Below are 113,990 nucleotides of genomic sequence, written 5' to 3'. Positions count from 1 at the left end.
ATGGGGCTCGAACCCATGACCCACGGATTAAAAGTCCGATGCTCTACCAACTGAGCTAAAGGCCCTCACCAGTGCACACCGCTTGCTGCGGCGAACGCTTTTCTACAATAGCGCACACACCGCGCCGCCGGGAATCGTGGTCATTTTCTACCCGTCCGGGCAGGCGTTCTCGACCCGCCCAAAGCACAGGAGTAGTCTCGTGGGATGAGTGCAACACCGGGTTCCCAACCTCCACGGCAGCATAAGCCCAAGCTGTTTACCCCTGCGGACTTCGAGCCTTATGCCGGCGGCCCGGACCCCGCCCGGGTATCGGAGGCAGCTCACCTCGCCGCGCAGGCACTCGTGAACCGCGGGCGGGAAAGCGACGATCCGGCGGTCACAAAGCGGCTGGTCAAACTCGCCGACAAGCAAGGCCTCGAGGCGATCGCGGAATTGTGGGCGCAGAGTCCGGCCCGCTCACTGCCCGGGGCCCTGTGGCGGCTCTACGCCCTCCGTGCCGCCATGCAGCAGGACCCGGAGCGTATTTCGGTCTATTTCCGGGCCGGCCAGGACACCGCACAGGTATCCCGGGCCGTGGCCGGGGTTGCCGAACCGCCGGGTGCGGATGAGCTCAAGACGATGGCTGATGCCATCCTGTCCGGGGCGTTCGACGGCGAATTTGACGTTGCACTGGAACGCTCGGCAGCGTTCTGCCGGGTGGTGGCGCTGGGCCAGTCCCGCATTGCGGATGAGCGCGAACACGCAGACGGCGCGCACGCGGACCGGTTGACCCGCAACGCCGGCCAACTCATCCGAACGGCCGAGGACCTGGAGCAGGCCGCTGGCTCCTGGCGCCGCGGCGAACTGGATTAGCAGCAGACAGGCGTATGGAGTGTCCTGTTGACACAGCTTCGACGAAGTAGAACACTGAAGTAGGTGCCGGACTGCGGAACCCCCGGGCTCCAAATTTTAGCCGCCTAGAGCGGCCTAACGCCGAGAGGCGCTCCCAGTCCGGCACCACCTTTGTGCGTCAACGCGGTCACCCGCCAGCGAAGTAAAGCCAGGTCCTTGCACGGCCCATTCGGCCGCTGCAACCATCGGCTCAATCCGGGAGGGGACCTATCGTGAAGCTGCGCCTGTTCCCGCAGGAAAAAACAGGGCTGCGCATTCTGGCCGGGATGGCCCAGGAGATTGTCAGCAGCGTGCAGACGCTGTCCGAGTTGCTGGGAGCTCCGGCGACGGACTTTGAGCCATTGACCGAGCAGATGCGCAAACATGAAGCTGCGTCGAGTGAACTTCTGGTGTCCCTGTTGACACATATGCGGACCAGCTTCATCAATCCGCTGCCCAGGGAAGACCTGTTTGCGCTGGCCCGTTTCCTCAATGAGGCAAATGAAAAGCTCACGGGAGCGGCGGAGCTAATCTCGCTGAACAAGCTGGAGCGTATTCCCGCGCGGGCCTCCGACCAGCTGGAGGTGATTGCCCGGCAGGCCGAGCTCACTGCCGACGCGATGCGCCGGATGGATAATCTGGAGGAGCTTGAGGACTACTGGATCCAGGTCCTGCGACTCGCCAGGCGTGCCGAGCACACGCACCGGGTCTTTGTCAGTGAACTGCTCCGCGATTACAAGACCGCAGCCTACGTCCGGTACCGCGACGTGGCCGAGCAGCTGGTCAACGTCACCAAGGACATGCGCCAAGTCGCCACCGCGGTGGGCAGCATCATCGTCAAGGAATCGTAGCTTGATCACAGCATTCCTGCTGACAGTGCTGATTCTTGCCGCCGTTTTTGCCTTTCTGAACGGCTTCCGCGACGTTTCCTCCGCCGTCGCCGTCGCCGTCCGCACGCGGTCGCTGACGCCGAGCATCGCCGTCGTGCTGGCGGCTTTTTTCAATCTCATCGGAGCGCTGCTCAGCGGCGCCTTCGCGGTGGCGCTTGGCGGGCGGCTCTTTCGGGTTCCGCCGGGCCGTGAGGGCCTGGGGCTGTTGCTGGCAGGGCTGGCCGCGGCCTGCGTGTGGGGAATCTACCAGTGGCGCCGCGGCTACCCCTCGTCGTCCACGCACGCGCTGATTGGCGGTCTGGGCGGCGCATCTGTTGCCTCGGTCATGGTCGGCCGGGAGCCGCTGCAGGGGCTGGACGTCACGATACTGACGCTGGTGGTCCTGCCGCTGCTGCTCTCCCCCGTAATTGCCTTCGCCCTGTCCTTTGTGATGGTCTACCCGGCCGTCTGGGCGTCGCGGCACACCCAACCAAGTCTCGTCAACACCCGTGTCCGGCGGGTGCAGGCTGTCGCGACTGCCGCCGTCGCCTTCGGTCATGGCCTGCAGGACGGACAGCGGACGACGACGGTCCTGCTGTTTGCGCTGGCGGCCGCCGGACTCGGCGGAACCGGCACCGTTCCGGTGTGGGTGCTGGCTTTTTCCGCAGTTCTGCTCGCGGCCGGGACGCTGGCCGGGGGCTGGCGAATTTCGCATACTCTGGGCAGCCGGCTGACGCGGATCGATCCGATGCGCGCCCTGGTGGCCCAACTGGTCAGCGCCGTGCTGCTTTTTGTCGGTGCGATCGGTCTTCACCTGCCGCTGTCCACCACCCACACCGTGACATCAGCGATCATTGGGGCAGGCCGCAACCAGCGGTTCTCGGTGACCAACGGCCGGCTCTGGCTGCAGATTCTCACCGCGTGGGTGGCCACCCCGCTCGCCGCGGCGGTACTGGGCGGGATCTTTTTCCTCGCCGTCTCCGCGCTGCTCTAGACTGCGGCAAAAGCTGCGCAGACTTGGGCCCTTCCGCTGCGCAGGAGTATCTCCTGCGCACGCCCGGCCCGCAACGGTGCGCAGAATGGTACGCGGACCTACCCGAATCGGCCCGAAACGTAATCCTCGGTGGATTTCTGCGCGGGGTTATTGAAGATGGTGGCGGTCTGGGCGTATTCGATCAGCTTCCCCGGCTTCCCCGTGCCGGCAATATTGAAAAACGCCGTCTTGTCCGAAACACGGGCGGCCTGCTGCATATTGTGGGTCACAATCACTACCGTGTAGCTGTCCTTGAGCTCGTTAATCAAATCCTCCACCGCCAACGTGGAGATCGGATCCAGCGCCGAGCAGGGCTCATCCATCAGCAGCACCTGCGGCTCCACAGCGATGGCGCGGGCAATGCACAGTCGCTGCTGCTGGCCGCCGGAGAGCCCCTGGCCGGGCTTATCCAGCCGGTCCTTGACCTCGTTCCACAGATTCGCGCTGTGCAGCGACGTTTCCACCAGCTCGTCGGCGGCTGAGCGGGAAATGCGCCGGTTATTGAGCCGGACCCCCGCCAGCACGTTCTCCTTAATGGACATGGTCGGGAACGGGTTGGGCCGTTGAAAAACCATCCCGATCTGCCGGCGCACCGTCACCGGGTCAACCCCCGCGCCGTACAGATCGTCCCCATCCACCAACACCTCTCCGGTGACATGGGCGCCCGGAAGCACCTCATGCATCCGGTTCAGCGTGCGCAGCAGGGTGGACTTGCCGCAGCCGGAGGGCCCGATAAAGGCCGTCACCGATCTCGGGGCAATGTCGATGCTGACATCGTGGACGGCCAGGAACCCGCCGTAGTAGACATTGAGGTCTTTGACACTGATGCTCTTGCCAACACTGATGCTCTTGCCAACACCGTTGCTCTTGGACATGTGGTTCCTTCTAACGGGAGGTCTTGGGGGCGAAGATCATGGCGATGATTCGGGCAACCAGGTTCAGTACAATGACCAGCAGCACCAGCAGCAGCGCCGCACCCCACGCCTGATTGTTGGATAGATCGATGTCCTGGCCGGGGAATTTATAGCCGGTATACGCCATCACCGGAAGCGTCTGCATGGGCCCGGAGAGCGGGTTCGCGTTGAACGAATCGGTGAAGCTGGCCGCCATGAAGATCGGGGCGGTTTCCCCGATCACGCGGGCAATAGCGAGCGTGACGCCGGTCGCGATGCCGGCGATCGCCGTCGGAATCACAATGCGCACAATGGTGACGTACTTGGTCACGCCGAGCGCATAGGACGCTTCGCGCAGGTCGGCGGGAACAAGGCGGAGCATCTCCTCGCAGGCGCGCACGACGGTCGGGATCATCAGGACCGAAAGGGCGACGGCGGCAGAAAGGCCGCTGAACGCTTTCGGTCCGAGCAGCAGGGTGAAAAGCGAAAATGCGAACAGACCGGCGACGATGGAAGGGATGCCCGTCATGACGTCGACGAGGAAATTGACCGTGCGGCGCAGCCAGAATGCGGGCTGGGCATATTCCACCAGGTAGATGGCCGCCAACAGGCCGATCGGCACCGAGAACAGTGTGGCCAGTCCGGTGATCTGTAGCGTTCCGACGATCGCCTGCAGTGCGCCGGAGGAGGAGACGAGCTCCAGAGTATCCGGATTGATCCGGGCCGCTCCCCCGGTGGTGCTGATGAACTCCCAGTTCAGGATTCCCAGGCCCTTGCTGACGACCGTCCAGAGCGTGGAGATCAGCGGCGCAAGAGCCAGCCCGAACGCCACCGTCACCAGCGCGCGGATCAAACGGTCCATCGCCCTGCGTCGGTTCTCCTTGACCAGGGACAGGAGGTAGATGGCCGGCAGGTAGAACATACAGGTAAAGGCCAGCAGTCCAAACCAGTTGAAGCCCGTCAGCCCCTGCACCGCTGCGGCAAGGATGAACGCACCGATCAGGGTGTAAAGACCGGCCCGTTTGGGTAACTGCCGCGTCGTCAGGCGGTTTCGGACGGCAGGATGCCGGAGCGTGTTGGCTGCAGCCGTCATAACAACCCTCCTTCGCTAGTGCGGTCCCTGTCCGCGCCGGCACCCACGGCCGCCACCATAGCGGCCCCGACGGCAGCCTCGGCAGGTGACCGTCCGCCGTCGCCGGTTGGCACTTTCTTCTTCGGTGGCTTCTTGCGCGGCTTAACATTCACAATCAGCCGGGCCAACATGTTAACGGCAAGCGAGATCACAAACAGCACCAGTCCGGTGCCAATCAACGCGTCACGCTGCATCCCGGTGGCGATCGGGAAGTTCAGCGCAATATTGGACGCGATGGTCTGCGGGTTTTCACCCTCGGTAATGATTCGAAAAGAGGCGATAATGGCCGGCGATATGATCATCGCGACGGCCATGGTTTCACCCAGCGCTCTTCCCAATCCCAGTAAAACAGCGCTCACCACGCCGGAGCGGGCGTACGGGAACACGGACAGCTGGATCATTTCCCAGCGTGTCGCGCCCAGTGCCAGCGCGGCCTCCTCATGGAGCTTGGGAGTCTGCAGGAATATTTCGCGGCTGATGGCGGTGATGATCGGCAAAACCATCACCGCCAGGACCACAGCACCGGTCAGAATGCTCGAGCCGGTGGAGGTGACCTTCCCGCTGAAGAGCGGGATCCAGCCCAGGTAGGCGTTGAGCCATTCCTGCATCGGCAGCAGGAAAGGCCGCATCACCAGAATGCCCCAGAGTCCGTAGACCACGGACGGTACGGCGGCGAGCAGATCGATGATGTAACCGAGGAAGTTCGCCATCCGTCGTGGGCTGTAGTGCGAAATGAAGAGCGCAATGCCGATCGCGACCGGCGTGGCCATCAGCAGCGCGATCACCGAAGCCCACACCGTCCCGAACGCCAGGGGAGAAACGTACGCCCAGAAGCTGGCGAAGCCTCCGGTGACCCCGGACTTGAGCTCCGGATTGGTGCTCCAGCCCGCCGTGATCGCCGGCAGCGCCCGGACCAGCAGAAAGAGCGCCACCCCGGCCAGAATCACCATGATGGAAACGGCCGCCGAGGTGCTCAGGAACTTGAAGACCCGGTCCGCGGGCCTGGCCCTGGTGGCTGCCTTCGGTTTGCCCGCCGGTGGCTTATCGGGCATTGGCATATCGGGCATTGGCTTATCGGGCATTGGCTTACCCGGCACGGGCGGGTCTGTGGTTTCTGTCGTCAATGAGCTGCTCACATCTACGAAACCGTCTTCAGTGTCGCCCGGATTTTGTCAGCCAGCTCGATCGGCAGCGGCGCGGAGCCGGCGTTCTTCGCTGCGATCTTCTGCCCCTGATCGCTGACAATGTAGTCAATGTAGGCCGTGGCCAGCTTGGCCTGCGCCGCGTCCTTGAACTGGGTGCAGAGGATGTCGTAAGAGATCAGCGGGATTGGGTAGGCGTCCCCGGAAGTGAGCTTGGTGTAGTCAATGTCCTGGCCCAGATCGCCGGCCACTGTGCTCTTAGCCGGCGTCACCGCCGTCGTAATCGCCTTGGTGACGCCGTCCTGGCTGAACGAAACGTACTTGTCCCCTGCCTTGATGGCCGCAGCCGGCAGGTCACCGATGGCGCTGTGGTCCGCATAGCCGATGGTGCCGTCGCCGGCCTTGACCGTGTTGACCACGCCCGAGCCGCCCTGCTGAGCCGAGGAACCGGCTACCGGCCACTTATTGCTGGCCGGAGCGGTCCAGACGTCGGGAGCAACCTGGTGAAGGTAGTTGCTGAAGTTCTGCGTGGTACCGGAGCCGTCCGATCGTGTCACCGTGGTGATAGCCGTGGAGGGCAGCGTGGCACCCGGATTGTCGGCCTTGATGGCCGCATCGTCCCAGCTCGTGATCTGCTGTGTGAAGATCTTCGCCAGGGTACCGGCAGAAAGCTGCAGCTTGTCCACGCCCTTGAGGTTGAAGACAATCGCCACACCATCTAAATAGACCGGAAGATTTACCGCCCCGCCGGTGCCGCAGACGGCCTGCGCCTTCGTGGCCTGGTCCGCCGAAAGATAGGCGTCGGAACCGGCAAAATCGTACGAGCCGGAGATGAAGTTGGTGACACCGCCGCCGGATCCCTGGGATTTGTCGTAGTTGATAGTCACCTTCGCGGCCTGCGCCTTAAACCCCGCGCTCCAGGCGGCCTGGGCGTTGGCCTGCGCGCTGGAACCGCCGGCGGTGACCGTGCCGGAGAGGGTACTGTAATCCGCCGCGGCCGTTGCCGACCCGGATGCGTCGGCGGAGGACGTGCCGGCAACGCTGGAATTGCCGCCGCAGGCCGTCAGTGCAAGAGCGCCGGCCGTCAATACTGCCGCAGCCTGCCCAAAGCGAAATGCCTTCACTAAATTTTGCCCCTTCCAGGGAATCGCAGATCGGCCCCAAAGTGCAGGAGCCATTGGTGTGCCTTACCGCTGTTCACGCTATGCAGCCCAGGTAACGGGACGGTCCGGGGCAAATGAACGGCCGGTGAACAGTTCGGGACCTTCCGAGGACGTTGCCGCCGACCGGCCACAACGGTCAGTGTCAGTGGGCGCCGTTACGCTGGTTTCATGGCAACAAAATCCCTCCGCACCGGGCGGACACCCTCACAAGGCTACAAATGCTCCGAATGTGGCTGGTCCACCGCCAAGTGGGTGGGTCGCTGCGCCGAGTGCCAGGCCTGGGGAACCGTGGAGGAATCCGGCGTCAGCGTCGCCAGAACGACGGCGGCAACTGCCGTTGCCGTTCCGGCGCTGAAGATTGCGGATGTGGATGCGTCGACGGCGGCATACCTGCCTACCGGCGTTCCCGAACTGGACCGGGTGCTCGGTGGAGGCATGGTTCCCGGCGCTGTCATCCTGCTGGCCGGTGAGCCCGGCGTCGGGAAATCCACTCTGCTGTTGGACGTAGCGGCGAAATTTGCGCGTAATGAGGATCGGGTGGAGGTCCGTGATGTGCTCTACGTAACCGGCGAAGAATCGGCGGCGCAGGTCAAGCTGCGCGCCAACAGGATCGGTGCCGTTGCCGACACTTTGTATCTGACCGCGGAAACCGATCTGGGAGCTGCGCTGGGTCAGGTGGAGGCACTGATGCCCAAACTGCTGATTGTCGATTCCGTTCAGACGCTCAGCAGCGCCGCCGTGGACGGTAGTGCAGGCGGCGTCTCACAGGTCCGCGAGGTTGCCGCTTCCCTCATTGCTGCGGCAAAGCGGCTCAATATGACTACCCTGCTGGTCGGCCACGTCACCAAGGACGGATCCATCGCCGGTCCGCGCCTGCTGGAGCATCTGGTGGACGTCGTCTGCCAGTTCGATGGTGAACGCCATTCCCGCCTCAGGTTGGTCCGCGCCATCAAAAACCGTTACGGACCCACGGACGAGGTGGGCTGTTTTGACCTCACCGAACACGGAATTATTGGCCTCGCCGATCCCAGCGGGTTGTTCGTCTCCCGGACCAAGGATCCGGTCTCCGGTACATGCATCACTGTCACGCTGGAAGGCCGGCGTCCGTTGCTGGCCGAAGTGCAGTCCCTGCTTGCAGCCAGTTCCACCTCGCAGCCCCGCCGTTCCGCCACCGGTCTCGATTCGTCCCGCGTTTCCATGCTGCTTGCCGTGCTCCAGCAGCGGGCCGGTGCCGACCTGACCGGCGAGGACAGCTACGTTGCCACCGTGGGCGGCGTAAAGCTGACCGAGCCGGCCATGGACCTGGCGATTGTGCTCGCTGTGGCCTCGGCCAAGGCCAAGGTGGCCATTCCCCACCGGCTCATTGCGTTCGGCGAGGTCGGACTCGCTGGCGAAGTCCGTCCGGTCCCGGGTATCAGCCAGCGTATTCACGAGGCGCACCGCCTCGGCTTCACGCACGCCATAGTGCCCGCCAGCCCAAAGGGTGCCGGGACAATACCCAAGGGATTCTCGGTCCGGGAGGTCCATCATCTGGCCGAAGCAATGGACCTGCTCTTCCGCGACGCCGCTATGGAACGCAAGGTGAAACCGCTGCAGGAATGACCAGCCGCTGTGATCCGAAGCGCCGGATTCTACTATTATTGGCGTTGTGACTAACGCGGAAGCACCCGCGCGCACCGCGGAAGGAATAAGGCGATGGCCCGGAGCCCCGAAGAAGCCCTCAAGGCCACGTTGGCCCGGGTTGCACCCGGAACCGGGCTGCGTGACGGCCTGGAGCGGATCCTGCGCGGACGAACGGGTGCACTAATAGTCCTCGGTTCCGACCGCACCATTGACCAACTGTGTTCCGGCGGCTTCGACATAGGTATTGAATTCTCCCCGACGCGGCTGCGCGAACTGGCGAAGATGGATGGCGCGATCATCTGTGACAAGGACGCGAACAGGATCCTGCGGGCAGCAGTGCAGCTGGTCCCCGATCCCAGCATTGAAACGCAGGAATCCGGCACCCGGCACCGAACCGCCGAACGGGTAGCCATACAGACAGGCGTACCGGTCATTTCGGTCAGCCAATCGATGCAGATTATCGCCCTCTACGTGCACGGTCTGCGCTACGTGCTCGAGGGCTCGGAAAAGGTGCTTGCCCGGGCCAATCAGGCGCTGGCAACGCTGGAGCGCTACCGGTCCCGGCTGGACCAGGTCACCAGCTCGCTTTCCGCCCTGGAAATCGAGGCCATGGTGACCGTCCGGGACGTTGCCGTCACGCTGCAGCGGCACGAAATGGTTCGGCGGATCTCCGAAGAAATTGCGCAGTATGTTCTGGAACTGGGCGTGGACGGCCGGCTGCTGTCTCTCCAGCATGACGAGCTGACGGTGGGGCGCGGCCCTGGCAGTGAAATGGTCATCCGCGACTATTCCGCTTCCCGGACTTCGGCCGAAATTGACGCTGCCGTCGCCGCACTTCAGGGAATAGGCCCCACGGAGCTGATCGATCTGAGCCGGATCGCGAACATCGTTGGTCTGACTACTGGTCCGGAATCACTGGAGGCGATCATCGGACCCCGAGGCTACCGGCTGGTGTCCGGGCTCAAGGCCGTGCCGCGGGCGGTCGCGGACAGACTGGTGGATCACTTCGGCGGTCTGCAGAACCTGATGGCGGCCACCATTGATGAGCTAATGGTGGTGGATGGGATTGGCGAACAACGCGCCAGAACGGTTCGTGAAGGGCTGTCCCGGATCGCAGAGGCAAGCCTGCTGGACCGGTTCCTCTAACTACCCGCGGTTCCCGGGTCAACTACCCGCGGTTCCCGCGTTGCTGCGGCTGCCCGCATGAGTGCGATTCCGGCTTTACTGCAGCTCGAAGGAGACTTTAGGGCTGGTCCATGGTCCCAGGGTAGCGGTCAGCGAATAGTAAGCTCCGCCGGCTCCCGGCGTGGCGGTAACGGCGGCACAACCGGCAGACGAACGAACCCTGGTCCATGGGAAATTGGCCGATTCGGAGGCACCCGGCGCAATTGTCTTGAAAAGGTCCGCGCCGTCCTCCTGGCAGTCCTTGGAGGAAAAGACTCTGTCATCTCCGCTGGAGATGAGGAACTCCATCTGATTGGTACCAACATTGACCGTGCACGGTGACTTGGACCTATTCGTCACCTTGAGCGTCAGCACGGGGTTTTGCCCAGCGGTGTAGACGACCGCATCCGTGCCCGCCGTGACAGTAACCGCGTCCACCGCGCACGCGGCAACTGCCGTCGGCGTCGGGCTGGCGCTTCCGGCCGGGACGGTGCTGGTTGCACGCGCCGACTCTGTCGCGTCCGGCGCTGTAGTTTCCGGCCCTGCCGTCGACGATGCGGTTGCCTGCGGTGAGACGCTGGCGCCGGCACCGGAAGATGACGCTGCAGAACCGGAGTGGTCGGTGCGCGGCCGCAGAAAGGAAACGACTGCAAGCGCTGCGACAACGATTACGATCAAGACCAGCAGCGCGGCAGCCACCGCTGCCCGGCGACGGCGGAAAATCACCCGCGGGGATGGGCGGCCAGGAGAATTACGGCCGGGGGAAGTACGGCCGGTTCCGCTTCCGTGCCTGTTGTCATCGCGCCCGTTACCCTTCCCTACCATCCCTCCACTGTAGGTTCCCGCGCCCCTGCAGGCTTGTCACCACGCCGCAGCGGCAGCAGCGGCAGCAGCAGCAGCAGCAGCAGCCGGAGATTACCGCGCGCCCGTTAGCATTATTCCGGCAACGGTTTGTGTTTTTTATTCGATATTGCTTGAGGACGTTCAGTTGCACGAAGAAATCATCAGTTGGTTCGCATCGAATGCCCGGAACCTGCCCTGGCGGGATCCGGATTGTTCTGCGTGGGGCGTGTTGGTCAGCGAGGTCATGCTCCAGCAGACTCCCGTGACGCGCGTGCTGCCGGTCTGGCAGGACTGGCTGCTCCGCTGGCCGGACCCTACGGCCTTAGCGCAGGCTCCCTCCGGCGAGGCGGTCCGTGCCTGGGGCCGGCTGGGCTATCCGCGCCGGGCGTTGCGGCTGCACGCGGCCGCGACGCTCATGGCGAATGAGCACGACGGTGAGGTACCCGGCTCCTACGCGGCGCTGCTGAGTTTGCCGGGAGTCGGCAGCTACACGGCTGCCGCCGTCGCCGCATTTGCCTTCGGCTGCCGGGCAACCGTGGTGGATACGAATATCCGCCGCGTGCATGCCCGCCTGATATCCGGGACCGCGCTACCGGCACCTGCACTGACCGCAGCGGAAACCCGGTTGGCCGACCACTTGCTCCCCACCGAACCGGGACAGTCGGTGCGATGGAACGCCGCGGTGATGGAACTCGGGGCGTTGATCTGCACCGCCCGCTCACCCAATTGCGCCCAATGCCCCGTCCAGGAAAAGTGTGCCTGGCTTGCCGCCGGTGAGCCCGCACCTACATACCAGCCAAAGGGCCAGGCCTGGGCTGGCACGGACCGGCAGGTGCGCGGGGCCGTGATGGCGGTGCTGCGCGCCGCCGGAACGGGGCTGCAGCGCGGGCTGCTCTTCGCCCCGGCGCATTCCGAACATCCGGTAGGCTCGGAGTTGGCCCGGCTCTATCGGCTCAACGCCGAAGAAAGCCAGCTGGAACGAGCCATTGCGGGACTACTGACTGACGGGCTTGCCCAGGCAACGGACGGTGGTGGCATTGCCCTTCCGGCCTAGAGACTTGGTTGCTGCGCTTTCCGGTTCCAGGTGCAGCCGCTATAGCTCGCCGAAGCCGCTCTCAACCTCCGACCGCACCAGCTTCACGGCCTGCTGCGCGTCGGTGCCCGTAGCGCGCACGCGAAGGGTCGCACCATAGCCTGCGCCAAGCGTCATCAACATCATCACCGATTGCCCATCCACGCCATTTATGTCTATCTCCACATCCATTGCACCCAGCGCCCCGGCCAGGGTGGCTGCCGGCCGGGCGTGCAGGCCCATTGGATTGATCAACTCCAGCTCGGCGGTCACTTCATCAGCGTCCAGCCCGCTGGTCCCCGCTGGGCTTGAATTCTTTGGGAGGACCCCGGAAACGGCGGGCGCCGCCGGGTCCGCCTCCGCCTCCAGGTCCGGGTCCGGGTCCGGCGACAGCGAAGGCTGCCAGGCTTCTTCGGCAGCCCGGCGGACAGTGTCCAGATTCCCCCCGGATTGCGCCGCGACGGCGGCGGCAACGGCGCCTTCAACCAGCGGCGCGTCCGCCAGCAGCGTAGTCGCCGGACTGCCGATGATTTCCAGTGCCGATTCGGCGGTCATTACCGCGGAACCAAGATCGGTCAGAACTAAGACGCCTTCGCCGGATTCGGCGGCGTTGAGGGCATCCATGATTTTCTCCAGCGATGTGCCGAGCACGGTTTCGCCGGCTCCATCCGTGGTTCCGCCTGCGGCAACGATTTTGACCGCCGGAGCCATTTGGGCTGCCAGTTCGACGACGCCGGCGGCTAACTTCACGCTGTGCGAAACGATCACTAACCCGACGCTCATGCCGTGTCCGCGGCGGCTCGCAGGATCAGAGCCGAGGAGGCCGCCCCCGGATCGCGGTGCCCGGCGCTGCGCTCACCCAAGTAGCTGGCCCGGCCCTTCCGCGCTGTCAGCGGATCCGTGGCGGTGGCTCCCGCTTCCGCGGCGGCTGCGGCAGCGGCCAGCACCGACGTTACATCCGCTCCAGCGGCTACGGCAGATTTCGCTGCATCAACTGCCGGCGTCCAGGCATCGACCATGGTCTTGTCCCCCGGTTCGGCCTTGCCACGCAGGACGACGCCGTCACGGGCGGCGGTCAGCGCGCCGGCGAGCAGCACCGGATCCAGCTCTGTTGCCTCGCCTACGGCGGTCGCCGCCCGCAGAAAAGCGGTCCCGTACAACGGTCCCGCCGCACCTCCCACCTTGGACATCAGGGTCATTGCCGCGAGTTTGAACGCCGCCCCGGGGGTTGCCGGGGCTTCCTCGCGCAGCTTCGCCGCGATGGCGCTGAACCCGCGGTCCAGGTTTTCCCCGTGGTCTCCATCTCCGATGGCACGATCCAGCTCGCTGAGCTCCACGCGGTGTTCGGCAACAGCGTCCGCGGCGGCCTGAAGCCATGCAATGGCCCATTCGGTGTCCAGTGTTGTTCTCATGCCGGCGCTCCCTCTTTTTTAGATGCCCCAGCGTAGGGCGGCCGTGTTGACGGGGGCATCCCATAACGCAGTCAGCTCGTCGTCAAGGCGGAGCACGGAGATGGAGCACCCTTGCATCTCCAACGCCGTGATGTAGTTGCCCACAAGCGAGCGTTCAATGACCAGGCCCGCCTCAGCAAGGACAGCTGCTGCGTGCCGGTAGACAATGTACAGCTCACTCAGCGGCGTTCCGCCCATGCCGTTGACAAAAAGCAGTACTTTTTCCCCGGACTGCAGCTGAAGATCGGCCAGCACCGGCGCCAGCAAACGCTCCGTGATGGAGTCCGCGTTCTCCATCGCGATCCTGTGCCGTCCGGGTTCGCCGTGGATGCCGATCCCTATTTCCACTTCATTGTCCGCCAACTCAAAACTGGGGACTCCAGCGTGCGGGACGGTGCAGGCGGCCAGAGCCACTCCCATGGTGCGCACATTCGCGTTCACCCGCCGGCCAATTTCCGTCACCGCGTCCAAGCCGTCGCCGCGCTCAGCCGCGGCTCCGGCGATCTTCTCCACCAGCACCGTGCCGCCGACGCCACGCCGGCCGGCGGTGTAAAGCGAGTCCTCCACGGCAACGTCATCGTTGACCAGAACCGTGCGCACCTGGACACCCTCGGCCTCAGCCAGCTCCGCCGCCATCTCAAAGTTGAGCACATCGCCGGTGTAATTCTTGACAATATGGACGACGCCGGCACCGGAGTCAACGGCAAGCGTTGCCGGCAGGATCTGGTCCGGCGTCGGTGAGGTAAAAACCGCACCGGGCACGGCAGCGTCCAGCATCCCTATTCCCACGTATCCGGCATGCAATGGTTCGTGGCCGCTGCCGCCGCCGGAGAGCAGTCCGACTTTTCCGGGTACCGGAGCCCCGCTGCGCGTGACAAACAGCGGGTCCGGGTTGACACTGACCAGATCGGCATGGGCCAGGCCGAAGCCCTGCACGGATTCGTCGACCACGGACTTAGGGTCGTTAATGAGCTTCTTCACTGCGGACTCCTCACAGGCTTCGTCACGGCGCCTGCGCCAGACGCCCCTGCTTGAACCCTACCTGCCACCCTCTGCCTTGGATAGGGCGGCAAAACGGCGGCGGACCCCTAAGGGATCCGCCGCCGTCGAACGTGTCTTTAATAACCTGCGGTGCTCCTCCGGCTTCAGCGCCAGCCGGTTTTGTGCACCGCCAGGGCGGAAGACTTAGTCCTTTTTAAACTCGTCCTTGACGTTCTCGCCGACCTTTTTTGCGTCCGCGCTGACCTGATCCTTCATGCCATCGGCCTTGAGATCGTCGTTGTTGGTAGCGTCTCCGGTGGTCTCTTTCGCCTTACCGGTCGCATGCTCTGCTGCGTTCTTGATCTTGTCGCCCAATCCCATAGTGTGCTCACTTTCGTTGTAGACGATGACGGGTCCACGGACGGACCCCTTGTGCCGAGTGCGGCAGCAAGCACTTTTATTCTAGGCACGTCGAGGCAATAAAGCTAAGCCAGCGAGGTATTTTTTGCGCCTTTGCCGCGTCGGGGGCTACGTCTGGACGACCCGTCGGTGGCTCAGCTTTCGGTCCCGTGCTTGAGTTGTTGACCGAAGAATTCCTCGATTCGCTGCCAAGCATCGGCCGCGGCCTCCGGGTCAGGGCCGGCGCCGGTAATCAGTTTGAGCACCGGTCTCAGCAGCGCGGGGCCGGTGGGTGAATCGTTGAGGAAGGCGTGCCCGGCCTCGGGGTAGATTTTGATGTCATGGATGATGGAATGCTGCTTTAGGGCAGCCTCCAACCGCGGGACTGACCTGGTCAGCAGAGGATCCCTGCCACCATAGCTGGCCACCATCGGACAGGCACCTTCGAGCACCTCCGAGACGTCCTTGGGGATCATCCCGTAGTTCACGGAGGCTGCCCCAAATCCCCGGGCGGCCGATGCGAGCGCGAATCCACCGCCCATGCAGAATCCGAGCACGCCTGCCGCGCCGGTGCAGTCCGCCCGGTCCAGCAGCACCCTGCGTGCGGCTTCGATATCCGCAAAGGCGCGGCCCTGACCCGATTTCAATGCCCGGAACGTCGCGCTCAGGCAGCGCCGCGGGCCTCCCGCGCTGAAAAGATCCGGCATCAGAACCAGATAACCGGCCGCGGCCATCCGCGCCACCTGGCGCAGCATGACGGCGTCAATGGCGAATGCTTCGTGGAGCATTACCACTGCCGGCCATGGCCCATGACCCGGAGGTATTGCCAGGTAACCGCGCAGTTCCGGGCTCTGCTCCGCCAGCAGCGAAGGGAGGGTTATCCGGCGAACGCCAGGCGGTAACGCGGGAAGTCCATTCTGGTCGTGCTGGTGCGGTGTACCAGAGCCGGCGTCAGGTCCGGCGCCGGCGGCGTGGCCGGAAGTGAGCGCACCGGCAGTGCTGACCGAAAGCGAGCCGGCGATCCTGCGGGCGGCTTCTTCCATCGCTTCACGGCTTACGACATAGGCAGTACCTACGGATACGTCCCGGGCCACCGTGGCCAGCCAAATGTCGGGCGCGGCCGGGGCACCCCTGCGGGCAAAGGCGTCGCGCAGCATTGCACCGATCTCCTCCGGCGTCTGGCCGTCGGCCCGGGAGGTCACATCCAGAATGGCCAACTGCCGGGCGACATTGTTTTGAGCTTCACTGTTCGGGGATTCCTGCGCTGGGGGTTCCTTGGCGTTTTCCATCGGGCCCTTCTTTCCTTCCGTCACGGTGTCCTACCATCTGCTGTCCTCAGATTAGGCCTGTTCGGCTGCTGATTCACCCCATCGACCCATTTCACCTCCGGCGGAAGTAGAACGGACTCCATTTTCCGCCTGCCCGCGAATAACCCACTCGCCCGGTCTGCTGCATTTGCATAATTCCGCGGCCATACAGATACTTACCTGCCGGGGTATAAGCGTAATCCGGCAGATTCAGCGCCCAGAGCGGGGCATGCCCCGCTGCCGGCTGGCAGAGAACTCCGCTGCGGCGAAAAGGCAGGCGACTGCTGCATCCATGAGCGCCGCGCGTCTTCGCTTGGCGTCCGCCAAAGCGAGCAGCACCATGCTGGCGGAGTGCAGCACGTCCACCGCGGCGCCGAGCCGATGCGCGGTGCCGGACAACGACGATCCCTGCTCAGCGACAGCCTGTACGGCCGATACCGCCACGGCCTGAAGGAGGTGCCGGGCACCGAGCACCCGGACCACCGCCGCAGCGCGGTCATCGAGCCGCAATCCGGCCACGCGCTCCGAGATCAGGTGCGGAAGGACCAGTTGCACCGCGCCGTAACCGGACCGGAAAAGCTCCAAGCCGCTCATGATCGCTTCCCGCAGCCTGGCAGCGCTAGGTGAGACGCGCCGCCGCTCGTGCCAGGTACCACGACAACCTTGTCCTGCATGTTTTTCATTTGGGCTCCTTTTCCTATTGGCCGGCTAACCGCCGGGATGCTGCCGGGATCGCGGTGGGGTGCGGGGAGTTCCCTGGAAGTTATCAGCGGTCGATGTCGTATTCCTTGTTAAGCTGTCCGGTGCACCCGCAGGCAGCGCGCAGGACGTGCCGTGGGAACGTCTCAACAGAACCAGCCAGCATACTGCCGAGTCTAAGAGCAAGCGCTTCGAGGACGCAATGAAAGTCCGGGGAAAAAGCTGGAGGATATCCCGGGCGGCGGAGCTACAGTCTGCGGATCATCCGGGTGTTTCCGAGGGTATTTGGCTTAACCCGCGCAAGGTCAAGGAACTCAGCTACGCCCTCATCGTGCGAATGCAGCAGCTCCTGATAAACGTTCGGATCAACGGCCTCCTGCTCTGCCATCACGGTAAAGCCGTGCCGGATGAAGAAGTCCACCTCGAAAGTCAGGCAGAAGACGCGGCTGACGCCCAGTTGCCGCGCCTCGTTTAGTAGCTGTTCCGTCAGGTCATGCCCGACGCCGTGTCCGCGCCAGGCGCCGGAAGTAGCCAGCGTGCGGATTTCGGCCAGATCCTCCCACATCACGTGCAGGGCGCCGCAGCCTACGATCTCGCCGTCGTACTCCGCGATCCGGAACTCCTGCAGCGACTCATAGTAAGCCACGGTTTCCTTTGCCACCAGAATCTGCTGTTCCGCCAGCGGCGCAACCAGGGCCTTGATCGCACGAACGTCGCTGGTACGGGCGGGGCGGATTTGGATAGCAGGGGCATTTATCGGCGCGCTCACCCAGCAATACTACTGCCGGGCAGAGGCGGGCCGGCCTGCGCTACTCGCTGGCCTGGAAGCCAGCGGTTAAGCTGGTGAGGTTCACTTCCGGCATTTGATGGAAGACAGTGAATTGAAAGCGCATATTAACCCATTTCAGAAGGAACTTCATGAAGGTCGCTCTCTTAGCTGATGTAGGCCAAGCCGTGTATCACGTCGGGGATGAAGCTATTGCGCATGCTGCCGCTAATGAGCTGCGGAGCCGTGGGGTTGATGAATTGGTACTTCTCTCCCGTGACCCTGCGCAGACCCGGGACATGCACGGGACGGACTCCGCCAGGACCATCGAATTCCCGTGGGCACCGTTGGACCGGGAAAGGTACTTGGATGAGATATTCCGGGTTCTGAAGGGTGAAGCAGATGTGCTGCCGGCGGATGACCAGGCGTGGGAGCTGCTCCGCGTCATCCAAAGCTGTGATGCGGTGCTTATCGCCGGCGGCGGAAACATGAACTCGACCTACGGCTGGCTTCTTTATGAGCGGGCAGCTGTAGCCGCCGTGGCCAAACATCTAGGGAAGCCGCTGGTGATTTCCGGGCAGACTTTTGGGCCGGTTCTAACCTCCAAGGATGCTGCCACTTTGGCCCGGCTCGTTAAATCCGCAGACTTGGTGGGAGCGCGGGAACTCCAGTCGCACCGATTGGCCCTGGATCTGGGACTACCTGAGTTCAAGCTGTCAGCAGGACTCGACGACGCGGCCTTCCTTGACTCCGGCGCGTCGGTCCCACCGTCGGATAACGATCCGTACATCGGCGTTTCGTTCTCCGCCGCGACAGGCGGACTGGCAGAAGACGGGTTTTACCGTGCCGTCGGCGCAGTCCTTGACGAGCTCGCCGAGGTGTCAGGACTCGGCATCGTTTTCATCCCGCACATGGACTCAGCCGCCCTTCGGAACCAGGACCTGCATGCACATGAACGGATCGCTGCGGCCATGCGGACGAAGAAGCTCACATTGCTGGAGGTCCTCCCTTCCGAAGAAGCTGCCGCGATGACCGCCGGCGCCAGTATAGTTATTACCTCGCGTTACCACCCAGCAGTTTTCTCCACAGGAGCCGGTGTTCCCGCCGTCGCCTTGAGTACTGATCATTATTCCGACGTCCGGCTTTCCGGCGCCCTGCGCAACTGGGGACTCGGATCCTTCAGCCTCCCGCTCACATCCCTTCTCACGGGCGGCTTTCGGGACGCAGTGCTGGCCGCGTGGGCACACCGGCCGGAGATAGAAGCTCACCTTCGTAACCTGCGCAGGGGCAGGGTGCAGGAGTCACAAGCCTGGTGGGACGCCGTCGCGCTGGCGCTTAAGGGGCAGGCCCAGCCAGCGCCACCGAACCTCAGCCCGGCTGCAGAATATGCAGCCGACGGCTCATGGACAACGGAGGCAGAAGCCGTGCGGGAAGCATGCGGCCCGGTAGAGCTTCGGGCAGCCGTTGCCGAATTGGAGCTGCAGCGCGAGCGGGATGTCTGCCACCTGCTGGGGGCCGGCAATGACAGCGTTCACAGCGAATTGGATAAGATATCCGGTTCCAAAGCGTTCCGTGCCGCCTCTTTGGCGTGGCAGGTAACCGGCAGGTTGAAGCGGGCGCGATCGAAGTGACTGAAATGCCGGCAGAGAACGAACCGCGGGCGATGAATGCCGTTCCCGCGGCGACAGTCGCCATAATCATGCGGACAAAGAACCGCAGCTTGCTCCTGGACCGGGGTATTCGAGACGTCCTCAACCAGACCTACACCGACTGGACGCTGTTGATCATCAACGATGGCGGTCCTTCCCGCCCGGTCGATAGCATAGTCGCCAAGCACGCCGGTGAAGCTCAAGCCCGAATCCAAGTGCTGCATAATTCCTCGTCGATGGGAATGGAGGCGGCGTCGAATCTGGGAATCCGGGCCACTGAGTCAACCTATATAGCTATCCATGACGACGACGACCAGTGGCGGCCGGACTTCCTGCAGTCAACAGTTGACTGCCTTATAGCATCGGGCGGCCAGGGGGTAATGGTTCGGACAGACATCGTTTACGAACGGATTATCGGGGACCGAATCGAAGTTGTGGGCCGTGAACGGTTTGCGGCGGACATCACCGAAATAACATTGTTCGATCTCCTCCGCCATAACCGCGGGGTACCGATCTCTTTCCTTTACCGACGGTCCGTTCACGACCAGATCGGTTTTTACGATGAGTCCCTCCCCGCTGTCGGAGACTGGGAATTCCACCTGCGATTCGCTAGCCGCTTCAGCATCGGCTTTATCGACGGCGAAGCCCGCGCCTACTGGAACCAACGCCGAGAAGCCACCGGCGACATGGGCAACAGCTTCACCGCCCGCAGCGATGACCACCGCAAATACGACCTTCTGGTACGGGAGCAGTACCTGAAAGCCTACGTCGAAACGCACGGCGTCGGTGCTTTGCTCTACCTCACCAAACTTCAGGACCGCCAATCCCATGAATTCCAGCTGCGTGCAGACCACATTGAGCGCAAGCTGCAGGAACTACTCGATGCGGTCAGCGGTCAGAGTGCCCGCTTGGATCGTTTCGAAACCGGGCGCGTTGGCGCGGGTCAACGTGGTGTAGTCCGCCGCCAATTCAATCGATTCAGGGAACGGATTACCAAACGAGGGCAGAACGCACCCCGAACGGAAACCGGCAACCACGCACACGCAGACCCTCGTCGCTGAGGCTGGCTTGCAGGACGAAACACAGGCGGCTGTAAAGAGGCTGTAAAAAATCTGCAAAAAGTCTTTACATGTCAGTCATTACACACAAGGGTAGAAGCAGTGGCTGCACCTCTGTTGGAGGAGCCGCCGCCGGGGGCCCGGGTATTCCGCTCGGATATCCCCCATTTCACCGTATAGCCACGGCGCCTGGGGGCAGCACTAACCTCATGCACGGCTCAGCACCGCCGTGGCGATCCTGCATGAGGAGTTCGATGAGTAAGCAATCACGTCGAGCCAGATCACAAATTCTGGCGATTCTGACGGGAGTGACCATGGTCGCAACCATGGGCAACGCAGCCATGGCCGACGATGCCAACCCACCCAGTAATCTGGCCGCAGGGATTTCAGGTCAGAAAGTACCAGTACAGCTGAAACCGGTCCAAAAGATGGGTGGAAGTCTCAGTTCCGCCTCGGGCCCGGTTTCCGTGTATGTCCAGTTCAAGGGCCAAGGCACTTTTGCCGCCACGCAGCCGCAGCAGGTCCAGGACGGCACAAAGGCACCGGTGGACAAATCGGAGCTGGTCAAACAGCTCCGCGCCGGCATTGAAGCCAAGGCACAGTCCGTCGCCAGTGAAGCATCGGCCGAGCAGATCTACACCACCACCAACACTCTTCCCGGTGTGGCAATTATTGGCGACGCTGCCAAGGTCCGGGCGCTGGCCAACCGTGACGACGTCGTCAAGATCACTCCGATCGTGTCGAAGTCATACCAGAATAAGGGCACCGACATCGACACCAAGGCGCTCGATGCCTGGGTGCAGAAGCACCAGACCGGGGAGGGCGCAACGATCGCTGTGCTGGACACCGGCCTGGACTACACACACGCGGATTTCGGTGGACCGGGAACCACTGCAGCCTTTGCCGCGGCCAAGGCCATGACGGACCTTCCGCCGGCCAGCGCAGGTCTCTATGACACGGCTAAGTTCGCCGGTGGCTGGGATCTGGTCGGGGATGACTACGATGCCGGCTCAACAGACCCCGCAAAGCAAAAACCACGTCCGGACGGCAATCCGCTGGACTGCGGCGGACACGGCAGCCATGTTGCCGGCACCGCTGCCGGATACGGATTGAACGCTGACGGCAGCACCTTTGCCGGTGACTACAGCAGCCTGACGGCGGCCAAAGTCAACGAGATGAAGATCGGACCCGGCTCGGCTCCGATGGCCAAACTCGTCTCGCTGCGCGTCTTTGGGTGTGAAGGTTCCTCCGACGTTGTCGGCCTTGCCCTCGACAAGGTGCTGGACCCCAATAATGACGGCGACTTCAGCGACCGTGCCAATGTGGTCAATATGTCGCTTGGTTCGGACTACTCTCCCACCGATGACCCGGAAAATGACATCGTCGATGCACTGACCGGTCTTGGCGTGCTCTCCGTAGTGGCGTCCGGAAATGCCGGCGATTTTTATGACATCGGTGGCTCCCCGGGCAACGCAAAGTCCTCCTTGACCGTAGCCAACAGTGTTGGTTCGCAGGCCGCCGTGGACCGGATTGACGTGCTGGCTCCCGCAGACAAGGCTGGTTCCGTTGCCGGTCAGTATTCGTCCAACTTTAATTACTCGGATCCTTCGGTTACACCGGCCATGCTCAAAGGTACTGTCCAGTTTGCGCCGGATTCGAACAATACCGGGTGTACAGAATTCAGCACCGAGGAGGCCGCGGCCTTTGCCGGTAAGTGGGTGATGCTCAGTTGGGATGACAACGACGCCACCCGCAAATGTGGCTCCGCGGACCGGTTCAACAATGCCGAGAAGGCCGGCGCCAAGGGCGTTGTCTTCAATTCCCAGCGCACCGTCTTCGAAGCAGGCATTGCCGGCAACGCGACGATCCCGGGTGTTCAGTTCAACAAGGCGGCAACAGACTCGCTGACCCCCGCCGCCAAGGCAGGCACTCTGCAGATCCAGTTGAACCCGGCATTCAAGGGTGCTGCCTCTGCCGCTACCAACGCCCTCGATACGCTCAATTCCAGTTCCTCCCGTGGAGTCCACGGTTCCAACGGCATCGTCAAGCCTGACGTTGCAGCTCCCGGGACCTCGATTGGCTCCGTTGGTGTCGGTTCCGGTAACGGGATTGCCGTCATGAGCGGTACCTCGATGGCTACCCCGCATGTGGCCGGCATCGCTGCCCTGTTGTTTGCAACGGGCAAGATGACGCCATACCAGGTAAAGAGCACCATCATGAACACTGCCAATGTGGACATCATGACCGGCAATGTGGCCTATGGACCCAACCGGGTAGGTTCCGGCCGGGTCAACGCATTGGATGCTGTCAGCGACAATGTTCTGGCCTACGCCACCGATGATCCGACTCTGACCAGCGTCAACTTCGGCGTTGTCGAGGTAGCGGACAAGGCTGTCACGGTGACGAAGAAGATCACCGTGCAGAACCGCAGCAACACACCGCAGACGTTCGCCGCGTCCTACCTGCCTGCCACCCAGATGCCGGGCGTCGTGTATAGCGTCTCTCCGGCTTCGATCATTGTGCCGGCGAACTCCTCGGCGGCCGAAGTCTCCGTCACGATGACGGTGGCCGATCCCACCAAGCTGGCAAAGTCACTGGATCCGACGATGTCCGCTACCCAGCTGGGCCTTCCGCGCACGTTCCTTGCGGATGCCTCCGGCCGGGTGCAGCTGAAGTCGGATTCTTCACCCACTCTGCGGGTTCCGGTCTATGCAGCCCCTAAGCCGGTCGCCACAATGACCGCCGGCCCGAAGATCACTTTCAAGCCCTCGGAAAACACAACAGCTGCGACCCTCTCAGGCCGCGGCATTATGCAGGGCACGGGGACGGAGCAGTACCTCTCCATTGTGGCTCCGTTCGAACTCGGTGCGAGCAGCGAGCGTAAGGCAGACAATCCGGTCGCGACGATCACGAACAAGTCCATGGACCTGCAGTACGTTGGAGCATCCTCGACGGTTCCCGCCATCCTTAAGGCAGGTGGCGATCCCGCCGACGGCATGATCAACTTTGGTGTCAGCACCTGGGGCAATTGGCCGGCATTGCTGGCGGCCAGCGGGATCAGCGTCGAAATCGACACCAATGGCGACGGTAAGTCTGATTTCCAGACGTACACCACCGTCGCAAAGGGCTATGACGGCATCCTCGTCGTCACCGACAAGCTGAATGCCGACGGCACTACCGAGACGGTGGACCAGGAGTTCGCGAACGGTCTCCTTGGCGACACGGACACCAACACCTACGACACCAACACGATCATGCTGCCGGTGCTCGCGTCGGCACTCGGTGTGGATGTCACGAAGCCGGCACCGTTCACTTACCAGGTGATCACCACGAGTGCCTACAGCATCGACAACACGGGTAAGAATGTGCCGGTGGATACATCCCCCGCCGTCTCCTTCAACCCGGTCACCCCTGATCTGTGGTTCGAAGGTGGCGCCGCCGATTCACTGTTCGTCGACGCAGATGCAACACAGCTGACCGTGAACCGGGCGTCGAAAGACGTCAAGTCCCAAGCGCTGTTCCTGCACCTGCATAACGCTACGGACCAGAAGGCTGAGGTTGTCCCGACTGAAAATGGGCAGCTCCGCTTCAGCGATGTACCCGGAACGAAGTTCGAGGCGGACATTAACTGGATGGCAGACAAGGGCCTGACTACCGGATACCCGGATGGTACCTATCGGCCCTACGAGACGATGAACCGCGACGCCATGGCGGCGTTCCTTTACCGCCTGGCTGGTTCACCGGCGTACTCCGCCCCCACAAAGTCGCCCTTCACGGACATCAACGCGAACACCCAGTATTACAAGGAAATGTCCTGGATGTCCTCGACGGGGCTGTCCATGGGATATGACGACGGGTCTTACCGGCCGTTGTCCGCTGTAAACCGTGATGCGATGGCCGCCTTCCTGAAGCGATTCGCCGGGGACTACTGCATGATCCCGGCTGCCAAGGACTACCAGGCCCCCGCAACCTCCGCGTTCACGGATGTCGCAACCAACAACCAGTTCTACAAAGAAATCTCCTGGATGGGTGACACGGAGATCTCCACCGGTTACCCGGATGGAAGCTACCACCCCGTGGAAGCCAACACCCGCGAGGCGATGGCAGCATTCATCCACCGCCTGGACACCTATGAAGGTGCCAACGGGGGGTGCAACCCGCTGGTCCCGTAACCGGGCCCAGCACGGAAGGTGAATAGCAAGTAACCAATTGAGGTGGCCCGGAAGACTTCCGGGCCACCTCTCTTGCGTCCGTCCAGCAAGCACTCGGCACCGGATACGGGTCCGATGAGGAAAGCAACTGTTACTGCTGGGGCGCGGCAGGCTTAGCAGAGCTGTCCTGGGCCGCAAACAGCAGCGTCTGGGCGGCGGCGAATTTCCGCCACCGGAACCGATTCCGCCACCGGAACCGAGAGCAGGAAGACCGCCCAAACTGCGGTGGTGCTGCCCGAAACAGTAACGGCATAGAGAATGGGCGGCCAGGACGAATTCCCAACTGCCTCAAAAAGGATACTGGTCGGCACCGGCAGACCTGTAGCTTGCCGTCATACCGGGTGATGGCACCGAAGCGCCGGTGATGATTCAGCCACGTTCTGCCGACCAGCGCAAAACTCAGGATAGAGCTTCCCAGCGCCGGAACTTTTGCGGCAAGAGCATCGGAAACAGCACCGGCCCCGGCATCCGCAGGAAAATCGGGCAGTTTCAAGTCCTGCACCAGCAGCGTCATCGCGATGGCGAAGACAGCATCCGAGAAGAAAACCGTGCGATCTGTGGAACTGCCGTGCTGGAGCATGGTCGCTCGGGCACGAAGCCGTTCGGGCAGGCTGAGGATGCTCCTCGCGGGCTCATTTCCATTCACATCCTGAACCTAAGCCTCCAGATCCGGCTTGACCAGCCCGGAGCGGCCCGATGCACAAAAAAGTGAGTGCGGCGATCTTCCCTTACACCATAGTTGTAGGGGAAGTCCGCCGCACTCACCGCGCAGTTTTTACGGAGTTTCTACGCAGTTTAGCCTGCTGCTGCTAGGCGCCTGCGGGCAATGCGTCCGGGACGCGCGGCTTCGACGTTCCCTCGAAGGTGAACTTGGCGTCGTCGCCCTCCCCGGTTACATCAATGGCAACGATATCTCCAGCCTTGATCTCGCCGAAGAGGATCTTCTCGGACAGCTGGTCCTCGATTTCGCGCTGGATGGTGCGGCGCAGCGGCCGGGCACCCATCGCGGGATCGTAACCGCGGGTGGCCAGCAATACCTTGGCGGCACCGGTCAGCTCGATGCCCATGTCCTTATCCTGCATCCGCTTTTCCAGCCTGGCGACGAACATATCGACAATCTCGATGATTTCCGTCTGGGTCAGCTGCGGGAACACCACAACATCGTCCACGCGGTTCAGGAACTCGGGACGGAAGTGCTGCTTGAGCTCTTCCGTGACCCGGGCGCGCATCCGGTTGTAGCCGGTCTGTATATCCGTGCCGGACTGGAAGCCGGTGGCCACACTCTTGGAGATGTCCCGGGTACCGAGGTTGGTGGTCATAATAATGATCGTGTTCTTGAAGTCCACCACCCGGCCCTGGCTGTCCGTCAGACGGCCGTCTTCGAGGATCTGCAGGAGCGAATTGAACAGATCAGAGTGGGCCTTCTCCACCTCATCGAAGAGCACCACCGAGAACGGCCGGCGGCGGACCTTTTCGGTCAGCTGTCCGCCTTCCTCATAGCCCACGTAGCCCGGAGGGGCACCGAAGAGCCGCGAGACGGTGTGCTTCTCCGAGTACTCGGACATGTCCAGCGTAATGAGCGCGTCTTCGTCGCCGAAGAGGAATTCCGCCAGCGCCTTGGCCAGCTCCGTCTTACCGACGCCGGTGGGGCCGGCAAAGATGAACGAGCCGCCCGGACGCTTGGGGTCCTTCAGCCCGGCACGGGTGCGCCGGATAGCCTGCGAGATGGATTTGATGGCCTCATTCTGGCCCACCACACGCTTGTGCAGTTCGTCTTCCATCTTCAGCAGACGCGAGGATTCTTCCTCCGTGAGCTTGAAGACCGGGATGCCGGTCGAGTTGGCCAGCACTTCAGCGATCAATTCCTCATCAACCTCGGAAATGTCATCCAGGCCGCCGGACTTCCATTTGCGTTCTTTTTCCGCCCGCGCGGCAATGAGTTTTTGCTCCTTGTCACGCAGCGAAGCTGCACCCTCGAAGTCCTGGGCGTCAATGGCGGATTCCTTCTCCCGCTTGACCTCGGCAATGTTGCCGTCCATGACCTTGAGCTCCGGCGGTGCCGTCATCCGCCGGATGCGCAGCCGGGCACCTGCCTCATCGATAAGGTCAATTGCCTTGTCCGGCAGGAAACGGTCGCTGATGTAGCGCTCCGAGAGCGTGGCGGCTGCGGCCAAAGCTCCATCCGTGATGGAAACGCGGTGGTGCGCCTCGTAACGGTCACGAAGTCCCTTGAGGATTTCGATCGTGTGGACCACATTCGGCTCCGCCACTTGGATCGGCTGGAAACGGCGCTCCAGCGCAGCATCCTTTTCAATGTGTTTGCGGTACTCATCCAAGGTGGTGGCACCGATGGTCTGCAGCTCACCGCGGGCCAGCATTGGCTTCAGGATGGAGGCAGCATCGATGGCACCCTCGGCCGCGCCTGCGCCTACGAGGGTGTGGATCTCGTCAATAAACAAGATGATGTCCCCGCGGGTACGGATCTCTTTGAGGACCTTCTTCAGGCGTTCCTCAAAATCACCGCGGTACCGGGACCCGGCCACGAGCGAGCCGAGGTCCAGGGTGTACAACTGCTTGTCCCGGATGGTTTCCGGAACATCTCCACGCACAATCGCCTGGGCCAGGCCTTCGACGACGGCCGTCTTGCCGACACCCGGTTCACCGATCAGGACAGGATTGTTCTTGGTACGGCGCGAGAGGACCTGCATGACGCGTTCCATCTCGTGTTCGCGTCCGATAACAGGGTCCAGTTTGTTTTCGCGCGCTGCCTGAGTCAGGTTCCGGCCAAATTGATCCAGAACCACAGACCCGGCGGGTGCGCCTTCCTGCTGCCCGGCACCGGAAGCGACGGGCTCCTTGCCCTGGTATCCGGACAGCAGCTGGATGACCTGCTGGCGTACCCGATTCAGGTCAGCACCGAGCTTAACCAGTACCTGCGCGGCAACGCCTTCACCCTCGCGGATCAGACCAAGCAGAATGTGCTCTGTGCCGATGTAGTTGTGGCCGAGCTGTAGTGCCTCGCGCAGCGAGAGCTCCAGTACCTTCTTGGCCCGCGGCGTGAACGGGATATGTCCGCTGGGCGCCTGCTGTCCTTGACCAATGATTTCCTGGACCTGCTCGCGCACGCCATCAAGGGAAATGCTCAGCGACTCAAGTGCCTTTGCTGCGACACCTTCACCCTCGTGGATGAGACCGAGCAGAATGTGCTCAGTGCCGATGTAGTTATGGTTGAGCATGCGGGCCTCTTCTTGGGCCAGCACGACAACACGTCGGGCTCGATCAGTGAATCTCTCAAACATTGCGCCACACTCCTAGCTACTGCGTACTTTGATGCTACGCAGGTACCGGGCTTCGTGGGTGCTTGTTCGCCACAGGGGAAATATGACGCCCGGGAAAGTCAGCCGTTGGCGTTGAAGTAAGCCTCTTGGATTTCCGCCTGTATCCTGCCGCGTTCGCGGACGGGGTAACCGTTTTCCCGCGCCCAGCGCCTGATCTGGCCCACATCCTGACCCTTGGGAGAGGCCCCTGAGCGGCCTTTTGCCACTCGGCCCGTGACTCGTCGGCCCTTCGCAAGATAAACTCCCAACGCTTCACGCAACTCACCGGCATGGGCCGCCGAAAGGTCGATTTCGTAACTGACGCCGTCGAGCGCAAAACGGACATTCTCATCCGCGGGGCCCTCGTCAATGTCATCGACCAACGTGATTTCAACTTTTTGCGCCATCAGAACCCCTTACCTAGATTCCCGGATCCGCTGAACCGGAAATATAGCGGACCGTACTTTGCAGACGATTGCTATTCCCAATTCATTTCCATATTAAGTATGGCGCTCTGTGAGTGTGCAGTCAAAGATAATTGATTCGACTGTGGAAAATTAAGCTTTTAGTCGAGTCTTTCGTCAGCTTCGCGCTCGGCTTGTGCCAAGGCGTCGCGTTCCGATCTGTCGGCATTGAAAATTGCCTTCATGGCGAAATAAAATAGCGCCGCAAGCGCCGCTGACGGAACGATAACCGCCAGGTATGGAACCATAGCTGCCAGAAAATCCATTGTTTCCCTCTTCTATTCGGGTTTTGGGAGGCTTTCGGGCTTCATCAGGGGGAAGAGAATCGCCTCGCGTATTCCCACCCCGGTAAACAGCATTACCAGCCGATCCACGCCAAGGCCCAGGCCACCCATGGGGGGCGCCCCATACTCCAGCGCCCGCAGGAAGTCCTCATCGAGCGCCATGGCCTCCGGATCCCCTGCCGCAGCCTGCAGTGACTGCGCGGTAAGCCGCTCACGCTGAATCACCGGGTCCACTAATTCGGAAAATGCGGTACCGGTTTCCCTGCCGTCAATGATCAGATCCCACGCCTCAATGAGCCGTCCATCCGTGCGGTGCGGGCGGGCCAGCGGCTGGGCCGACGGCGGATAGTCACAGACGAAGGTCGGCTGGATCAGCGTCGGCTCCACAATTTCGCCAAAGAGCTCCACCGCCAGCTTCTCGGCATCCCACGCGGGATCCACCGGCAGAGCGTGCCGGGCGGCAATGACGCGAAGCTGCGATGCCGTCGTCTCCGGAGTTATCTCCTCCCCGATAGCGTCGGAAAGCCCCCGGTACAGCGGCAGCCAAGGCCACTCGCCGTCGAGCTCTACCGTCCCGCGCGGCGTCTGTATGGTCCGCGAGCCGGCAGCGTCGGCGCACGCCAAAACTATGCGCTGCATGATCCTGGCCATACTGAATTGGTCCCCGTAGGCTTCATAGGCCTCAAGCATGGTGAATTCCGGGCTGTGCGTGGAATCAACGCCCTCGTTGCGGAAAATGCGGCCTACTTCGAAAACCTTGTCAATTCCGCCGACCACGGCCCGCTTAAGATAAAGCTCGATCGCGATGCGCAAGGTCATAGGCTGATCGAAAGCATTAAGATGTGTCCGGAACGGCCGGGCGGCTGCCCCACCGTGCACCAGCTGAAGAATAGGCGTTTCCAGCTCAATGTAATCCTCGCCGTGCAGGGTGTCCCTGATGGCCCGGACAATCGCCGAGCGTGTCCTGACCTGCTCCCGGGCATCCTGGCGCACAATTAGGTCGACGTAGCGCTGACGGACCCGCATTTCTTCGGACAGCTCCGCGTGCAGCACCGGCAGCGGCCGCAGCGCCTTGGAAGCCATCCGCCACGAGTCCGCCATGATGGAAAGCTCACCGCGCCGTGAACTGATGACCTCCCCATGAATGAATACGTGGTCCCCCAGATCCACCAGTGCCTTCCAGTCCACCAGCGCCGGTTCCCCTACCGCCGCCAGGCTGAGCATGGCCTGCAGCCGCGTTCCGTCACCGGCCTGGAGGGTGGCGAAGCACAGCTTGCCGGTGTTGCGGATAAAAACAACGCGGCCGGCTACACCGACGATTTCGCCGGTGGTTTCATCAGCCGCCAGTTCCGGGTACTTGGCGCGGATCTGTGCCAGCGTGTGGGTAAGCTCGACGCCGACGGGATAGGCCTGCGCGCCCGTTTCAATCAGCTCGGCCCGCTTTTCCATCCGGACCTGCATCTGCTCCGGGACTTCCACGGCTTCTGGGGTCAAGGTTTTGTCATTGCTCACGGTAGACAAGTTTAGTCTGTGGAACTGGGTACGCTTCCCAGCTGCGCACCCCGGTCCGGTCAGTACCCCAAAGGCATACTGTCGATCAGCCGGACAGGGCCAACCCGGGCTGCGACCAGTGCCAGCGCCTCACCGGTGAAAGGTGTTTCGCGGCAGTTTTCCGCCCTCGGCTCCAACGTCTGGGGGTCGACAATCTCAAGATAATCCAATTGAGTTATCGGTTGGCTTTTGATCATTTCAAGCACCGACTCAGGATCCAGCGGAATGTGCTGATCCGCGCGGTCGCGTAGGAGTCTCAGTGCCCGGGAAAGCACCAGCGACGCGTCACGTTCGGTAATGGAAAGGAAGCGGTTTCGGCTGGAAAGCGCCAGGCCTTCGGCACTGCGCACCGTCGGGACCGCGACTATCTCGACGGGAAAATTCAAATCATTCGCCATTTGCCGGACCAGGACCAATTGCTGAGCATCTTTTTGGCCAAAATACGCCCGGTAATTCCCCACCGCCGGCTGGCAGACGTGCAGCAGTTTAGCGACCACCGTCAGTGCGCCGTCAAAATGTCCCGGTCTGGAGGCCCCCTCGTACTTCTGGCCTAAGCGCCCTGCCGCCACGCGGACCAACGGCTCCCCGCCCGGATACATCTCAAGTGCGGAGGGAGCAAAGACCAGGTCCACCCCCGCTGCCTCAAGCAGAGCCATATCCGCCTCAAACGTGCGGGGATAGCGGTCCAGATCTGCCGGATCACCGAACTGCAAAGCGTTGACAAAGATGCTGGCGATGACGACGTCGTTGTGCTCCACCGCAGCCTGCGCCAAGCCGGCATGGCCGGCATGCAGGGCACCCATTGTCGGCACGAGGCCCAGCGATGGCAGCCGCGCAGGCCCGGCGGCACCTCCCGCCGTCCCCTCGTAGCCGGACGCCCGGCTTTTTTCCGCCAGCAGAGCCGCACTGGCTTTCCGGAGCCCGGCGATAGTGGTGGCAAGCGCGATGGCCATAATTTTATTCGCTTTCGTGGATCGGAAAACATCTTGGAACGGAAAGTGCACATTAATCCGGCGGCGGTTCATCGGGACGCAGCGCCGCCTCAATGAGCTGCAGCTGAACCGGCGTCAGCACAGCCCGCGCGGCTGCCCGCGACGCGGTCGCGGCGGTCATGGCGAGATATGCGGCCAAAAAATCTGCCGGCCCGTCGCGGTCACTGTACTCCCGCAGTGCATGGGTATGCGCCTTGACCGTGCCCACATCGCCGCGCGCGACGGGGCCGGTCAACGCCGATTCGCCGGAGGCCAGCGCATTCTCCAGCGATGCCCGCAGCAGTGGTCCGAGCATCCGATCCGGTGCTTCGACGCCAACGTCGGCCAGCAGTTGCGTGGACTGCGCCGCCAGCGTCACTAAATGGTTAGAGGCATGTGCCAATGCGGCGTGATAGAGAACCCTGTCCGCCTCCGCGATAACAACCGGCTCGGCGCCCATTTCCACCACCAGCGCCTGCGCAATCGGCAGCATAGCCGGATCTGCGCTGACTCCAAAGCAGCAGTCAGGCAATCTCGCCAGGTCCAGCGTCATGCCGGTGAACGTCATCGCAGGATGCAGCGCCAGCGGTATGGCACCCGCGGCGCGCGCCGGCGCCAGCACGCTTGTGCCGAAGCGCCCGGAAGTGTGCGCGACGAGCTGCCCCTGCTGCCAGGCCCCGGCGGCGGCGAGCCCCTGCACGAGCATCGGGAGAGCATCATCCGGGACCGCGAGCAGCACCAGTTCCGAACGCTCAATCAGCGCCGGAATTTCCAGGACCGGCACGCCCGGCAAGAGGATTTCAGCACGGTCCCGTGAATTCGCCGACACGGCGGAAACCCCGACGACGGCATGTCCGGCGGCGCGCAGGGCGGCCCCCAGCACGGCTCCGACCTTTCCGGCCCCAATGATCCCGACGCCCAGGCGTCCGGGCTTATTGTTCATGCTTGCTCTCCTCTAACCAGCGGTCCGGCCGGCCGATTCGCCGCGCTGTGGCGGCACGGGCGGCCTGCCCGGTGAAGAGGTCCTGTGCCGTGGCAAGGTCCAGATGATGAACTACCGGGCGGACCGGTCCCGCGGTGGAATGCAGCTCAAAATCCGCAAGGCCCAGCCGGCGCATTAGCGGTCCCTGAAACAGGCTCAACGATTGAGTGCGCTCATGCGGAACGACCTGGAGCCGACGGAAGAACACTCCGTGCCGGCAGAGCAGCGCGGTGTCCGTAAACCGGTAGCCATTGCGCCGCCAGGCCAGCGGATCCAGCAGCCGGGCGCGCGGCGGGGAATGGATGAACCCGTACGCAGGGCCCTTGCCGCGAAGCCCCGCCCGGAAGACCCCCAGCGGGTCGGCGGTGCCGGGGTCAGGGAAAATCAGCCCCAGAATTGTCATAACCTCCGCCTCGGTACCCGCCGGCAACACCACGGTGCGGGCGCCGCTGTCCCGATGATCCGACCCGTAGCCGGCAACGTTGATATGGACGCGGTACCACCCGGCTGGCCGCCACCAGGGGCTCTGCGTGATTCCCACGGCCTGCACTCTTCCGGGCGGGATGGTCTGCGCCCGCGTATCGAGCATGCCGTAGCGCAGCCGGACTCCGTCGGGAGATTGGGCTACGCGGAAATTGCAGTCGGTAGTGAACGCCTTCCAATAGGCCGCTGCCACAGCGAGCGCCAGCGGGATAAACACCGCAAGGATCGACGGCGAGCCGGTGGCGATCAGCACGCCGATGGCGGCGGCGCAGAGAACCAGTGCCGCGACGCTGATGCCGGAGAGCAGCGTTGCGCCGGCAACCCGACCCGGCGTCAGCGCCAGCACCGGCCGTTCCGGGGCCTGCGGCGCAGCCGATGGTTGGCGTGGATCCACGCTCATGCCCGACGCCCGGGCCAAAATGGCTGCCCGCAGCCGCTGCGCCTCGTCCAGCCGTAAAAAGGACAGCTTCATCGCAGATTTTCCAGCGTCTGCAACCTCGAATTTGAGCTCAGCCAGGGCAAAAATCCGTGCCAGCAGCGGTTGCACCACATCGATGGCCTGAACCCGGTCTATCCGTGCCTGCCGCTGCTGGCGGAATATCACGCCACTATTGACGCGCACATGATCATTTGTGACCCGATATCTCGTGTAATACCAAGACAGAAAAAACGCAATACCAAAAACCACCACGGCGGCGCCCAGAATCAGAAGAATCAGCCAGGCGGGCGCCCCGGCGGGGCTCTGGCGGCCACCGGAGCGAACAGACGCCAGCACATCGTCAAAGGAGTTACGTCCGAAAATGAAAATCAGTGCGACGACGGCGAGCCAGCCGCGCACCAGCGGCGAGACCGCATGCACCCGATGCCATTCGTCCACGGAGTCGGTACGAAAACCGGCCCCCTGTCCGAACACCTTGTCGGGAGGCAGGCCCTGCGCCTCGTCGTTTGGCGAGCGTGGCCCGGACACCGTACTCACAGCCCGGCCAGCTTTGCCTCACCGCGGGCGGAGAGCTGCTCGCGCAACCGTGCCGCCTCCGCCGCGGGCAGGCCGGCAAGGACAGCATTGGTGCTCGCCGAAGCCGTGTGCAGCTTAATCGAGCTCAGGCCGAAGGCCCGCTCCACGGGGCCGACGGAAACATCGACGTACTGCATCCGTCCATAGGGCACCACCATGACCCGCTGAAAGAATATTCCGCCGCGGATCAGCAGATCATCGTCCCGTTCGGCATAGCCAATGGCGCGGACCTGGCGCGGAATCAACGCAAGGCGCCAGAGTGTAATCAGCACGGTCAGCAGCAGGATTCCCCACGCGAGCCAGCCGGGAAAGCCGCGCCACGGGCCGGCCAGGCTCAGCACCAGCGGAAGGGAGGCCACCGCAACGGTCAAGAGCGAGCCGAGGCCACGTTCAAGGAGCCGGACCGTGACAAGCTTCGGGGAGACCGGTCTAAAGTCCAGCCCCGTTGGGGATATCGGCTCACGCATATTCTTCCTCGCCCGTGCTTGTCCGTTTCCTTCCCCCCTCCGGCGGCGGCCCGTCCTCCGGCGGGATCCGGCAGAACCGTTCCACTATGAACCCGACCGCGACCATGACCAGGCCCCCGGCCACCATGGCCAGAGCCAGCCAAATGACGGTGAGATTGCTGCGCAGGGCAACGGTGGGCAGCTGGTCCACCAGAATGCCTAAATGCCAGCCCACCAGCAGGGCTCCGGCATAGGCACACGCCTGCGCCAGTACCCAAGTCCGGGCCGCCAGGATGGGATTGAGCACCCGGTCCCGATTCCCGTTGCGCCAGCGTCGTACGCGAAACCCGAACACCAAGGTCATCAGGACAATGATTCCCATGGTGATCAGCGAGCTCAGCGGCAGCACGGGAGTGGGTAGGCTCGCACGATTGGTCAGCACCGTCGCCACCCAACCGGCGGCTCCGGACACAAACGCTATTACGGCCAGCCAGAGAGGCCGGATGGTTTTCATGCTTCGCCTCACCCATCTCGGTTGCGCATCTGGTTCCACCGTACAGTTCTTTCCCGGCACTTGATTAAGTCCGGCCGTTCCCCAGCCAGCTGCTGGAGGTCAGCTTTCGGCGCTGACGTGGAAACCGTCGTCGTCCGCGAAGTAGTCGACGCCCGCAAAATCCGGCGCATTTGCGGCCAGGGCCGGGACGGGCTCACCGTTGAGCACGGCCTGCGGGTCCATTAATGCCCACGGACAGAGCACAAACGCACGCTCTGCCGCACGGGGGTGCGGCAGCGTCAGCCGTTCGTCATCGCTGCGCAGACCGCCGTAGGTGATGATGTCCACATCCAGCGTGCGTGCGCCCCAGCGGACCTCGCGGACGCGCAGATGCAGATTTTCCACCGCTTGGCAGTGTTCCAGCAGGGCGTAAGGTGGCAGCGAGGTCTCGATTTCCAGCACCATGTTCAGAAACTCCGGCTGACCGGACGGGCCCCCAACGGGCTTGGTCTGCACCACCGGAGATACATTCCGCAGCCGCACCTCGGGCCGGTCAACCAGCTCGGCTACTGCAGCACAGAGGGTATCATTGCGCTCTCCAAGGTTGCTGCCCAGGGCCAGCACAGCTTTGATAAAGGTCGGTTCGGCTGCAGCGCCGCTCACGCTTTCTCCCGGCTGAATGCTCACTGTTGTTCCCGGTAAATACTCACTGTTGTTCCCGGTAAATACTCACTGTCACGTCACCGAAAGGAACCTGGATCGGGGCCTTCGGTTTGTGTATCGTGACTTCGACCGCGGATACGGCGAATGTAAGCAGAATTTCCGCAGCTATCCGCTCGGCGAGAGTTTCGATCAAATCGTAGGCAGGCCCGGTAATAAGGGCGCAGATTAGTTCTGCGGTTTCGCCGTAGTTGGCAGTCTGGAGCAGATCGTCGGTTTCCGCAGCGGCCCGGATATCGGTGTGAAGTACGGCATCCACGATGAAGGGCTGTCCGTCGCGCTTCTCGTGCTCGAAGACTCCGTGCCGGCCAATGGCAGTGATGCCGGTGATAGTGATCCGGTCGAGTCGGTGCAGTGCCGGCCGCGTACTCATCGGCTGGCCTCCCGAACAGGAGCGGACGAACCAGGAGCAGACGAACCAGGAGCGGAGAATACAGGGACGGGCGCGCACTGCCGCGCGGCGACTTTTGCCGCGGCAAGGTTGCCGGCCACATCATGGACCCGCACACCCCAGGCGCCATTCGCCGCGGCCAGGGCCGTGGTAGCTACGGTCGCGCTGTCGCGCTCCTTGGGCGCGGCGGCCTTTCCGGCGCTGGCCAGCAGGGAACCCAGGAACCGCTTACGTGAAGTACCCACCAGCAGGCGGTGGCCGAGCACCTGGAAGCGCTGCAGATTTGTCAGCAGCTCCCAATTCTGATCAGAGTTTTTGGAAAATCCCAGTCCCGGATCCACAATGATCTGCTCCGGGCGGACGCCGGCCTGATAAAACCGGTCCCGCACAGCCATCAACTCGGAGATGACATCCCCCACGACGTCGGTGTAGTCGGTCAGCGCGTCCATGGTTTTAGCCGTACCCCGGCGGTGCATGAGTACGTATGGCACCCCTCGGCTGGCCACCAGTGCCACCATATCCGGCTGCACACTCATACCGGAGACATCGTTAATCAGGCCGGCGCCCGCGTCCAGCGCTTTGGCAGCAGTCTGCGCGTGCCGGGTGTCCACGCTGATTAGCGCCCCGGCCTTCACCAAGGCCGTGATGACCGGCAGGATCCGGCGCTGTTCTTCCTCCGCGGGGACCTCCGGAGCGCCGGGGCGGGTGGATTCGCCGCCGACGTCGATGATGTCCGCCCCGGCGTACATCATCCGCAGACCATGCGCGATCGCAGTGTCAAGGGAATTGTGTTCACCGCCGTCACTGAACGAATCCGGTGTGCAGTTCAGAATCCCCATCACGACCGCCCGATTCGTCGGCAGGTCATCGAATCCGGCCACCGGTCTTGGCTCCCGCAGAACCGGCAGAGGTGAAGTTGCGGGCCCGGTTCCGGGTGCTGCTGCAAGGGAATCCATAAAGTGCCGGTGTTACCTTCCGAGAATCAGGCTCATGGCTTCGGCGCGGGTCGCGGGCTCGTGCAGCAGACCGCGTACCGCGCTGGTCACGGTCTTGGCGCCGGGCTTACGCACGCCGCGCATGGACATGCACATATGTTCACATTCGACGACGACAATAGCACCGCGTGGCTTGAGGTGCTTAACCAGCGCTTCTACGATCTGCGTTGTCAGGCGTTCCTGCACCTGGGGGCGTTTTGCATAGACATCCACCAGCCGCGCCAATTTGCTCAACCCCGTCACCCGGCCCTCCGGCGAAGGGATATACCCAACGTGCGCGGAACCGTGAAACGGCACCAGATGGTGCTCACAAGTGGAATAGAACGGAATGTCCTTGACCAGCACCATTTCCTCATGCGCGATGTCAAAGGTGACCCCGAGGATATCAGCGGGATCCTGGTGCAGACCGGCGAAAACTTCCCGGTATGCCTTGGCGACGCGCTTAGGCGTGTCTATCAGCCCGCTGCGGTCCGGATCTTCCCCGATGGCAAAGAGAATTTCGCGGACAGCATTCTCGATCCGCGGCAGGTCAACGTGCGGCTCCCGGGCTGGCCGCGCCCCGCCGTCGTCACCGTTGGGGTCGTCACCGTTGTGGTCGTCACCGTTGTGGTCGTCACCGTTGGGGTAGTTAGTATCGCCACTATCGCTCATGCCGGACTCAGCCCTGTGCCGGATGTGGTGGCTGTGGCTGATCGCCGGGCTCGCCCGGTCTGCTGCCATTGTGCGACGCCGGCGGGCCCGGAGCGTCCACGCTGCCGGGCAGGTTGGCGTGCGCCAACTGATCCTGCGGCGGCACCGTTTCAGGAGCCGGCTCATGGGCAGCGGCGGCATCCCGGCGTTCCTTCTCACTGACCACCGGCGGCAGATCCGACACAGGCCGGGTCTGCTTGGACAGCCATACGTCGCGGAGCTCGCGCTTGCGGATGTCGCGGAAAATGTACTGGATTTCGGCCTGGTTGAGCGTTTCGCGCTCCAGCAGTTCCAGCGCCAGGCGATCGAGCACATCGCGGTTTTCGTTAAGGATCGTGTACGCCTCGTCATGGGCCTGGTCTATCAGCCGGCGCACTTCCTCATCGATGACGTAAGCCACCTGATCCGAGTAATCCCGATCGTGGCCGGCATCACGGCCCATAAACGGCTCGCCACCGCCGGTGCCCAGCTTTACCGCACCGATCCGCTCGCTCATGCCGAATTGCGTGACCATCTTGCGGGCCGTTGCGGTTGCCTTTTCAATGTCATTGGAGGCTCCTGTGGAGGGATCGTGGAAGACGATCTCCTCGGCCGCGCGGCCGCCCATTGCGTATGCCATCTGGTCGAGCAGCTCATTGCGTGTGATGGAATACTTGTCGTCCTCCGGGACGACCATGGTGTAACCCAGTGCCCGTCCGCGGGGCAGAATGGTGATTTTCGTGACCGGGGCTGTATTCCTCAGGGCCGCGGCGACCAGGGCATGCCCGCCCTCGTGGTACGCGGTGATCTTGCGTTCCAGTTCCTTCATCACTCGGGTGCGCTTCTGCGGTCCGGCCATGACACGGTCAATCGCCTCATCCAGGGCCCGGTCGTCGATCAGCTGTGCATTGGAGCGGGCGGTCAGCAGGGCTGCCTCGTTGAGCACGTTAGCCAGATCCGCGCCGGTATAGCCCGGGGTCTTTTTAGCCACCGCGTTGAGATCCACACCGGGGGCCATTGGCTTACCTTGTGCATGGACGCGCAGGATCTGCTCGCGGCCAATCCGGTCCGGCGCCTCGACGGGAATCTGGCGGTCAAAGCGTCCGGGCCGCAGCAATGCCGGATCCAGAACGTCCGGGCGGTTGGTGGCCGCGATCAGGATCACGTTGGTTTTGACATCAAAGCCGTCCATCTCGACCAACAGCTGGTTCAATGTCTGCTCGCGCTCGTCGTTTCCGCCGCCGATACCGGCACCACGGTGGCGACCTACGGCGTCGATCTCGTCCACAAAAATGATGGCCGGTGAGTTTGCCTTGGCCTGCTCGAAGAGATCACGGACCCTGGAGGCACCGACGCCGACGAACATTTCGACAAAGTCTGAACCGGAGATGGAGTAGAACGGGACCCCGGCTTCGCCGGCAACGGCCCTGGCCAGCAGCGTCTTACCCGTTCCGGGAGGACCATAGAGCAGCACGCCCTTGGGAATCTTTGCGCCGACGGCCTGGAATTTGGCGGGCTCCTGCAGGAACGACTTGATTTCGTGTAGTTCCTCCACGGCTTCATCGGCTCCGGCAACATCGGTGAACGTCACCTGCGGATGATCCTTGGTGATCAGTTTGGCCTTGGACTTGCCAAACTGCATCACCTTGGAACCGCCGCCTTGCATCCGGGACAGCAGGAACCAGAAAATGGCACCCAGAATAATTACCGGGAAGATTAGGCTGAGGATGCCGGACCAGAAATTGTTCTGGATCGGCTGATCGTCAAAACTCTTAAGTCCGGCAGAGCTGACAGCCTTGACGACATCCGTGCCGCGCGCATCAACGAAGAAGAACTGCACATCCTTGCCGGCCTTAACGCCGTCCGGGGTGGTGTAGTCGTTCTTCAGCACCAGATCCACCCGGTCTTCGCCGTTGAAGATCTTCGCCGACTCAACCTGGCCCTTATCCAGCAGGCTAAGCCCATCAGAGGTGTCGATCCTGGTCGAGCCGCCGCCGGAAAGAGTCCCGAATGCAATCAGGAGCAGCACAACAACCGCAACGATCCAGACAATTGGACCCTTGAAGATTTTCTTAATGTTCATGAGCTCGAGGCTGCGCCTCGCCCCTCCCGATCAATACGTCAGATAAGTCAGCTTGCTGCAGAATGCAGACGCAGCTGCACGACTACCGTACTAGCTTTACACGTCCGCAGACTTTCACGATCAGCGCCGGCGTTTAGTTCCCTGACAGCGCAAAACCGCCGCCGCTTACCCCTTTACTTCGGCCGGTAGCCGAACCAGCCAGCTGCGGCACCGGCGAATGCGGAGCGGGCACAAGTAGTTCTGCCTTTACTCGTAGATGTGCGGAGCGAGGGTGCCGATGAAATCCAGATTCCGGTACTTCTCCGCGAAGTCCAGACCGTAACCGACGACAAATTCGCTGGGAATCTCATAGCCGACGTATTTGACGTCGATTTCCACTTTGGCTGCCTGCGGCTTGCGCAGCAGCGTGCAGATTTCCACGGAAGCCGGTCCGCGGGAGATCAGGTTGGCTTTGAGCCAGGACAGCGTCAGTCCCGAGTCAATGATGTCCTCCACAATGAGCACGTGCTTGCCCATCAGGTCTGTTTCCAGGTCTTTGAGGATCCGCACCACCCCGGAGGATTGCGTTCCGGAGCCATAGGACGACACGGCCATCCAGTCCATGGTCACGTGGCTGTGCAGGGACCGCGCCAGATCCGCCATCACCATCACCGCGCCCTTGAGGACGCCGACCAGCAGGACGTCACGGCCGGCATAATCCGCGTCGATCTGTGCGGCTAATTCCGCGACCCTCTCCTGGATCTGTTCCTTCGTGTAAAGAACGTGCTTTAGATCGGCCTGGACGTCTTGTGAATCCACCAATTGCTCCTGGTGTTGAAGGGGTTTTGCGTGCACTTACGCGGTGCGTCTAAAGACTAGCTTCCCATAGCCGGAGCGCTCCTGGGGAACGGAGCGGCCCCGCGGTTGCCGGTAAACGCTGACGCTGCCGGCTAATTCGACTGGCCCGGCGGATCCCCGTCGGGCCAGCAGCGCTTCGGCGGCCAGCAGACGTTCAAAACTGGGCTGCTCCCCATCAAGCCCGACGACGGCAAGCGCCAGTACGCGCTGGCGAAGTGCCGCGGGGAGGGCACGCAGCTCTGCTTCGGAGATCCGGACCTCCCTGGACGCAGCAGAATCCGTACTCAAAATCTCGGCCAGCCGGTGATACTCGGCCGCTGCCTGTTGATCCAGATAGTCCGCGTCCTGCGCCAGGATTCGCGCCGAGCGGGACAGCGACTGCGCAATACCGGGTCCCAACTCGTCCTGCAGGAACGGCAGAACCCGGGTCCGGACCCGGGAGCGCAGAAACGCCGGGTCCTCATTGGTCGGATCGTGCCAGGGCTGCAGTCCCTCGGCGGCACAGATCTGCAGGGTTTCAGCCCGCCGCAGGCCCAGGAAGGGCCTTAAGTACAGTCCGCGGCGTTGCGGGATACCTGCTAATGAGCGGGTGCCGGAGCCCCGGGCCAGCCCTAACAGCACGGACTCCGCCTGATCATCCAGGGTATGGCCGAGCAGCATGGTACGGGCGTCCAGCCGTGCCGCGGCTTCATCGAGCGCCGCGTACCGCGCGTTCCGTGCCGCGGCTTCCGGCCCCACACCCACGTCCGTGCTGGTGACGGTGCTGATCTCCACCGGATCCAGACCGAGCCCACGCAGTATCCCCGCCGTTGCCTCCGCCACCGCCCGGCTCTGCGGCTGCAGCTGATGATCAACAATGACTGCACCTACCTGGATTTCTCCGCGGCGGCCCAGAAATGCGGCAACTGCAGCAAGCGCCAACGAATCCGGGCCGCCGCTGCAGGCCACCAGAATCAGCGGGCGCGCGTGCGTGTTTCCGGATGCCTGTGCTGCCTTCCGCTGACCTCCCGTGGTTCCAACCCCGAGCAGATCGCCCACGGCCTTGCGGGCCTTACCGACGACAGGGCTCAACCGGGGACGGGGTGCGCCCTGCATGGCAGCTAGAGCCCCATCCGCTGGACCCAGCGGGCGGGATCGTGAATCTCCTGCTCATTGGGCAGATGGTCCGCGCTGGTCCAGACATGGTTGAACCCCTGCATCCCGGTCTCCGCCACCACGGCCCGGACAAAGCGTGCACCGTCGCTGTACTGGCGCATCTTGGCATCCAGCCCCAATAGGCTGCGGATGAACTTCTCCAGCGCTCCACGGTCCTTGCCGCGGGAGTTGAAGCGCTGCCGGATGGTCCGCACGCTCGGCACGATGCCGCCGTCCACCGCATCCATCACCACGTTCGCATGCCCCTCCAACAGGCTCATCACCGCCGTCAGGTGTGATAGCGCGGCCTTTTCCTCCGGATCCTGCAGCAGATCCAGGATGCCGCCCCGGCTCGGGGTTGTCTCAGCCGTTCGGTCTTTTCTGTTCCGGGCGAGCGAACGCGCCGCGGATGCCATTTTTTCCGTGAGTTTTTCGGTGTCTCCCACCAGTAGCGTGCTGAGTTTTTCGATCTCACTGAGCATGTGATGCCGCAGCCAAGGTGCCGCCGCGAACTGGACCCGGTGGGTCTGCTCGTGCAGACAGACCCAAAGCCGAAAATCGGCGGGATTAACATTGAGCTCCCGTTCCACCGACAGGATGTTCGGTGCCACCAGGAGCAGTCGGCCGCCACCGGCAACCGCAGATTCCGCCCCGGCATCCGGGGAAAGCGCGGCAAAGGGATCATACTGGCCCAGCACTTTGCTGGACAAAAACGCCAGCACACTGCCCAGTTGTGCTCCGGTGACGGTCCCGCTCACGGCCGTAGTGGACGGTCGCTGCGCCGACTGCTTCTTGGCCAACGCTGCCATCGTCGATGCCATCAGGACCGAGAAACTCTGCGTATTAGCCCTTGCCCAAGATGCCCTGTCCACGATCAGGACCTGGGAATCGCGCAAATCCCGGGCGGCATCGAGCCCGGTAATTTCGTGCACATACGGCACGGATCGGTCAGCCATCACGCGCAGATCTGCCACAGCGGCTCCGATCTCCGCCCCGCTCAAGGCGGGTCCTGCAGGTGCCAGCTTCGCTGCTGTCGAGGCAGCCAGCTCCCAATTGATCAGGCTTGTGCCCTGCCCCGCGGTGCTGTTCGGTGAATCCATAGTCTCCATCAGATCACACAACGAAAGGAACCGGTCAGCGGCAGCCACAGCCGGCCAGGATGGTCGCGGCTGCGTCGATAATGGGTTTCGCCGCCGCACTCCCGGCGTCCAGGTCGTTGCCGATCACTGAAAACACCAATAACCTTCCGTCGGCATCCACTACATATCCGGAAAGCGAAATAACAGAATTCAGCGTCCCCGTCTTGGCCCGGACCAAGCCGGCCCCGCCAACGGTATCGGAGCCAAGATACCGTTGGCCCAGAGTTCCGCTTAGGCCTGCGACGGGCAGGCCCAGCATGCCGGAGCGAAGATCCGGGTTAGGATCCGTGAGCATGATTTTCACCGCCTGCGTCAGTTGCTCCGCGCTGACCCGGTCGGCAGCGGCCAGCCCACAGCTGTCTGCCAGCACCAAACCGGCGGTTTTAACCCCCAAGGCGCCCACGGTTTCCCGCACCGCTTCGCTCGCTCCTGCCGAGGAGCCATCCTTCTTCAGTTTCAACGCGCTCATTCGCGCGAGCGTTTCGGCCACGTAGTTATCCGACTCCTGCAGCATGTATTGGACCTGCTCGCCCACCGTGGCTGAGCTGACAGCGGCAAGGGTAGCGGCGCCGTCGGCCGCGGAACCGCGCCGGATATCCGGCTTGACGTCGATCCCCTCGGCGGCCAAAGCTGCCGCGAAGACCAGTGCGACGCGCATCGGCGAGTCCTGCGGCCGGACCCCGACGGACGCATCCGGCGCCAGCCGGGCACCATAGAGGGCCATCGGAAATACCGGCGCGATCTCGCCGGCGTCTACATCGGCCTGTAACCACGCCGGGTTCAGCGCCGGACCGGTGAAAAGCGTGTCATCGACGTTGATGCTCACGGCCGCTGTGCCATTGGCTTTGAGTGCGACGGCCGTCTGTGCCGCCAGCGTCGCCACACCGGCATGCCCGACGGTAGCCTGCCCATCGCCTTTCCCCGGTGTGAGCAACACGTCGCCACCGCCGCGCAGCACAATCGAATCGGTGCCATTCGCGGTCCGGTCCCCGGCTAATACGGCCGTGCTGAACCGGGTCTGCGCCCCCACGGCAGCCAGGGCCGTCAGCGCCGTGAGCAATTTCTGGCTCGACGCCGGCAGACGCCCCGCGGAGGCATTTCGGCTGTACAGCACCTGGCCGCTCGCAGCGTCCTGCACCAGCGCCGCGTAGTTTCCGCCTTCCGGTGCCACCAGCGTCGCGTCGAGCGCCGTGGACAATATCCTGCCGTCCGGGATCGGCGCGCCGGCGGACAGGGCGCTGATTCCGCCGGGAGTGCTCAGTGCTGTCGGCAGCTGCTGCACCGCGGGCACTGGCGGCAACGGTGCGGCAGCCGGCGGGGGGGAAAATGCGGGGGCCAGGTTGATTCCCACCGGAACAGCCAGCACGCCGAGAATGAGCGCCAACAGGGCCACCGCCAGGACGTTCGACGTACGGCTCATGGGGAATAACGTCCTTTGATGCAGGAGAAAATGACAGCGGAACCTTCCCTTGCGGCCAGCGCCGGAAGACATTGCTCAAGGACGCAGGGCAACGGTGCAGCGCGGGTCGCTATATCCTCATATTAGACGGAATGCCGGCGCGCCTTTCGCTTTGCTGATCTTCAGGCGGCAGCAGGAAGCGCTGCCGCCTTTCGGAGATCGACTAACCGACACCCGCTGACCGACACAGGACGCTGCGGGTGTGCGCCCAACCATGCGAACAGCCAAGGAGCATCAGATGAAGCACGATGTCACCATCGAGATCCCGCGCGGATCCCGCGTCAAGTATGAAGTCGACCACGAGACGGGCCGGGTACGGCTGGACCGGGTGCTCTTCACCTCCATGGGCTACCCCACGCATTACGGCTACTTCGAGAACACCCTTGGCGAAGACGGGGATCCACTGGATGCCTTGGTAATGCTGCAGGAATACGATCTGCATCCGGGCGTTGTGGTTCAGGCCCGCCCGATCGGTGTGTTCAATATGACCGACGACGGTGGCGGTGACGCCAAGGTACTCTGCGTCATCGACGACAAGCGGTACGACCACATCCAGGAGATTTCCGACGTGGACAAGTTCCTGATCCAGGAAATCGAGCACTTCTTCACGCATTACAAGGACCTGGAACCGGGTAAATGGGTCAAGGCCGAGGGCTGGGAAGACCGCGCGGCGGCCGAGGCCGAGCTCGAAGCCTCAATCAGGCGCTTCGTCCCGGCCGGGCACTGACGGCGGGCGCTGACGGCGGGCACTGATGCCGCAGCGAGCGCAGCGCAGCTTTGCAGGCAGCAGGAACGACGGCGGCTCCCGGTCCGGGAGCCGCCTTACAGCAGGCTGCGCAAAACATGCGCGGCGCCGTCGTCGTAAACCGACGCCGTCGTCTCGTTTGCCGCCGCGCGCACCGCTTCATTGGCCTGCCCCATGGCAACGCCCCGCGCGGCCCACGTCAGCATTTCGATGTCGTTGTTGCCGTCTCCGACCGCAACGGTATGTGATTGCTGCACACCCAGGCGCGAGCGGAGCTTTTCCAGCGCAGTTGCCTTGCTGACGCCGGCCGCCGCGATGTCCAGCCACGCCGTCCAGCCCACCGAGTAGGTGACCCCCTGCAGCCCGCATTCCGCGATGGCGGCGGCGAACTCCGCCGTACTGCTGTCGGTACTGTTCACCACCACGCGTACCGCTTCGAGGCCGAGCAGGTGCTGGAAATCTACGCCCCTGGCTTCAATGCCGAAACTGCGGTCCTGAAAGCGCTCGGTGGCGAGGAAATTGCCGTGCACATCCTCCACCGCATAACGGGCCCCCGGCAGGCGCTCCCGCAACGCGGTCAGGGCAAGACGCGGGTCGAATGTTTCGCGCTCGATCACCTCATACCCCCATTCCAGAGACGGATCCAGCCGCACGGTCACGCCGCCGTTGCTGGCCACGCCAAAACCCCGCTGCAACCCAATCTGCTTAACGACCGGCAGCAGCGCGCCCAGGGATCGGCCGGTGGCAATGATGACCTGATGCCCGGCGGCCACGGTCTCGCGGGCGGCGGCGCGCACAGCGTCGCTCATCATCCCGTCGTGGTCCACCAGGGTACCGTCGACATCCAATGCGACCAGATGCGCGGGGAGGTTACCCGCGGGAGCGTTGTCGTTGCTTTTAGTGATGTTAGTGCTTTCGTCATACCTCTGGTCGTCGGTGCCAGAGACCATTGATGGAGTCAAAATAGTCATTAACCAAGTCAAGCAGATAAAAGCGGCCGCTGGCTAGGAACCAGATCACAGCACCGGAAAGACCTCAAGGCCACCAAGATATTTGCGCAGCGCCGCCGGGACATTGACCGAACCGTCCGGATTTTGGTGGTGTTCCAGAATGGCAACGATCCACCGCGTGGTCGCGAGCGTCCCATTGAGCGTAGCGACGGCGCGGGTCCCACCCTTGGTGTCCTTGCTTCCGCCCTGCTTCGGCGTACCAGCCGGTGCCGGCACGCGTTCGCGGATATTCAGACGGCGCGACTGGTAGGTGGTGCAATTGGAGGTCGAGGTGAGTTCGCGGTAGGCCTCCTGGGTGGGAATCCAGGCCTCGCAGTCAAATTTACGGGCGGCGGATTGCCCCAGATCCCCCGCTGCCGTGTCGATGACCCGATACGGCAGCTCCACCTTTGCCAGCATTTGTTCCTCCCAGCCGAGCAGGCGCTGATGCTCCGCGTCCGCCTCCTCCACTGTGGTGTACGTGAACATTTCCACCTTGTTGAACTGATGCACGCGGATGATGCCGCGGGTATCCTTGCCGTGCGATCCGGCTTCCCTCCGGTAGCAGGATGACCAGCCCGCATAGCGCAGCGGACCGCCGGACAAATCCAGGATCTCGTCGCCGTGGTACCCGGCAAGGGCGACCTCCGAGGTGCCGACAAGATACAGGTCATCTTCGGCCAGCCGATAAATTTCAGCGTCGTGCTTGACGTCGAATCCGGTGCCGGCCATGGTCTCCGGCCGCACCAAAGTCGGCGTGATCATGGGCGTGAACCCCGCGTCGATGGCCTGATCCATCGCCAGCTGCAGCAACGCCAGCTCCAGTCTGGCTCCAACGCCCCGAAGGAAGTAAAAACGCGAGCCGGAAACCTTGGCGCCCCGTTCCATGTCAATGGCACCGATCAGCTCACCGATTTCCAGATGATCCTTGGGTTTGAACCCCTCGGCGGCGAAATCCCGGGGAGTTCCCACGGTACGCAGCACCACATAGTCGTCTTCACCACCGGCCGGAACACCGGAGGAAACCAGATTTGCCATGCCTCGAACCAGTACATCCGCAGCAGCGGCAGCGGTATCGGCCCGCGCCGACGCGGCCTTCACCTGCCCCGCGAGGTCCTTCACCTCCGCCAGCAACGTCTGCTTTTCGCCACCCTGGGCCTGCGCTACCTTCTTCCCGAAGGAATTTTGCCGGGCCCGGAGCGCTTCGTAGCCGCTAATGGCGTTCCTGCGCTCCACATCGGCAGCCATGACCGCGTCGATCACAGCGGAATCGGCGCCGCGCGCCCGCTGGCTGGCTCGGTAATTATCGGGATTTTCGCTGAGGTCTTTGACGTCGATCACGTTCTAAGCGTATCCAACCGCACGCCCGGGCAGGTGCAGGCTGCCCGGAGCCCTGCGCGGGTGCACAATCCGCGGGCCGCGTCACCGGCCTGCCAGCGGCTATTGTTAGAGGATTATGCCCACCTCGGTTCTGGTCCTCATCATAGTTTTAGCGTCCCTTGCCTTCCTGACCGCCAGCTGGTGGGGTGTGCGCAAACTGGCGCAAAAGCACACCCGCAGCGCCGTCGGGGAGGTCCCGCACAAGGGTCAGACAGGCCAACAGAAGGTGGCCGTGATCCTCAACCCGGTCAAGACCGGTGCCGCCGATGCCAAAACCTTCATCCTGCGCTCGGCTGCGCTGGCAGGCTGGAAGGAACCCATCTTCCTGGAAACCACTATGGCGGATCCGGGGTACTCACAGGCCCGGCGTGCGCTGGATTACGGGGCGGACGTCATCGTCGTATGCGGCGGAGACGGTACGGTGCGCGTGGTGGCGGAAGTTCTGCGGCACACGCAAATGCCGATGGGGATCATTCCACTGGGCACCGGCAATCTGCTGGCCCGGAACCTGGGCCTGCGCATTAATGACATTCACAGCGACGTGCAGACCGCGCTGTTCGGTCATCAGCGCCATATTGATACGGCCACGATGGCCATGGAGAACTCTGTAACGGGAGCCAGCTCCAAGCACGCGTTCCTGGTTATCGGAGGTTTGGGCATGGATGCCGAGGTGCTCGGCGACACCAGCAGCCGGCTCAAGAGTTCGATGGGCTGGCTGGCATACAGCGAGGCAGGGATGCGCCATCTGCCCGGCCGGCGGAAGAAGATCAGCATCGCCATGGATGGTCAGGATCCGCAGCAGCGCAAGGTACGGACGGTGCTCTTTGCCAACTGCGGACTACTTCCCGGAGGCATTGACTTTGTCCCCAATGCGCTGCTCGACGACGGCGTTTTGGACGTTGTGGTGGCCAGCCCGCGCAGCGCTCTGGGCTGGGCCGCGATGGCGGTGAAAATTGTCCTTCAGCACAAGGGCCGACTGCCGGTGATCGACTATTACAGGGCAAAGACAATCACCATCCGTACCGCCGTCCCGGAGGAAACCCAGCTCGACGGCGACATCTTCGGCAAAGCAACGAAGGTGACCGTCGCCGTCGAGCCCAAGGCACTACTGGTAAGGGTTAAGCCGCAGTAACGGAACCGCTAGATGACCGGCGGAGCAGCTTCCCTACCGACGTCGCCGGGGGACTGCTCCGCGTGGCCCTGTTCGGTGATCAGCTCTTCTTCCTCGCTGAAGCGCAGCTCATTGGCGTCATCCGCGGCATCGCCGACCGAATCGTCGCGCTCGTATTGGGCACCGGGATTGGTGATGGTGCCATCGTCATTGCTGTCCTTGCCGGTGTGAACGTTTTCGCTCATTGGGTCCGCCTTATCTGTCGGTGCACTCCCCCGTGCACGCCCCGCGATGGGGTTTATCCAGCTTACTTTCAATGTCCGCGCTTTCAATCCCGGCACTTCAATGCCGGTGGGAATGCCGCTGCTAGAGAACCCGCGGGGGTTGCTGATTTTCCGACACCATTGGGCGTTCGGCATCGGCCCACGCACCCATACCGCCGGCGACATTTGCCGCCGAATAGCCGTTCTCCGTCAACCATGTAGTGGCACGTAGCGAGCGGCCGCCGGTGCGGCAAATGACCTGGAGATCCTCGTCCGGATCGAGCTCATTCAATCGCGCCGGAATCTGCTCAAGCGGAATGTGCAGCGCCCCGGCAATGTGCCCCGCTTCCCACTCGTAATCCTCGCGGACGTCAAGAATCCGGGAATTCCCGTCCAGCGCCGTCACCTCAGTCGTCAGAATGTCAGCCATTGTGCTCTCCTTTTCCCTTCGCGTGTTCTTTCATGGGCATTTTTGTAACATGGATTTCGCCCAAGTTTATCGTCTTAGTCCAGGCCGGGCGGAAAGCGGGCACGACACTTTCGCACGTACGTCAGACAGGTGGATGCCCTCCACAGAAGCCCGAAAGCCGCGGTCCCGGTTGCGCAGCCGGGCGCTGAAATTGACAGACATGTGACCGTGGACGCCCGTCAGTGCCAAAATGGAATGAATGAGCACAAAACAAACTTCCGCCGGAACGCCAAAACCATCCGCGGATAAGTCATTTTTCGGCCAGCCCAAGATGCTCCTGAACCTGTTCAGTGTTGAACTCTGGGAACGGTTCTCGTTTTACGGGATGCAGGGCATCCTTGCCTATTACATGTACTACACCGTCACCGAGGGTGGCTTGGGGATCGACGAGACCGTTGCCGTCGGACTCGTCGGCGCTTACGGCGGCGGTGTTTATCTGTCCACCATTCTTGGCGCCTGGGTGGCCGACCGGCTGCTGGGCCCGGAGCGGGTGCTGTTCTACAGCGCCATCGTGATTATGGCCGGGCACATATCGCTGGCGCTGCTTCCGGGGGCCGGCGGGCTGAGCGCTGGACTGATCATGGTCGCGATCGGTTCCGGTGGGCTCAAGGCGAACGCGACGTCCCTCGTTGGTTCGCTGTATGGGGAAAAGGATGATCGGCGCGATGCGGGATTCTCCATCTTCTACATGGGCATCAACATCGGTGGCCTGATTGGCCCGCTGTTGACCGGGCTGCTGCAGACAACGCTCGGGTTCCACTACGGATTCGGCGCCGCCGCCGTGGGTATGGCAATCGGTTTGACGCAGTACGGACTGACGCGCAGGAATCTCCCCAAGGAAGCCCACTTGGTCTCGAATCCGCTGCCGCGCAGCCGCTACCCGCTGATGATCGGCGTTGGTGCCGCCGTCGTCGTCGTTATTGTCCTTGCGGTACTGACCGGGTTGGTGACCGCCGAGAACCTGAAGTGGGTCGTTGTCGGCATCGTTGTGCTCGCGACCATAGCGTATTTCATCGTCATACTGTCCAGCAGGAAAGTCGACGCCCTGGAGCGGAGCAGGGTCTACTCATTCATCCCCCTGTTCATTGCCAGCGCCGCCTTCTGGTCCCTGTTCCAGCAGCAGTTCACTGTGGTGGCCCTCTATGCAGATAAGCGGCTGGACCGGAACCTGTTCGGCTGGGAAATGCCGGCCAGCTGGGCCGCCTCCATCAACCCTGTCTTCATCATTATCTTCGCCGGTGTATTTGCGGCACTGTGGACCAAGCTCGGTTCCCGGCAGTGGACCACGCCGATCAAGTTTGCGGCGGCGCTGGTGGTCATGGGTCTGGCGTACCTCAGCTTCATCCCCGTGGCGGGCGTGGCGTCGGTGCCATTGCTGGCCCTGGTATGGATCCTGCTGCTGTTCACTATCGCCGAGCTGCTGCTCTCGCCCGTTGGACTTTCTCTGGCCACCAAGCTGGCGCCCAAGGCGTTCCACACGCAGATGGTCGCGCTGTTCTTCCTCTCCGTGTCACTGGGGACGGCGCTCTCCGGGGTGTTTGCAGGTTACTACCAGGAGGACAATGAAATGCCTTACTTTGCCGTGATCGGCCTTACCGCAATAGTGCTGGGCATAGTCCTGGCGCTGGGCGCCAAGCCCATCAAAAAACTGATGGCCGGGGTGCACTGACCGGAATTCCGGACGGCGCTACGGATAGCTCGAAGTGTTTGCTGCATTAGTTATTAAGACGATCACAAAGATCCAGTAGGCGACGTATCCGAGAAGCGTCAGATAACCAAGAATCAGACCGGCAATGGCGAAGCCTTTACCCTGCGGCTGTTCCTTTTTCAAGCCCAAGTGCCCGGTGATGACCGCGGCGATCTGGGGCAGGATAAAAAAGCCAAAGCCGATGAATGAGGCGATACCCAGGATCATGCTGGTCAGGCTGAGAACCTTCGACGGCGGCGCGGCGTAATAGCCCGGCTGACCATACGGCGCGGGCTGGCCATAGGGTGCGGGCGCCCCATACGGCGCGGGCTGGCTGTACGGCGCGGGCGCCCCATACGGCGCGGGCTGGCCATAGCCGGGCCGCTGTCCGGGTGCGGCGAACGGCTGATCCGGCTGCGGGCCGGATGGTTCTGGCTGTTCTGTCATAGGTCTCTCCTGCTGTTCTGAGGAAAGTATCTTCCGTCGTCATCATCGTAGGGCAGTTCACTTCCGGCCAGGTGTCGTACCCCGATGAGCAACATATCCGGCGTGCAGTGCCAATCACGGCTTCATTCTGGCATGCTGGAACCATGTCTAGCCGCGCGGGCACTGTAGCCCTTCCTTCGGACCTTGTTGACCTGACCGCCCTTCTGGACGCCTATTACGATGTCGCACCGGATCTCACCGACCCCGGTCAACGAGTTGTCTTCGGTACCTCCGGCCACCGGGGGTCCAGCCTTCGGGCGTCCTTTAACGATGCACATATCGCTGCCATTACCGCAGCGATCATTGAATACCGGGCGGGCCAAGGCATCACCGGTCCACTCTTCCTGGGGAAGGACACCCACGCGCTCAGTGAGCCGGCGCAAAACACCGCGTTGGAGGTGCTGGCAGGATACGGCGTACAGGTGCTCGTCGATGCCCGGCACGGCTACACACCCACTCCCGCCGTCTCGCACGCCATCCTGACCTACAACCGCACCCGTGGCCACGGCGACGGGCAGGCGGACGGAATCGTGGTAACCCCGTCACATAATCCGCCGGGAGACGGAGGATTCAAGTACAACCCCCCGCATGGAGGTCCCGCAGACTCGGACGCTACCGGATGGATTGCAAACCGGGCCAACGAGCTGCTGGAAAACGGCCTGCACGGAATTCGGCGCGCTCCCCTCGCCGACGCACTGATCGCGGAAACAACGGGAAAGTTTGATTTCCTCAGCAGCTATGTTGATGATCTGCCATCGATTCTCGATCTCGATGCCATCCGGAACGCCGGGGTACGGATCGGCGCCGATCCGATGGGCGGGGCATCGGTGGATTATTGGGGGGAGATCGGCGAGCGCCACAATCTCAATCTCACGGTGGTAAACCCGACCATTGATCCGCAGTGGGCCTTCATGACGCTGGACTGGGACGAGAAAATCCGGATGGATTGCTCCTCGCCGTTCGCAATGGCGTCCCTGATCAAGGCCATCGTGCCCGACGGCGGTACATCCGGTGCCCAGGCCAGGTTCGACATTGCTACCGGCAACGATGCCGATGCCGACCGGCATGGAATTGTCACCCCTGATGCCGGCCTGATGAACCCGAACCATTACCTCGCCGTTGCAATCCAATACCTGTACACGCACCGCACCCAATGGCCCGCAACGGCCAGCGTAGGCAAAACTCTGGTTTCGTCGTCGATCATTGACAAAGTCGCGGCGGATCTTGGCCGCGGGCTGATGGAAGTACCTGTTGGATTCAAGTGGTTTGTACCCGGGCTGCTCTCCGGAGAAGGCGTTTTCGGCGGGGAGGAATCCGCAGGTGCGTCGTTCGTGAAGAAGGACGGTTCCGTCTGGACCACGGACAAGGACGGCATCCTGCTGGCCCTGCTGGCCTCGGAAATAACGGCCGTTACCGGGAAAACTCCTTCCCAGCACTACGGTGACCTGACCGCCCGCTTTGGATCGCCGTCGTACGCGCGCATCGATGCCGCGGCAAGCCGGGAGCAGAAAGCCAAGTTAGGCAAGCTCTCCGCTGCAGACGTCACCGCGACAACCCTCGCCGGTGAGGAAATTACCGCAAAACTCACCGAAGCGCCCGGGAATGGCGCACCCATCGGGGGACTGAAGGTCACCACGGACAATGCCTGGTTCGCCGCGCGGCCCTCCGGCACCGAAGATGTCTACAAGATTTATGCCGAGTCCTTCAAGGGAGATGAGCACCTCAAGCAGGTGCAGGCGGAGGCCAAGGCCCTGGTCGACGGCGTCATCGCCTGACCCGCGCCGGTCCCCGGTCCATAACGCCTGACTAGCCATGGACGCCATGTTCATGCAGGCTGTGACCGGCAGGCTCCAGCTGGAAGGTGGAGTGCTCCACGCTGATCTTGAAGTGCCCTGCCACGCACTGCTGCAGCTGATCCAACATCTGCGGCGCGTGCCCATCATGGAAGCAGCCGTCATCCACCACCACATGGGCTGTGAGCACCGGTAGACCGCTGGCGATCTGGGTGGCGTGCAGATCGTGCACCGCGATCACGTGCGGAACCTCCAGGATGTGCTGCCGCACGCTGCCCAGGTCCAGGCCCGACGGCGTCGATTCCAGGAGAACGCTGATCGTCTCCAGCAGCAGCTTGACGGTCCGCGGCAGGATGAGCACGCCGATCAGCATCGCCACGACCGCGTCCGCCTGCAGCCAGCCGGTCAGCCCAATCACCAGGGCCGCCACGATGACAGCAACCGAGCCCAGTGCGTCGTTGACCACCTCAAGGAAGGCGGCACGCATATTGAAATTCCGGTCCCGTCCGCCTGCCAGCACCAGCAGCGAGATGATGTTCCCGGCCAGACCGATGGCGCCAAAGACGGCCATCTCGCTGGAGGCGATCGGGGTCGGATTGATCAGGCGCCCAATTCCTTCCACCAGGACCACCAGGCCGACGGCGAGCAGCACTGCCGCCTGCGCCGTCGCCGCCAGCACCTCGGCACGGGCAAAGCCCCAGGTTCTGCGGTCAGAGGCCGGCCGCACCGCCAACCGGGCGGCCAGCAGCGCCATCCCCAGCCCGGCAGCATCCGTCAGGACGTGTGCGGAGTCGAAGAGCAGCGCCAGTGAACCGGTTAGCCACGCGCCGATCAATTGGAGGACAAAGACCAGCACCGTGATCCCCAGGGCCACGGCCAGCCGGCCCTGGTGCGAGCCGGCTGCGCCGTGTGAATGCCCCTGGCCCTGCGCCTGCGGTTGCTCGTGTCCTGACATGTTTCAATCCTACGGGCGGGGCAACTCAGGACGCGGCGACCGCCAGGGCATCCCAGGCGAAGGAAGCCAGCCAATGGGAGGAAACGTACTCCTCTGTCATCACCGCCGGCAAACCCGCCTCCAGCAGAGACTGCGCGCCTCGGCGGAGAACCGGCAGCTGATCTGCCGCCATTTCGGCTGCCGGTTCAGCTGCGCTGCGCCCCGGTGCTGTACTGATCCCCAGTGCCGTGCTGATCCCCAGGGCGGTGCTGATCCGCAGCAGCGCTCCGGCGCGGGAGAGATTGAGACCGTCCAGGTGGGCCATTTGCGGGTCGGACGGGTCCGTCACGATGGACGGGATCAGGATCGGATTAGAATCACGCAGGTCCGGCAGGAAGCTGTTGAACCAGGTTCGGAACTCTCCTGCGGGCAGCACTCTGGCCAGCAGATCCGCCTCCGCCAGCCCGGCGGAGAGGAAATCCTGGCCGCTCATTTCCCATTCCGACGCCCAGTTCCGGTCCGTGCCGAAGAAGCGTAACGCCGCCGTACTCAGCAATTTAGCGTCGGCCGCCCGGCCCATGTCCCGGGCGGCAGAAATCAACAGGGCAAGGCCAAAAGCCGTGTTGGAGTGGACTCCGTGCCGGACGGGATGCTCAATCGAGGTCGCCCAATGGGCGGCATTGGCATAGATGGCTGCCACCAGCGGCTCCAGAGCCGCGCGCCACCGGTTGGCGTCGCCGTCGTCGAACATTCCACAGGCAGCGGCTAGCCGCGCCGCCCAGGCCCAGCCGTAGGGCCGCTCGAACGTGCGGTGCCCGCGGATGTACGCCGCCTCCACTGCCAGATTCGGCGCTGTCAGATTCGCGTTGAACAGCCCACGCAGTGCGCTCTCCTGCTCTGCGGGCAGGCCATGAGCCAGCAGCCGGACGCCCAACCAGTGCATATGCACGCAGGAGTGCCAGTCATAGGAGGTGTGAAAAGCAGGGTACAGCCGTTCCGGGGCTGTAACGTCCCGGACCTCCTGCACCAGATGCTGCAGATGGTAGGGGTACTTCTGCAGCAGATTGGTCAGCACAATGCCGGCATAGACCGGGGCCAGCTGATCCTTTAGAGCCTCTAGTGCGGAATCGGTGAAATCCATTGCTGCCTATCGTGAGAAGCCGGAAAGGAACATGATCAGGATATTGCTGCCGGCATGAGTCGGGCATTCCTGGCGTCCTGCATTGCGCAACCGTCAGATATCCAAGCACTGCAGCCCGGTCCCGTCGAAACGGCCGGCGGCAAATGATAAGCCAGTACCTCGCTGACCGCAGAGATCACTTGGCGCTGGCGCTGCGCGAGTAAACCGGCGGGTGCCGGGGCAGGTATTCTTAGCTTCGGTCAGCGGCAGGTCTGATCAACGGCGCAGGGAGAAACCACAGATGAACACCCTCGGTACCACATGGGCGGTCCATGGTGACGGCAAGACCATCAAGCCCGGAGACGTCGTGGGCCCGCACGAACGACTGAGCTGGCCCCGGACCACCGGGATTGGACTCCAGCACGTCGTCGCCATGTTTGGCTCCACTTTTTTGGTGCCGATCCTTACCGGCATGCCCCCGGCCACCACCTTATTCTTCTCCGGCATTGGCACCGTCTTATTCCTGATCATTACCGCCGGCCGGATTCCCAGCTATTTAGGGTCCAGCTTTGCATTCATCGCTCCCATCACCGCGGCCCAGAGTGAGTTCGGCATCGGTGGGGCGCTGGGCGGTGTGGTCATGGCCGGCGTGGTCCTGGCGGCGATCGGCCTGCTGGTGCAGCGCTTCGGCGCGGCATGGATCAATCTGGTCATGCCGCCGGCCGTGACCGGGACAATTGTGGCGCTGATCGGGCTGAACCTGGCACCGGCGGCCAAGGGTAATTTTGACAAAGCGCCCGTCACAGCGCTGATTACGCTGGTGGTTATTTTGCTGGTCAGCGTGCTGTTCCGCGGGATTCTGGGCCGGCTGTCCATCCTGGTCGGCGTGCTGGTCGGTTACGTTGCCGCGGTGCTGCGGGGGGAAGTGGATTTTGGCAGCATCAATACCGCCTCGTGGATCGGCCTGCCGCCCTTTCACCTGCCGGAATTCCATCTTGCCGTCGTCGGCCTCTTCGTGCCGGTGGTTCTGGTGCTGGTTGCGGAGAACATCGGCCATGTGAAATCCGTGGCCCTGATGACCGGGAAGAACCTGGATCCGCTGGCCGGACGCGCCCTGATCGCCGACGGCGTAGCCACAACCCTCGCCGGCCTTGGCGGGGGGTCCGGTACCACCACCTACGCCGAAAATATTGGCGTCATGGCGGCAACACGGGTCTACTCCACCGCAGCCTACTGGGTCGCAGCATTTGCGGCCCTGCTGCTGAGCTTTTGTCCTAAGTTTGGCGCCGCCATTGCCACCGTGCCGCCGGGAGTGCTCGGCGGCGCTGCCACCATGTTGTACGGCATGATCGGCGTGCTGGGCGTGCGGATCTGGGTGCAGAATAAGGTCAACTTCTCCAACCCGATCAACCTCACGACCGCCGCCGTCGCGCTGGTGGTGGGAATTGCGGACTACACCTGGAGCGTTGGAGACCTGCAGTTCGCCGGCATTGCCCTGGGCACGGCCGCTGCGCTGGTGATTTACCACGGCATGAGCGCGCTGGCCCGCTGGCGCGGGACGGCGCCGGATCCGCGCGAACCGGAAACCGGTGCCCCGGACGCGCTGGGCCCGGACTCCCGCGGCGCGGAAATCTAGTCCCAACTGGGTAGCAGCAGATGCACTCATTCCGCGATTTGGGTGCATCTGCTGCTACCCAGTTGGGTCAGACACCGTTCAGCGCTTCGGCGGTGGCCAGTGCGACATACCGGGCCGCGTGCAGCTGTGCTTCCTCCCCCGAGCGGGCCACCTCCGCAGCACTTGCCGCCGCTACCACCCCGTGTTCGGCCAGTTGCGCCGGTGTCACTTCGATCCGCCCGGCCACAACGACGACGGGCAGTCCACGCGCGTTGGCGGCATCGGCAACGCCAATCGGGGCCTTGCCGGAAAGCGACTGCATGTCCAGCGATCCTTCACCGGTGATCACCAGATCAGCCTCCGCCAGCGCGCCGGCCAGCGATGTCAGCTCGGCGACGAGCGCAAAACCTCCCTCAATGTCTGCCCGTGAATAGGCCAGGAACGACGACGGGAAGCCGCCGGCCGCGCCGGCTCCCGGGATGTTGATATCAGTACCCGTGGCAGATCGAACCACGGAGGCCAGGTGCCGCAACCCCGCGTCGAGCAGTTCGACGTCCTGAGGATCGGCGCCTTTCTGCGGGGCAAACACATGCGCGGCACCGTTGGGGCCGTAGAGCACGTTGTCCACGTCCACGGCCAGTCGGATCCGGGCCGTAGCCAGCCGCGGGTCCAGCCCTGCCGCATCAATGGCGGCAACGTCGGCCAGTGATCCTCCGCCGAGCGGTACCAGCTTTCCGCGGGCGTCCAGCAGCTGAAGTCCCAGCGCACGCAGCGCCCCGGTGCCGGCATCGGTCATAGCCGAACCACCAAGACCGAGGATGATCTCCGTGGCACCGGCATCCAGGGCCGCGGCAATCAGCTGTCCGCAGCCATAGGAGTGGGCGCGCAGGGCGTTCTCCCGTGTCGGTTCGCAGAGCAGATAGCCGCTGGCCTGCGCGGTCTCGATGACCGCCGTCGTCCCTTTAATCGCCCAGACCGCTCCAACGGGTTTGAGGATCGGGCCCACCACGGCATTGAGCCTCTCGTCGTACCCGGCGGCGAGCGCGGCCTCCAAGGTCCCCTCGCCCCCGTCGGCCATCGGAAGTAGGGTCACCGTCGCTTCGGGATAGACGCGCAGCGCCCCCTCGGCCATCGCCGCCGCCGCCTCGGCCGCCGTCAGGGTGCCCTTGAACTTATCCGGTGCAATCAGAATCCGCATGGCTCCCATCCTGCCAGCTAGCCGAGCACTCAACGAACCCCGTTGGAGCAGGGCAGCCCTAGTCCTGGAAATGGCCTTCGGCTCGGTGTCCTGCGGCCTGTCCAGATCATGCTGGGTAAACTTGAGCACGCGCCAGCCGAGATCAATGATGCGTTCATCACGGCTGATGTCCCAGCGTCGCTGGTATTCCGTGATGTGATGGCCACCGTCGTATTGAAGGGCGAGCCGATATTCTTCATAGGTCATGGCCGGTGTCTCCACATGCCTGCCATCGCAGTCGCTTACAGCCACGTTGATCGCTGGTTCCGGCAGCCCCGCCCGGCGGCGGCAGCGCTCAACTTAATGAGTGTGCTGACAGGTTACTGGCGTTTGAGCAAGAGCACGCCGTCGCGGACTGCGGGCTGGTACGCCCTGCCGAGTTCGACGAGTTCGACGAGTTCGATGGCAAGAGACGAAGGCAGCCGGACACCCGGTGCCACCCTAACGAGATCGCCAGCGCGTAAGCGTCGCAGGCTCAGCCGGGCATCAAGGGGCTTCGGCAGTTCCGCGGGCACGCGCATGGCCTAAGTGTGGACCCGTCCGTGATCCTCCTTTACGCTATCCACAGGGGAGCTTGAAGTGCGGCGCAGCCCTAAACCCTGGGCCAACGGGCACTGGGCGAACGGGCACTGGGCCAGCGGGCACTGGGCGAACGGGCACTAGGCGAACGGGCACTATCTGCCGCTTAGGTCGCAGCGAGACGGCAGTCAGCGACCGTTGACGAGATATGAACCCGCATCCAGCCAACCTGGCGGGATGCGGACCATCGGATCCGGCAAGCCGTACAGCCTCAGTCCCAGTAGCCGCGCTCCCGCATGACCTCAGCGAGCAGGTCTGCCCGGTCAGTCATGATGCCGTCCACGCCGAGTTCAAACAGCGCGTGCATCTGCGCCGGGTCATTGATGGTCCAGACGTGCAGCTTAAGCCCCAGGGCGTGGGCCGTGGCCACAGATTTGCCGGTAACCACGCGGATGCCGCGGTAGCGCACCGGCACCTGGATGCAGTCCACATCCCGCAGAATCCGGCGCAGCAGCGGGTGCGGCAGCCACGGTCCGAGAAAAATGAACGCCGCGAGCAGGCTCCTGCCGGCGGAACTGGTCACCGGACGGGAGAGCCTTTTGAGCACAGCGCGTCGGCGCCGATCGGAGAATGAGGCCACGCAGACTCTCTCATGCAGCCCGAATTCCTCGATTGCCGCGGCCAGCGCCGGGGCCGATCCGGCGTCTTTGACATCCAGATTCATCCGGATGCCGGGAAGGGCCGCCACCAGCTCGGCAAAGGTTGGAATGGCCTCTTTGCCGCCGATCCGCGCCCGCGACACCTGCTCCGCCGTCAGCGCGCTGATTTCACCCGCCCCATCGGTGACGCGCGCCAAAGTGGAGTCGTGGAAAACCAGCAGCACGCCGTCCGCCGTGGTGTGCACATCCGTCTCCACGTAACTAAAGCCAAGCTCGACGGCAGCGCGGAAAGCCGGAAGCGAATTCTCCAGACCACGCCGGGAAAAGCCGCGGTGTGCGAAGGCCGCGGGGACGTCGGATGCTAAAAACGGCTTGACCACGCGCTCACGCCTTCGCCAGCCCGGCGAGCCGTGCCTCCAGAACCTGAGCTACGCCGTCGTCGGAAAAATCAGGGGCGTGCAGCGCCGTGGCTGCCCGCGCACGCTCGTGCCCGCTGGCCATTGCATAGCCGGCGCCCGCCCAGCGCAACATTTCTATGTCGTTTGGCATGTCCCCGAACGCCACGACGTCACGCGCCTCAATGCCGCGGGACGCAGCGTATTCCGCCAGCGTCACCGCCTTATTAATGCCGTGCGGCCCCATTTCCAGCATGGCGGTGGCTGCGGCCGAATGTGTCACTGCCAGCAGCCGGTCCACCGAAGGACGGACCCGGGCCAGGAAAGCGTCAGCGGTGCTGTCCCGGGTAACGGCGAGGAATTTAACCACTTCGGATTTGGCGGTGACAGTTTCCCGCAGCGGAGCCGGGGTTACCTTGGCCAGCAGGTCCACAGTCCCGGGCTCCAGGAAACCCGGTTCCAGCTGGAACCCTTCCAGCGTCTCCACCGCGAAGGCCGCATCCGGGACCAGATCCTTGATGATCTCCCGGGCCCGCAGTATCGACGCCAGCGGCAGCAGGTGGGACGAGGTCACCCGTTCGCTGACCAGATCATAGACCACCGCCCCATTGGAGCAAATGACCGTTCCGGTATGGCCGATCTGCTCGCGCAATGGGTCCAGCCAACGCGGCGGGCGTCCGGTGACGAAGACGATTTCCACCCCGGCATCCTCGGCGGCCCGGAATGCCCGGATCGTACGGGGGCTGATTTTCCCGTCGTGACCAAGGATCGTTCCATCGATGTCGCTGGCAATTAACCGCATGCTCAAAGGTTATCGGATGACCTGCCGGGGATCAGCGAGCCGGTCAGGCACAGGGCGCTCAGCCCGCTGCAGCAATAAGCCCCCGGCAGCGCCGCTCAAGATAGCGCACTGCGTGGTGCAGCTGGGAAAACGCCTCATTCGTGGTCTGCCCGTGAAAGTACCTGTAGTAAATCTGCTGCGCGATCACCGCCAGCCGAAAAAGGCCAAAAATCTCATAAAAAATCCAATCCGCGTCCGGCGTGGACAGCCCCGTTCGCGCCGCGTAATACTCCACCACCTCGGCCCTCGTCAGCATGCCCGGCAGGTGAGTGGGCTGGCGGCGCAGGCTCTGGACGACCTCGTCGTCGTCGGCCTGGACCCAATATGCCAGCGCTCCGCCCAGATCCATCAGCGGGTCCCCAAGCGTGGCCATTTCCCAGTCCAGGATGCCCACCACCGCCGGCTGCGCCTGCCTCCCCGCCTGCCCCTGCCCTTGCCCTTGCGGCCACGGCGCCGACAGGACAATATTGTCCAGCCGAAAGTCATTGTGAATCACACAGTTGCCCGAGTCTGCCGGCTGCCGTGCGTCCAGCCAAGCCATCACCGGCTCAAATCCGCCAACGTCCTCGGTCTTCGCCGCGACATACCGGCTGGTCCAGCCCCGGACTTGGCGCGCCACATAGCCATCACCCCGACCCAAGCCGCCCAACCCTACCTCCTGGGCATCCACCGCGTGCAGTTCGAGAAGGCGATCCAGTAAATCGGTGCACAGTCTCCGCGCCCGCTCCGGCGTCAACGTCATCCCGGCGGGCAGGTCCCTACGCAGAACTGTCCCCTCCAGCCGCTCCATCAGATAGAAGTCGGACCCGATCACGGCCGGGTCGTCGCAAAAAGCGATCATCTCCGGCACGTAGCCAAACACCGGCTTGAGCTGGCGCTGAATGGTGAATTCACGGCGCATATCGTGGGCGCTGCGGGCCTTGCTGCCGGCCGGGGGACGCCGCAGGATCACGTCCCGCTGCGGATAGCGCAGCAAATACGTCAGGTTTGACGCCCCGCCAGCGAACTGCCGGACCTCCGGAAGGCCGTCCAGTCCCTGCATCACGGGTCCGCGCCGGTTTCCCCGGTGCGCGCCGGCCTCCCGCTTCAACCAATGGGCGACGGCGGCGACATCGAACGCGTCTTCGGCACGTACGGCGCGGGCACCCTCGGGCTCACTCATCCGCCGTTCCCCTTTTCGGCCGGTATTTACCCAGCTCATGGCTCGCGACGACGCCGCTGTGCACCTCATCGGGACCATCGGCCAGCCGAAGCGCACGGGCGTGCGTCCAGGCCGCAGCGAGCGGAAAATCGTCGGACAGGCCTGCGCCGCCGTGCAGTTGAATGGCCATGTCAATCACCTGTTGCGCCATTTTCGGGACTACCGCCTTAATCTGGCTGACCTCGGCAACGGCGGCGCCCGGGCCCCGGGTGTCCAGCAGCCATGCGGCGTGCAGCACCAGCAGCCGAGCCTGATCGATACTCATCCGGGCCTCGGCGATGCGCTCCCGGTTTCCACCCAGATCCGCCAGCGGCTTGCCGAACGCACTCCGACTCAGAGCCCGTCGGCAGCCAAGCTCCAGGGCCCTTTCGGCCAGCCCGATCAGCCGCATGCAATGGTGCACCCGGCCCGGGCCCAGCCTGCCCTGCGCAATGGCAAAGGCCTGGCCCGGCCCGGCAATGACATTGGTTAGCGGAACGCGCACGTCCGTAAAGGAGATTTCACCGTGCCCGCCGGGCTCATCGTAAATTCCCATGGTGGGCAGCATCCGCTCCACCCTCACCCCTGCGGTGCTGCGCGGGACCAGGACCATCGAATGCCGGGCATGCCGCGGAGCCTGTGGATCCGTCAAAGCCATCACCAGCAGGATCTCGCAATCCGGATGCCCGACGCCGGTGGACCACCACTTGCGACCGTTCACCGTCACCTGGTCCCCGGCGACGGTAGCCGTGGTCTCCAGGGTGGTCGCGTCCGAGGATGCCACGGCGGGCTCTGTCATCGCGAATGCGCTGCGGATCCGACCGTCCAGCAGCGGATCCAGCCATTCCCCACGTTGCCTGGCGGAGCCGTACTTGATCAGCACCTCCATGTTTCCGCTGTCCGGGGCGTTGCAGTTGAAAACCATTGGCGCGAGAAAGGATCGCCCGGTCTGCTCCGCGATGGGTGCGTAATCCGTGTTGCTCAGCCCTGCACCACCGCGAGGCAGATAACGCGAACCCAGCGCCTCCTCGCACCCGGAGGGAAGGAACAGGTTCCACAGACCCTGTTCGCGCGCCGCGGCCTGCAGCGCGTGGAGAAGAGGCAGCGGACGCCACTGCTGCCCGGCGACTCGGGCCTCCGCGAGACTATCCTCGTACTCCTGCTCCACCGGAACAATCTCGGTGTCGATGAACGAGGCCACCCGTTCGCAGAGGTCTGCGGCACGCGGGGAGAGGGAAAAGTCCATGTCGCCACCTTATGGCCCAATACCGACAATCAATAGAGCCCGGTATACCGTACCTCCCGCGCTGAGCTGCCTATCTCGGCTCGGCCCCGCCCACCACAGCCGCGGCCGTGCCGTCTGGGCGCAACATCCAGCCCACGCGCTTGGTGCAAGCAAGCATCACCACGCTGTCCCGGAGCTCTATGCCGGGGATGTTCTGTTGCAGGGTAAGTTCCACATCCATGACGTCAGCAACTGAGTTAAGCCACATGATGACGGTGAAATTGCTCTGCCCCGTGGTCGACGCGCTGAACCTGACATTGCGCAGCCGCCGCAGCGTGGCCGCTGCGGCCTCATGCTGTCCGGGCGGAACCTTGACGAACCATTGACAGGTGACCGGGAGACCCGAGAGGCTTTGCGCGATTTCACACCGGAGGGAGAGAATATGTGAGGCCAGAACACGATTGAGCTGTCGCTGCGCAGTTGCTGCAGTTCGCCCCAGGGCCCGGGCGATCTGCGCAGCCGTGACCCGGCCGTCGGCCGCAAGGAACGGCAGCAAATCCAAATGACTTTGGGGAAGCTGCCCGTCTGAGTAATCAATCCGGGCCAGCGACTGCATCTTTTGCTGCTGGGCCCGACTCAGCACGTTCAGCCGCCACGAACTGCCGTTTTGGTGTTGCCGGGTGCACAGCGAAGTCTCGTAGCCCAGCACACCGTGGATGGCGCGGATACTGGGGATAACCTCCGTGCTGAGCTGGGCCATCGATTCCGTGACCACGGTCAACATGAGCGCATGGCTGCTGGCAGTCTGTTCCACGGTAATTATCTCCGGCACGGCGCAGAGCGCCTCCACGACGCGCGACTGGTCCACCATGACGCAATCCACCCCGATGAATGCCAACGACACCGTCTGCGGGTCACCGGTTCGGTGACCTGTAATCCAGGCGAGGCCCGAGGCTCTCAGTCGCTCCCATCGCGCGGCCAGACTCGTGGGATGAACGCCCAGCACAGCCGCCACCTCCACCCACCCCGCCCGCGGCGCAATTTGGAGCGCGTGGATCAGGGCCAGATCCTCCTCGCTTAGCAGAGTCTGGCGTTCCATTCAACGATCATTGCAGGCGATGCATATAAATGTCTTCTTGAATCGAAGATTTGCATATTTTCAGGGATATAAGTGACCGTGAGTCAAATCACTTCAGACTTGAAGGACATACATTTCACAGGAGTACACATGACCCTTACTGCACAAGACCTCACCGGGGACCTGATTCGGTTCCGTCACGAAATGCACATGGAACCGGAGATCGGGCTGCACCTGCCGCGCACCCAGGAACGCGTCCTGACGGCCCTCGATGGCCTCGGCTACGAGATTTCCCTCGGCACGGACACCACCTCGGTGACCGCTGTGCTGCGCGGGGGCGCTGGGGCCGACGGCCAGTCCGCTCGGAAGCCAATCGTCCTGCTCCGCGCGGACATGGATGCCCTACCCGTGCAGGAACGCAGCGGCGTTGAGTTCAGCTCGCGAGTCGAGGGCGCCATGCACGCCTGTGGCCACGACCTCCACACCGCAATGCTCACCGGAGCGGCCACCCTCCTGGCAGACCAGCGGGACCAACTGCCAGGCGACGTTGTACTCATGTTCCAACCGGGAGAAGAGGGCCTGGACGGCGCCTCGGTCATGATCCGTGAGGGCGTCCTGGATGCCGCGGGCCGCCGCGTCGATGCCGCGTTCGGCATGCACGTGTTCGCCGGTTTGGCTCCGCACGGCCAGTTCTGCACCAAAACCGGCGTCATCATGAGCGCCTCCGATGGTTTAGTGGTCACCGTCCTCGGTGCCGGCGGCCATGGGTCTGCCCCGCACGCTGCCAAGGACCCGGTTACCGCAGTGGCGGAAATCGTCACGGCCCTGCAGGTGATGATCACCCGACAATTCAACATGTTCGACCCGGTAGTGCTAACAGTAGGGTTACTGCAAGCCGGCACCAAGCGCAACGTCATCCCGGAAACCGCGCACTTTGAGGCCACCATCCGGACGTTTTCGGAAGAATCCCGAGACAAGATGCGCCTGTCCGTGCCGCGCCTGGTGAAGAACATCGCGGCCGCCCATGGCCTGGAAGTAGATGTTGACTATCAAACCGAATACCCTGTCAGCATCACCGACGTGGGCGAGACCGAAAGGGCTGAGGGCGTAATCACGGAGATGTTCGGCTCGGAACGGCTGACCCGGATGGCAACCCCGATCAGCGGCTCGGAAGACTTCTCCCATGTCATGGCCGCCGTCCCCGGAACGTTCATCGGCCTCAGCGCCGTTGCGCCCGGGCAGGACTACAACAGCACGGCGTTCAACCACTCCCCCTATGCGACCTTCGATGACGACGTCCTTACCGATGGTGCCGCCCTCTACGCCGAGCTGGCCGTCAGCCGGCTGGCCTCCCTCGCGGGCACGCAACCGGCGCCCACCAGCGTCGACAACTAATTCCGGAGACCCAGATGACAACCTCAATCAACCCCAAGACCGCGACGGCCTCCGGTACGCCGAAGCTGTGGCGCACCCTGCTCGGCACCGGCATCGGAAATGCCGTCGAATGGTACGACTGGGCCGTTTACGCGACCTTTACCCCGTTCCTGGCCGGGGCGTTGTTCAATCCGGCGGACAAAACGTCGGCAGTGCTGTCAACGCTGGCGATTTTCGCCGTCGGCTTCATTGCCCGGCCGTTCGGCGGGTTCCTGTTCGGTTGGATTGGCGACCGAATCGGCCGCAAATCCTCCATGACGCTCGCCGTCGGCCTCGCATCGGTTGGCAGTCTGCTGATCGCAGTCGCGCCAACCTATGGATCTGTTGGCGCCTTCGCCTCGCTGACGTTGCTGGTGGCCCGTCTGCTGCAGGGTCTGGCCCACGGCGGCGAGCTGCCGTCGTCGCAGACGTACCTGTCCGAAATGGCGCCGAAGGAAAAGCGTGGCCTCTGGGCAACACTCATCTACACCTCCGGCACCTGTGGCATCCTGTTCGGGACGCTGCTCGGCGCCGTCATGACCCTAATGCTCTCCAAGGCGGATATGCAGGCCTGGGGCTGGCGCGTACCGTTTGCCGTTGGTGCCGCGATGGGCCTGTACGCGCTGTACATGCGCTCCCGGCTGCACGAGTCGGAAGTTTTTATCGACGAGGACGCCAACGCCAAGCGTGCCCCAATCTGGCCGCAGATTGTGCGCTACCGCAAGCAAGCCGGCCAGGTGATCGGGCTGACAGTGGGCCTGACCGTCGTTTACTACATCTGGGGCGTCGTAGCGCCAAGCCATGCAGCCACAGACTTGGGCATGGACCGCGGTTCGGCACTATGGGCCAGCGTCATTGGCAACCTCGTATTCATCGCCGTCCTGCCGTTCTGGGGCCGGTTGTCGGACCGGATCGGCCGCAAAAAGGTGTTGCTGACCAGCGCCATTGGCGGCGCCGTCCTGCACTTCCCGATGACCTGGCTGCTCAAGGACCAGCCGTGGCAGCTGGCAGTGAGCATGTCGGTGATGCTCATCTTCATCGCCGGCAGCGCCGCGATTGTGCCCGCCGTCTACGCTGAGTTGTTCCCCACCAGCATCCGCACCGTGGGAGTGGGAGTTCCCTACTCCATCTGCGTCGCCGTCTTTGGCGGCACGGCACCGTACCTGCAGTCGTGGCTGGGCTCCATCCATCTGGCCCAAATGTTCAATTTCTACGCCGTGGCCCTGCTGTTGATCAGCGCCGTTTTTGTCTTCACCATCCCCGAAACCATGGGCAAAGACCTCAACGAATCCGTCAGCGTCTAAGGAGGGCCAGCATCCGGAGGGTCGGGATGCCGACGGCGGTCCGGAGGGTCGGGATGCCGACGGCGTCACTCGCCGTCGGCATCCCGGCCCTGAGACGTCAGCGGCCGAAGGTTCCCGTGATCCGCGCCCTGCCCAGCGTGTGGGAGAACAGATTGAAGCCGAGCGAGGCCGGCGAGGCATCAGGTGACAGGCCCAGCTCCGGCACGTCCACGGCATGCACCACCACCATATAGCGGTGCGGTCCATGACCTGGCGGCGGGGCTGCGCCCGCAAACCCGGCTATGCCGCCGTCGTTCTTCAGTGTTAATGCCCCTGCCGGCAGCCCCTGTCCATTGTCGCTGTCGGCGTCTGTACCGTCTGCGTCCCCGCTCCCGGCGCCCGCCGCCAGGGATGTGACGGTAACAGGAATGTCGCACACCGCCCAATGCCAAAAGCCGCTGGCCGTGGGCGCGTCCGGATCGAACATCGTCACGGCGAAGCTCTTCGTGCCGGAGGGAAAGCCGCTCCAGGAAAGTTGCGGCGACATGTCTTCACCACCGGCACCGTCGCTGACCTGCGCTATTGGCAGCGTTTGGCCGTCGGCCATGGATTCACTGCTTACGGTAAAGCTGCTGGTTTCGGGCAGAAGCGCATACGGGTCGTACTGATAATTTGCTGACATCAGGGTTTCCTTTTCTCGTTGCCTGTCTTTTCGTTGCCCGCCGCAATTCGGGTATGAAGCTCTTCGCGCGACGGCGGATTGGCCCCGGCGCGGGAGACAGTGATCGCCGCCGCCGCAGCGGCATAGCGCAGCAGCTGCCGGAGATCCTCGGCGCTGAGCGAATGAAGACTATCCCGTCGCTGGGCGCCATCGAGCTCCCGGTCCACCAGCGCGGACAGCAGAGCGGCCATGAAGGAATCCCCTGCTCCTACTGTGTCCACCACGGCAGTCATGGGAACCGCGACCTGCGCTTCACCTGCTGCACATACCGCCCACGGGCCCTGGGCACCGCGGGTCACCACGACGACGGCGGGTCCCCGGCCGCCGCCGTCCGCCGCTGCGCCGTGGTCCGGCACCACGCCCTGGCCGATGGAGAGCCAGTTCCGCGCGGCGGTCAACGGATCGAGGTCCGGATACAGCCAAGCGAGGTCTTCGTCCGAGGCCTTGACCACATCCGCCAACCGGACAAAATCCTCCGCCTGCGCCCGGGCATACGCTGCATCGGCGATGATGCTGGGGCGGCAGTTTGGATCGTAGGAAATCGTGGCGCGCGGCCTTGCCTGCAGGACGGTCCTCAGCACCTGGGCGCTTCCAGGCTGCAGCATGGTAGCGATTGAACCGGCGTGCAGCAGGGTGGTCGCCTCGAACAGGAAATCGAGTTTGCCGGCAAGCCCGGGCAGATCCCAGGCGAGCTCGAAGGCGTAACTTGCGGCACCGTCGTCGTCTACTGTGCAGCGGGCAATACTGGTGGCCTCGTGATCGGGCGGCAGCGGCACCAGCACCGAGTTCTCATGCAAATGCGCCGAAATCAGCGTGCCGTAGGAGTCCTGCCCAAACCGGCCAAGAAACTGCACCGGGTGCCCCAACCGCGCCAACCCGACCGCCACGTTCATCGGGCTGCCACCCACATGCGGAACCGGCGGCTGCGTGCCGTGCACCACTTCATCAATCAGGGCCTCACCTATGACAGTCAGCATTCTCCTAGCCTAGGTTAGATTCCCGTGCGGCTCAGGAAAACTGCGGCTCAGGGCCGAGCTGACCAGGCTGCGGCAAACCGCGAAGGCCTCGCTGCGGACGTCAATCAGGTCAAAATGGTCCCCCGGCACCGGGATGAGTTCGGCTACCGCCCCGGCAACCTGCGCGGACGCAACATAATCGCGTGAGAGGGACGGCGGGACGGTGACGTCCGCCGCGGCGGCTACCGCGTACACCGGGACCTTAAGCGGAATCTGCTGCAGCGGATCCGCGAGTCGGTACCGTTCCGGGCTGGACTCCGGCGAGCGCCCGAGGAAATTGCGGACGGCGCCGTCGCTGAGGTTCAGTTCCATGGCCTGGCGCAAATCCAGTACCCCGGACTGACTGACGACAGCGGTCAGCGGCACCACTGTTCGCCCCGTTGGCTTACCCGCAGCAGCGTAAGAGCCCGGGGCACCGGGCGGCAGTTTGTCCCGTCCGGCCGCCCATACGGCGAGCTGCCCGCCGGCCGAATGACCCAAAGCAACCACGCAGTCCAGCTTTAGTGCGTGCTCTGCAGCCACTGGCCGGAGCGCGTCGATCCCGGCGCTGACGTCCGCAAAAGTCTGCGGCCATCCCCCTCCCTTACCTGCCCTGCGGTATTCAAGGTTCCAGGCCACGATGCCGTGGGCGGCAAGGTCTGCAGCTATTGGCGCTCCCAGTTCTGCCGTATACGCCGAACGCCAATAACCGCCATGAATGACCACCACTACGCCTTCGTAACGCCGCTGGCACGGCAGGTAGAGCTCGGCGTACTGCGAGCGGTCGGCGCCGTAGCTGTACCGTATTGGCATGGCTGCCTCCCATTTAGCGTCGGGCATAGCGCCGGACGAAGTTCGCGATGATTTCTCCTGGCCGGTCCACGGATGCCGTGCGGGTCCGGGCCTGGACCTGCTGAAGCTGATCGATCGGAAAGTACCCGGCATTCCGGTATACGTTTATCCGGGTCAGCAACCCTGCCACGTCTAATTCCGGGTGGAATTGCGTGGCATAGAGGTTGCTTTTGATCCGGAACATCTGCACCGGGCAGGTGGCGGAAGAAGCTAGTAATACAGCATGCGGCGGCAGCTGCGTACAGGCCTCCTTATGACCAACGAAGGCCTGGAATTGGGCGGGCAGTCCTGCCAGCAGCGGATCGACCACGCCGGACTCCGTCAGCGACACCTGCACCGCCCCGATTGGTTCGCCAAAACGTCGTCCGATCACTGCTCCTTGGTGGACTCCCAACGTTCCCACCCCGTAGCAGGCGCCGAAAAACGGGAAGTCGACCGCCACAATTAGATCCAACAGAGCCGCGAGCTCCGCCTCGACCCGCACTTGGACCGCGCTCTTCCGGCTTACCGGGTCGCTGGCATTGAACGGGCTGCCGCCCACCAGCACGCCGGAGTAATCGTCCAGCTCCAGGGCCGGCAGCGGGCCCGACTCCATCCGCACGCGCACCAGCGACGACGAGGTGAGCGAACCGCTGCGCAGGAAGGCGTTGTATTCGTCGTCGGCGGCTGCGTCGTCGGCGCGGGTGGACAGGAGCAGGAATGGCTTCGTGCTCCTGCTGGTTTCCGTCATACGGCCGAGCCTACCGACTCGACTGTCAGCGGGCGAGGCAGAACCTTGTCAGCGTGCGAGGCAGGACCTTGTCAGCGGCACACACCGGGGCTGTCTGCCCCTGCTGCTAGCGTGGTGCTAACTGGAAAGTACCGGAAGGGACAGCACTTGAAACGGACAAGACCTGCATGAGTAGCCATTGGGAAAGTTTGGCTGAGCAGCTGCGGCCCGCCGTCGCCGCCAGCGTCGCCGAATACGAGCGCGTCCGTTCCCAGCTGGAATTTGTCACGTGGGACGTTGAAGCCAGTATCCGGGAAATTTTCAAGGATTCCGCAACCACGCCTTTGTTCGTCACCAGCCGGACCAAATCCCTGGAATCCTTCCGGGAGAAGGCATCCCGGATGGTGGCCCCCGTGGCGGGAGCCGAGCCTGCACTTGCGTTCCCGGAGCCCCTGCGGAACCTGACGGACATCGTAGGGGTACGCGTCATCACCACGCTGCCGGCGGAGAACGCCGAGGCCGCCAACCTGATCAAACGTCAGCGCAGCATCTTCGATTGCCGGGGAGACCGGGAGAAGGACATCGGCTCGATCGAATCAGGTACCTACGGGTATTCCAGCCGGCACCTGATTCTGCGGTGCATCCAAAATGACGTGGTCAAGCATTACCAGCGGGTTCTGGACCCATCAGCAAAGCCCACCGGCAGTTACTTCTTTGAGTGCCAGATCCGTACCGTCTTTGCCCATGCGTGGAGCGAGATCGAACACGACATCCGGTTCAAAGCCCAGGACCGAAGGGCGTGGAGCCCCTATTTTGATCGCCAATTCACCGCAACGGCGGCCATGCTGGAAACCGTGGAATCCGCGTTCTCGGAGCTGGAAGAACGCTACGAAACGGTGACTAATTTCTGGGATGAAGCAGGTGAGGGTGCCGTCGCACTGACTCCCAACCGGGTCAAGGAGGTCTGGCAGACACTGCTGCCGCATGTGGACAGGAAGTCCGACGACGACTGGGGCTGGGCAGCCGAGCTACTCGCTGCCCACGGCCTGGTCCGGACCATCGAACTGGTCGATGTACTGCAATCGCAGGCGATCAGCGACGTCCGCAAGGCGCTGGACCACAGGTATTCTCCCGGTCCCGACAGGCTCCTGGATGATCTCCTGCTGTGGCGCTTCGGCACGGCACATATTGATTTGACTGCCGAGCCGGCGAGCCCGGATGCCAAACATCTGGAAAACAAGGCGCGCCGGGAAAGCCTGCAGCGGCGCTACCAGCAAATGACGCGCTATCGCCAATCAGGTATTGCTTCGCCGCCGTCGTCGCACTGAGATATCGACAGTCTGCTTGCATTTCGGCCAAACTGTACAGGTCAAGCGAATACGTCAACACGTCTTAACGAATAACGGGAGTCATGATGAAAGCATCGAAGACACTGACCAAAAATCTCCAGGCCGTCCTGGTGGACCTGATTGAGCTGCATCTGCAGGGCAAGCAGGCACACTGGAACATCGTGGGAACCAACTTCCGCGACCTGCATCTGCAGTTGGACGAAATCATTGCCGCCGCCCGCGAGTTTGCCGACGTCACAGCGGAGCGCATGCGTGCCCTGCAGGCATCCCCGGACGGCCGGAGCGGGACGGTCGGCAGCAGCACTACGCTTCCGCAGCTCCCGGAGGATCTGATCGATACCGGCGAAGCCGTGGATCTGGTGGTGGAGCGGCTGGCCAAGACCGTGGCTACGATGCGCGAGGTCCACGACGAGGTCGACGAAGAAGATCCGACGACCGCAGACCTGCTGCACGGCTTCATCGCCTCGCTGGAACAGTTTGCGTGGATGGTCGGAGCAGAGAACATGAAGGCCGGCAGCACCAAGACCGTCTCGCCGCATGCCAAGGACGCGGCCAAGAGCTAGCAGCTTCAACGTTGAACGTTGAACGGCCAAGAGAGGGCCCGGACATACTGTCCGGGCCCTCTCTTGGGGTATTCGGGGAAAAGAAAAAAAGAAAGTCCATCCGTAACCCATCCGTGAGAGAGATCACTCCGAACTTCCTATGGACGCGCCCGCAAACGGGCCGCCACCGCGAACGAAGAGGATACTGAAATGAATAAGAAATCTGCATTCCTGATTGTTCCGGCGCTGGCTCTGGGCGCAATGGCCCTTTCCGGCAGCCCGGCACTCGCCGCTGATACGGGCACAACCTCGTACCAGACCACGCTGGGAGCGCTGAACGGCAGTAACGCAAGCGGTACTGTCATGATCAGCCTCACCGGGGACCAGGCAACCGTAACGGAGAACGTCAGCGGACTCGCTGCGTCCTTCAGCGGGAAGCCTTACCCACATGTCCAGCACATCCACATCGGCGGGCAGGGCATGTGCCCGGCTCCCGCTGCTGACACCAATGGAGACGGCGTCATCAGCACCACCGAAGGCGGACCCGCCTACGGCGGGATCGGCACCACGTTGTCCACCAGCGGCGATACCAGCCCGGCGGCCGGCACAGACCTGACATTGGCGGGCATGGGCTCCGATTACACCTACCAGCGCACGTTCACCATGAACGCCGACACGATTGCCTCGCTGAAGGCCGGGACCGGCGTCGTCGTCGTTCATGGTCTTGATCCGGCAACCCTTTCGGCTGCGGCTCAGGCCGCACCGAGCGATCTGGTTCCGTCCCTGCCGTTGGCGGCAACGTCGCCTGCCCTGTGCGGGACGCTTGCCGTTTCCCAGATGGCCAGCATGCCCGGCGGTGCGCCGGGAACCGGCGTGACTCAGGCGGTTTCGCACAGCAGCACCACTGCAGGTCCTGATGCAGGGATGCTTGCTGCCGGTGGTGCTCTTGTTCTGGCCGCCGGAGGCGCCGTAATGGTGGGCCGCCGGATGTCCACCAAGAGCTCCAAGGGCTAGGGAAAACTTCCTTCCCATGAACAACAACACCAGCCGCCGCGGACGCTTCATTGCGTCCGCGGCGGTCGCCCTCATCCTTCTGACCGGCTGCGGTACGACTTCCGGGCCCGCGGCGCAGTCCGCTCCAGCCGCTGTCTCTTCCGCTCCAGCACCGTCACCTTCGGCGCCGTCGGCCGCTGCAACCACGAGCCCGGCACCTGCTGCAGCACCCGCTGCCGCTGCCGCTGCCGCACCCGCGCCGGTCACGGTTGGCCCCATTCTGCCGGACTCAATACCAGTCAGCCTGGACATTCCCGGCATCGGCGTTCAGTCCCAATTGCTGCAACTCGGAAAGGCTGCGGATGGAACCGCCGAAGTGCCGCCGGGTGAGCCGGGCTCCCCGGCAGGCTGGTACAAGTACTCTCCGACACCCGGGGAACTCGGTCCGTCCGTGATCCTGGGACACGTTAATTCGACCCTGACCAACATCGGCGTCTTTTACAAATTGCACGAGATGACGCCGGGGCAGCAATTTTCGGTAACCCGTTCCGACGGTGTGGTCGCCGTTTTCGCGGTTGACCGGTCACAGGTTTTCAAGAAGGACCAGTTCCCGACGCTGGCGGTTTACGGAAATACGGACCGTGCGGAGATCCGGCTGATTACCTGCGGCGGCTACAACCCCGCGACGAACCTTTATGACGACAACACCGTCGTTTATGGTCACCTGGTTTCCAGCCACCCGGCCTGAGACCAATGCTGCCAATACCCGTACATAATGAGGGGAAGAGTTAGATGATCCGTCGAAGCGCAACTCTGGCCTTGGCCGGTGCCACGCTGGTCCTTATGGCCGCCTGCGGCGGGCCAGCCGAGGGGTCGGGGTCCTCTGCCAACGTCACGGCTTCCGGCTCCAGTTCCGGCTCCAGCGTGGCCCACCCGTCCGCTGCCGAGTCCGCCACGCCCGCGCAACCAGTGGCCGGGAACGCACCGTCCGACGCCGCAAAAATGATCTGCGGGGACGAGACCAAGACCAACCTTACGTCGAGTCTGGCACTGCCTGGACCGCCGGAAAGTGCGGACAGCTGGGCAGACAAGCTGTACACGTGCACCTACACGCTGCCGGCCGGAAAATTGGTCCTGTCCGTGAAGGAATCCGACGATCCAACATCCGCACGGGCGTATTTTGACGCACTGCAGCTCAAACTTGGCAGCACCGAATCCATCGACGGACTGGCCAACCTGGGCCTTCCTGCCTACAAGACCGCCGACGGCAATGTAGTTTTCACCAAAGACAATATGACGCTGCAGGTGGACGCAAGCGCCCTGACCGAGACGGTAGGACCGCACAGCGTGTCGCGAACCGAGTTATCCTTCGAAATTGCGACAGCAATCCTGGGCTGCTGGCGGGAGCACTAGCTCTCCTGCCCTCTAGCTCTCCTTCGATTCCTGCTCTTCCTGCTTCTTAGTGCTCTTGCGCGCCTGCGGATCCTGCGGTTCCAAGGCGGGATTCCACAACGGGTCATCGGCGGGGTCATTAACCCCGCCCTTAGCGGCTGCCGCGTCCGCCACCACATCGCTGTCCGCATCAATGCGGGCCAGCGGATTGTCATTGGCCTCCTGCTCTGTATGCTCTGTCTGCTCTGTATGCTCTGTCTGCTCTGTCGAATCTGCCGAATCTGCCGAATCTGCCGATTCTGCGGACTTTGACAGCCCGGCGGGATCTCCCGCCGCAGGCTCCCGGTCTTCTTTGTGATCGTCCATTGACGTCCCTTCCTCTGGTTCCGCCAACGTATCAGCGGACGAGCCCGGATGGAACAACACCTGCACGTGAACAATTGAGCGAAACGGCGCTAAGCCCGCAACAGACGAATACAGAAGCGTGCCCCAACGGGCGCATCGGGCGCCCGGCCAAGCGGACCACCGGAACTGTCTTCGCCGTCGTCGTCCTCCGGAGCCTCAACCGTAAGCCGTGCACCGAGCCGATCGGCGAGTCGTGCCGCGATGGACAGGCCCAGCCCGCTGCCCACTGGTCGCTGGCCCGCGTAGCGACGGTAGAGCACGCCGCGGTCAAAGGCGACGGCGGCGTCCTCGGCGCTCAGCCCCGGCCCACTGTCCCGAACATCGATCGCCACCGCTTCGCCCCACCCGTCGTGATGCTCTAGCCGGGCCGCCAGGAGCAGCAGGCCGTCGGCCGGAGAAACCCGCAGTGCGTTTTCCACCAGTCCGTCCAGGATCTGTCGAAGCCGCTGAGCATCCGTCAGCACCACAAGGGCCGGGTCAGGACCCGAGCCGGCCGGATGCGGCAGCGTCAGCTGGAGCCGAACTGAACTTTGTTCCGCGCGTGCATACCAAGCCTGCTGCACCTGCTGCAGCACCAACGCCACGTCCACCGGCCTTTCCTCCACCGCAAAATCGTCCGCTTCCAGCCTGGCCAGCTCCAGCAAGTCTTTGACGAAAGCATCCAGCCGGTCTGTTTCCGCCGCCAGCGTGCGTCCTACAGCAGCGACCTCCGGCGCCGGCACTAAACCGTCCTCCAAGGCTTCGGCGTACCCGCGCATAGCTGTCAGCGGCGTCCGGATCTCGTGCGAAATCGAGAGCAGGAATTCGCGTTGCCGGGCCTCACTGGCCACCAGCGCGTGGTCCAGCCTATTGACCGCTTCACCAACCGCCCGTACCTCGGTAACGCCGGAGGGATCAAGCTGCACCGCGCGTTCGCCGCCAGCCATCCGGCGGGCCGCGGCCGCCGTCCTGACCAGTGGACGGGACAGTCTGCGGGCCAACAGCGTGCCGGCCGCCACGGCAATCAGCAGGCCTGCTGCAAGCGCCAGCAGAGTGCGCTGGAACACCAGCGCGGACGCGGCATTGACGTCGGCCAGCGAGCGGGTCAGCACCAGGCCCCCGCCATGTTTGAGGGCACGGGCCTGAAGTAACAGTGCGCCCGAATCCGTCGTGGCCGTCCGCGAAAGGCCCGCCCCGGAAAGCACACGCGCGACCTCGGCGGTGCTGAGCAGTGCGCGTGCGGGTCCGCTGACGACGCCATCGGCACTGATCGAGGAGACATCGTAATTTGCAGGTCCCAAGAGGTGGCGTTCGCGCAGATCCAGCGCCTGCGACGCCGCCGGTGCGGCCGCAAACGCGTCAGCGTCACGCGACAGTTCCAACCTTGCCTGCCCGACGGCGGCGGCACGGATCAGCGGGAACCCCACCATCCCCGTCACCAGCACTGTCACAACGGCGACGGCGGCGGTCACTAGGGTGATGCGTCCCGCCAACGAGCGCAGCCAGGCCATCATTGCGTCCGCCGTTCCCCACTGGCCGTGTAGCCAACTCCGCGCAAGGTACGGATCGGGCTGGCCGCACCGAGCTTGGCCCGGACCTGTGCAATGTGCACATCAACCGTGCGGCCGGCGCTGTAGCTCGCCTGACCCCATACCGCCGAAAGCAGTTGTTCACGGGTGTAGACCCGGTCCGGGCTGGTCAGCAGATAGGCCAAGACGTCGAACTCCCTGGCCGTCAGCTCTACGGGGATTCCCGCTGCGCTAACACTGCGGTGCCCGGTATCCATGGTCACCGCGCCGACCTGGATTAGCTCGCTGTTTGCCGGTCCCGCCGCGCGCCGCAACACACCCTTGAGACGGGCAACAAGTTCCCGGGGCGAAAACGGCTTGGTCAGGTAATCATCGGCGCCGAGTTCCAACGCCAGAATCTTATCGACCTCCTCGTCCCGGGCGGTCACAAAAATTAACGGTGTCCAATCGCCCGCGGCGCGCAGCCGGCGGCATAACTCGATCCCATCCATCGTGGAGACACCGGCTGCGCGGGGTCCTGTTACCTCCCCGGTTCCGACGCTTCGGCCACCCGTGAGGCCGATGTCGACGATTGCCGCTACCGGACGCAGTCGGCGGATCTGCTGCAGGCCGGCTTCCCCTGTCGTCTCCACATGCACGCCGAACCCGGCCCCACTGAGGTACAGCCGCTGCACATCCGCGATCGCCTGCTCGTCCTCGACGATCAGCACCAGCCCGCGGGCCGACGCCTCCTCCGGGCCCGCGGCATTGTCCATGTCTCCATTCAACCGCTAAGCCGCCGCGAAGGACGCACCCCCCGGAGATTCTTTACCTCGCTCTTACATTGCCTTGACGTTTCCCGCATATAACCGCGCCATAGTTGGAGCAGCGGCATTTCTGGAACGCCCGGATGCCGGTTCGAAGGAGCCATTATGAACAACAATTCAGAAATCCCCCCCTGGACCGGCGCACCGGCCGTCCGACCGCCGCAGAAACGGACCGGCCGGCGCCGGGTCGCCGCCGCTGCTGCCGGAGCGTCCCTACTCGCGGCCGGACTCTTCGGTGTGAGCGCAGCTTCCGCAGCGGATGCCACCCCATCGGCAGCCACGCCCACCAGCGCTGCCTCCGCGCCCTCTCCTGGTTCCACCACTGCCGCCGCAGGCCACGCCCAGCAAAACCGCACTTCACACGTCCACGCCACCGTGCGCGAGGAACTGCGGATCGACCTCCGCGCCAAGACGGGCTTCGGTGACACGGCACATGTGGCGGCTTATGGGCTCATCCACCATCCCAAGGCATTTGCGAAACTGCCGGCCAACCTCCAAACAGACCTCAAAGCCCTGGAAGCTGCTCCCGCGGCAGAACGGGACGCCGATGCCGTAAAGATCAAGGACACCGCCCTGAACGGCGGCTACGGCGCCGCAATCCAAACCGAAGCCAAGACGATCCAGACCAAGATGGCCCAGACCCCCGCCAACTGAGTAGCAGCACATGCATTCATAACGCGTTTTGCATGCAGGTGCTGCTACTTAGTTGGGCCGGACCGGGGCAGGGGCCGCCGGGGCAGGCGTGGACGTTACCGCCGCCGGAGGTGTGCCGGCCGCACGCCGACCGTGCTGACGCCCGGCTCTACTGAGCTTCGAGGGCCACCAGATGACGGGGCCCAGGTCGTAGGCCAGCGCCGGGACCAGCAGCGAGCGGACTACCACGGTATCGAGCAGGACCCCGAAGGCCACGATAAAGGCGATTTGGACCAGGAACAGGATGGGAATGACGCCCAGTGCTGCGAATGTGGCCGCCAGCACGACGCCCGCGGAGGTTATGACCCCTCCGGTCACGCCCAGCCCGCGCAGGATTCCGGGCCGGGTGCCCAGCACCAGCGATTCCTCACGCACCCGGGTCATCAGGAAAATGTTGTAATCCACACCCAGTGCCACCAGGAAGACAAACCCGAACAGCGGAACTGCAGCGTCGGCTCCGGGGAAGTGGAAAACGTGGTTGAAGACCAGTGCGGAGACGCCCAGCGCCGAAAGGTAGGAAAGCATCACGCTGCCGATCAGCAGCAGCGGGGCAACGATGGAGCGCAACAGCAACATCAAAATCAGCAAAATCACCACCAGCACGAGTGGAATGATCTTGACCAGGTCGCTTTGCGCGGTGTTGTTGGTGTCCAGCGCTATGGCCGTAACTCCACCCACCAGCACGCCCGAATCCAGCGGCGGGAGCGATCGGCGCAGATCGCGCACCACCTGCTCCGCGGCCGGAGATTCCGGCTGCGCCCTAAGGGTCGCATTGATTAATACCTTTCCGTCTTTGACGATGGCAGGCCCGGCCTCGTCCGCGGCCGCCGGTCGTTTACTGCCGGTATAAACGGTGGCACCGGAGATACCGTCCTGACCGGCGACGGCGGCAAGCACGGTATCCTTCTTCCCTTGGTCCGCGATGATCACCACCGGGCTGCCGCTGCCGCCGTCAAAATGCTGGCCCAGAGCCTTTTGTCCGTCGACAGCGTCGCTCTTGGTCAAGATGACATCAGACTGCGAGACGCCGCTCGCATTCAGCTGCAGTGCGCCCGCACTTGCCGCCAGCAATAAAATCAAAGCGGTAACCCACGTCACCCGCGGACGGCGCCCGATCATTGAGCCTACTCGCTTCCACAGCCCGCTGATCCCCTCCAAACCGGTCCGGGCATCGCTGCTCTGACGCTGCCCAGCGTGCTGGCCACCGTCAACCTTGGGCAGAAACGGCCAGAACGCCACCCGACCAAAGACCGCCAGCAAAGCCGGCAATAGCGTTAGGGAAGAGAGCAGTGCAAAAACTATGCCGATAGCGGCAATCGGGCCCAGGCTCCGGTTGGAGTTCAGATCCGACACCAGCAGGCACAAAAGGGCAATGATCACGGTGGTTCCGGAGGCCAGAATCGGTTCCCATACCGCGCGCAGGGCACGCCCCAAGGCTGCCCATCGGGGGCCGACCTCATGGAGCGCTTCCCGGAAACGCGACACCAACAGCAGTGAATAATCGGTGGAGGCGCCGATCACCAGAATGCTCAGAATCCCCTGACTCTGCCCGCTGAGCTTTATCCAACCCCAGCTTGCAAAAGCATAAACCAGCAAAATGGCCGCCGTCAGCGCAAAAACAGATGTCAGGAGAACCAGAACAGGCAACACCAAGGACCGGTAGACGGCCAGCAGAATAACGAAGACAGCAATCAGCGCCACCAGCAGCAGCACACCGTCAATACCGCCGAAGGCATTGACCAGATCCGCGGTCAGGCCCGCAGGCCCGGTCACATAGGCGGTCGTTCCCGGCGGGAGATTATCCGCCAGCACCTGCCGCAGGTCGGCAATTACGGTCTGCACATTCTCTGTATCGGCCACCGGGACAATGAACTCCACCGCTTTTTTGTCCGCCGACGGAATCGGGCCCGCAATACTGGCTGTGGCCGGCGCCGTCGGCTGCTCAACGCCTGCGACGGCCGCCATCTTCGGGGTCAGCGTGGCAAAGTCCGCGAGCTTTGCCGGCGGAAGTTCCGTGTCCGAGGTCAACAGCACTATCGCGGGAATGCTGCTGGAATCCAGGAACTGCTGCTGGGCATCCAGGGCCTTGGTGGACTCAGCGCTGGCCGGCAGGAAGCTTGCCTGGTCGTTGCTGGAGACGGAGGAGAGCTTGCCGAACGTGGGACCGCCAAAGGCAGCGGCTCCGAGCCAGAGGACGATGAGCACCACCGGCAGCAGGACTCGCAGCCAGCGCTTCGGGTTCCAGTCCTTTTTCACGCGGATCCTCACTTCATCGATATTTAGTTCCATGATGGAACTTCTCTCTAGTGAAGATAATACAGATATGCTGGTGGGAAACCAATGGCCAGCCTGCTCGGACGTCGGGCAGAGGGACACCGAGGCAATTGAGGTGAAGAAGTATGCAAGCGCCGATGCCGGATTTTGACCTCTTGACGCTGCTGCAGCAGTTCACGGTCGAAACTGACCGTTATGTGGATGCCGTCAGCAGCACGCATGGTCTGCACCGGACCGATATGAGCGCCTTGGCCTTTATGGTGCAGGCCGCCCGCGCCGACCAGACTGTCACGCCGGGGCGCCTGGGCGAGGCGCTGAACCTGAGCTCACCGGCGACGACGGCGCTAATGGACAGACTCGATCGCGCCGGACATCTGACGCGGCAGCGCAGCGCAGAGGACCGCCGGCAAGTGCAGCTCGCCATGACGGACCACGCCCGGCAGGTGGGTAGACGGCTCTTCACTCCATTGGCCCGGCACCTGACACAGGCGCTGGGGGGCTATAGCGATACGGAGCGGGAGCTGGCTGGCCGGTTCATCACAGACATGATCGCGGCAACCATTGCCGCCCGGGAAGATATCCCCCGCGGGCCCGGCTAGCGGCGACCGCGTTTGGACGCGTGCCCCTTGGATTTGACGCCGGCGGTCTTTGCGCCCTTGCCCGCGCTCCTGGTTCCATGGTTGGTAGTGCCGCCAGCCGTCGTCGTACTTTTGTCTGAACCTTTTCCTGAGCTCTTAGCCGGGACTCGGGAAGCACCTTTGCCGCCGTCCTTGCCGGCGCCGCTGCCACCGCGGACTTTTTTGGGCGCGGCGTCCTGTGCGGCTTGAACGGAAGGCTGGCGCGAGCTTTGCGCCGAACGACCGCGGACCACGCCAATGAATTCCTCGATCACCGGATCCGTATTGCCCTCCAACCAGGCCAGCCCGATCCGCGGCTGTGGCACCCCGGAGACCGGACGTGCGCGCAGTGACTTGCGGCTGAACTGGCGGGCCACGGACATCGGCAAAATCAGGATCCCCAGCCCTGCCTCGACCAGGTCCAGTGCCGCTTCCAAGGTCTCCATTGCCGGCAAGGGCGGGCGTGTCCCGGCTCGGATCTGGTCCGAAATATCCCGCCACTCGGGAAAGAGGTCGGGGTCTTGTAGGAGGTATTCCGCTGCAAGCTCGGCCACGGGGACCTCATCAAAAACCGCGATTTCATGGTCCTTGGGCGCAACCACCACCGGGATTTCGGCGTAAAGTTCAATAACATTCAGGCCAGCGCGGTCCACGGGTAAGCGGACAAAACTCATTTCCGTCTCGCCCCGGTGCAGTATGGCCACCTGATCCACCTCGGACACCGGCGACGCCAGCAGCGGACACTGCGGCATGCGCTCCTCCCAGCGGCGGATCCACTTGCCAGGAGTCACTCCGGGCACAAAAGCTACGGTCAGGACGCGGGATTCGGGCACGTGAACACAGTAGCGCACCGCATTAGGACCGGGTGCGCCAGTTTTAGTGGTCGACCAATGCGGCTCCCGCAGGTTTTAGTCAATGTCGGCCAAGGCCTGTGGCCACGTGCGCGGGATGAACTCCGCAGCCATCCCTAAATTCTCCGCAATTCCTTGCCCACAGGGCGCAGAAACTCTTGTATGTTCTACTTCGTAGACCTATACTGAATATATGTTCGAAAATGGTAATAGAGGTATCGAAAACAGCGGAATGCACCACGCTTCACCGGTACCTTCTGCTGCCGTACCGGTACTGTCCGCCGCATCGGCACCCTCCACCGCTGTTCCTGTATGTGCTGCAAGCGCGGTAGGCCCCTCTGGTGCACCCGCACCGACCACCCCATCTACTGCCCTCCATGCTTCGTCCGCTCTGCCTGTCTCTTCTGATGGTCACTCACACCGGGTGGATGAGGAGATGATTCGAGGTTGGATCGCTGAGTTGGCTCTGATGGAACCGGAGGATTTTGATGACCGGGAACGGATCGGGTTGTTGCGGGCGGATGAAGAACTTAAATCGGCTTTATGCGCCTCCCAGGCACGGGTCACGGTAGCGTTTGATGCCTCCCAACGCAGGGCCCAGGAAACCGCTCAGGCACTGGAAGACGCCCGCATAGCAGCGGACCAACTAGCGGACCAGCGGGGCCGTGAACTGGCGGAACCGGATCCGGTGGCCCGTAAATTGGCTAAGCAGTTAGCTGATAAGCGGGCCGCGAAGCTCGCGGACAGCATCGGGTGCCAGATCGCCTTAGCCAGGCATGAATCCCCGACGAATGGGAACAAGCTCCTCGGGCTCGCCAAAATCCTTCTCACCGAGATGCCACACACGTTCACCGCTCTCGCGACGGGGAGACTCAACGAGTACCGGGCAATCCTCCTCGTGCGGGAAACCGCGTTCCTATCCCTGGAAGACCGCCAAGCCGTGGATACCGAACTCGCCGCCGACACCGGGGCGATGAACGCGATGGGATACCGACAAGTCACCGCGGAGGCGAAACGGATCGCGTACCGGTTGGACCCGGCCTCCGTGGTCGCCCGGAACACAAAAGCCGTCAACGACCGGCACGTCAGCCTACGGCCCGCCCCCGACGCCATGGTCCGCCTCTCCGCGCTCCTACCCGTCGCGGAGGGAGTCGCCGTGTACGGCTCCCTATCCCGGGAAGCAGACACCCTACGCGCCAGCGGGGACCGGCGTGGGAGGGGCCAGATCATGGCCGACACGCTGATCCACCGTCTCACCGGAACCCCCTGCGGGATTACCGGGATCGAGATTCAACTCGTCATGACCGACCGGACCCTGTTCCAAGGCGACAGCGAACCAGCACACATCACCGGCTACGGAATCTTCCCCGCCCAGCAAGCCAGAACCCTCGTCCACTACCAAGGAAACGGCAATAGCGGCGGGGCCGGCCTGAAAAACGGGATCAGCGCCGATACAGACAATGGTCTGGCTGCGGCATTGGAGGATCCAGGGTTCCGGGTCTGGATCCGCCGCCTTTACACCGCCCCCACCACCGGCCAACTCGTCGCTATGGACTCCACCCGACGGCTCTTCCCATCAGGTTTACGCAGATTCATCATCGCCCGTGACCAGACCTGCAGAACCCCCTACTGCGACGCCCCGATCCGGCACATCGATCACATCATCCCCCACCACAACAAACACAAAGACAGAAACAACCGAGCCAGCAGGCTGGAAAATGACGGAAGCGGCAGCGGGGTAACAAGCGAGCTTAACGGTCAGGGGCTCTGCGAACGCTGCAATTACCGGAAAGAGAGCCCCGGCTGGACCTCCACACCACAACTCCGCACACCCACGCGAGAAGGACCAGAACCCAGACACACCGTGGAAATCACCACGCCCCTCGGTAACGTCTATACCTCCACAGCACCCGCGCTCCCCGGCACCAAACGGGTAGGGGCCGACCCCCGGTCATTGCCCCGTACTGTTAACGCATGAGTCCCGAACCTTCCGCCCAGTCCATGAAGCCTGAAACGGCTGCCAAGAAACTGGGTATCTACCTACCCGCAGCGCCCGCGGAGTTTCAGGCCAACGCCGTTTCGCGCTCCGATTTCAAGGCGCTGCAGGAAAATCCTCCCGAGTGGCTCGAAGAACTGCGGCGCACCGGACCACATCCGAGGCCCGTCGTCGCGCAGAAGCTGAACATTTCCATTGCAGGGCTTAATCGCTCTGAGATCACCGAACCATTGACATCGGCGGAAATTTCCGACCTGCTGCAGTCTCCGCCAAAGTGGCTGGTCACGGAACGAACTGTGCACGCCAAGGCCCGCCAGGAAGCCAAGCTCGCCAAGGAGCGCCAGGCCAAGCGCCGCCCCAAGAGCTGACCTGGCTAATTCCGCCAGCGGAATAACTGCACCCCGGAATGCGCGCGTGTCCTGCGGAATTGCTAGTGTTGTAGGTGGATTCTGGGGAGCTTCAACCCCAAGACAGTAGCACCCCAGCTGCCTGGCACGCTGGTACAGACTCAGCATTCTAAGGAGCTCCGACAAAGCGTGTTCGTCAAGACATTCGGCTGGTCCATGGTCATAACGGTCGCAGCACTGATCCTCGCCTTCATTTACGGCGGCCCCAGTGCGGTGATTTTGTGTGCAATCCTCGGCGTGCTGGAAATCAGTCTCAGCTTCGACAATGCGGTGGTCAATGCCCGCATCCTCGAAAAGATGAACGCCTTCTGGCAGAAAATCTTCCTCACCGTGGGAATCCTCATCGCGGTGTTGGGTATGCGCATTCTCTTCCCGCTGCTGATCGTCGGTGTCACGGCGAAACTGAACCCGGTCGAAGCGGTGGATCTGGCACTGCAAAAGGGCGACATCCACACCCCAGGCACTTACGCCTACTTGCTCCATGATGCGCACCCGCAGATCGCTGCCTTCGGTGGCATCTTCCTGCTCATGCTCTTCCTTGATTTCATGTTCGAGGATCGCGAGATCCACTGGCTGGCTTTCCTGGAGAAGCCGCTTGCCTGGATCGGCAAGCTCAATGGTGCCTCGCTCGTTGTGGGGCTGGTTGGCCTGGTGATCGCCGCCCAGTTTGCCGGCGACAAGCAGGGCCAAGTGCTGGTCTCGGGAATTCTCGGCATGGTGACCTACTTTCTGGTCACCGGACTCGGCGCACTTTTTGAAGTCGACGACGAGGACGAGGACGGCGAGGTCGAGCCCGAGGAAGTCGCCGCGAAGGCGGAGAAAATTGCGCACCCCAAGGGCGGCGCCGGCAAGGCAGTCGGCAGGGCTGCGTTCCTGCTTTTCCTTTACCTCGAAGTGATTGATGCTTCATTCTCCTTCGACGGTGTCATCGGAGCTTTCGCGATCACCTCCGATCCGATCATCATCGCTTTGGGTCTTGGCCTGATCGGCGCCATCTTCGTCCGCTCGCTGACCGTTTATCTTGTCCGGCAGGGCACACTGGATGAATTTGTCTACCTGGACCATGGTGCACACTGGGCCATTGGCGCCCTGTCCGTGATCCTGCTGATTACGATCGGAACGCAGATCAATGAAGTAGTCACCGGCCTGATCGGCGTCGTCTTCATCCTCGCTGCGTTCCTGTCGTCAATTGGGCGGAACAAGCGGTTGGCGGCCGGCACGGAAAATTTGAAAGAAGTCCACGTAAGTAACTGATTAGGAGATGCGGATCATGGGTTTGAGCTTGCAGAAGGGTCAGACGCTGTCGCTGACCAAGAACGACGGCGGCGCGCTGACTCGAGTGCGGATGGGACTGGGCTGGGACTCGGCAGCTCCGGTGAAGCGTGGAATATTCGGGCGCGCCAAGACCACAGAGATTGATCTTGATGCCTCCGCGATCTTCTATGATGCAGCGGGCAAGGCGCTCGATGTCGTCTGGTTCAATCAGCTGGCCAGCAAGGACGGCTCCACCAAGCACACCGGCGATAATCTCACGGGCGCCGGGGACGGCGACGACGAGACCATTCTGGTGGACCTCGCCGGGGTTTCCCCCGCGGTGGCCCAGATCGTCTTCGTGATCAGCAGCTACAGCCAGCAGACTTTCGATCAGGTGGAAAACGCCTTCTGCCGCCTCGTCGATGACTCCTCCGCCGGATCCCCAGAGGTGGCCCGCTACCAGTTGACCGATTCCGGCACTCATACGGCGATGATCATGGCCAAGGTTTCCCGGGACGGGACCGGCTGGCAGTTCAAGGCTGTAGGTGAGCGCGCCCAGGGCCGCACCGCCCAGGATCTTGTTGCTCCGGCGGCACGTTTTCTCTAACCGGCACGTTTTCTAAGACAACACAGGATGAGGACGGGACTTTTGACATGGCAGGTCTGACACTTTCCAAGGGCAGTAATCTTTCACTGACCAAAGCGGATCCGGGGCTCAAGCGCGCCATGGTCGGTTTGGGCTGGGACCCCCGCAGCACCGCCGGCGAAGCGTTCGATCTGGATGCCTCGGCGCTGCTGATCGGTTCCAACGGCAAGGTGCGTTCGCAGGATGACTTCATCTTCTACAACCAGCTGCAGGCTAAAGACGGCTCCGTGGTCCATCAGGGTGACAACCGCACCGGTGAAGGTGAGGGGGACGACGAACAGATCCTGATCGATCTGAGCATTCTGGCTGCGGATGTTGAACGCGTAGTCATTGTGGTCTCCATTGACGAGGCCGAGTCCCGCCGCCAGAATTTCGGCCAGGTGCGCGACGCATTCTGCCGGGTGGTCAACCAGGATTCGGATCAGGAGATCGTCCGTTATGACCTCAGCGAGGATGCCGCGGCCGAGACATCAATGATCTTTGCCGAGGTATACCGCAGCGGTGCCGAATGGAAGTTCCGTGCCGTTGGTCAGGGGTACGCCAGCGGACTCCGCGGCATCGCCACGGACTTCGGCATCACACTCGACTAGATTAAAACCCGACAAGCAGGAGGAACCCATGGCAGGATTGACGCTTGAAAAAGGTAACAACCTCTCCCTGACCAAGGCCGATCCGGGCCTGGCCCAGGCGGTAGTTGGGCTGGGTTGGGATCCGCGCACCACCAGCGGCGAAGCCTTTGACCTGGATGCCTCCGCGCTCCTGGTGGGTGCCAATGGGAAGGTGAGGTCCTCCGATGACTTCATTTTCTACAACCAACCGCAGGCCAAAGACGGCTCGGTCATCCACAAGGGCGATAACCGTTCCGGCGAGGGCGCCGGCGACGACGAACAGATTGCCATTGATCTGACGCTGGTAGCGCCCGATGTTGAGCGGGTGGTGATCGTCGTATCGATCGATAAGGCAGAGGAACGGCGGCAGAACTTCGGGCAGGTCCGCAGCGCCTACTGCCGCGTCGTTAATGCGGGGAACGAAACGGAAATTGTCCGCTTCGATCTGAGCGAGGACGCCGCTCCGGAGACCTCCATGGTTTTCGCCGAGATTTACCGCAACGGCCCGGAGTGGAAGTTCAAGGCAGTCGGACAGGGCTACGCCACAGGCCTCGCCGGGATTGCCAATGACTTCGGCGTCGTTCTGGGCTGAATTTTCCCTCAACCCGATGCTTTCAACAGGCGGGGCTGTCCGCTGCCGGTAAGGCAGAGTACGGCCCCGCAGCTACCAGAAGAACAGGCTGGCCACAGATATGACTTCCCCCCTGACTCCCCCGGAAACCACCGATACGGCGCTGGTGTTGCGCGCGCCGGACGCTCCGGCCATTGTTGAGCCCGACGACGCCCCCGGCATGGTTCCGGTGCCGCAGGAACGCCAGCTTGAAATCCACCGGCAGGCCAAGGAGTTTGTCTCCGAGCTTGCGGGACTTGACCCGCGAAGCCCCGATTTCACCACGAAGGTGGAGGGCATCTCCAAGATCGCGGGTTCGGAGATGACGCAGTCCAGCGGGTACTCCACGCGCATGCTGGAGCGCTCCTCTACCTCAGTGGCCGGTGCGAAGCGCAGCGGCAATAACGCGCAGGCGGCAGTTGCCGGCACCCTCGGTGAGCTGCGCTCCACGGTGGAGGACCTGACCCCTAACCAGGCCGATCTGAGCGTGGGGCGGAAAATTCTTGGTTTCATCCCCGGCGGAAACAAGATGGCAAAGTACTTCCAGAAGTACGAGTCGGCCCAGACTCAGCTGGACCACATCATCAAGGCCCTGATGTCCGGCCAGGATGAACTGCTCAAGGACAACGCGGCCCTGGCGGGCGAAAAGGTGCAGCTGTGGGAAACCATGCAGTCGCTGAGTGAATACGCGGTGTTTGCCAAGGCACTCGATGCTGCCTGCGTGGAAAAGATCGACGCCACGCGTGCAAAGGGGCAGATCGAGGAAGCCCAGAAGCTTGAGGGCGACGTGCTCTTCCCGATCCGGCAGCGCCATCAGGACATCCTGACGCAGCTCGCCGTGTCCGTGCAGGGTTATCTGGCGATGGATCTGATCCGCAAGAACAACCTGGAACTCATTAAGGGCGTGGATCGCGCCCGCACGACGACGATTGCGGCTCTGCGCACAGCCGTCATCGTGGCGCAGGCGCTGGCTAATCAGAAGATGGTGCTGGATCAGATCGACGCGATCAACACCACCACCAATAACATGATCCTCAAGACCAGCGAGATGCTCAAGGATCAGACGGTCCGGATCCATGAGCAGGCATCCAGCTCCGGGGTCAGCGTGGAGACGCTGCAAAAAGCCTTCGATAACGTCTTTGCCACCATGGACGCGATCGATACCTTCCGCGCCACAGCGGCTAAAAACATGGAAGGAACGGTATCCGCCCTGGAGACCGGTCTGGAGAAGGCGAAACCGTATCTGGAACGCTCTCAGCAAAACCAGAGAGGCTAGAACGGGCGGATGATCAGAGAACAGGCGGTGGAGCGGTGATCGGGAAATTCGTTGGATCTCTGTTCAAGAACCCTCCTGCGGCGGCAGGAGTGGTTCCGCAGAGCCAGCAGAGCGAGGTGGAGGCCGACGACGCCCGCACGGCGCGTGCGCTGGATCAGTTGCGCACGGATATCCGCCGCGCCGGCGCCGTCCTGCCGCCGTTGCTTTCTTCCCAGCTGCGCCAGATCGAGGACCTGCTGCGCGTTGTGATGGCCACCATCGCTGCGCAAAACGCCTCCACTGAGCAGCGCGTACTGCTGGCGGCCATGATCAGCGACTATATCCCCACTCCACTGCGCGCCTATCTGGCCATGACCGATGCCGAACGCGCAGAGGACTCGCGCGCCACCGGCCTCTTCGTGGAGCAGTTGACCACCTTGGAAGCCACCGTTCATGACCTGCTGAATCAGATCCGGACCGGGGCCATCGCGGAGCTCTCCACCCACGGTCGCTTCTTGGCGGACAAGTTTGCCGCCCCGGATAGCCAGCTGCGATTGGACGGTCAGTAGTGGCAAGCCTGGTCCCGGGCGCCAACGCGGCGCTCACCGCGGAGAACAGCGGCCTGACCAAGGTTCTGGTCGGGCTCGGCTGGGACACCATTCCCAGCCGCGGGCCGGCTGCCGAACTGGTTCCAATGGCCGTTATGTGCAATGCGGACGGCGCAGCGGTGTCCGGGGACCATCTGGTCTTTTTCAATCAGCTCGTCAGTGCCGATGGATCTGTCACCTTTGCCGGTGACACCGATCAGGAACAGATCGACGTCGATCTGGCGCAGGTGCCGGCGGCGGTCGCCAAGATCGCGTTCATTGTCTACGTGGATCCCGAGGTCCGTGGTCCCGGCAATTTTTCCGCTGTCCGCTCCGCCTACATCCGGGTTGCCACCGCCGGGAACCGTGAGCTGGTCCGCTTCGACGTCCCGCTCAGCAGCGACGACAACATCACGGCAATGATGTTCGGCGAGTTGTACCGGCACCACGACGACTGGAAGTTTCGCGCTTTGGGCCAGGGCTATACCACCGGACTGGCCGGCGTGGCCAAGGACTTCCGGGTGGACGTCTAGCTAATGCCAGGGAAATCTTCGCCCGTCCGGACGGACATTGGGTACCTTCGCCGCAGGGTCAAGGCGCCGGACACTAGCGCCGTGCGTCCGGCAGCTGCTCCTGAGCAGGCCCCCCGCAGCACCGGTCTCAACCTTAACCGCCCGGGTGTTGCGCAACACCCGGCTCCTGTCGCGTCCCGACCGCCGGCAACTGCCGGCTCCGATGCAGCGGCTCCCGTTCGCCGTCCTCCTGCCTCCGTGACGGCAGGGCTCTTCCGTGCTCCGGGGATCCGTGACGTCATGGAAATCGGACCCACTGTACCCATGTTCCGGCTCAATCCCCTGCAATCCGGAATCGGTACGCTCATTGTTACCGGCACAACGGCCATCGCTTGGGAGGCCGCCGGCCATGCCACGGGCGCTCACCTCACCGGAGCACTGACCAGGGACGGGAACTTTGCCGGCACGGCGGTAGAAACCGCCGGCAACCGCCCGCTGGCGGGTTACCTCGAGGGGGAAGCTCTGGTGCCCCTGCGGCACCTGCAGGAGCTGCGCCGGGCGCTCTTCATAGGGCGCGGTCCGGAGCCATTGGGGATGCACATTTTCGACGGCGCTGCGGCGACACTTCCAGCCCCGACTGGCAACACCATGTTCGTACTCGCATTGCTTCGGGTGGATAATCTCATTGAACTGCGTGCCGAGCCGGTCCCTGCCGGGATGAACGACCAAGACATTTGGGCGGAATTTGGCTTCAGCATGACCCGCAAAGTCACCGTCCAAGGGAACCGGGGGAGGTAAAAGCCGATGCGTCACTTTGACTTCCTCACAGAGCAGCAGGCCTGCCGGCTCTTCCATGCCCGCCCGCAAGCGCTGACTCTTGAGTCCGATCCGGAACTCCTGGCCGTGGCCTTGGGTGCAACGTTGTACTCGCCCGCAGACAGACCGCAACTCGCCGCCGATGTGATCAAGCAATCCTCCCGCGGCTGCCTGAGCATGGTGCTGTGCCTGGAGGATTCCATTGCGGACAATGCTGTGGAAGCTGCCGAGGACAATGTTGTGCGTACGCTGGAGCTGCTGCGGCAGGAAGCCACCGGTCCCTCAGCCGACGGCGGCACCGCCCCATCCCTCGACAGCCGGCTGATGCTCTTTATCCGCGTGCGCACTCCCGAGCAGATGATCCGCCTGGCCCGACGGTGTGGTGCATCCCTGGATCTTCTTGCCGGATTTGTCATTCCGAAATTTGACAATGAGACGGGCCGCGCGCAATTGTTCCTCGATGCTCTGCAGAACGTCCAGGCCATCCATGCGGCCGCCCGGCCGGGCGCGTCCGGTACGGCCCAGGAGCCAGCCTCCCACCGGGCCCTTGGCAACCGCCGATTGCGGATCATGCCAATCCTCGAATCGCCTATCGTGATTCACCGCGAAACGCGATCGGCCGCGCTGGCGAATATCCGCACCGTGCTGCAGGCACACCGGGAGGACATCCTGGCGGTCCGGATTGGCGCCACGGACATGTCCAGCACCTTCGGTCTGCGCAGATCCCGCGACCTGACGATCTACGACGTGAAGGTTGTGGCCTCGGTGATCGGCGATATTGTCAACGTCCTGGGCCGCAGTGAAGATGGCTTTGTTATCTCCGGTCCGGTCTGGGAGCACTATGCCAACACCGAGAGGCTGCTCCGGCCGCTGCTGCGGGCCACACCGTTCGCGGAGTCCGACGATGTAGCGTTGCGGCAGCGGATCCTGCTGGCCAACCTTGATGGGCTGATGCGCGAGATCTCCTTGGACCACGCCAACGGCCTGCTGGGCAAAACCGTGATCCACCCCAGCCACGTTCCCCTGGTGCATGCGCTCTCCGTCATTAGCCACGAGGAGTTCCTGGACGCGAAAGAGATCGCAGGTAATAGTAGCGGTGGCGCAGCGGCCTCTGCGTACGGCAACAAGATGAACGAAATGAAGCCGCACCAAGGGTGGGCACGGCAGACCCTGCTCCGCGCAGCGGCCTTCGGCGTCGCCGCCCCGGAGGTCACCTTTGTCGACTTTCTGGAAGCGGGAATGAATTGACAAGTGTCTGGACGGGCGATTGCGTGCAGCGGGAGCTTGGCGTCCAAATTGAGTCCGTCGGCGGGAGCCTGATGGACGTGAAGGATCTGGTGGGGCTTGCCCTTCGCCGTAATCCGAAGCGTGCTCATCTGCTGGTATCCCGGGTCCTGGCCAAGCATGTGCCCACTGTTCCTTCGCTGGCCATCGCCGCTGGCTTGCTGCTCGGGGCGATGGTGGCGGAGCGGCTCGCGGGTCTGCTTGAGCACAGCCCGGAACTACGGAGCGCGGCGGAGGCATTCGCTGCCTCGCTGCGGTCCGCGGACGGCCCGCTGCACGAAAAACCAGCGCTGCTGGAACTGCGGAAAACCCTCACAGCGCTGGCGACCAGCCACCCGGGCGTCGTCACGATTGGTTACGCCGAAACGGCGACCGGTCTGGGCCGGCTGGTCGCGGAGAGCATCGGTTCCTACTACATCCACTCCACCCGGCACTCGGCACTCGGATCCAGACCGGTGGCAGCCTTCGAGGAAGGCCATTCACACGCCACCTCGCACCGGCTGCTGCCCGCCGAGGACCCGTGGCTGCGACGAGGCGGCACGGTCGTCCTGGTCGACGACGAGCTGAGCACCGGGTCAACGATCATTAACACGATCCGGGAACTTCACAGGCTTATGCCGCAACGGGAATATATTGTTGCTGCGCTGGTTGATCTGCGCGCAGCCGGGGACCGCGAACGCTTTGACGAGCTGTCCGGTTCCCTGGGTGCAACGATCAGCGTGGTCGCCTTAAGCAGCGGCAGGATCAATCTGGGTCCGGACATCCTGCCACGCTGCGAGGAATTCATCGCCGCCCTGCCGGCCGCGCCCCCCTCACCGGCTGCGGAGTTGGGCTCCATCACATTCCTGGCCATGGGGACAGAGGAAGTCGCTCCCATCAGCAGTGACAGGTTCGGCAACAACCACGCGGTAAGGGTCCATGAATCTTTAGGATCTGCGGCTGCAATAGCGGCGCGCGTGCGTGCGGCTTTTGCCGGACGCTCGCCCGAGGAGGTACTGGTCCTGGGCACGGAGGAGTTCATCTCGCTGCCCCTCGCGGTAGCTCACGCCCTCGACACTGATTTTCCGGTGCGGTTCTCCACCACAACCCGCTCACCGATCGTGGCGCTGGACCGGCCGGACTACGCCATCGCCAGCTCCGTTGGATTCACCAGCCATGACGCAACCGAGGATGGTCCCGGCCCCCGTTTTGCCTACAATCTGTCCCGGGCTGGATTCCGCTTCGGTACCATCATCGTGATGCCCGAACCGGGGACCGATCCGGCGGTGCTTTCCGGGACCGGGAGCATCACCGAGGCGCTGTCCGCTATCTGCGGTGACGTCGTCGTCGTACTCCTTCCTGCCGCATCCCCCGCGGCCGCAGCCGACAATTTCAGACAAGGACCCCATGCCCCGCACCAGTGATCCGGCCAGCCACCAGGTGCTGCCAGTCCCGCTGACCGGGCCGGACTTTGGCTCTTACCCTGCCGAAGACGTCCGCTGGCTGTTGACGGACCTGGGGGACGCCAAGCTGGAAGCACCGACCGGCGTACGGGAACAGGCCATCCAGAGTGGATCAGCTAATTATGCCGAATCCCTCCCTGTTGAGTACACCCCGAGCGCGGAATATCAGCAGCTCTACCGCGACGCCCTGCAGCGGTCGGGCCGGCGGATCGCGGAGGCAGTAGGCATCGTGACGGATCTGCTGCTGGCAGCCCGGGAACAGCAGCCGGTCCTGGTGTCGCTGGCCCGCGCCGGGACACCGGTGGGTATCCTGATGCGGCGCTGGGCCCGGGAAATCCGGGGCATCGATGTGCCGCACTACACGATGAGCATCGTGCGCGGCGTGGGTGCGGACGAAAACGCCCTGCGCTATCTGGCCGCACATTATGACCCGGCCCGGATTATCTTCGTCGACGGATGGACCGGGAAGGGCGCGATTGTCCGCGAGCTCTCCATCGCCCTCCAGCGCTTTGAGCAAACGGACGGCGTCACCTTCAAGGACGACCTTGCCGTGCTGGCGGACCCGGGACACTGCGTGGGCCTGTACGGCACGCGCGAGGACTACCTCATTCCCTCGGCCTGCCTGAACTCAACCGTCTCGGGCCTCGTTTCCCGCACGGTGTTCAACCGCCGGCTGATCGGCCCGGGAGATTTCCACGGTGCCAAGTTCTACACCGGTCTGCGCGGCAGCGACGTCTCGGGGCAGTTCCTGGCTACCGTGTGCAGCCACTTCGGTGACGTCCTGGCCACCGTGGACCGTGGTACGGAGTTCGCCAGATCCCAACCGTCGCACGAAAGGATGCCCAACTGGGCCGGCTGGAAGGCCGTCGAGGGCATCAGCGAAAATTACGGGATCAATAATGTGAACTTAGTCAAGCCCGGTGTCGGCGAGACCACGCGCGTACTGCTGCGCCGGGTACCGTGGAAAATATTGATTCGGCCCGAGGCCAGAGCCGAGGTGGCACACGTGCTGCTGCTGGCCGAACAGCGAGGCGTTCCGGTGGTGGAGGTCACGGACCTCGCCTACAGCTGTGTGGGACTGATCCACCCGCTGTTCACGAAGGGTGCCACCGGTGCCGACGGCCGCGCAGTCGCGGCCGCGCTGTGACCGGCAGACCTGTGACCGGCAGACCTGTGACCGGCCGCGCTGTGACCGGCCGACCCGCAGCCGGCAGACCCGTGCCGCCGCTTCTGGCCTGCGACCTCGACCGCACACTGATCTACTCGCCCAAGGCCTTCTGGCTGGACGTGCCGGACGAGCAGGCCCCGCCGATCGTCGTCGTCGAACTGTACCAAGGCATCCCGATCTCCTTCATGACCCGCACCGCCGAAACGTTGCTGCTGGCGCTTAAGGCGGCGGCGACGGTGGTCCCGGTGACCACCCGGACCGCTGCCCAGTACCGGCGTGTCCGGCTGCCGGGGCCCGAGCAGGAGTATGCCGTGACCACCAATGGCGGCGTTTTGCTTCACCACGGCCAGCCGGACGCACATTGGCACGCGTCGATCGCCCGCCGCACCGCTGCCCATTGCGCGCCGCTGCAGACGGTGGAGGCAATACTGGCAGATCCGGCGTTTTCCTCATGGATCCTCAAGCTCCGCCATGCCGAGGACTTATTTATCTATGCAATTGTTGACCGCGAGGCCATGCCGGAGGACTTCGTCGCCGGGCTGGAGCAGCAGTGCCTGGCGCTGGGCTGGACGGTGTCGCTGCAGGGCCGCAAGCTCTACTGCGTCCCGCAGCCGGTCACGAAGAGCAGCGCCGTGGCGGAGGTGCAGCGGCGCACCGGTGCCGGGACCGTGATTGCCGCCGGCGACTCGCTGCTGGACCGGCAGATGCTGGCAGAGGCAAACATCGCCTTCCGGCCGGCCCACGGCGAGCTGGACGACGGCGGCTACCGCAGTTCCAATCTCACGGTCACCACTGCCCGGGGCATCATGGCAGGCGAGGAACTGCTGCTGCGGATGGGCCGGGTGGTAGAGCAGTTCCAGCTGGCCCGGCAGGGCTGACCACGGCCGTGCCACCCGCAGCAGGTATTCAGTCCGGGCACCGACGGTGGAAAGCCGATGCCACCCCGGATTACCCGCTCCACCACGAGGTGTAGACACGTCCGTCATTCCCACAGACAAACACATCCAGGTTATTCGCCGTCCTGGCCACCGCCGACAGCGGAGCACCGTTGGGGAAGAAGCCGCCAATAGAACGCCAGTTGTCGTTCACGCCGGACCAATCCGCACCCGCATACCACCACGAGGTATAGACCCTGCCGTCATTACCGCAGACGAACAGGTCCAGGTTATTCGCCGTCCGGGCCACCGCTGCGACCGGCGCCCCATTGGGGAAGAACCCGCCAATAGAACGCCAGTTGTCGTTCACGCCGGACCAATCCACCCCCGCATACCACCACGAGGTGTACACCCGGCCGTCATTACCGCAGACGAACAGGTCCAGGTTATTCGCCGTCCGGGCCACCGCCGAGAGCTGAGCCCCATTGGGGAAGAACCCGCCAATCGAGCGCCAATTATCGTTCACGCCGGACCAATCCGCACCCGCATACCACCAGGAGGTGTACACCCGGCCGTCATTACCGCAGACAAACAGATCCAGGTTATTCGCCGTCCGGGCCACCGCTGCGACCGGCGCCCCATTGGGGAAGAACCCGCCAATCGAGCGCCAATTATCGTTCACGCCGGACCAATCCGCACCCGCATACCACCACGAGGTGTACACCCGGCCGTCATTACCGCAGACAAACAGATCCAGGTTATTCGCCGTCCGGGCCACCGCCGAGAGCTGAGCCCCATTGGGGAAGAACCCGCCAATAGAGCGCCAATTATCGTTTACGCCGGACCAATCCGCACCCGCATACCACCAGGAGGTGTACACCCGGCCGTCATTACCGCAGACAAACAGATCCAGGTTATTCGCCGTCCGGGAAACGGCGGCAACCGGCGCACCCGGAGGGAAGAACCCGCCAATCGACCGCCAGTTGTCCTGCACACCGGACCAATTTTGCCCGCTGGTCCACCATGAGGTGTAGACCCGGCCGTCATTGCCCACGACGAAAAGGTCCAGCTGTCCGGGGAACCGGGACACGGCGCTTATCGGCGCACCGACAGGGAAGAAGCCGCCAAGGGATGCCCAGTTGTCGTTGATCCCGGACCAGTCATACCCACCGTAAATCGATCTGATGCCGGCAATGTCATCGGCCGTCAATTCCCGCCGAGCGCCGCCGTAGTAGGCATACATGACGGAATCCTTGACGTCCGAATGGTTCAGTCCCAGCCCGTGGCCGAGCTCATGCAGAGCAACGGTCGGCAGGTCTGTTCCCGCCGGTGGCAGGTTAGTGCTCCAAGTCTCCGCTTCGTCGAAGTGGCAGTCGCCGCCGATCCCGTTGTCTCCGGGGCCCGGGGGATAGAAGCAGTGTGCCAAAACATTTCCGGCGGCGGTTCCCGCGCCGTCGAAGGGGTACCCGTCACCGTGGTCGCCGGCGTAAAAGCCGACCCGGATGTCTGCGTCGCCGCTTCCGCCGGCCTTTTCGGTGATGTGCAGCGGCGCGGCCGCTGACCAGCGGTCAAAGGCTCCGCGGATTGTTGAACGTACGTCGGCGCCCGGCAGATCGGGGGAAAAATTTGTGTGCGAGTAAGTGACGTTCAGTCCCGGCCATCTGGTGCCGCCCACCACGAACTGGCCCAGTACACTGACGTTGTCCGGAACACCGCACCGCGGTTGCCTCATCAGCTCCCGTGTTGGCTGGTCTACCTGTCCGGTTTCGGCAAGACCGTAGCTGCGCTGAAACAACCGAACGGCTTCCTCCAGACGGGAATCAAAGCGGGTAGGGTCCGGTGGCGCCTGAGCCACTCCCGGCCGCCACGATGGATATCGTTGCGCCAGTTGTGCATTCGGCAGGTAACCGAATTTTTCGAGATAGTTATAGGTCCGTTGAACATCCGCCCCTGCATCTCCCGCCTGAACCAGTCCTACGGGCAGATACGACCTTGAAGGTTCGGATTCCGTCCCCTGCTGCCCCGTCCCCTGCTGCACTGTATTTTTCGGCATGTCATCATCCTTTGCGGTGTTTGGCCTAGTTAGCCTGGGTGCTCCCACCGTAGGGATGAAGGAGGCTGCCGTCATGAGCAGGACGTTGCTCATTTTCGCTGCAGAATATTCCCGCCAAGTCCTGCCGACGGGAAACGGCCAGCTTGTCGTAAATGTGCGCGACGGTGTTGTCGACGGTTCTGATCGAGATAACCAGTTTTTCCGCGATCTGCCGGTTGCTCAGTCCAACGGCCACGAGCCGCGCAATTTCCGTCTCCCTGCGGGTGAGCCGTGCCGGTTCGTTCAACACGGCAAGTGCCGGGGTCCGGGCCCCTTCACAGAGTGCGGCCCAGCCAAGGGCGCGCCGAGAGGCCTCGGCGCCGGCGCTGGTGCGCCCATCGCGAGCGTGTGCCCGGGACGACTGCGCTGCTGCCTCAGCCGCCAGAAGCATGTAGCCGCAGCTGCTGAATTGATCCGCGACGGCACCAAGAGCCGCGCCATCGCCGGCCGCGAGCGCAGCAGTATGGCGGACATAGAGACCGGTCAACGAGCCGTCCACCTCAGCAGCAAGCTCCGCGAGCCTGCCATTGGCCTTCTTCGGGGCACCGAACCGTACCACCTGATGCAGCGCCAGGAGTTCCCAGCCGAACTGCCGGTCCCGCCGTGCCCGTTCCGCTGCCACCAGCGCCAGAGAGATGCCGTGTTCAATCTCGCCCCTGGCTACAGCAACCCAGCCGGCCGTTGACCCGCCCCACACATCCAGGGCCCCTAACCCCGACCAGGCATAACCATTAGCGGACGCGAACGCTGCATCAGCGAGCGACGAATCGTTTAGCTGGGCGGCCGCACGGGCCAGATGATCCCAGGCAAACCTCATGGTCCATTCCAGATATGGATGGGAATCCTCGCCGGCCACCGCCAGAGCTGTTCGGTAGTGCCTGGCAGCGGTGGCCGGCCGACCTCGGGCAAAGCTTAGCTCGCCTCGCCAGACGCTCCACATCCCCGTTCCGATCCGCCAGCCGGCTTCCACGGCTCTGGCATACGCCGTCTCGATTATTTCCCCGGCCTCGGTCAGGCCACCGGACATAATCAGCGCGCCCGCGAGGGCCGACTCGGCCTCGTCCTCGGACATCGACCAGTCACCGTGGGATGTTCTCCGGTTGAGAGCGACAGCCCGCCGACCGTACTTCAGCGCATCATTGACGCGGCCTTGCACGGACATGGCTTCTGCGCACACCACCCACTTCCGCAGCACGGCGTCCACCGTCGAGCCGGCTCCATCTTCGGCCACCCCTGCGGCTGCTGCCAGGGCCTCCTCGGGGAGACCGGCATAGGTACGGATGTTCGCGCGCTGCACGGCAAGAAGATCACGGCCTTGAACAATCCGACGCCCGGCACTGTCCAATACGGATTCCGCGTCGGCGGAACGCTTCAATCCGAAGACCAGATTCCAGGCCCGCGCGGCTGCCAGCTCGGCCCGGTCTCCATCAGGCAACTCCCGCTGCTCCATCGCGGCCAGTAATGCCTCGGCCGCAGCAGCACTGCCGCGCAGCACCAGCGTCCGGGCCAGGACGGTTTCGGCCGCCACCCCGCCGTTGGCTTTCACCGCAGCATCGGCCAGCCGGCTGGCCATCTCCAGGTCGAGGGCTGCCAGCGACCGAATGGCACCCTGGACCAATATGTGTGGCTCGGAAGGGACACCTGTCATCAGGAGCCACACGGCACGACGCAGAATATGTTCCCCTCGAACGGCCGGCTCCGCAGAGCGCAGCAGGGTCTGCGCGACTGTGGCCCGCTGGAGCGAAGTGGACAGCCCGCGGGCCACCTCGCCGTACAACGGGTGTCCCAGCCGGATCACGATCCCCTCGGGCGTTGCTTCCGAGCGCACCAGCCCGGACTTTTCGGCGGCGCCGACGGTCGGCGCGCCGATGCCCGCCCGCGCTATGGTTTCCACGCCGAGCGGCTCGCCGAAGGACACCAAATCCACCAGAGAGCGAACGTCGCGACTCGCTCCGGCCAGCCGTTGAGTGACAAATTCGATCAACCGTGGCGCCGCTGACACGAGGCCCGACCAGCGCCACGCGCCGCGGCTTAGCCGAAGTTCCCCGGACTCTATCCCGCCACGCACCAACTCGCGCAGGTAGAGGGCATTTCCCTCACTCAGATGCCAGAGCCCCGCCGCTGAAACGGGATCCAGCGGACCGCCAAGAAGGCAGCCGACGAATTCCTCGGCGCGGAGGCGGGTGAACGGACCAATAGTCATCCGGTCACCGAGTCCGTCCTTCCAGATCGCAGTGATCGCGTCCGGCGCCTTGTCTCCTGCCCGCACAGTGCTGACGATGAAAGCTGTCCCTGTCACCGCCAGATGGTGTATTAGGGCCGCGGATGCATCATCGAGCCGCTGTGCGTCATCGACGACGACGACGGGCGGCACCGTGCCGGGTCGGGTGGCCATCCAGGCCGCGGTCCGCCGCAGCAACTGGAAGCGGTCCAACCCGGCAACATCGGGCACCAGGTGGGAGACGGCGCCGAAAGGTATGGTGGACGCTGAGGAAGTCGCAGCGACCCAAAACGCCGACCGTCCGAGGCCGGCTGCCCGGTCCAGGACGACCCGGGCAATCCTGGTCTTACCAACACCGGCCGCTCCAACGAGAGTGACCGAACGGGTCCCGCCGGGAGCCATCGCACGCCAGATTGCAGCCAGTTCGGTCTCCCGGCCTACGAAGTCCTCGCTCATGTCTTAGCCACTCCCGCTGGAGAATCCTTAGGCGTGACGCCACCGGATTCTCCCCCACTATACGTCCGGGTCAAACACCTGGCTGGACTTCGCCAGCACCTGCCCCTTGAAGAACGCCGGCTGTACCTTGTACATGATGAACATCAGGACCACGCCCAGCAGCAGCACGCCCATTCCGAGGATGAAGACCAGCCCCAACCCGCCGACGTTGGAACCGGAGCCGTAGGCCGGATCCATTGAGTCATAGGCCGTCTTGACGAACATGACCAGCAGGACCACCCCGCCCACCAGCGGTGCCAGGAACTTGAACAGGAACGCTCGGATGCCGCGGAAAGCCTCGGCGCGGAAGTACCAGACGCAGGCGAGTGCGGTGATCCCGTAGTAAAAGCAGATCATCATGCCCAGCGCCGTGATCGTATCCCAAAGCGCATTCTCCGACACGGTCCGCGTGATGATGTAAAACGCGGCTGCGGCCACCGCAGAGGCAATCGTGGCGTAGCTCGGTGACTTGTGCACCGGGCTGATCCGGCCGAACTTTTTCGGCAGCGCCCGGTAGTGGCCCATGGACAGCAGCGTCCGGGCCGGGGAGACAAAGGTGGACTGCAGCGATGCAGCGGAACTGCTCAGGATGGCCAGCGACATCAGGATGGCGAACGGGCCCATGACCGGACCGGCGAGGACGGCAAAGATGCTGGCCTGGTTGTCCGGGTTTCCCGCACCGAGACCGGTTTCCCCCACGCCCGCAAAGGCGAGCGTGGCAAGCGCGACGGTCATGTAGATGACCACGATCACCACTACCGTCACCGTAGCGGCCCGTCCGGGCGTCTTCTCCGGGTTTTTGGTCTCTTCATTCATTGTCAGGGTGACGTCCCAGCCCCAGTAGATGAAGATGGACAGCGATACTCCGGCCGCGAAGGCGGTAAACGAGCCGACGGCGAAGGGATTGAACCAGTCCGGCGTAATGGCAGTGGCATCAAAGGCTGTGCCGTTGGCTACGTGGCTGAATGCTGCGACAGCGAACCAGCCCAGCACCAGCAGCTGGAATGCGACCAGAACGTATTGAAACGTCTTGGTGGTTTCCATACCGCGGTAGGAAATCCAGCACGCGAGCGCGATGAACACCAAGGTGGTGGCGATATTCAGCGGCAGGTTGGCCGAAAGATCCGCAAGGCCGGAGTTCCCGGTGAGCTGGGCGAGCATCAGATAGAAAAAATCGACGGCGACGGCTGCCAGGTTGGAGAGCACAATGATAGTGGCAGAGATCAGACCCCACCCGCCCATCCAGCCGATCCAGGGACCAAAGGCCCGGCTGGCCCAGGTGAAGGACGTGCCGGCATCCGGCATCGCATTGTTGAGCTCGCGGTAGCCCAGCGCCACGAGGAGCATGGGGATGAACCCGACCAGGAAGATTGCCGGCAGATGCACACCGACCTCTGCGACGGTGGGCCCCAGCGCGGCGGTGAGTGTATAGGCGGGTGCGATGCAGGAAACACCGATGACGACGGCGCCGATCAACCCGACGGAACCGGCCTTCAGCCCCTTTCCGCTGAGCCCCTTCCCGCCGGACCCTTTCTCACCGCGACCGTCTTCGCTGACCCCTTTTTCGCTGGATACGCTTCTGACTGCTTCGGCGCTCATTGGTTCACCTCTTCTGACTGGATTGATTGGCGGCCTTGCCCCACCGATTTGTAGCTGCGCGGGACGACGATCATGGGCACCGGAAGACTTCGCAGGATCCGGTTAGCGGTGGAGCCGAGGAACAGCGCGTTGTCGCGGGCCAGCCGGCTGGAACCGATCAGCAGCACTTCGCCGTCCTCCCAGGCCAAATGGTCCACCGCATCTTCGATGGACCGGCCCTGGGCCACGGCCAGCTCTACGGGGACGCCATGAAAGACGCGGCCTTTGACGGCCGCGGCCAGCCGCTCGTCCGCATGCTCCCGGGGTCCCTTCGCCCCGCCGGGTGCCCCGCCGCCGTCGAGCGCCACCAGGGACACCAGACGCAACGGCAACTTCCGTCTGCCGGCAGCCGCCGCCGCCACGTCGAGGACGTCCTCCGCCCCCGCGCGCAACCCGACCCCACAGGTCAACCTGGTGATCGGATCCGTTCGGTCGTACCCCTGCGGCGCCAGTGCGACGGGTACCGTGGCCGCGTGCAGCAGCGTACTGGCAACGGGACCAATGGTGAACCGTTTGAACAGGCCACGGCTGCCGGCCCCGATCACCAGCAGGCCGGCAGCAAGTTCCTCCGCCGCAGCGATCAGCACCGAGGCCTCGGATTCGCCCTTGCGGACATGCGTCTGCGCTGGAACGTCCGCGGGGATCAGGGCCAACGCTTCGGCAAGCCAAAGCTGCGCCTGATCCGTAACGATGCTCTGGTACCCGGCGGCCGGGGGATGCACCACGTTATACGGCGAAGTCTCCGGCACCACCATAACCAGATCAAGGGAGGCATTCTGGCGACGGGCCAGGGCGATGGCAAGGTTAACCGCGTCGCGTCCTCTGGCGTTGGCGGAATATCCCACCACGTACCGCATCAGCTGACCAGCTCTGCAGCGGCTGGCCCGGGCGATTTCTGCGCCTGCGCAGCCGGCTGCGCGGCTACGATCCTGGCTGCGGTGTACCGGCCCAGCCGCACTGCTCCGTCCACGTGCTGGTAACCCTCCGCGGCCAGATCGGAGGACGACCAGTAGATCGGTCCAACGGGCTTGAGCTGATCCGCTCCGTAACGGTGCAGGCCGCCGAGGTCATAGCTGGTGGCATAGGCGCCGCGGGTCCATTCCTCCGAGCCCCAGTCGGATTCGTAGTACACCACCGGCTCCAGCGCCTTATCCCCGAGGAATCCGGCCAGAGACTCGGTGATCTTGCGTTTGCGCTCGTCGGCATCGAGGCTAAAAGCGTAGTCGGCCTTTTCGTCCGAAATGAATCCGACAAGCGTGCCGCGCGGGTCCTCGTGGTTCGTGTTGTCATAGACCTCCTGGACCAGCGACGTGGCGCTGAAGCCGGTTCCGCAGAGCCCGTCCTCGCGCCAGAACGGGGTTTCGTACACCGCGTGCACTTTAATGACGAGCCCGAGCGACTGGTGCTGGTGCATTTGGTGCTGACGGCGCGGCAGCGGAGGTTCAAAGGAGACCCGCGAATACAGATTCGGCGGAACGGCCATGATGGCGTAGCGGGCGGTGACCGTGGCCGCGTCCGAGATTGCCGTGACCGTGTACCCGCCGGCGCCGGCGGTACCGGCGGTACCGGCGGTACCCGTGCCGTCGTAGTCGGCTGGCCAGCGCAGCGTCCGGACCGGCGAATTAAGCACGACGTCGGCACCCGGGTCTACAGCGAGCTCTGCGGCTATCCGCTCGGTCACCTGCTGCATGCCGCCGATCACCCGCTTGTCCAGAATGTAGTCCTCATCGACCAGGTTGCTGAAGGAGCCGGCCGAAGCGGCCATCAGGACAGCCTGCAGTGCCGAGAAGGAATGCGCCGGTTTGGTGAGCATCCCGCCGGCGATGAAGAGACCGATATTGTTGCAGGCTTCCTCATCGTCGGATTGTCCGCGAAGCCAGTGATGGAAGGAAACGATGTCCAGTTCCCGCGACTTCGCGTGCGCCCACGGCTCCTCGGCACCGATTTCCGCGGCGAGGGAATCCAGCAGTGCGATCAGCTTGGTCATTTCAGCCGCGGTGTGCCCGCTGACCGGGAACATCTCACCGGTGTACCGCGTGCGGGTGCCGTCCGGGGCGATATAGACCGATTCGCCCTCACGGTAGCGGTCAAACGTCTCCAGCCCCAGCTCCGTCAACAGCTCTGTCAGCGCGGTCTGGTCCGGAGACACCCATTGACCGCCGATCTCCAGCGTCGCGCCGTCGATTTCGTTCGTCCAGGTGCGGCCGCCCACCCGGTCCCGCGCCTCCAGGACAGCCACACTTAACCCTGCCTTCCTGAGTTCCCGGGCAGCGGTCAGGCCCGAGGGCCCGGCTCCGATGATGACGACGTCCCGCAACAGATTCTGCATTGTGCTCCAGTCCGGCCCTGGTGACAGGCCTCACTATATGAATGACATTCATTTTGGTTAGACTCTAATGGATGCGCGTCCATAAGGGAAGAGCAGCCACGGAACCAGGCAGGACCAGAAACAGGGATGGGGCAACCATGGAGAACGGCGCACCGGCGGTTGAGGCACGGCGGCGGGCGGGACGGCCCCCGCACCCGGTATTGGGCCCAGGCCGGATCACCAAGGCTGCTCTGCGGCTCATTGCCAGAGACGGTTACAAGGGCCTGACCATGTCCGCTCTGGCCCGGCTGCTCAACGTAGCTCCATCAGCGCTGTACAACCATGTCTCCTCAAAACAGGATGTGCTCCTGCTGGTGGAAGACCACCTGATGGCCGGTGTGGACATTTCCGGCTTCGAGGCAGGCCCCTGGCACCAGGCGGTGCGGGGCTGGGCCTGGTCTTACCGCAATGTGTTCGCACGCCACACGCCGCTGATTCCGGTAATCGCGGTGCTCCCGGTGACCAACGCCCCGCAGACGGTGAAAATGTACGAGGCAGTGACGGCTGGATTCCATGCCGCTGGTTGGCCGCCCGACCAAATCATCGACGCCATTGTGGCCCTGGAGTCCTTCATTTTCGGTTCAGCATTCGATGTTAACGCCCCGGCGGAGATTTTCAACGCCGGCGAGCTGGCAGCGGACGCACCCCTTTTCACCCAGGCGGTGGCAAGCCGTGCCTCCGGCAGTGGCTCGGGCCCCGGGGGTGACGAACGCCCGGTCAGTCCCAGCGACACCGCTTTCGGACTGGGCCTGGAGGCTCTGATCGACGGGCTTTGGGCGCAGCGGGCTCTGGCGCCGAAAGCCCGTCATCCATAGGCTGGAGGTGGCCATACCAACCTCGGCCAACGCAAAAGGAGATCACCCATGGGAATCAACCTCAGCCATGCCGCCCTTCGTCTGGTAACCGGCGCCTTCATCCTCAATTCCGGCATCGGCAAGCTGCACCTGGACAAGGAACAGGCGGCCGGGCTGCAGTCCATGGCGGGCAACGCCATCCCTCAAGTGAAGCAGCTTGAGGCCGGGAGGTTCGGCAAATTGCTCTGCGCGGGCGAAATTACCATTGGCTCGGCCCTGCTGGCTCCGTTCATCCCCAGCCGGCTCGCCGGTCTCATGCTGGCGGCATTCTCCGGCTCTTTGGTGACGATGTACCTGCGGACGCCGGGAATGACGGAGTCTGACGGAGTCCGTCCCACTGCCAACGGCCTACCTTTTGCAAAGGACTTCTGGATGCTCGGCATTGCCGCGGCACTGATCCTGGACCGCCGCAGGCGGTAACTGTCCGGGCGGTAACTGTCCGGGCGGGACTGCCACGGGGTCGTTTACTCCACCGGCAGGCCCCGGACGTATGCCGCCTGGCCCACATGCATCAGGCAATCCTGCAGCACGCTGACCAAGCGTGTCCCCAGGCTCACGGCCGGGTCCCAGGACTCGTCGACAATCCGATCCAGTGCCGCGCCGTCGAGCTCTTGGAGGTACTCCATGGTGCGGCCCTGCACGGCATGGTAGTACTCCGTCAGCAGGGCCGCCGATTCCACCCGGACCGCGTCTACCTGGTCGTGGCTATGGCCGTAGCCGGTATCCTCCGGCTGCAGCCCAAATCCAAACCTGTCCCTGAATCCACCCGCCGCCCACAGCTGTTCCCGACCCGCCGCATCCGCAATGTGATCGTCCTGGACCCGTGCCAGATGCCACACCAGCCAGGCAACCGAATTCCCATGACCACCAGGACGACGGTTGAGGTCCGCCGCGTCCAACCCCTTGAGCACACCGTCCACCGCGCTGCCGATCCGGCCAAATGCATCCGTCAAAAGTTCAGTAGGTTCCATACCGCCATGGTTCCACGGCAGGCCCTCGTCCGCCATAGCCGGCGCGCGATATCATGCAAGGGAAGCGAATACCACCAGTTACGGAGAAAAGCCATCACCGACGTGTCCGAACAGCATGATGTCTACATTGGCAGCCCCGCGCCCGACGACGAACGGGACCTTGTCGAGGAAACCTCGCCCGCCGCCGTCGTCCGTCTTACCAACCGGCCCGACGTCATCCAGTACCAGGGACGATACGCCCTGCTGAACGTAGACCGAACGCCTTATCAGGCGATGGTCGAGGACCTGCTGTTCATCCGGGCAGCGCTGGAGGATGCCGGACTGAAGTATCTGCTGGTGCGCGGCAACAACGAGCGTCCGGTCATTTCGGTGGATTGGAAAGACCGCAAAAAACTCCGCAAAGCCCTGGCCAAGGCCTGCGTGAATGAACCGTTTTATGCCATCACCGTGGATGCGAAGAAAAAGTCTTCGCTGCTGGTCGCCGACGGCGAGTTGGCCCGGAACCGAAAGGCACGCATCCTGCGGCTGTACCGTCCTCGGGTGGAGCCGGACGGCGGGTTGGCGTACGGGCCGTCGTTGGGCGTGCAGATCGAGCTGTGGAGTTTCGAGGCGGAGACCTTGGTGCTGCCGATGGAAAACTCCCTGACCCGCCGCATTCTGCCCAACGCCGAAGCCGTCCGCGGCACCGTGGAGCGCTATGGACACAGCTGGCCGACGATCGAGAACATGTTTGCCGATCATGCTACGGACATCCGCTTCGACATCGACATGGTCTTTTCCTGGGTTGACGGAAGTTCACCGGAATACCAAGCGGCCCGCCTCGCCCGGCAGACCGGCGTCGTTCTGGGTGAAGGGGACGACAACGAGGCCCGCTACCGGCAGATCGACGAACTTAAATACGCGCTGCGCTCCATCTACATGTATGCACCCTGGGTGCGGAGGATCTTCATCGCCACGGATTCCCCGGCACCGGCCTGGCTGGCGGAGCACCCCACGGTGACGATCGTGCGCAGTACGGAGTTTTTCGCGGATCCATCGGTGCTGCCAACGCACAATTCACAGGCCGTGGAATGCCAACTACACCACATTGAGGGCCTCGCTGAGCACTTCCTTTATTCCAATGACGACATGTTTTTCGGCCGGCCGGTGAGTCCGGATATGTTCTTCACCCCCGGCGGAATCACCCGCTTCATACAAGCGGATACGCGGATCGGGCTGGGTGAAAATGCGGCCGAGCGCAGCGGTTTCGAGAACGCGGCACGGGTGAACCGCAAGCTGCTGTGGAACCGCTTCGGCCGGATCACCACCCGCCACTTGGAGCATGCGGCGGCCCCACTGCGCCGGAGCGTCATGGCGGAAATGGAACGCGAATTCCCGGCGGAGTTTGCCGCCACCGCAGCGAGCACCTTCCGTGCCGCGGACAACATTTCGGTGACCAACTCGCTGTACCACTACTACGCCCTGCTCACCGGGCAGGCCGTCACCCAGCCCGAGGCGAAGGTCCGCTACATTGACACCACCATGCGCTCGGGATTGACCTACCTTCCCCGGCTGCTGGCCAAACGCAACGCCGATTTCTTCTGCCTCAACGACGGCAGCTTTCCGGAGGTCGCGGCGCAGGAAAGGGCCGAGCTGGTGACGGACTTCCTGGAACGGTATTACCCGCTCCGCGCGCCCTGGGAACAATAGGGTCGCCACCCCTTGCCGGTCAGCTGTGGGCCATAGCCTTGCGCTGCGACTCGATCCTGGTCCCGGCCCCGGGCGACGGCTCATGGGCGGGAATCTGGATTCCCGCAGCCGTCAGCCGGCGATGCGTCTCCTCGGCGCTGACATACTCGCCCACCGTCGTCCCGCCGGCCAGCGGAACCACAGAATGGACTACGGTGTGTTCGTACACATGGACAAGGTTAAAGGCCTGGGCCGCGTCACGGCCGCGGCTCGCCCCGGCCGTCACAGCCAGATCCTGGGTGTAGCACGTAGCCGATGCCACCGAGACTGGAATCCCCGCAAACATGGCCGTCGAGGAGTAGTGCAGGTGTCCGGCCAGAATGGTCCGCACATCGGAGCCCCACAGCACGCTGGCCAGTTCCGGCTGGCGGCGGAGTTCCACAAGCACGGATAAATCCTGCACGCACGGGATGGGCGGATGGTGTAAAGCGAGAATCGTCCCGTCGGGGGCGGGCTCAGCCAGCTCCGCGGCCAGCCATTCCAGCTGAGCATCACTGATCTCGCCATGATGGAAGCCCGGAACCGTCGAATCCAGTGTGATGATGCGCAGACCATTGATGTCATAGCTGTGATCAACGGGCTCCGTACCCGGCGGCAGGTTGAACAGACCTGCACGGAACTGTGCCCTGTCATCGTGATTACCCATCGCCCAGATAACCTGCGCGCCCATAGCCGCTGCCGCCGGTTCAACGATGGCCCGCAATTTGGCATAGGCCGCTGGCTCGCCTTTGTCTGTAAGGTCCCCGGTGAATACCACCGCCTCAGGCCGGATGCCGGACGCGTGGACTTCTGCAAAAACCTGACGTAGCCTGGTCTCGCTGTCCACAGCCCCATACAGCGGGCCTGGACCCCCGAGCAAATGGGTATCGCTCAGATGAAGTATGAAATGACTCGGCCTGGAATGCTCGGCCTGGATGAGTTCCATCACTACCTTTGTTGGTCGGGTGGAGGATGTTCCTCCAGTTTCCCTCTCGCTTAACATCAAATCAGACACAGGCTGATTTTGGGGAAAATGGCGGACGTGTGTTGCGAAGATCACACTTTACTTTTGTGCCACCCGCCGCCGCACCACCAAAAGACCAGCGCACCCGCCGGAGCAGGTGCGCTGGTCTCTTACTGGTGCTGCTGCTTATGCTGCGTCCAAATAGCCATTCGGGTTCAGCACATACTTTGTGGCCGCACCGGCATCGAACTCCGCGTACCCCCGCGGCGCGTCCTCAAGACCGATCGCCTTAGCATTGACGTTGTCGGCAATGTGGACCTTGTCGTGCAGGATCGCCATCATCAGTCCGCGGTTGTATTTCATCACCGGACACTGCCCGGTCACGAAGGAGAGTGATTTCGCCCAACCGGTACCAAGGCTCAGTGAGAGGGAACCCTTTTGAGCCGCCTTATCCTCGGCACCCGGGTCTCCCGTGACATAGAGCCCTGGAATGCCCAGTGCGCCACCGGCGGTCGTGATCTCCATCAATGAGTTCAGTACCGTAGCCGGCGCCTCGTGGCCGTCCTTACCGTGCCCCTTGGCCTCGAATCCGACGGCGTCGACGCCGCAGTCCACCTCCGGCACACCCAGGATCTGCTCGATTTGATCCTTCGGATCCCCCTTGGTCAGATCGATGGTTTCACAGCCGAAGCTGCGGGCCTGGGCGAGCCTGCCCTCGTTCATGTCGCCGACAATGACGGCAGCAGCCCCCAGCAGGAGAGCGCTTGTTGCCGCCGCCAGTCCGACTGGTCCGGCGCCAGCAATGTAAACGGTGGAACCGGCTCCGACACCGGCCGAGACTGCCCCGTGGTACCCGGTGGGGAAAATGTCCGAGAGCATGGTCAGGTCCATCATCTTTTCCAAGGCCTGGTCCCGATCCGGGAACTTCAGCAGATTCCAGTCAGCGTAAGGCACCAGCACGTACTCCGCCTGGCCGCCGACCCAGCCTCCCATGTCCACATAGCCGTAGGCCCCTCCGGGCTGCACCGGATTGACGTTCAGACAGATACCCGTCTTTCGCTCCTTGCAGTTGCGGCAGCGTCCACAGGAAATATTGAAAGGCACGGAGCAGATGTCGCCGACCTTGATGAACTCCACGCCGGGACCGACTTCCACCACCTCACCGGTGATTTCGTGTCCGAGGATCAGATCCTTCGGCGCCGTTGTACGGCCGCGGACCATGTGCTGGTCAGAACCGCAGATATTGGTCGCGACCGTCTTTAGAATCGCACCGTGAGGGACCTTGCGGCCCACATTGCGCGGATCCACGCCGGGACCGTCTTTGAGTTCGAAGGTGGGATATTCGGTATCGATGACCGAAACTTTTCCGGTCCCCTCGTAGGCAACCGCTCTGTTTCCTGACATGGTTTCTCCCTCATTCGTTGGTACGGATGTCTGGCCAGTCTAGGACGGAAGGAGGGCAAAAGTAAGGGGTAGTCGGAGCTGTCAATCCGGGACCAGCATGGTCCGTAGATCCAGCCGGTGCAGCACCCGGTCCGCAGCAAGCGGATCCGACCCCGCTTCGCCTCGCGCGATCACCATTTCCTGCCGGGCCGCGTCCAGAGCCAAGGACTGGACCGTGATGGCCCAGCCCCGGAACTCGGAGCGTTCCTCCTTGACCGTGTCAGTAGGCGTCCCCGCCAGCTCGGAATGCAGCTGCAGCAGGCGGTTCCTGACCCATTCAATTCTCGCCTCGTCCACGCCGTCGAGCAGGTCGGAGGACTGGACGGCCGCCATCGCCGCATCCTCCGCGCGTGATGCCAGGTCCTGCTCAATCTGCTTTTCCGTTTCGGGGGATTCTGCCATACCGAGCCGTTTCATCAGCCACGGCAGGGTCAACCCCGGGACAACCAAGGTGCTCAGCAGCACAGCCACTGCCAGCAGGACTATCTGGCCGCGGCCGGGGAACGGTGAGCCGTCCGGCAACGTCATCGGTAAGGCCAGTGCAAGCGCCAACGTTGCCAACCCACGCATCCCGCACCAGCTCAGCACCATCACGTCCCTCGCGTTCGACGGCGGCACGTCGGCTCCGCGGCGCCGGCTGGGCAGCACCAACAACGCCAGCCAGGCTATGCGGACGGCAAAACACAGCACGCAAATAAGTACCGCCGGCCAGAGCAGAGCTGCGATATTCGTCTTCTCACCCTCGATAACCTGACGCACTGCAAGTCCCACCAAACCAAACGCAATGCCCGTCACCATCAGCTCCACCACATCCCAGAATGCGTTGGCGGTTACCCTTTCCTGAGCAGCATCCGCCCGGCTGCCGCGCCTGATCTCCAAGGCCGTAACGACGACGGCGACGACGCCGGAGGCGTGTACAAAATCCGCCGCGATATATACCGCGAAGGGGACCACCAGAGTCACCGCGCTATGCCCAACGGGGTTGGTGATAAACACAGTGAGTTTTTTGGTGATCCAGCCCGCAGCCAATCCGATGGCTGCAGCGCCGGCCGCACCGAGCAGGAAAGACACGATGATGCCCGGTCCAACCTCCTCACCTGCCATGGCCGCCGCGACGGCGGTCTGGAAGATCACGATAGCGGTGGCATCGTTGAAGAGCCCCTCGCTTTGCAGCACCCCAATCAACCGCCGCGGCATCCGCACCGTCCCGGCAACAGACTCCACTGCCACCGGGTCAGGGGGCGCCACCATGGCTCCCAGTGCGAGAGCCCCCGGAATTCCAATCCCCGGTATCAACAGCCATGCGGCTCCTGCAACGGTCGCCGTCGTCACAACGATCAGTGCAATCGCCAGCAGGACGATGCTCCGCCAGCGGACGCGGAACACGGACCACGACGACTTCAGGGCAGTGGCAAATAACAGGGGCGGCAGAAAGAGCGGCAGAATCAGCTCGGGCTCTATTCTGACCTGTGGGAATCCGGGGATAAATGCCGCGCCGGCGGAGAGAATAATCATTAGTACCGGGTACGGCAATCGGATGCGGTCGCCCAGGCCCACCATCAGGACTGTAGCCAGCATCAATCCGACAACCACGGCCAGAATTTCCATTGCCAATATCGCCCCTTTCGTTTCTAGAGAGCCCGAAAACAGCGTAGTCGGTTACACCGACGCTGTCCCCGCCTGCGTCCATGGCGGCGGCAGAACATTAATATGCGGGTAGCTTGGTAGGGGAGGACTAATACACGGACACTGAAGGAGGAATCCCATGGCGACGAAGTTTTCCGTCGGCGATCACGTCAGTTGGAATTCGGAGGCCGGAGAGGTCCGCGGCAGAATCGTCAAGGTTCACCGGAAAGACCGTATGTTCCATGGCCGGACCCGGCACTGCACGCCCGAAGAGCCGCAGTATGAGATCAAAAGCGACAGCACCGATCATGTCGCAATGCATAAGGGCTCTGCGCTCACCAAAATCTGACACTCCCATAGCAGTAGCCGATTCCTCGGTACCCATAGCCGCGGCGCGGTTGCGTTACCGGGGATCTCAATAACCTGCGCCGGCGTCGACTCGGCCCTGTAGTGGTTCGTGGGCTCCCCAGCGCCGTACGTTTTCGTGCACCCGTGCGGCTATCAGCGGCCGGACCATTTCTTCGGTGTCGGCGGTATGCGGAGTAATGATGGCATTCGGCTCCGACCACAGCGGGTGGCCGTCCGGCAGCGGTTCCGGATCGGTTACGTCCAGGCCTGCGCCCGCAAGGGCACCGGACGCGAGTGCAGCCAGCAGGGCGTCCGTATCCACCAGAGCGCCACGGGCGATGTTAACCACGATACAATCGGGCTTCATCCGGGCCATCTCCGGGGCGCCTACCAGCCCCTTCGTCTCGGCTGTAAGCGCAGCGGCCAACACCACGACATCGGCGTTGGCCAGCACATCGGCCAAGGTACGACCTGGTTCTGCACCTGTCTGCGGCTCTGCCTGGCCGCTCGACCCGTGAAGACTCTGCATCGAGATGGTCTGGTCGGCCCCCGGCAGCGGCTCCTTGCCCCGACGGAGCACCGTGATGAAAGTATCAAAGACCTTGAAGAGGCGGATTATCTCTTGTGCAATTCCGCCTGCTCCCACGATCACGACGCGCAGACCGAAGAGCGAGCTGCCCCGCTCCTCGCCCCAGCTGGTGGCACGAAGGCTCTCCGGAAACCGGCGAAGGAGCGCAAGCGTAAGAGCCAGCGCGTGCTCCGCCACCGGACGGGCAAAAGAGCCCTTCGCGCTGGTCCACTGCAAGTTTGGATGATCCTCGAACGCGGGAGCGTAAAGTTCGACCCCCGCGGACGGGAGCTGGACCCAGCCGATACCCGGATGGCTATCCAGCAGTGCCGATAGCTCCGCCGCGTCGATCCGCTGGCTGAGAATAATGCCCGTAGTCATTTCCGAAAGCGCCTCCACGGTGCCGCCAGCTGCCGTCGCAGCGGCGGCCAGATTGTCATCCGGCCGCGGAAGTATCGCCAGCCTGGGTCCCGCCGTAGCCTCTGCCGGTGAATCCGCCACTGCCGCTACTGCCGCCGTCGTCGAACTATTCGGCGTCGAACTCATGCTCGTAGAATTCATTATCCGGGGGCTTCCTTTCAATTACTTAGCAGAACCCCAGATTATCGCAGCTGCCCGAACCGCCGCACTGTCCCCGGGCCTTGGCGGCCACGTGGTCTTCAGCGCTCCCGCGCCCGGATCCCCGCACAGGCGACGCAATACCTGGCCTCGGGCCGGACCTCGAGTCTCTCCGGCGGAATCGGTTGATCGCAGCGTTCGCAGGTACCGTAGGTCCCGCGCGAAAGGCGTTCCTGCGCGTTCCGCAACTCGGTAAGCTGCAATTCAACGCCGGCCAGCAGCGCCACGTCCCGTTCCCGCTCCAAGGTAACAGTCGAACCTTCGGGGTCATGTTCATCATCGGCCGGAGTGTCGCGATGGGCCAGCGTCACCTCACGGATTTCGTCGCTCAACCTGGCGATTTGTCCGCGCACATGCTTGGCGCGAACCTCCAATAACTCACGGAATAACTCGTCATTAGGCATCCCTTAGAGTACTCCAATAGCATCATTTGACGCTGTGGGGGTTGCAGGATGCTGGGGTTGTGGGGGCGGGTCGGCGTTGTACCCGTAGCGGATCCCTTGGACCCGGGCCAGCCGACCCTCCGCCCACGTGATCGACCCTGTTAGTGGACCTACACCTTTGTCGATCACTTTGCCGACCAGTTTCATGAGCTGCCCGGACGCCTTCCCGGTGGCGCCCGGCGGCGTTTCCTCGGGGTCGAGGACGGTCGCGTCAAGATCGCACGCAGAGCGCCGCGCCCAACATTCCGGCGATACGCCGAGTCGTCGCACGTCTAAGCTGGAACTCCGAAACGCGGGAACGCCGCCACTTGTTGGATCCGGGGAGCGTGAAGGTGCCCATCGGGTCCGTGTTTTGATCGCGATAGCGACGTCGGCGCACCTTGTCCTGCGGCCCTCGGTCCGTGAGCCGCAGTTCGATATCGAATTGGATAGGGGGGGGTTTGGCTCAATGACCTCCACGTCCTTGGCTGTTTGGAGGTGGATGGTCCGCAGTGGGCGAACCGTGGGAAGCGCTGCTGCTGCGACCGCTGCCGGTGGACGGGTTCGAAAAACGGCGCCCGGTCACCCAAAAATATCCGTGAATCTTGGCTCAGCCGGGTGGCCTCCCCCAACAAAGCCACTACACAGGTCCCGAAGCCCGCCATTTCTGGCTGCGCCTATTGGCCGCCAACAGCACGAGAGCACGACAGCACGAACCCTAGCGAAGCAAATATTCACGTTGATTGGCATTTCGAGTCCGTGCATACTAAGAGCATCGTCGGCTCGGCTACGAGGTATGAGATGGGCAGTAACGTGCGATTTAATGCGCCTCCTGGTTGGCCGGAACCTCCCGAGGACTGGCACCCTGAACTTGGATGGAGGCCAGATCCGAGTTGGCCAGACGTCGGGCTCCAGCCCGTCTTGATGGGAAACGCTCCATACTTCGGTGTGGTTGGTCCGGGTTGTGGGGTGTTAAAGGGGTCAGGCCCCGCACGGTGTGCGGGGCCTGGTCCTTTCAATGGTTGTCCGGCGGTGTCCTACTCTCCCACACCCTCACGAGTGCAGTACCATCGGCGCTGTGGGCCTTAGCTTCCGGGTTCGGAATGGGACCGGGCGTTTCCCCCACGCTATGACCGCCGTAACTCTTTCTCCGCTCCGGCCCGGGACCGGTGTCAGAACCTTTTGTGGGGGTCCTGTGCCGGGTGTGGGTCGGGGGAAACTTGTGGGTTACAACTAACACTATTCAATTACGGTGTTGTTGTGTTGCCCCGATTGTGGTGGGGGTTGTTGGTTGGGAACCATATAGTG

The 113,990-nt window shown here is 63.3% G+C and carries 106 protein-coding genes, 1 tRNA gene and 1 rRNA gene (1 of these 108 running past the window's edge); 41 read left to right on the top strand and 67 right to left on the bottom strand.

Annotated features, from left to right (window positions below; translation table 11 throughout):
* Positions 1-65 (bottom strand) — tRNA-Lys (locus tag IV500_RS10965); it reaches 11 nt to the left of the window's first position.
* A 139-nt stretch (positions 66-204) separates the two neighbouring features.
* On the opposite strand from IV500_RS10965, the gene IV500_RS10960 reads away from it, so the two are divergent.
* The 3 genes from IV500_RS10960 (at position 205) to IV500_RS10950 (ending at position 2,733) form a co-directional block, all read left to right on the top strand.
* Positions 205-852, top strand: a complete 648-nt coding sequence (locus IV500_RS10960) for a hypothetical protein (RefSeq protein WP_196396844.1) — start codon at positions 205-207, stop codon at positions 850-852.
* A 251-nt stretch (positions 853-1,103) separates the two neighbouring features.
* Positions 1,104-1,721: a DUF47 domain-containing protein gene (locus IV500_RS10955; RefSeq protein WP_196396843.1), complete on the top strand. Its 618-nt coding sequence runs from the start codon at positions 1,104-1,106 to the stop codon at positions 1,719-1,721.
* Position 1,722: 1 nt separating this feature from the next.
* Entirely contained in the window at positions 1,723-2,733 is a 1,011-nt protein-coding gene (locus IV500_RS10950; protein ID WP_196396842.1) for an inorganic phosphate transporter, read from the top strand.
* A gap of 98 nt (positions 2,734-2,831) precedes the next feature.
* Here the strand turns inward: IV500_RS10950 and pstB are convergent, their stop codons facing one another.
* From pstB to IV500_RS10930, 4 genes are all read right to left on the bottom strand, one after another.
* Entirely contained in the window at positions 2,832-3,647 is an 816-nt protein-coding gene (gene pstB, locus IV500_RS10945; RefSeq protein WP_196396841.1) for a phosphate ABC transporter ATP-binding protein PstB, read from the bottom strand.
* A gap of 10 nt (positions 3,648-3,657) precedes the next feature.
* Entirely contained in the window at positions 3,658-4,758 is a 1,101-nt protein-coding gene (pstA, locus tag IV500_RS10940) for a phosphate ABC transporter permease PstA (protein WP_196396840.1), read from the bottom strand.
* Complete coding sequence (gene pstC / locus IV500_RS10935; RefSeq protein ID WP_196396839.1) at positions 4,755-5,849, bottom strand: phosphate ABC transporter permease subunit PstC; 1,095 nt, start codon at positions 5,847-5,849, stop codon at positions 4,755-4,757. Before pstC ends, pstA begins: the two co-directional genes overlap by 4 nt.
* An 86-nt stretch (positions 5,850-5,935) precedes the next feature.
* Positions 5,936-7,063 carry a phosphate ABC transporter substrate-binding protein PstS gene (locus tag IV500_RS10930; protein ID WP_196396838.1) on the bottom strand — a complete coding sequence of 376 codons (1,128 nt, stop codon included), beginning with the start codon at positions 7,061-7,063 and terminating at the stop codon, positions 5,936-5,938.
* Positions 7,064-7,270: 207 nt separating this feature from the next.
* Here IV500_RS10930 and radA point away from each other — a divergent pair, with 207 nt between their 5' ends.
* A complete protein-coding gene (radA, locus tag IV500_RS10925; RefSeq protein WP_196396837.1) occupies positions 7,271-8,704 on the top strand; it encodes a DNA repair protein RadA in 1,434 nt (477 codons plus the stop codon).
* 93 nt (positions 8,705-8,797) lie between these two features.
* The gene (disA, locus tag IV500_RS10920) at positions 8,798-9,871 is read left to right on the top strand and encodes a DNA integrity scanning diadenylate cyclase DisA (RefSeq protein ID WP_196396836.1); all 1,074 of its coding nucleotides are present in this window, start codon (positions 8,798-8,800) and stop codon (positions 9,869-9,871) included.
* 75 nt (positions 9,872-9,946) lie between these two features.
* Here disA and IV500_RS10915 read toward each other — a convergent pair whose 3' ends face one another.
* Complete coding sequence (locus tag IV500_RS10915; protein ID WP_196396835.1) at positions 9,947-10,714, bottom strand: DUF4232 domain-containing protein; 768 nt, start codon at positions 10,712-10,714, stop codon at positions 9,947-9,949.
* 163 nt (positions 10,715-10,877) lie between these two features.
* Between IV500_RS10915 and IV500_RS10910 the strand changes: the two genes are divergently transcribed.
* Positions 10,878-11,786, top strand: coding sequence for an iron-sulfur binding domain-containing protein (locus tag IV500_RS10910; RefSeq protein ID WP_312875903.1), 909 nt, complete (start codon positions 10,878-10,880; stop codon positions 11,784-11,786).
* Between the two features lie 39 nt (positions 11,787-11,825).
* Here the strand turns inward: IV500_RS10910 and dhaM are convergent, their stop codons facing one another.
* The 7 genes from dhaM to IV500_RS10875 all read right to left on the bottom strand — a co-directional run bounded on the left by dhaM (position 11,826) and on the right by IV500_RS10875 (position 17,410).
* Positions 11,826-12,587, bottom strand: a complete 762-nt coding sequence (gene dhaM, locus IV500_RS10905) for a dihydroxyacetone kinase phosphoryl donor subunit DhaM (RefSeq protein WP_196396834.1) — start codon at positions 12,585-12,587, stop codon at positions 11,826-11,828.
* Complete coding sequence (gene dhaL, locus IV500_RS10900; RefSeq protein WP_196396833.1) at positions 12,584-13,216, bottom strand: dihydroxyacetone kinase subunit DhaL; 633 nt, start codon at positions 13,214-13,216, stop codon at positions 12,584-12,586. The genes dhaM and dhaL overlap by 4 nt, the downstream gene beginning before the upstream one ends.
* Positions 13,217-13,234: 18 nt before the next feature.
* Positions 13,235-14,236 carry a dihydroxyacetone kinase subunit DhaK gene (gene dhaK / locus IV500_RS10895; protein WP_196396832.1) on the bottom strand — a complete coding sequence of 334 codons (1,002 nt, stop codon included), beginning with the start codon at positions 14,234-14,236 and terminating at the stop codon, positions 13,235-13,237.
* 204 nt (positions 14,237-14,440) lie between these two features.
* Entirely contained in the window at positions 14,441-14,617 is a 177-nt protein-coding gene (locus IV500_RS10890; RefSeq protein WP_196396831.1) for a CsbD family protein, read from the bottom strand.
* Between the two features lie 173 nt (positions 14,618-14,790).
* The gene (locus IV500_RS22140) at positions 14,791-15,948 is read right to left on the bottom strand and encodes a dienelactone hydrolase family protein (RefSeq protein ID WP_312875902.1); all 1,158 of its coding nucleotides are present in this window, start codon (positions 15,946-15,948) and stop codon (positions 14,791-14,793) included.
* Between the two features lie 204 nt (positions 15,949-16,152).
* Positions 16,153-16,536, bottom strand: a complete 384-nt coding sequence (locus IV500_RS10880; RefSeq protein WP_196396830.1) for a hypothetical protein — start codon at positions 16,534-16,536, stop codon at positions 16,153-16,155.
* A gap of 352 nt (positions 16,537-16,888) precedes the next feature.
* Positions 16,889-17,410, bottom strand: coding sequence for an amino-acid N-acetyltransferase (locus tag IV500_RS10875; protein ID WP_376770204.1), 522 nt, complete (start codon positions 17,408-17,410; stop codon positions 16,889-16,891).
* A gap of 149 nt (positions 17,411-17,559) precedes the next feature.
* On the opposite strand from IV500_RS10875, the gene IV500_RS10870 reads away from it, so the two are divergent.
* The 3 genes from IV500_RS10870 to IV500_RS10860 all read left to right on the top strand — a co-directional run bounded on the left by IV500_RS10870 (position 17,560) and on the right by IV500_RS10860 (position 24,286).
* A complete protein-coding gene (locus IV500_RS10870) occupies positions 17,560-19,038 on the top strand; it encodes a polysaccharide pyruvyl transferase family protein (protein ID WP_196396829.1) in 1,479 nt (492 codons plus the stop codon).
* 5 nt (positions 19,039-19,043) lie between these two features.
* Entirely contained in the window at positions 19,044-20,117 is a 1,074-nt protein-coding gene (locus IV500_RS10865; protein WP_230854830.1) for a glycosyltransferase family 2 protein, read from the top strand.
* A gap of 251 nt (positions 20,118-20,368) precedes the next feature.
* Positions 20,369-24,286 (top strand): S8 family serine peptidase, encoded by a 3,918-nt coding sequence (locus IV500_RS10860; RefSeq protein ID WP_196396827.1) that lies wholly within the window; start codon positions 20,369-20,371, stop codon positions 24,284-24,286.
* Positions 24,287-24,416: 130 nt separating this feature from the next.
* Here IV500_RS10860 and IV500_RS22270 read toward each other — a convergent pair whose 3' ends face one another.
* From IV500_RS22270 to dacB, 19 genes are all read right to left on the bottom strand, one after another.
* Positions 24,417-24,905, bottom strand: a complete 489-nt coding sequence (locus IV500_RS22270) for a TMEM175 family protein (RefSeq protein WP_196396882.1) — start codon at positions 24,903-24,905, stop codon at positions 24,417-24,419.
* Between the two features lie 229 nt (positions 24,906-25,134).
* Positions 25,135-27,624, bottom strand: a complete 2,490-nt coding sequence (locus tag IV500_RS10850) for an ATP-dependent Clp protease ATP-binding subunit (protein ID WP_196396826.1) — start codon at positions 27,622-27,624, stop codon at positions 25,135-25,137.
* A 98-nt stretch (positions 27,625-27,722) separates the two neighbouring features.
* The gene (locus tag IV500_RS10845) at positions 27,723-28,049 is read right to left on the bottom strand and encodes a histone-like nucleoid-structuring protein Lsr2 (RefSeq protein WP_196396825.1); all 327 of its coding nucleotides are present in this window, start codon (positions 28,047-28,049) and stop codon (positions 27,723-27,725) included.
* Positions 28,050-28,207: 158 nt separating this feature from the next.
* Positions 28,208-28,372: a hypothetical protein gene (locus tag IV500_RS10840; protein ID WP_196396891.1), complete on the bottom strand. Its 165-nt coding sequence runs from the start codon at positions 28,370-28,372 to the stop codon at positions 28,208-28,210.
* 12 nt (positions 28,373-28,384) lie between these two features.
* On the bottom strand, positions 28,385-29,851 hold the full coding sequence (gene lysS, locus IV500_RS10835) for a lysine--tRNA ligase (RefSeq protein WP_196396881.1): 1,467 nt from the start codon (positions 29,849-29,851) through the stop codon (positions 28,385-28,387).
* A gap of 110 nt (positions 29,852-29,961) precedes the next feature.
* Positions 29,962-30,894: a pantoate--beta-alanine ligase gene (panC, locus tag IV500_RS10830; protein WP_196396824.1), complete on the bottom strand. Its 933-nt coding sequence runs from the start codon at positions 30,892-30,894 to the stop codon at positions 29,962-29,964.
* A 52-nt stretch (positions 30,895-30,946) separates the two neighbouring features.
* Entirely contained in the window at positions 30,947-31,855 is a 909-nt protein-coding gene (locus IV500_RS10825; protein WP_196396823.1) for a Rossmann-like and DUF2520 domain-containing protein, read from the bottom strand.
* Complete coding sequence (locus IV500_RS10820) at positions 31,845-33,353, bottom strand: PH domain-containing protein (RefSeq protein WP_312875901.1); 1,509 nt, start codon at positions 33,351-33,353, stop codon at positions 31,845-31,847. Before IV500_RS10820 ends, IV500_RS10825 begins: the two co-directional genes overlap by 11 nt.
* A complete protein-coding gene (locus IV500_RS10815) occupies positions 33,350-33,859 on the bottom strand; it encodes a PH domain-containing protein (protein ID WP_196396822.1) in 510 nt (169 codons plus the stop codon). The genes IV500_RS10820 and IV500_RS10815 overlap by 4 nt, the downstream gene beginning before the upstream one ends.
* On the bottom strand, positions 33,852-34,352 hold the full coding sequence (locus tag IV500_RS10810) for a DUF3180 domain-containing protein (protein ID WP_196396821.1): 501 nt from the start codon (positions 34,350-34,352) through the stop codon (positions 33,852-33,854). Before IV500_RS10810 ends, IV500_RS10815 begins: the two co-directional genes overlap by 8 nt.
* A gap of 99 nt (positions 34,353-34,451) precedes the next feature.
* Positions 34,452-34,994, bottom strand: a complete 543-nt coding sequence (folK, locus tag IV500_RS10805) for a 2-amino-4-hydroxy-6-hydroxymethyldihydropteridine diphosphokinase (RefSeq protein WP_196396820.1) — start codon at positions 34,992-34,994, stop codon at positions 34,452-34,454.
* Between the two features lie 43 nt (positions 34,995-35,037).
* On the bottom strand, positions 35,038-35,424 hold the full coding sequence (gene folB / locus IV500_RS10800; RefSeq protein ID WP_196396819.1) for a dihydroneopterin aldolase: 387 nt from the start codon (positions 35,422-35,424) through the stop codon (positions 35,038-35,040).
* Positions 35,421-36,398, bottom strand: coding sequence for a dihydropteroate synthase (gene folP / locus IV500_RS10795; RefSeq protein ID WP_196396818.1), 978 nt, complete (start codon positions 36,396-36,398; stop codon positions 35,421-35,423). Before folP ends, folB begins: the two co-directional genes overlap by 4 nt.
* 12 nt (positions 36,399-36,410) lie before the next feature.
* Positions 36,411-37,088 carry a GTP cyclohydrolase I FolE gene (gene folE / locus IV500_RS10790; protein ID WP_196396817.1) on the bottom strand — a complete coding sequence of 226 codons (678 nt, stop codon included), beginning with the start codon at positions 37,086-37,088 and terminating at the stop codon, positions 36,411-36,413.
* Between the two features lie 7 nt (positions 37,089-37,095).
* Positions 37,096-39,189 carry an ATP-dependent zinc metalloprotease FtsH gene (ftsH, locus tag IV500_RS10785; RefSeq protein WP_196396816.1) on the bottom strand — a complete coding sequence of 698 codons (2,094 nt, stop codon included), beginning with the start codon at positions 39,187-39,189 and terminating at the stop codon, positions 37,096-37,098.
* Positions 39,190-39,435: 246 nt separating this feature from the next.
* Positions 39,436-39,987 carry a hypoxanthine phosphoribosyltransferase gene (gene hpt / locus IV500_RS10780; RefSeq protein WP_196396815.1) on the bottom strand — a complete coding sequence of 184 codons (552 nt, stop codon included), beginning with the start codon at positions 39,985-39,987 and terminating at the stop codon, positions 39,436-39,438.
* Between the two features lie 36 nt (positions 39,988-40,023).
* Positions 40,024-41,121, bottom strand: a complete 1,098-nt coding sequence (gene tilS / locus IV500_RS10775; RefSeq protein WP_196396814.1) for a tRNA lysidine(34) synthetase TilS — start codon at positions 41,119-41,121, stop codon at positions 40,024-40,026.
* Positions 41,122-41,126: 5 nt separating this feature from the next.
* On the bottom strand, positions 41,127-42,260 hold the full coding sequence (locus tag IV500_RS10770) for an Rv3626c family coenzyme F420 biosynthesis-associated protein (protein ID WP_376770203.1): 1,134 nt from the start codon (positions 42,258-42,260) through the stop codon (positions 41,127-41,129).
* A 34-nt stretch (positions 42,261-42,294) separates the two neighbouring features.
* Positions 42,295-43,719 carry a D-alanyl-D-alanine carboxypeptidase/D-alanyl-D-alanine endopeptidase gene (dacB, locus tag IV500_RS10765; protein WP_196396812.1) on the bottom strand — a complete coding sequence of 475 codons (1,425 nt, stop codon included), beginning with the start codon at positions 43,717-43,719 and terminating at the stop codon, positions 42,295-42,297.
* Positions 43,720-43,996: 277 nt separating this feature from the next.
* On the opposite strand from dacB, the gene IV500_RS10760 reads away from it, so the two are divergent.
* Positions 43,997-44,485, top strand: coding sequence for an inorganic diphosphatase (locus IV500_RS10760; protein WP_196396811.1), 489 nt, complete (start codon positions 43,997-43,999; stop codon positions 44,483-44,485).
* Positions 44,486-44,580: 95 nt separating this feature from the next.
* On the opposite strand, the gene IV500_RS10755 is transcribed toward IV500_RS10760, so the two are convergent.
* Both IV500_RS10755 and serS read right to left on the bottom strand, forming a co-directional pair.
* Positions 44,581-45,474 carry an HAD family hydrolase gene (locus tag IV500_RS10755; RefSeq protein ID WP_196396810.1) on the bottom strand — a complete coding sequence of 298 codons (894 nt, stop codon included), beginning with the start codon at positions 45,472-45,474 and terminating at the stop codon, positions 44,581-44,583.
* Between the two features lie 45 nt (positions 45,475-45,519).
* On the bottom strand, positions 45,520-46,833 hold the full coding sequence (gene serS, locus IV500_RS10750; protein ID WP_196396809.1) for a serine--tRNA ligase: 1,314 nt from the start codon (positions 46,831-46,833) through the stop codon (positions 45,520-45,522).
* A 115-nt stretch (positions 46,834-46,948) separates the two neighbouring features.
* Between serS and IV500_RS10745 the strand changes: the two genes are divergently transcribed.
* On the top strand, positions 46,949-48,004 hold the full coding sequence (locus tag IV500_RS10745) for a diacylglycerol/lipid kinase family protein (RefSeq protein WP_196396808.1): 1,056 nt from the start codon (positions 46,949-46,951) through the stop codon (positions 48,002-48,004).
* A gap of 8 nt (positions 48,005-48,012) precedes the next feature.
* Here IV500_RS10745 and IV500_RS10740 read toward each other — a convergent pair whose 3' ends face one another.
* Both IV500_RS10740 and IV500_RS10735 read right to left on the bottom strand, forming a co-directional pair.
* A complete protein-coding gene (locus tag IV500_RS10740) occupies positions 48,013-48,228 on the bottom strand; it encodes a hypothetical protein (RefSeq protein WP_196396807.1) in 216 nt (71 codons plus the stop codon).
* Positions 48,229-48,349: 121 nt separating this feature from the next.
* A complete protein-coding gene (locus IV500_RS10735; RefSeq protein WP_196396806.1) occupies positions 48,350-48,676 on the bottom strand; it encodes a rhodanese-like domain-containing protein in 327 nt (108 codons plus the stop codon).
* A gap of 238 nt (positions 48,677-48,914) precedes the next feature.
* Between IV500_RS10735 and IV500_RS10730 the strand changes: the two genes are divergently transcribed.
* Entirely contained in the window at positions 48,915-50,384 is a 1,470-nt protein-coding gene (locus tag IV500_RS10730) for a peptide MFS transporter (protein WP_196396805.1), read from the top strand.
* 18 nt (positions 50,385-50,402) lie between these two features.
* Here the strand turns inward: IV500_RS10730 and IV500_RS21930 are convergent, their stop codons facing one another.
* Positions 50,403-50,849 (bottom strand): DUF4190 domain-containing protein, encoded by a 447-nt coding sequence (locus IV500_RS21930; protein ID WP_196396804.1) that lies wholly within the window; start codon positions 50,847-50,849, stop codon positions 50,403-50,405.
* 143 nt (positions 50,850-50,992) lie between these two features.
* Here IV500_RS21930 and pgm point away from each other — a divergent pair, with 143 nt between their 5' ends.
* A complete protein-coding gene (gene pgm / locus IV500_RS10720; protein ID WP_196396803.1) occupies positions 50,993-52,663 on the top strand; it encodes a phosphoglucomutase (alpha-D-glucose-1,6-bisphosphate-dependent) in 1,671 nt (556 codons plus the stop codon).
* A 31-nt stretch (positions 52,664-52,694) separates the two neighbouring features.
* Here pgm and IV500_RS10715 read toward each other — a convergent pair whose 3' ends face one another.
* Complete coding sequence (locus IV500_RS10715; protein WP_196396802.1) at positions 52,695-53,636, bottom strand: cation diffusion facilitator family transporter; 942 nt, start codon at positions 53,634-53,636, stop codon at positions 52,695-52,697.
* Positions 53,637-53,661: 25 nt separating this feature from the next.
* Positions 53,662-54,756 carry a DUF2891 family protein gene (locus IV500_RS10710; protein ID WP_196396801.1) on the bottom strand — a complete coding sequence of 365 codons (1,095 nt, stop codon included), beginning with the start codon at positions 54,754-54,756 and terminating at the stop codon, positions 53,662-53,664.
* A gap of 280 nt (positions 54,757-55,036) precedes the next feature.
* Here IV500_RS10710 and IV500_RS10705 point away from each other — a divergent pair, with 280 nt between their 5' ends.
* Positions 55,037-56,371: a uracil-xanthine permease family protein gene (locus IV500_RS10705; protein WP_196396800.1), complete on the top strand. Its 1,335-nt coding sequence runs from the start codon at positions 55,037-55,039 to the stop codon at positions 56,369-56,371.
* 67 nt (positions 56,372-56,438) lie between these two features.
* Here the strand turns inward: IV500_RS10705 and IV500_RS10700 are convergent, their stop codons facing one another.
* From IV500_RS10700 to IV500_RS10670, 7 genes are all read right to left on the bottom strand, one after another.
* Positions 56,439-57,548 carry a glycerate kinase gene (locus tag IV500_RS10700; protein WP_196396879.1) on the bottom strand — a complete coding sequence of 370 codons (1,110 nt, stop codon included), beginning with the start codon at positions 57,546-57,548 and terminating at the stop codon, positions 56,439-56,441.
* A 359-nt stretch (positions 57,549-57,907) separates the two neighbouring features.
* Positions 57,908-58,108, bottom strand: a complete 201-nt coding sequence (locus tag IV500_RS10695) for a hypothetical protein (RefSeq protein WP_196396799.1) — start codon at positions 58,106-58,108, stop codon at positions 57,908-57,910.
* 269 nt (positions 58,109-58,377) lie between these two features.
* Positions 58,378-59,145 (bottom strand): glycerophosphodiester phosphodiesterase family protein, encoded by a 768-nt coding sequence (locus IV500_RS10690; protein WP_196396798.1) that lies wholly within the window; start codon positions 59,143-59,145, stop codon positions 58,378-58,380.
* Positions 59,146-59,149: 4 nt separating this feature from the next.
* Positions 59,150-59,962: an HAD family hydrolase gene (locus tag IV500_RS10685; RefSeq protein WP_196396797.1), complete on the bottom strand. Its 813-nt coding sequence runs from the start codon at positions 59,960-59,962 to the stop codon at positions 59,150-59,152.
* A 58-nt stretch (positions 59,963-60,020) separates the two neighbouring features.
* Positions 60,021-61,163, bottom strand: a complete 1,143-nt coding sequence (locus IV500_RS10680) for a phosphotransferase family protein (RefSeq protein ID WP_196396796.1) — start codon at positions 61,161-61,163, stop codon at positions 60,021-60,023.
* Positions 61,156-62,427: an acyl-CoA dehydrogenase family protein gene (locus tag IV500_RS10675; RefSeq protein ID WP_196396795.1), complete on the bottom strand. Its 1,272-nt coding sequence runs from the start codon at positions 62,425-62,427 to the stop codon at positions 61,156-61,158. Before IV500_RS10675 ends, IV500_RS10680 begins: the two co-directional genes overlap by 8 nt.
* Positions 62,428-62,497: 70 nt before the next feature.
* A complete protein-coding gene (locus tag IV500_RS10670; protein WP_196396794.1) occupies positions 62,498-63,505 on the bottom strand; it encodes an Lrp/AsnC family transcriptional regulator in 1,008 nt (335 codons plus the stop codon).
* A 129-nt stretch (positions 63,506-63,634) separates the two neighbouring features.
* Between IV500_RS10670 and IV500_RS10665 the strand changes: the two genes are divergently transcribed.
* Positions 63,635-64,879: a M20 metallopeptidase family protein gene (locus tag IV500_RS10665; protein ID WP_196396793.1), complete on the top strand. Its 1,245-nt coding sequence runs from the start codon at positions 63,635-63,637 to the stop codon at positions 64,877-64,879.
* Between the two features lie 14 nt (positions 64,880-64,893).
* Positions 64,894-66,201: an MFS transporter gene (locus tag IV500_RS10660; protein ID WP_196396792.1), complete on the top strand. Its 1,308-nt coding sequence runs from the start codon at positions 64,894-64,896 to the stop codon at positions 66,199-66,201.
* Between the two features lie 97 nt (positions 66,202-66,298).
* Here the strand turns inward: IV500_RS10660 and IV500_RS10655 are convergent, their stop codons facing one another.
* Genes IV500_RS10655 through IV500_RS10640 form a run of 4 tightly spaced genes read right to left on the bottom strand, consistent with a single transcriptional unit; the run spans position 66,299 to position 69,478 of the window.
* Positions 66,299-66,862: a YbhB/YbcL family Raf kinase inhibitor-like protein gene (locus tag IV500_RS10655; RefSeq protein ID WP_196396791.1), complete on the bottom strand. Its 564-nt coding sequence runs from the start codon at positions 66,860-66,862 to the stop codon at positions 66,299-66,301.
* Positions 66,862-67,878 carry a carbohydrate kinase family protein gene (locus IV500_RS10650; protein WP_196396790.1) on the bottom strand — a complete coding sequence of 339 codons (1,017 nt, stop codon included), beginning with the start codon at positions 67,876-67,878 and terminating at the stop codon, positions 66,862-66,864. The genes IV500_RS10655 and IV500_RS10650 overlap by 1 nt, the downstream gene beginning before the upstream one ends.
* 9 nt (positions 67,879-67,887) lie before the next feature.
* The gene (locus tag IV500_RS10645) at positions 67,888-68,709 is read right to left on the bottom strand and encodes an alpha/beta hydrolase (protein ID WP_196396789.1); all 822 of its coding nucleotides are present in this window, start codon (positions 68,707-68,709) and stop codon (positions 67,888-67,890) included.
* A 13-nt stretch (positions 68,710-68,722) separates the two neighbouring features.
* The gene (locus IV500_RS10640; RefSeq protein WP_196396788.1) at positions 68,723-69,478 is read right to left on the bottom strand and encodes a glutamine amidotransferase; all 756 of its coding nucleotides are present in this window, start codon (positions 69,476-69,478) and stop codon (positions 68,723-68,725) included.
* A 167-nt stretch (positions 69,479-69,645) separates the two neighbouring features.
* Here IV500_RS10640 and IV500_RS10635 point away from each other — a divergent pair, with 167 nt between their 5' ends.
* From IV500_RS10635 to IV500_RS10615, 5 genes are all read left to right on the top strand, one after another.
* Positions 69,646-70,785, top strand: coding sequence for a GTP pyrophosphokinase (locus IV500_RS10635; protein WP_196396787.1), 1,140 nt, complete (start codon positions 69,646-69,648; stop codon positions 70,783-70,785).
* Between the two features lie 86 nt (positions 70,786-70,871).
* On the top strand, positions 70,872-71,369 hold the full coding sequence (locus tag IV500_RS10630) for a Dps family protein (RefSeq protein WP_196396878.1): 498 nt from the start codon (positions 70,872-70,874) through the stop codon (positions 71,367-71,369).
* A gap of 189 nt (positions 71,370-71,558) precedes the next feature.
* Positions 71,559-72,362: a hypothetical protein gene (locus IV500_RS10625; protein ID WP_196396786.1), complete on the top strand. Its 804-nt coding sequence runs from the start codon at positions 71,559-71,561 to the stop codon at positions 72,360-72,362.
* 16 nt (positions 72,363-72,378) lie between these two features.
* Positions 72,379-73,089, top strand: coding sequence for a class F sortase (locus tag IV500_RS10620; RefSeq protein ID WP_196396785.1), 711 nt, complete (start codon positions 72,379-72,381; stop codon positions 73,087-73,089).
* A 44-nt stretch (positions 73,090-73,133) separates the two neighbouring features.
* Positions 73,134-73,754, top strand: coding sequence for a hypothetical protein (locus IV500_RS10615; RefSeq protein ID WP_196396784.1), 621 nt, complete (start codon positions 73,134-73,136; stop codon positions 73,752-73,754).
* 12 nt (positions 73,755-73,766) lie between these two features.
* On the opposite strand, the gene IV500_RS10610 is transcribed toward IV500_RS10615, so the two are convergent.
* From IV500_RS10610 to IV500_RS10600, 3 genes are all read right to left on the bottom strand, one after another.
* Positions 73,767-74,099, bottom strand: a complete 333-nt coding sequence (locus IV500_RS10610; RefSeq protein ID WP_196396783.1) for a hypothetical protein — start codon at positions 74,097-74,099, stop codon at positions 73,767-73,769.
* 89 nt (positions 74,100-74,188) lie between these two features.
* On the bottom strand, positions 74,189-75,631 hold the full coding sequence (locus IV500_RS10605) for a sensor histidine kinase (RefSeq protein WP_196396782.1): 1,443 nt from the start codon (positions 75,629-75,631) through the stop codon (positions 74,189-74,191).
* Complete coding sequence (locus IV500_RS10600) at positions 75,628-76,401, bottom strand: response regulator transcription factor (protein WP_196396781.1); 774 nt, start codon at positions 76,399-76,401, stop codon at positions 75,628-75,630. Before IV500_RS10600 ends, IV500_RS10605 begins: the two co-directional genes overlap by 4 nt.
* A 156-nt stretch (positions 76,402-76,557) precedes the next feature.
* Between IV500_RS10600 and IV500_RS10595 the strand changes: the two genes are divergently transcribed.
* Positions 76,558-77,106: a hypothetical protein gene (locus IV500_RS10595; RefSeq protein WP_196396780.1), complete on the top strand. Its 549-nt coding sequence runs from the start codon at positions 76,558-76,560 to the stop codon at positions 77,104-77,106.
* A 48-nt stretch (positions 77,107-77,154) separates the two neighbouring features.
* Here the strand turns inward: IV500_RS10595 and IV500_RS10590 are convergent, their stop codons facing one another.
* Positions 77,155-79,434 carry an MMPL family transporter gene (locus IV500_RS10590; RefSeq protein ID WP_196396779.1) on the bottom strand — a complete coding sequence of 760 codons (2,280 nt, stop codon included), beginning with the start codon at positions 79,432-79,434 and terminating at the stop codon, positions 77,155-77,157.
* Between the two features lie 110 nt (positions 79,435-79,544).
* Between IV500_RS10590 and IV500_RS10585 the strand changes: the two genes are divergently transcribed.
* Positions 79,545-80,018 carry a MarR family winged helix-turn-helix transcriptional regulator gene (locus tag IV500_RS10585; protein ID WP_230854812.1) on the top strand — a complete coding sequence of 158 codons (474 nt, stop codon included), beginning with the start codon at positions 79,545-79,547 and terminating at the stop codon, positions 80,016-80,018.
* Here the strand turns inward: IV500_RS10585 and IV500_RS10580 are convergent.
* Entirely contained in the window at positions 80,015-80,869 is an 855-nt protein-coding gene (locus IV500_RS10580; protein WP_312875900.1) for a LysR family substrate-binding domain-containing protein, read from the bottom strand. The genes IV500_RS10585 and IV500_RS10580 overlap by 4 nt on opposite strands.
* A 454-nt stretch (positions 80,870-81,323) precedes the next feature.
* Here IV500_RS10580 and IV500_RS10575 point away from each other — a divergent pair, with 454 nt between their 5' ends.
* The 14 genes from IV500_RS10575 (at position 81,324) to IV500_RS10510 (ending at position 94,350) form a co-directional block, all read left to right on the top strand.
* Positions 81,324-82,865 (top strand): HNH endonuclease, encoded by a 1,542-nt coding sequence (locus tag IV500_RS10575; RefSeq protein ID WP_196396777.1) that lies wholly within the window; start codon positions 81,324-81,326, stop codon positions 82,863-82,865.
* Positions 82,862-83,251: a DUF5997 family protein gene (locus IV500_RS10570; protein WP_376770202.1), complete on the top strand. Its 390-nt coding sequence runs from the start codon at positions 82,862-82,864 to the stop codon at positions 83,249-83,251. The genes IV500_RS10575 and IV500_RS10570 overlap by 4 nt, the downstream gene beginning before the upstream one ends.
* Positions 83,252-83,419: 168 nt before the next feature.
* Positions 83,420-84,544 carry a DUF475 domain-containing protein gene (locus IV500_RS10565; protein WP_196396776.1) on the top strand — a complete coding sequence of 375 codons (1,125 nt, stop codon included), beginning with the start codon at positions 83,420-83,422 and terminating at the stop codon, positions 84,542-84,544.
* Positions 84,545-84,560: 16 nt separating this feature from the next.
* Positions 84,561-85,151 (top strand): TerD family protein, encoded by a 591-nt coding sequence (locus IV500_RS10560; RefSeq protein WP_196396775.1) that lies wholly within the window; start codon positions 84,561-84,563, stop codon positions 85,149-85,151.
* Positions 85,152-85,198: 47 nt separating this feature from the next.
* Positions 85,199-85,780: a TerD family protein gene (locus tag IV500_RS10555; RefSeq protein ID WP_196396774.1), complete on the top strand. Its 582-nt coding sequence runs from the start codon at positions 85,199-85,201 to the stop codon at positions 85,778-85,780.
* 28 nt (positions 85,781-85,808) lie between these two features.
* A complete protein-coding gene (locus tag IV500_RS10550; protein WP_196396773.1) occupies positions 85,809-86,390 on the top strand; it encodes a TerD family protein in 582 nt (193 codons plus the stop codon).
* Between the two features lie 100 nt (positions 86,391-86,490).
* Positions 86,491-87,684 carry a toxic anion resistance protein gene (locus IV500_RS10545; RefSeq protein WP_196396772.1) on the top strand — a complete coding sequence of 398 codons (1,194 nt, stop codon included), beginning with the start codon at positions 86,491-86,493 and terminating at the stop codon, positions 87,682-87,684.
* A 35-nt stretch (positions 87,685-87,719) separates the two neighbouring features.
* On the top strand, positions 87,720-88,232 hold the full coding sequence (locus IV500_RS10540) for a hypothetical protein (protein ID WP_196396771.1): 513 nt from the start codon (positions 87,720-87,722) through the stop codon (positions 88,230-88,232).
* Positions 88,232-88,783 (top strand): TerD family protein, encoded by a 552-nt coding sequence (locus IV500_RS10535; RefSeq protein WP_312875899.1) that lies wholly within the window; start codon positions 88,232-88,234, stop codon positions 88,781-88,783. The genes IV500_RS10540 and IV500_RS10535 overlap by 1 nt, the downstream gene beginning before the upstream one ends.
* An 81-nt stretch (positions 88,784-88,864) precedes the next feature.
* Positions 88,865-89,560 (top strand): hypothetical protein, encoded by a 696-nt coding sequence (locus tag IV500_RS10530; RefSeq protein ID WP_196396770.1) that lies wholly within the window; start codon positions 88,865-88,867, stop codon positions 89,558-89,560.
* 6 nt (positions 89,561-89,566) lie between these two features.
* Complete coding sequence (locus IV500_RS10525; RefSeq protein WP_196396769.1) at positions 89,567-90,826, top strand: HpcH/HpaI aldolase/citrate lyase family protein; 1,260 nt, start codon at positions 89,567-89,569, stop codon at positions 90,824-90,826.
* The gene (locus tag IV500_RS10520) at positions 90,823-92,265 is read left to right on the top strand and encodes a phosphoribosyltransferase domain-containing protein (RefSeq protein ID WP_230854811.1); all 1,443 of its coding nucleotides are present in this window, start codon (positions 90,823-90,825) and stop codon (positions 92,263-92,265) included. The genes IV500_RS10525 and IV500_RS10520 overlap by 4 nt, the downstream gene beginning before the upstream one ends.
* Complete coding sequence (locus IV500_RS10515) at positions 92,249-93,451, top strand: cysteine protease StiP family protein (RefSeq protein ID WP_196396768.1); 1,203 nt, start codon at positions 92,249-92,251, stop codon at positions 93,449-93,451. Before IV500_RS10520 ends, IV500_RS10515 begins: the two co-directional genes overlap by 17 nt.
* 11 nt (positions 93,452-93,462) lie before the next feature.
* Positions 93,463-94,350, top strand: a complete 888-nt coding sequence (locus IV500_RS10510; RefSeq protein ID WP_312875898.1) for an HAD family hydrolase — start codon at positions 93,463-93,465, stop codon at positions 94,348-94,350.
* Between the two features lie 70 nt (positions 94,351-94,420).
* Here IV500_RS10510 and IV500_RS10505 read toward each other — a convergent pair whose 3' ends face one another.
* From IV500_RS10505 to IV500_RS10485, 5 genes are read right to left on the bottom strand one after another with little or no spacing between them, the layout of a single operon-like run.
* Positions 94,421-96,400: a matrixin family metalloprotease gene (locus IV500_RS10505; RefSeq protein ID WP_196396767.1), complete on the bottom strand. Its 1,980-nt coding sequence runs from the start codon at positions 96,398-96,400 to the stop codon at positions 94,421-94,423.
* Positions 96,401-96,425: 25 nt separating this feature from the next.
* Positions 96,426-99,116, bottom strand: coding sequence for a helix-turn-helix transcriptional regulator (locus IV500_RS10500; protein WP_196396766.1), 2,691 nt, complete (start codon positions 99,114-99,116; stop codon positions 96,426-96,428).
* A gap of 57 nt (positions 99,117-99,173) precedes the next feature.
* On the bottom strand, positions 99,174-100,754 hold the full coding sequence (locus tag IV500_RS10495) for an APC family permease (RefSeq protein ID WP_196396765.1): 1,581 nt from the start codon (positions 100,752-100,754) through the stop codon (positions 99,174-99,176).
* The gene (locus IV500_RS10490; protein WP_196396764.1) at positions 100,751-101,650 is read right to left on the bottom strand and encodes a universal stress protein; all 900 of its coding nucleotides are present in this window, start codon (positions 101,648-101,650) and stop codon (positions 100,751-100,753) included. Before IV500_RS10490 ends, IV500_RS10495 begins: the two co-directional genes overlap by 4 nt.
* Positions 101,650-103,122 (bottom strand): flavin monoamine oxidase family protein, encoded by a 1,473-nt coding sequence (locus IV500_RS10485; protein ID WP_196396763.1) that lies wholly within the window; start codon positions 103,120-103,122, stop codon positions 101,650-101,652. The genes IV500_RS10490 and IV500_RS10485 overlap by 1 nt, the downstream gene beginning before the upstream one ends.
* 137 nt (positions 103,123-103,259) lie before the next feature.
* On the opposite strand from IV500_RS10485, the gene IV500_RS10480 reads away from it, so the two are divergent.
* Both IV500_RS10480 and IV500_RS10475 read left to right on the top strand, forming a co-directional pair.
* The gene (locus IV500_RS10480) at positions 103,260-103,976 is read left to right on the top strand and encodes a TetR/AcrR family transcriptional regulator (RefSeq protein WP_196396762.1); all 717 of its coding nucleotides are present in this window, start codon (positions 103,260-103,262) and stop codon (positions 103,974-103,976) included.
* Between the two features lie 48 nt (positions 103,977-104,024).
* Positions 104,025-104,435, top strand: a complete 411-nt coding sequence (locus IV500_RS10475) for a hypothetical protein (RefSeq protein WP_196396761.1) — start codon at positions 104,025-104,027, stop codon at positions 104,433-104,435.
* 44 nt (positions 104,436-104,479) lie between these two features.
* On the opposite strand, the gene IV500_RS10470 is transcribed toward IV500_RS10475, so the two are convergent.
* Positions 104,480-104,986, bottom strand: a complete 507-nt coding sequence (locus IV500_RS10470; RefSeq protein WP_196396760.1) for a mycothiol transferase — start codon at positions 104,984-104,986, stop codon at positions 104,480-104,482.
* A gap of 273 nt (positions 104,987-105,259) precedes the next feature.
* Between IV500_RS10470 and IV500_RS10465 the strand changes: the two genes are divergently transcribed.
* Positions 105,260-106,675: a stealth family protein gene (locus tag IV500_RS10465; RefSeq protein WP_230854821.1), complete on the top strand. Its 1,416-nt coding sequence runs from the start codon at positions 105,260-105,262 to the stop codon at positions 106,673-106,675.
* Between the two features lie 19 nt (positions 106,676-106,694).
* Here the strand turns inward: IV500_RS10465 and IV500_RS10460 are convergent, their stop codons facing one another.
* The 3 genes from IV500_RS10460 to IV500_RS10450 all read right to left on the bottom strand — a co-directional run bounded on the left by IV500_RS10460 (position 106,695) and on the right by IV500_RS10450 (position 110,708).
* Positions 106,695-107,639, bottom strand: coding sequence for a phosphodiesterase (locus IV500_RS10460; RefSeq protein ID WP_196396758.1), 945 nt, complete (start codon positions 107,637-107,639; stop codon positions 106,695-106,697).
* A gap of 204 nt (positions 107,640-107,843) precedes the next feature.
* Complete coding sequence (gene fdhA / locus IV500_RS10455) at positions 107,844-109,061, bottom strand: formaldehyde dehydrogenase, glutathione-independent (RefSeq protein WP_196396757.1); 1,218 nt, start codon at positions 109,059-109,061, stop codon at positions 107,844-107,846.
* Between the two features lie 81 nt (positions 109,062-109,142).
* Positions 109,143-110,708, bottom strand: coding sequence for a Na+/H+ antiporter (locus IV500_RS10450; protein WP_196396872.1), 1,566 nt, complete (start codon positions 110,706-110,708; stop codon positions 109,143-109,145).
* A 157-nt stretch (positions 110,709-110,865) separates the two neighbouring features.
* Here IV500_RS10450 and IV500_RS10445 point away from each other — a divergent pair, with 157 nt between their 5' ends.
* Complete coding sequence (locus IV500_RS10445) at positions 110,866-111,075, top strand: hypervirulence associated TUDOR domain-containing protein (protein ID WP_196396756.1); 210 nt, start codon at positions 110,866-110,868, stop codon at positions 111,073-111,075.
* 66 nt (positions 111,076-111,141) lie between these two features.
* Here IV500_RS10445 and IV500_RS10440 read toward each other — a convergent pair whose 3' ends face one another.
* From IV500_RS10440 to rrf, 3 genes are all read right to left on the bottom strand, one after another.
* The gene (locus tag IV500_RS10440) at positions 111,142-112,203 is read right to left on the bottom strand and encodes an NAD(P)-dependent oxidoreductase (protein WP_230854810.1); all 1,062 of its coding nucleotides are present in this window, start codon (positions 112,201-112,203) and stop codon (positions 111,142-111,144) included.
* 98 nt (positions 112,204-112,301) lie between these two features.
* Positions 112,302-112,664 carry a TraR/DksA family transcriptional regulator gene (locus tag IV500_RS10435; protein WP_196396755.1) on the bottom strand — a complete coding sequence of 121 codons (363 nt, stop codon included), beginning with the start codon at positions 112,662-112,664 and terminating at the stop codon, positions 112,302-112,304.
* A gap of 1,042 nt (positions 112,665-113,706) precedes the next feature.
* Positions 113,707-113,823 (bottom strand): 5S ribosomal RNA (gene rrf, locus IV500_RS10430).
* Positions 113,824-113,990: the final 167 nt, after the last annotated feature.

Source organism: Arthrobacter terrae, from assembly GCF_015708085.1.
Taxonomy (GTDB): domain Bacteria; phylum Actinomycetota; class Actinomycetes; order Actinomycetales; family Micrococcaceae; genus Arthrobacter_M; species Arthrobacter_M terrae.
The sequence above is the reverse complement of the archived record's forward strand: the minus strand, read 5'-3'. Positions and strand labels throughout refer to the sequence as shown.

What these genes read in the sequence shown, in the direction of transcription:
- IV500_RS10960 (WP_196396844.1), top strand. Translation starts at nt 205, where the DNA reads ATGAGTGCAACACCGGGTTCCCAACCTCCACGGCAGCATAAGCCCAAG.
- pstB (WP_196396841.1), bottom strand. Translation starts at nt 3,647, where the DNA reads ATGTCCAAGAGCAACGGTGTTGGCAAGAGCATCAGTGTTGGCAAGAGC.
- pstA (WP_196396840.1), bottom strand. Translation starts at nt 4,758, where the DNA reads ATGACGGCTGCAGCCAACACGCTCCGGCATCCTGCCGTCCGAAACCGC.
- pstC (WP_196396839.1), bottom strand. Translation starts at nt 5,849, where the DNA reads ATGCCCGATAAGCCACCGGCGGGCAAACCGAAGGCAGCCACCAGGGCC.
- radA (WP_196396837.1), top strand. Translation starts at nt 7,271, where the DNA reads ATGGCAACAAAATCCCTCCGCACCGGGCGGACACCCTCACAAGGCTAC.
- disA (WP_196396836.1), top strand. Translation starts at nt 8,798, where the DNA reads ATGGCCCGGAGCCCCGAAGAAGCCCTCAAGGCCACGTTGGCCCGGGTT.
- IV500_RS10915 (WP_196396835.1), bottom strand. Translation starts at nt 10,714, where the DNA reads ATGGTAGGGAAGGGTAACGGGCGCGATGACAACAGGCACGGAAGCGGA.
- dhaM (WP_196396834.1), bottom strand. Translation starts at nt 12,587, where the DNA reads ATGAGCGTCGGGTTAGTGATCGTTTCGCACAGCGTGAAGTTAGCCGCC.
- dhaL (WP_196396833.1), bottom strand. Translation starts at nt 13,216, where the DNA reads ATGAGAACAACACTGGACACCGAATGGGCCATTGCATGGCTTCAGGCC.
- IV500_RS10890 (WP_196396831.1), bottom strand. Translation starts at nt 14,617, where the DNA reads ATGGGATTGGGCGACAAGATCAAGAACGCAGCAGAGCATGCGACCGGT.
- IV500_RS10880 (WP_196396830.1), bottom strand. Translation starts at nt 16,536, where the DNA reads ATGAGCGGCTTGGAGCTTTTCCGGTCCGGTTACGGCGCGGTGCAACTG.
- IV500_RS10870 (WP_196396829.1), top strand. Translation starts at nt 17,560, where the DNA reads ATGAAGGTCGCTCTCTTAGCTGATGTAGGCCAAGCCGTGTATCACGTC.
- IV500_RS10865 (WP_230854830.1), top strand. Translation starts at nt 19,044, where the DNA reads ATGCCGGCAGAGAACGAACCGCGGGCGATGAATGCCGTTCCCGCGGCG.
- IV500_RS10860 (WP_196396827.1), top strand. Translation starts at nt 20,369, where the DNA reads ATGAGTAAGCAATCACGTCGAGCCAGATCACAAATTCTGGCGATTCTG.
- IV500_RS22270 (WP_196396882.1), bottom strand. Translation starts at nt 24,905, where the DNA reads ATGCTCCAGCACGGCAGTTCCACAGATCGCACGGTTTTCTTCTCGGAT.
- IV500_RS10850 (WP_196396826.1), bottom strand. Translation starts at nt 27,624, where the DNA reads ATGTTTGAGAGATTCACTGATCGAGCCCGACGTGTTGTCGTGCTGGCC.
- IV500_RS10845 (WP_196396825.1), bottom strand. Translation starts at nt 28,049, where the DNA reads ATGGCGCAAAAAGTTGAAATCACGTTGGTCGATGACATTGACGAGGGC.
- IV500_RS10840 (WP_196396891.1), bottom strand. Translation starts at nt 28,372, where the DNA reads ATGGATTTTCTGGCAGCTATGGTTCCATACCTGGCGGTTATCGTTCCG.
- lysS (WP_196396881.1), bottom strand. Translation starts at nt 29,851, where the DNA reads ATGCAGGTCCGGATGGAAAAGCGGGCCGAGCTGATTGAAACGGGCGCG.
- panC (WP_196396824.1), bottom strand. Translation starts at nt 30,894, where the DNA reads ATGGCCATCGCGCTTGCCACCACTATCGCCGGGCTCCGGAAAGCCAGT.
- IV500_RS10825 (WP_196396823.1), bottom strand. Translation starts at nt 31,855, where the DNA reads ATGAACAATAAGCCCGGACGCCTGGGCGTCGGGATCATTGGGGCCGGA.
- IV500_RS10815 (WP_196396822.1), bottom strand. Translation starts at nt 33,859, where the DNA reads ATGCGTGAGCCGATATCCCCAACGGGGCTGGACTTTAGACCGGTCTCC.
- IV500_RS10810 (WP_196396821.1), bottom strand. Translation starts at nt 34,352, where the DNA reads ATGAAAACCATCCGGCCTCTCTGGCTGGCCGTAATAGCGTTTGTGTCC.
- folB (WP_196396819.1), bottom strand. Translation starts at nt 35,424, where the DNA reads ATGAGTACGCGGCCGGCACTGCACCGACTCGACCGGATCACTATCACC.
- folP (WP_196396818.1), bottom strand. Translation starts at nt 36,398, where the DNA reads ATGGATTCCCTTGCAGCAGCACCCGGAACCGGGCCCGCAACTTCACCT.
- folE (WP_196396817.1), bottom strand. Translation starts at nt 37,088, where the DNA reads ATGAGCGATAGTGGCGATACTAACTACCCCAACGGTGACGACCACAAC.
- ftsH (WP_196396816.1), bottom strand. Translation starts at nt 39,189, where the DNA reads ATGAACATTAAGAAAATCTTCAAGGGTCCAATTGTCTGGATCGTTGCG.
- tilS (WP_196396814.1), bottom strand. Translation starts at nt 41,121, where the DNA reads ATGCAGGGCGCACCCCGTCCCCGGTTGAGCCCTGTCGTCGGTAAGGCC.
- IV500_RS10770 (WP_376770203.1), bottom strand. Translation starts at nt 42,260, where the DNA reads ATGGATTCACCGAACAGCACCGCGGGGCAGGGCACAAGCCTGATCAAT.
- dacB (WP_196396812.1), bottom strand. Translation starts at nt 43,719, where the DNA reads ATGAGCCGTACGTCGAACGTCCTGGCGGTGGCCCTGTTGGCGCTCATT.
- IV500_RS10760 (WP_196396811.1), top strand. Translation starts at nt 43,997, where the DNA reads ATGAAGCACGATGTCACCATCGAGATCCCGCGCGGATCCCGCGTCAAG.
- IV500_RS10755 (WP_196396810.1), bottom strand. Translation starts at nt 45,474, where the DNA reads ATGACTATTTTGACTCCATCAATGGTCTCTGGCACCGACGACCAGAGG.
- IV500_RS10745 (WP_196396808.1), top strand. Translation starts at nt 46,949, where the DNA reads ATGCCCACCTCGGTTCTGGTCCTCATCATAGTTTTAGCGTCCCTTGCC.
- IV500_RS10740 (WP_196396807.1), bottom strand. Translation starts at nt 48,228, where the DNA reads ATGAGCGAAAACGTTCACACCGGCAAGGACAGCAATGACGATGGCACC.
- IV500_RS10735 (WP_196396806.1), bottom strand. Translation starts at nt 48,676, where the DNA reads ATGGCTGACATTCTGACGACTGAGGTGACGGCGCTGGACGGGAATTCC.
- IV500_RS10730 (WP_196396805.1), top strand. Translation starts at nt 48,915, where the DNA reads ATGAGCACAAAACAAACTTCCGCCGGAACGCCAAAACCATCCGCGGAT.
- IV500_RS21930 (WP_196396804.1), bottom strand. Translation starts at nt 50,849, where the DNA reads ATGACAGAACAGCCAGAACCATCCGGCCCGCAGCCGGATCAGCCGTTC.
- pgm (WP_196396803.1), top strand. Translation starts at nt 50,993, where the DNA reads ATGTCTAGCCGCGCGGGCACTGTAGCCCTTCCTTCGGACCTTGTTGAC.
- IV500_RS10715 (WP_196396802.1), bottom strand. Translation starts at nt 53,636, where the DNA reads ATGTCAGGACACGAGCAACCGCAGGCGCAGGGCCAGGGGCATTCACAC.
- IV500_RS10710 (WP_196396801.1), bottom strand. Translation starts at nt 54,756, where the DNA reads ATGGATTTCACCGATTCCGCACTAGAGGCTCTAAAGGATCAGCTGGCC.
- IV500_RS10705 (WP_196396800.1), top strand. Translation starts at nt 55,037, where the DNA reads ATGAACACCCTCGGTACCACATGGGCGGTCCATGGTGACGGCAAGACC.
- IV500_RS10700 (WP_196396879.1), bottom strand. Translation starts at nt 57,548, where the DNA reads ATGCGGATTCTGATTGCACCGGATAAGTTCAAGGGCACCCTGACGGCG.
- IV500_RS10695 (WP_196396799.1), bottom strand. Translation starts at nt 58,108, where the DNA reads ATGCGCGTGCCCGCGGAACTGCCGAAGCCCCTTGATGCCCGGCTGAGC.
- IV500_RS10685 (WP_196396797.1), bottom strand. Translation starts at nt 59,962, where the DNA reads ATGCGGTTAATTGCCAGCGACATCGATGGAACGATCCTTGGTCACGAC.
- IV500_RS10680 (WP_196396796.1), bottom strand. Translation starts at nt 61,163, where the DNA reads ATGAGTGAGCCCGAGGGTGCCCGCGCCGTACGTGCCGAAGACGCGTTC.
- IV500_RS10675 (WP_196396795.1), bottom strand. Translation starts at nt 62,427, where the DNA reads ATGGACTTTTCCCTCTCCCCGCGTGCCGCAGACCTCTGCGAACGGGTG.
- IV500_RS10670 (WP_196396794.1), bottom strand. Translation starts at nt 63,505, where the DNA reads ATGGAACGCCAGACTCTGCTAAGCGAGGAGGATCTGGCCCTGATCCAC.
- IV500_RS10665 (WP_196396793.1), top strand. Translation starts at nt 63,635, where the DNA reads ATGACCCTTACTGCACAAGACCTCACCGGGGACCTGATTCGGTTCCGT.
- IV500_RS10660 (WP_196396792.1), top strand. Translation starts at nt 64,894, where the DNA reads ATGACAACCTCAATCAACCCCAAGACCGCGACGGCCTCCGGTACGCCG.
- IV500_RS10655 (WP_196396791.1), bottom strand. Translation starts at nt 66,862, where the DNA reads ATGTCAGCAAATTATCAGTACGACCCGTATGCGCTTCTGCCCGAAACC.
- IV500_RS10650 (WP_196396790.1), bottom strand. Translation starts at nt 67,878, where the DNA reads ATGCTGACTGTCATAGGTGAGGCCCTGATTGATGAAGTGGTGCACGGC.
- IV500_RS10645 (WP_196396789.1), bottom strand. Translation starts at nt 68,709, where the DNA reads ATGCCAATACGGTACAGCTACGGCGCCGACCGCTCGCAGTACGCCGAG.
- IV500_RS10640 (WP_196396788.1), bottom strand. Translation starts at nt 69,478, where the DNA reads ATGACGGAAACCAGCAGGAGCACGAAGCCATTCCTGCTCCTGTCCACC.
- IV500_RS10635 (WP_196396787.1), top strand. Translation starts at nt 69,646, where the DNA reads ATGAGTAGCCATTGGGAAAGTTTGGCTGAGCAGCTGCGGCCCGCCGTC.
- IV500_RS10630 (WP_196396878.1), top strand. Translation starts at nt 70,872, where the DNA reads ATGAAAGCATCGAAGACACTGACCAAAAATCTCCAGGCCGTCCTGGTG.
- IV500_RS10625 (WP_196396786.1), top strand. Translation starts at nt 71,559, where the DNA reads ATGAATAAGAAATCTGCATTCCTGATTGTTCCGGCGCTGGCTCTGGGC.
- IV500_RS10620 (WP_196396785.1), top strand. Translation starts at nt 72,379, where the DNA reads ATGAACAACAACACCAGCCGCCGCGGACGCTTCATTGCGTCCGCGGCG.
- IV500_RS10615 (WP_196396784.1), top strand. Translation starts at nt 73,134, where the DNA reads ATGATCCGTCGAAGCGCAACTCTGGCCTTGGCCGGTGCCACGCTGGTC.
- IV500_RS10610 (WP_196396783.1), bottom strand. Translation starts at nt 74,099, where the DNA reads ATGGACGATCACAAAGAAGACCGGGAGCCTGCGGCGGGAGATCCCGCC.
- IV500_RS10605 (WP_196396782.1), bottom strand. Translation starts at nt 75,631, where the DNA reads ATGATGGCCTGGCTGCGCTCGTTGGCGGGACGCATCACCCTAGTGACC.
- IV500_RS10600 (WP_196396781.1), bottom strand. Translation starts at nt 76,401, where the DNA reads ATGGACAATGCCGCGGGCCCGGAGGAGGCGTCGGCCCGCGGGCTGGTG.
- IV500_RS10595 (WP_196396780.1), top strand. Translation starts at nt 76,558, where the DNA reads ATGAACAACAATTCAGAAATCCCCCCCTGGACCGGCGCACCGGCCGTC.
- IV500_RS10590 (WP_196396779.1), bottom strand. Translation starts at nt 79,434, where the DNA reads ATGGAACTAAATATCGATGAAGTGAGGATCCGCGTGAAAAAGGACTGG.
- IV500_RS10585 (WP_230854812.1), top strand. Translation starts at nt 79,545, where the DNA reads ATGCAAGCGCCGATGCCGGATTTTGACCTCTTGACGCTGCTGCAGCAG.
- IV500_RS10575 (WP_196396777.1), top strand. Translation starts at nt 81,324, where the DNA reads ATGATTCGAGGTTGGATCGCTGAGTTGGCTCTGATGGAACCGGAGGAT.
- IV500_RS10570 (WP_376770202.1), top strand. Translation starts at nt 82,862, where the DNA reads ATGAGTCCCGAACCTTCCGCCCAGTCCATGAAGCCTGAAACGGCTGCC.
- IV500_RS10560 (WP_196396775.1), top strand. Translation starts at nt 84,561, where the DNA reads ATGGGTTTGAGCTTGCAGAAGGGTCAGACGCTGTCGCTGACCAAGAAC.
- IV500_RS10555 (WP_196396774.1), top strand. Translation starts at nt 85,199, where the DNA reads ATGGCAGGTCTGACACTTTCCAAGGGCAGTAATCTTTCACTGACCAAA.
- IV500_RS10550 (WP_196396773.1), top strand. Translation starts at nt 85,809, where the DNA reads ATGGCAGGATTGACGCTTGAAAAAGGTAACAACCTCTCCCTGACCAAG.
- IV500_RS10545 (WP_196396772.1), top strand. Translation starts at nt 86,491, where the DNA reads ATGACTTCCCCCCTGACTCCCCCGGAAACCACCGATACGGCGCTGGTG.
- IV500_RS10525 (WP_196396769.1), top strand. Translation starts at nt 89,567, where the DNA reads ATGCGTCACTTTGACTTCCTCACAGAGCAGCAGGCCTGCCGGCTCTTC.
- IV500_RS10515 (WP_196396768.1), top strand. Translation starts at nt 92,249, where the DNA reads ATGCCCCGCACCAGTGATCCGGCCAGCCACCAGGTGCTGCCAGTCCCG.
- IV500_RS10505 (WP_196396767.1), bottom strand. Translation starts at nt 96,400, where the DNA reads ATGCCGAAAAATACAGTGCAGCAGGGGACGGGGCAGCAGGGGACGGAA.
- IV500_RS10500 (WP_196396766.1), bottom strand. Translation starts at nt 99,116, where the DNA reads ATGAGCGAGGACTTCGTAGGCCGGGAGACCGAACTGGCTGCAATCTGG.
- IV500_RS10495 (WP_196396765.1), bottom strand. Translation starts at nt 100,754, where the DNA reads ATGAGCGCCGAAGCAGTCAGAAGCGTATCCAGCGAAAAAGGGGTCAGC.
- IV500_RS10490 (WP_196396764.1), bottom strand. Translation starts at nt 101,650, where the DNA reads ATGCGGTACGTGGTGGGATATTCCGCCAACGCCAGAGGACGCGACGCG.
- IV500_RS10485 (WP_196396763.1), bottom strand. Translation starts at nt 103,122, where the DNA reads ATGCAGAATCTGTTGCGGGACGTCGTCATCATCGGAGCCGGGCCCTCG.
- IV500_RS10480 (WP_196396762.1), top strand. Translation starts at nt 103,260, where the DNA reads ATGGAGAACGGCGCACCGGCGGTTGAGGCACGGCGGCGGGCGGGACGG.
- IV500_RS10475 (WP_196396761.1), top strand. Translation starts at nt 104,025, where the DNA reads ATGGGAATCAACCTCAGCCATGCCGCCCTTCGTCTGGTAACCGGCGCC.
- IV500_RS10470 (WP_196396760.1), bottom strand. Translation starts at nt 104,986, where the DNA reads ATGGAACCTACTGAACTTTTGACGGATGCATTTGGCCGGATCGGCAGC.
- IV500_RS10465 (WP_230854821.1), top strand. Translation starts at nt 105,260, where the DNA reads ATGGTCGAGGACCTGCTGTTCATCCGGGCAGCGCTGGAGGATGCCGGA.
- IV500_RS10460 (WP_196396758.1), bottom strand. Translation starts at nt 107,639, where the DNA reads ATGGAACTCATCCAGGCCGAGCATTCCAGGCCGAGTCATTTCATACTT.
- fdhA (WP_196396757.1), bottom strand. Translation starts at nt 109,061, where the DNA reads ATGTCAGGAAACAGAGCGGTTGCCTACGAGGGGACCGGAAAAGTTTCG.
- IV500_RS10450 (WP_196396872.1), bottom strand. Translation starts at nt 110,708, where the DNA reads ATGGAAATTCTGGCCGTGGTTGTCGGATTGATGCTGGCTACAGTCCTG.
- IV500_RS10445 (WP_196396756.1), top strand. Translation starts at nt 110,866, where the DNA reads ATGGCGACGAAGTTTTCCGTCGGCGATCACGTCAGTTGGAATTCGGAG.
- IV500_RS10440 (WP_230854810.1), bottom strand. Translation starts at nt 112,203, where the DNA reads ATGAATTCTACGAGCATGAGTTCGACGCCGAATAGTTCGACGACGGCG.
- IV500_RS10435 (WP_196396755.1), bottom strand. Translation starts at nt 112,664, where the DNA reads ATGCCTAATGACGAGTTATTCCGTGAGTTATTGGAGGTTCGCGCCAAG.